Source organism: Erwinia aeris (assembly GCF_041224955.1).
GTDB lineage: Bacteria > Pseudomonadota > Gammaproteobacteria > Enterobacterales > Enterobacteriaceae > Erwinia > Erwinia aeris.
In genome coordinates, this window is the sequence record NZ_JBGFFX010000006.1 from 1 (window position 1) to 114,659 (window position 114,659).

The 114,659-nt window shown below is 56.8% G+C and carries 100 protein-coding genes, 1 tRNA gene, 1 pseudogene and 1 riboswitch (1 of these 103 running past the window's edge); of the genes and pseudogenes, 49 read left to right on the top strand and 53 right to left on the bottom strand.

Annotation, left to right across the window (positions count from 1 at the left end; translation table 11 throughout):
* Positions 1-540 precede the first annotated feature (540 nt).
* Positions 541-1,614: an acyltransferase family protein gene (locus AB6T85_RS11150; RefSeq protein WP_369895599.1), complete on the top strand. Its 1,074-nt coding sequence runs from the start codon at positions 541-543 to the stop codon at positions 1,612-1,614.
* An 87-nt stretch (positions 1,615-1,701) separates the two neighbouring features.
* Here the strand turns inward: AB6T85_RS11150 and AB6T85_RS11155 are convergent, their stop codons facing one another.
* On the bottom strand, positions 1,702-2,913 hold the full coding sequence (locus tag AB6T85_RS11155) for a sugar transporter (protein ID WP_253461269.1): 1,212 nt from the start codon (positions 2,911-2,913) through the stop codon (positions 1,702-1,704).
* A gap of 469 nt (positions 2,914-3,382) precedes the next feature.
* Positions 3,383-4,573 carry a macrolide family glycosyltransferase gene (locus AB6T85_RS11160; protein ID WP_253459873.1) on the bottom strand — a complete coding sequence of 397 codons (1,191 nt, stop codon included), beginning with the start codon at positions 4,571-4,573 and terminating at the stop codon, positions 3,383-3,385.
* A 188-nt stretch (positions 4,574-4,761) separates the two neighbouring features.
* On the opposite strand from AB6T85_RS11160, the pseudogene AB6T85_RS11165 reads away from it, so the two are divergent.
* Together AB6T85_RS11165 and AB6T85_RS11170 are read left to right on the top strand one after the other, a co-directional pair.
* Positions 4,762-4,916, top strand: a pseudogene (locus tag AB6T85_RS11165) (IS3 family transposase); the annotation flags it as partial.
* 198 nt (positions 4,917-5,114) lie between these two features.
* A complete protein-coding gene (locus AB6T85_RS11170; RefSeq protein ID WP_369895600.1) occupies positions 5,115-5,417 on the top strand; it encodes a hypothetical protein in 303 nt (100 codons plus the stop codon).
* Between the two features lie 448 nt (positions 5,418-5,865).
* Here the strand turns inward: AB6T85_RS11170 and AB6T85_RS11175 are convergent.
* The 3 genes from AB6T85_RS11175 to AB6T85_RS11185 all read right to left on the bottom strand — a co-directional run bounded on the left by AB6T85_RS11175 (position 5,866) and on the right by AB6T85_RS11185 (position 8,064).
* Positions 5,866-5,942 (bottom strand) — tRNA-Pro (locus AB6T85_RS11175).
* Positions 5,943-6,075: 133 nt separating this feature from the next.
* A complete protein-coding gene (gene yejM, locus AB6T85_RS11180; RefSeq protein WP_253459874.1) occupies positions 6,076-7,824 on the bottom strand; it encodes an LPS biosynthesis-modulating metalloenzyme YejM in 1,749 nt (582 codons plus the stop codon).
* A gap of 12 nt (positions 7,825-7,836) precedes the next feature.
* Positions 7,837-8,064, bottom strand: coding sequence for a YejL family protein (locus AB6T85_RS11185; RefSeq protein WP_125288209.1), 228 nt, complete (start codon positions 8,062-8,064; stop codon positions 7,837-7,839).
* 156 nt (positions 8,065-8,220) lie between these two features.
* Between AB6T85_RS11185 and yejK the strand changes: the two genes are divergently transcribed.
* Positions 8,221-9,225 carry a nucleoid-associated protein YejK gene (gene yejK, locus AB6T85_RS11190; RefSeq protein WP_253459876.1) on the top strand — a complete coding sequence of 335 codons (1,005 nt, stop codon included), beginning with the start codon at positions 8,221-8,223 and terminating at the stop codon, positions 9,223-9,225.
* Positions 9,226-9,316: 91 nt separating this feature from the next.
* Here the strand turns inward: yejK and rplY are convergent, their stop codons facing one another.
* Together rplY and radD are read right to left on the bottom strand one after the other, a co-directional pair.
* Positions 9,317-9,601 (bottom strand): 50S ribosomal protein L25, encoded by a 285-nt coding sequence (gene rplY, locus AB6T85_RS11195; RefSeq protein WP_125288207.1) that lies wholly within the window; start codon positions 9,599-9,601, stop codon positions 9,317-9,319.
* Positions 9,602-9,742: 141 nt separating this feature from the next.
* Positions 9,743-11,497: a DNA repair helicase RadD gene (radD, locus tag AB6T85_RS11200; RefSeq protein ID WP_301251151.1), complete on the bottom strand. Its 1,755-nt coding sequence runs from the start codon at positions 11,495-11,497 to the stop codon at positions 9,743-9,745.
* A 165-nt stretch (positions 11,498-11,662) separates the two neighbouring features.
* On the opposite strand from radD, the gene rsuA reads away from it, so the two are divergent.
* The 3 genes from rsuA to AB6T85_RS11215 all read left to right on the top strand — a co-directional run bounded on the left by rsuA (position 11,663) and on the right by AB6T85_RS11215 (position 14,237).
* The gene (gene rsuA / locus AB6T85_RS11205; protein ID WP_253459880.1) at positions 11,663-12,376 is read left to right on the top strand and encodes a 16S rRNA pseudouridine(516) synthase RsuA; all 714 of its coding nucleotides are present in this window, start codon (positions 11,663-11,665) and stop codon (positions 12,374-12,376) included.
* A 10-nt stretch (positions 12,377-12,386) separates the two neighbouring features.
* Positions 12,387-13,595, top strand: coding sequence for a Bcr/CflA family multidrug efflux MFS transporter (locus AB6T85_RS11210; protein ID WP_253459882.1), 1,209 nt, complete (start codon positions 12,387-12,389; stop codon positions 13,593-13,595).
* A gap of 309 nt (positions 13,596-13,904) precedes the next feature.
* Positions 13,905-14,237 (top strand): YejG family protein, encoded by a 333-nt coding sequence (locus tag AB6T85_RS11215; RefSeq protein WP_253459886.1) that lies wholly within the window; start codon positions 13,905-13,907, stop codon positions 14,235-14,237.
* A gap of 8 nt (positions 14,238-14,245) precedes the next feature.
* On the opposite strand, the gene yejF is transcribed toward AB6T85_RS11215, so the two are convergent.
* The 8 genes from yejF to AB6T85_RS11255 all read right to left on the bottom strand — a co-directional run bounded on the left by yejF (position 14,246) and on the right by AB6T85_RS11255 (position 24,711).
* The gene (gene yejF, locus AB6T85_RS11220) at positions 14,246-15,829 is read right to left on the bottom strand and encodes a microcin C ABC transporter ATP-binding protein YejF (protein ID WP_369895601.1); all 1,584 of its coding nucleotides are present in this window, start codon (positions 15,827-15,829) and stop codon (positions 14,246-14,248) included.
* A complete protein-coding gene (locus tag AB6T85_RS11225) occupies positions 15,829-16,854 on the bottom strand; it encodes a microcin C ABC transporter permease (RefSeq protein ID WP_253459891.1) in 1,026 nt (341 codons plus the stop codon). The genes yejF and AB6T85_RS11225 overlap by 1 nt, the downstream gene beginning before the upstream one ends.
* Positions 16,854-17,945 (bottom strand): microcin C ABC transporter permease YejB, encoded by a 1,092-nt coding sequence (locus tag AB6T85_RS11230; RefSeq protein ID WP_369895602.1) that lies wholly within the window; start codon positions 17,943-17,945, stop codon positions 16,854-16,856. Before AB6T85_RS11230 ends, AB6T85_RS11225 begins: the two co-directional genes overlap by 1 nt.
* 10 nt (positions 17,946-17,955) lie before the next feature.
* Positions 17,956-19,761 carry an extracellular solute-binding protein gene (locus tag AB6T85_RS11235; RefSeq protein WP_253459896.1) on the bottom strand — a complete coding sequence of 602 codons (1,806 nt, stop codon included), beginning with the start codon at positions 19,759-19,761 and terminating at the stop codon, positions 17,956-17,958.
* Between the two features lie 102 nt (positions 19,762-19,863).
* Positions 19,864-21,438, bottom strand: coding sequence for a cyclic di-GMP phosphodiesterase (locus AB6T85_RS11240; protein WP_253459899.1), 1,575 nt, complete (start codon positions 21,436-21,438; stop codon positions 19,864-19,866).
* A 452-nt stretch (positions 21,439-21,890) separates the two neighbouring features.
* On the bottom strand, positions 21,891-22,466 hold the full coding sequence (mepS, locus tag AB6T85_RS11245; RefSeq protein ID WP_125288197.1) for a bifunctional murein DD-endopeptidase/murein LD-carboxypeptidase: 576 nt from the start codon (positions 22,464-22,466) through the stop codon (positions 21,891-21,893).
* A 518-nt stretch (positions 22,467-22,984) separates the two neighbouring features.
* A complete protein-coding gene (locus AB6T85_RS11250; RefSeq protein ID WP_253459905.1) occupies positions 22,985-23,692 on the bottom strand; it encodes a phosphatase PAP2 family protein in 708 nt (235 codons plus the stop codon).
* A gap of 38 nt (positions 23,693-23,730) precedes the next feature.
* Positions 23,731-24,711, bottom strand: coding sequence for a CobW family GTP-binding protein (locus tag AB6T85_RS11255; protein ID WP_125288195.1), 981 nt, complete (start codon positions 24,709-24,711; stop codon positions 23,731-23,733).
* 97 nt (positions 24,712-24,808) lie between these two features.
* Here AB6T85_RS11255 and AB6T85_RS11260 point away from each other — a divergent pair, with 97 nt between their 5' ends.
* Positions 24,809-25,108: a YmdA family protein gene (locus AB6T85_RS11260; protein ID WP_301730488.1), complete on the top strand. Its 300-nt coding sequence runs from the start codon at positions 24,809-24,811 to the stop codon at positions 25,106-25,108.
* A gap of 181 nt (positions 25,109-25,289) precedes the next feature.
* On the opposite strand, the gene yeiP is transcribed toward AB6T85_RS11260, so the two are convergent.
* Positions 25,290-25,862 carry an elongation factor P-like protein YeiP gene (gene yeiP, locus AB6T85_RS11265; protein ID WP_253459914.1) on the bottom strand — a complete coding sequence of 191 codons (573 nt, stop codon included), beginning with the start codon at positions 25,860-25,862 and terminating at the stop codon, positions 25,290-25,292.
* A gap of 159 nt (positions 25,863-26,021) precedes the next feature.
* Here yeiP and AB6T85_RS11270 point away from each other — a divergent pair, with 159 nt between their 5' ends.
* From AB6T85_RS11270 to fruA, 4 genes are all read left to right on the top strand, one after another.
* Entirely contained in the window at positions 26,022-26,279 is a 258-nt protein-coding gene (locus tag AB6T85_RS11270) for a YkgJ family cysteine cluster protein (RefSeq protein WP_125288192.1), read from the top strand.
* Positions 26,280-26,530: 251 nt separating this feature from the next.
* On the top strand, positions 26,531-27,664 hold the full coding sequence (fruB, locus tag AB6T85_RS11275; protein WP_253459917.1) for a fused PTS fructose transporter subunit IIA/HPr protein: 1,134 nt from the start codon (positions 26,531-26,533) through the stop codon (positions 27,662-27,664).
* Positions 27,661-28,599 carry a 1-phosphofructokinase gene (gene fruK / locus AB6T85_RS11280; protein WP_253459920.1) on the top strand — a complete coding sequence of 313 codons (939 nt, stop codon included), beginning with the start codon at positions 27,661-27,663 and terminating at the stop codon, positions 28,597-28,599. Before fruB ends, fruK begins: the two co-directional genes overlap by 4 nt.
* A gap of 16 nt (positions 28,600-28,615) precedes the next feature.
* Positions 28,616-30,322 carry a PTS fructose transporter subunit IIBC gene (fruA, locus tag AB6T85_RS11285; RefSeq protein ID WP_253459921.1) on the top strand — a complete coding sequence of 569 codons (1,707 nt, stop codon included), beginning with the start codon at positions 28,616-28,618 and terminating at the stop codon, positions 30,320-30,322.
* Between the two features lie 56 nt (positions 30,323-30,378).
* On the opposite strand, the gene nfo is transcribed toward fruA, so the two are convergent.
* Positions 30,379-31,221 carry a deoxyribonuclease IV gene (gene nfo / locus AB6T85_RS11290; protein ID WP_253459924.1) on the bottom strand — a complete coding sequence of 281 codons (843 nt, stop codon included), beginning with the start codon at positions 31,219-31,221 and terminating at the stop codon, positions 30,379-30,381.
* A 60-nt stretch (positions 31,222-31,281) separates the two neighbouring features.
* Positions 31,282-32,322 (bottom strand): YeiH family protein, encoded by a 1,041-nt coding sequence (locus AB6T85_RS11295; RefSeq protein ID WP_253459927.1) that lies wholly within the window; start codon positions 32,320-32,322, stop codon positions 31,282-31,284.
* A gap of 105 nt (positions 32,323-32,427) precedes the next feature.
* Between AB6T85_RS11295 and AB6T85_RS11300 the strand changes: the two genes are divergently transcribed.
* The 5 genes from AB6T85_RS11300 (at position 32,428) to AB6T85_RS11320 (ending at position 37,324) form a co-directional block, all read left to right on the top strand.
* A complete protein-coding gene (locus AB6T85_RS11300; RefSeq protein ID WP_253459930.1) occupies positions 32,428-32,799 on the top strand; it encodes a YkvA family protein in 372 nt (123 codons plus the stop codon).
* A 9-nt stretch (positions 32,800-32,808) separates the two neighbouring features.
* A complete protein-coding gene (yieE, locus tag AB6T85_RS11305) occupies positions 32,809-33,675 on the top strand; it encodes a DNA-binding transcriptional regulator YeiE (RefSeq protein ID WP_253459933.1) in 867 nt (288 codons plus the stop codon).
* Between the two features lie 150 nt (positions 33,676-33,825).
* Entirely contained in the window at positions 33,826-35,292 is a 1,467-nt protein-coding gene (locus AB6T85_RS11310; RefSeq protein WP_125288184.1) for an amino acid permease, read from the top strand.
* Between the two features lie 164 nt (positions 35,293-35,456).
* Positions 35,457-36,539: a FecCD family ABC transporter permease gene (locus tag AB6T85_RS11315; RefSeq protein ID WP_253459936.1), complete on the top strand. Its 1,083-nt coding sequence runs from the start codon at positions 35,457-35,459 to the stop codon at positions 36,537-36,539.
* Positions 36,536-37,324, top strand: coding sequence for an ABC transporter ATP-binding protein (locus AB6T85_RS11320; protein WP_301251166.1), 789 nt, complete (start codon positions 36,536-36,538; stop codon positions 37,322-37,324). The genes AB6T85_RS11315 and AB6T85_RS11320 overlap by 4 nt, the downstream gene beginning before the upstream one ends.
* Before the next feature lie 106 nt (positions 37,325-37,430).
* On the opposite strand, the gene AB6T85_RS11325 is transcribed toward AB6T85_RS11320, so the two are convergent.
* The 5 genes from AB6T85_RS11325 to ptrR all read right to left on the bottom strand — a co-directional run bounded on the left by AB6T85_RS11325 (position 37,431) and on the right by ptrR (position 41,242).
* A complete protein-coding gene (locus tag AB6T85_RS11325) occupies positions 37,431-37,769 on the bottom strand; it encodes a helix-turn-helix domain-containing protein (RefSeq protein ID WP_253459939.1) in 339 nt (112 codons plus the stop codon).
* Positions 37,766-38,143: a type II toxin-antitoxin system RelE/ParE family toxin gene (locus AB6T85_RS11330; RefSeq protein ID WP_369895605.1), complete on the bottom strand. Its 378-nt coding sequence runs from the start codon at positions 38,141-38,143 to the stop codon at positions 37,766-37,768. The genes AB6T85_RS11325 and AB6T85_RS11330 overlap by 4 nt, the downstream gene beginning before the upstream one ends.
* A 164-nt stretch (positions 38,144-38,307) precedes the next feature.
* Positions 38,308-39,150 (bottom strand): S-formylglutathione hydrolase, encoded by an 843-nt coding sequence (gene fghA, locus AB6T85_RS11335; RefSeq protein ID WP_369895606.1) that lies wholly within the window; start codon positions 39,148-39,150, stop codon positions 38,308-38,310.
* 10 nt (positions 39,151-39,160) lie between these two features.
* A complete protein-coding gene (locus AB6T85_RS11340; protein WP_253459953.1) occupies positions 39,161-40,285 on the bottom strand; it encodes an S-(hydroxymethyl)glutathione dehydrogenase/class III alcohol dehydrogenase in 1,125 nt (374 codons plus the stop codon).
* 75 nt (positions 40,286-40,360) lie between these two features.
* On the bottom strand, positions 40,361-41,242 hold the full coding sequence (gene ptrR, locus AB6T85_RS11345; protein ID WP_253459956.1) for a putrescine utilization regulator PtrR: 882 nt from the start codon (positions 41,240-41,242) through the stop codon (positions 40,361-40,363).
* Between the two features lie 116 nt (positions 41,243-41,358).
* Between ptrR and AB6T85_RS11350 the strand changes: the two genes are divergently transcribed.
* The 7 genes from AB6T85_RS11350 (at position 41,359) to mglC (ending at position 49,428) form a co-directional block, all read left to right on the top strand.
* A complete protein-coding gene (locus AB6T85_RS11350; protein WP_253459959.1) occupies positions 41,359-42,495 on the top strand; it encodes a YbfB/YjiJ family MFS transporter in 1,137 nt (378 codons plus the stop codon).
* Positions 42,496-42,620: 125 nt separating this feature from the next.
* Positions 42,621-43,286 (top strand): GTP cyclohydrolase I FolE, encoded by a 666-nt coding sequence (gene folE / locus AB6T85_RS11355; protein ID WP_125288176.1) that lies wholly within the window; start codon positions 42,621-42,623, stop codon positions 43,284-43,286.
* 52 nt (positions 43,287-43,338) lie between these two features.
* The gene (gene yeiB / locus AB6T85_RS11360; protein ID WP_301251136.1) at positions 43,339-44,490 is read left to right on the top strand and encodes a DUF418 domain-containing protein YeiB; all 1,152 of its coding nucleotides are present in this window, start codon (positions 43,339-43,341) and stop codon (positions 44,488-44,490) included.
* Positions 44,491-44,641: 151 nt separating this feature from the next.
* Entirely contained in the window at positions 44,642-45,682 is a 1,041-nt protein-coding gene (gene galS / locus AB6T85_RS11365; protein WP_253459965.1) for an HTH-type transcriptional regulator GalS, read from the top strand.
* 135 nt (positions 45,683-45,817) lie between these two features.
* Complete coding sequence (gene mglB / locus AB6T85_RS11370; RefSeq protein WP_253459968.1) at positions 45,818-46,810, top strand: galactose/glucose ABC transporter substrate-binding protein MglB; 993 nt, start codon at positions 45,818-45,820, stop codon at positions 46,808-46,810.
* 81 nt (positions 46,811-46,891) lie between these two features.
* Positions 46,892-48,400 carry a galactose/methyl galactoside ABC transporter ATP-binding protein MglA gene (gene mglA, locus AB6T85_RS11375; protein ID WP_125288172.1) on the top strand — a complete coding sequence of 503 codons (1,509 nt, stop codon included), beginning with the start codon at positions 46,892-46,894 and terminating at the stop codon, positions 48,398-48,400.
* Positions 48,401-48,417: 17 nt separating this feature from the next.
* Entirely contained in the window at positions 48,418-49,428 is a 1,011-nt protein-coding gene (mglC, locus tag AB6T85_RS11380; RefSeq protein WP_125288171.1) for a galactose/methyl galactoside ABC transporter permease MglC, read from the top strand.
* 46 nt (positions 49,429-49,474) lie between these two features.
* On the opposite strand, the gene AB6T85_RS11385 is transcribed toward mglC, so the two are convergent.
* The 7 genes from AB6T85_RS11385 to metG form a co-directional block, all read right to left on the bottom strand.
* Positions 49,475-50,227 carry an SDR family NAD(P)-dependent oxidoreductase gene (locus tag AB6T85_RS11385; protein ID WP_301251134.1) on the bottom strand — a complete coding sequence of 251 codons (753 nt, stop codon included), beginning with the start codon at positions 50,225-50,227 and terminating at the stop codon, positions 49,475-49,477.
* A gap of 96 nt (positions 50,228-50,323) precedes the next feature.
* On the bottom strand, positions 50,324-51,061 hold the full coding sequence (gene sanA / locus AB6T85_RS11390; protein WP_253459974.1) for an outer membrane permeability protein SanA: 738 nt from the start codon (positions 51,059-51,061) through the stop codon (positions 50,324-50,326).
* Between the two features lie 164 nt (positions 51,062-51,225).
* Positions 51,226-52,923 carry an NAD-dependent malic enzyme gene (locus AB6T85_RS11395; RefSeq protein WP_253459977.1) on the bottom strand — a complete coding sequence of 566 codons (1,698 nt, stop codon included), beginning with the start codon at positions 52,921-52,923 and terminating at the stop codon, positions 51,226-51,228.
* A gap of 151 nt (positions 52,924-53,074) precedes the next feature.
* On the bottom strand, positions 53,075-53,956 hold the full coding sequence (cdd, locus tag AB6T85_RS11400; protein WP_253459980.1) for a cytidine deaminase: 882 nt from the start codon (positions 53,954-53,956) through the stop codon (positions 53,075-53,077).
* Between the two features lie 126 nt (positions 53,957-54,082).
* Entirely contained in the window at positions 54,083-54,775 is a 693-nt protein-coding gene (locus tag AB6T85_RS11405; protein ID WP_369895608.1) for a CidB/LrgB family autolysis modulator, read from the bottom strand.
* Entirely contained in the window at positions 54,768-55,154 is a 387-nt protein-coding gene (locus tag AB6T85_RS11410; RefSeq protein ID WP_301251132.1) for a CidA/LrgA family protein, read from the bottom strand. The genes AB6T85_RS11405 and AB6T85_RS11410 overlap by 8 nt, the downstream gene beginning before the upstream one ends.
* 111 nt (positions 55,155-55,265) lie before the next feature.
* Positions 55,266-57,299 carry a methionine--tRNA ligase gene (metG, locus tag AB6T85_RS11415; protein WP_369895609.1) on the bottom strand — a complete coding sequence of 678 codons (2,034 nt, stop codon included), beginning with the start codon at positions 57,297-57,299 and terminating at the stop codon, positions 55,266-55,268.
* A 163-nt stretch (positions 57,300-57,462) separates the two neighbouring features.
* On the opposite strand from metG, the gene apbC reads away from it, so the two are divergent.
* Positions 57,463-58,569 carry an iron-sulfur cluster carrier protein ApbC gene (gene apbC, locus AB6T85_RS11420; RefSeq protein WP_253459992.1) on the top strand — a complete coding sequence of 369 codons (1,107 nt, stop codon included), beginning with the start codon at positions 57,463-57,465 and terminating at the stop codon, positions 58,567-58,569.
* Positions 58,570-58,611: 42 nt separating this feature from the next.
* On the opposite strand, the gene AB6T85_RS11425 is transcribed toward apbC, so the two are convergent.
* The 3 genes from AB6T85_RS11425 to AB6T85_RS11435 all read right to left on the bottom strand — a co-directional run bounded on the left by AB6T85_RS11425 (position 58,612) and on the right by AB6T85_RS11435 (position 59,652).
* Positions 58,612-59,034: a GNAT family N-acetyltransferase gene (locus AB6T85_RS11425; RefSeq protein ID WP_369895610.1), complete on the bottom strand. Its 423-nt coding sequence runs from the start codon at positions 59,032-59,034 to the stop codon at positions 58,612-58,614.
* Positions 59,031-59,291, bottom strand: coding sequence for a hypothetical protein (locus AB6T85_RS11430; RefSeq protein WP_253459998.1), 261 nt, complete (start codon positions 59,289-59,291; stop codon positions 59,031-59,033). Before AB6T85_RS11430 ends, AB6T85_RS11425 begins: the two co-directional genes overlap by 4 nt.
* 127 nt (positions 59,292-59,418) lie before the next feature.
* Positions 59,419-59,652, bottom strand: coding sequence for a hypothetical protein (locus AB6T85_RS11435; RefSeq protein ID WP_369895611.1), 234 nt, complete (start codon positions 59,650-59,652; stop codon positions 59,419-59,421).
* Between AB6T85_RS11435 and AB6T85_RS11440 the strand changes: the two genes are divergently transcribed.
* The 3 genes from AB6T85_RS11440 (at position 59,647) to thiD (ending at position 61,550) form a co-directional block, all read left to right on the top strand.
* Complete coding sequence (locus AB6T85_RS11440) at positions 59,647-59,769, top strand: hypothetical protein (protein WP_301289678.1); 123 nt, start codon at positions 59,647-59,649, stop codon at positions 59,767-59,769. The genes AB6T85_RS11435 and AB6T85_RS11440 overlap by 6 nt on opposite strands.
* A gap of 72 nt (positions 59,770-59,841) precedes the next feature.
* Positions 59,842-59,938: riboswitch (TPP riboswitch) on the top strand.
* A gap of 32 nt (positions 59,939-59,970) precedes the next feature.
* Positions 59,971-60,756 carry a hydroxyethylthiazole kinase gene (gene thiM, locus AB6T85_RS11445; protein ID WP_301251127.1) on the top strand — a complete coding sequence of 262 codons (786 nt, stop codon included), beginning with the start codon at positions 59,971-59,973 and terminating at the stop codon, positions 60,754-60,756.
* On the top strand, positions 60,753-61,550 hold the full coding sequence (gene thiD / locus AB6T85_RS11450) for a bifunctional hydroxymethylpyrimidine kinase/phosphomethylpyrimidine kinase (protein ID WP_369895613.1): 798 nt from the start codon (positions 60,753-60,755) through the stop codon (positions 61,548-61,550). Before thiM ends, thiD begins: the two co-directional genes overlap by 4 nt.
* Before the next feature lie 15 nt (positions 61,551-61,565).
* Here thiD and AB6T85_RS11455 read toward each other — a convergent pair whose 3' ends face one another.
* From AB6T85_RS11455 to manD, 6 genes are all read right to left on the bottom strand, one after another.
* Positions 61,566-61,733 (bottom strand): hypothetical protein, encoded by a 168-nt coding sequence (locus AB6T85_RS11455; RefSeq protein ID WP_369895615.1) that lies wholly within the window; start codon positions 61,731-61,733, stop codon positions 61,566-61,568.
* Positions 61,720-62,406 carry a GntR family transcriptional regulator gene (locus tag AB6T85_RS11460; protein WP_253460007.1) on the bottom strand — a complete coding sequence of 229 codons (687 nt, stop codon included), beginning with the start codon at positions 62,404-62,406 and terminating at the stop codon, positions 61,720-61,722. Before AB6T85_RS11460 ends, AB6T85_RS11455 begins: the two co-directional genes overlap by 14 nt.
* Positions 62,407-62,511: 105 nt before the next feature.
* Complete coding sequence (locus AB6T85_RS11465) at positions 62,512-63,969, bottom strand: mannitol dehydrogenase family protein (RefSeq protein WP_253460009.1); 1,458 nt, start codon at positions 63,967-63,969, stop codon at positions 62,512-62,514.
* Between the two features lie 40 nt (positions 63,970-64,009).
* Entirely contained in the window at positions 64,010-65,293 is a 1,284-nt protein-coding gene (locus AB6T85_RS11470; protein ID WP_253460011.1) for an MFS transporter, read from the bottom strand.
* Between the two features lie 117 nt (positions 65,294-65,410).
* Positions 65,411-66,421 carry a Zn-dependent oxidoreductase gene (locus tag AB6T85_RS11475; protein WP_369895616.1) on the bottom strand — a complete coding sequence of 337 codons (1,011 nt, stop codon included), beginning with the start codon at positions 66,419-66,421 and terminating at the stop codon, positions 65,411-65,413.
* A 10-nt stretch (positions 66,422-66,431) separates the two neighbouring features.
* Positions 66,432-67,646 (bottom strand): D-mannonate dehydratase ManD, encoded by a 1,215-nt coding sequence (gene manD / locus AB6T85_RS11480; RefSeq protein ID WP_301251126.1) that lies wholly within the window; start codon positions 67,644-67,646, stop codon positions 66,432-66,434.
* A 198-nt stretch (positions 67,647-67,844) separates the two neighbouring features.
* Between manD and AB6T85_RS11485 the strand changes: the two genes are divergently transcribed.
* Entirely contained in the window at positions 67,845-68,045 is a 201-nt protein-coding gene (locus AB6T85_RS11485) for a hypothetical protein (RefSeq protein ID WP_369895618.1), read from the top strand.
* Between the two features lie 166 nt (positions 68,046-68,211).
* Here the strand turns inward: AB6T85_RS11485 and yegS are convergent, their stop codons facing one another.
* The 8 genes from yegS to AB6T85_RS11525 all read right to left on the bottom strand — a co-directional run bounded on the left by yegS (position 68,212) and on the right by AB6T85_RS11525 (position 81,725).
* Positions 68,212-69,114, bottom strand: coding sequence for a lipid kinase YegS (gene yegS, locus AB6T85_RS11490; protein ID WP_301251123.1), 903 nt, complete (start codon positions 69,112-69,114; stop codon positions 68,212-68,214).
* Positions 69,115-69,359: 245 nt separating this feature from the next.
* Positions 69,360-70,700: a prephenate-dependent tRNA uridine(34) hydroxylase TrhP gene (trhP, locus tag AB6T85_RS11495; protein ID WP_253460020.1), complete on the bottom strand. Its 1,341-nt coding sequence runs from the start codon at positions 70,698-70,700 to the stop codon at positions 69,360-69,362.
* Positions 70,701-70,788: 88 nt separating this feature from the next.
* Positions 70,789-71,496, bottom strand: a complete 708-nt coding sequence (baeR, locus tag AB6T85_RS11500; protein ID WP_301251121.1) for an envelope stress response regulator BaeR — start codon at positions 71,494-71,496, stop codon at positions 70,789-70,791.
* Positions 71,497-71,522: 26 nt separating this feature from the next.
* Positions 71,523-72,914, bottom strand: coding sequence for an envelope stress sensor histidine kinase BaeS (gene baeS, locus AB6T85_RS11505; protein WP_253460024.1), 1,392 nt, complete (start codon positions 72,912-72,914; stop codon positions 71,523-71,525).
* Complete coding sequence (gene mdtD, locus AB6T85_RS11510) at positions 72,915-74,318, bottom strand: multidrug transporter subunit MdtD (RefSeq protein WP_369895620.1); 1,404 nt, start codon at positions 74,316-74,318, stop codon at positions 72,915-72,917.
* A complete protein-coding gene (gene mdtC / locus AB6T85_RS11515; protein ID WP_253460028.1) occupies positions 74,318-77,395 on the bottom strand; it encodes a multidrug efflux RND transporter permease subunit MdtC in 3,078 nt (1,025 codons plus the stop codon). Before mdtC ends, mdtD begins: the two co-directional genes overlap by 1 nt.
* Positions 77,392-80,511 carry an MdtB/MuxB family multidrug efflux RND transporter permease subunit gene (locus AB6T85_RS11520; RefSeq protein WP_253460031.1) on the bottom strand — a complete coding sequence of 1,040 codons (3,120 nt, stop codon included), beginning with the start codon at positions 80,509-80,511 and terminating at the stop codon, positions 77,392-77,394. The genes mdtC and AB6T85_RS11520 overlap by 4 nt, the downstream gene beginning before the upstream one ends.
* Entirely contained in the window at positions 80,511-81,725 is a 1,215-nt protein-coding gene (locus tag AB6T85_RS11525; protein ID WP_301730475.1) for an MdtA/MuxA family multidrug efflux RND transporter periplasmic adaptor subunit, read from the bottom strand. The genes AB6T85_RS11520 and AB6T85_RS11525 overlap by 1 nt, the downstream gene beginning before the upstream one ends.
* A gap of 282 nt (positions 81,726-82,007) precedes the next feature.
* Here AB6T85_RS11525 and AB6T85_RS11530 point away from each other — a divergent pair, with 282 nt between their 5' ends.
* Positions 82,008-82,967 carry an aldo/keto reductase gene (locus AB6T85_RS11530; protein ID WP_369895623.1) on the top strand — a complete coding sequence of 320 codons (960 nt, stop codon included), beginning with the start codon at positions 82,008-82,010 and terminating at the stop codon, positions 82,965-82,967.
* Here AB6T85_RS11530 and yegD read toward each other — a convergent pair whose 3' ends face one another.
* The 3 genes from yegD to AB6T85_RS11545 form a co-directional block, all read right to left on the bottom strand.
* A complete protein-coding gene (gene yegD / locus AB6T85_RS11535; protein ID WP_253460040.1) occupies positions 82,968-84,320 on the bottom strand; it encodes a molecular chaperone in 1,353 nt (450 codons plus the stop codon).
* Between the two features lie 120 nt (positions 84,321-84,440).
* The gene (locus AB6T85_RS11540) at positions 84,441-87,098 is read right to left on the bottom strand and encodes a diguanylate cyclase (protein WP_301251115.1); all 2,658 of its coding nucleotides are present in this window, start codon (positions 87,096-87,098) and stop codon (positions 84,441-84,443) included.
* Positions 87,099-87,245: 147 nt separating this feature from the next.
* Positions 87,246-87,875, bottom strand: coding sequence for a phosphatase PAP2 family protein (locus AB6T85_RS11545; protein ID WP_253460046.1), 630 nt, complete (start codon positions 87,873-87,875; stop codon positions 87,246-87,248).
* Positions 87,876-88,116: 241 nt separating this feature from the next.
* Between AB6T85_RS11545 and udk the strand changes: the two genes are divergently transcribed.
* From udk to asmA, 3 genes are all read left to right on the top strand, one after another.
* Positions 88,117-88,758 (top strand): uridine kinase, encoded by a 642-nt coding sequence (gene udk / locus AB6T85_RS11550; RefSeq protein ID WP_125288134.1) that lies wholly within the window; start codon positions 88,117-88,119, stop codon positions 88,756-88,758.
* Between the two features lie 98 nt (positions 88,759-88,856).
* A complete protein-coding gene (gene dcd / locus AB6T85_RS11555) occupies positions 88,857-89,450 on the top strand; it encodes a dCTP deaminase (protein ID WP_369895716.1) in 594 nt (197 codons plus the stop codon).
* 64 nt (positions 89,451-89,514) lie between these two features.
* The gene (gene asmA, locus AB6T85_RS11560) at positions 89,515-91,347 is read left to right on the top strand and encodes an outer membrane assembly protein AsmA (protein ID WP_369895626.1); all 1,833 of its coding nucleotides are present in this window, start codon (positions 89,515-89,517) and stop codon (positions 91,345-91,347) included.
* A gap of 43 nt (positions 91,348-91,390) precedes the next feature.
* Here the strand turns inward: asmA and AB6T85_RS11565 are convergent, their stop codons facing one another.
* The gene (locus tag AB6T85_RS11565; RefSeq protein WP_369895717.1) at positions 91,391-92,962 is read right to left on the bottom strand and encodes a TerC family protein; all 1,572 of its coding nucleotides are present in this window, start codon (positions 92,960-92,962) and stop codon (positions 91,391-91,393) included.
* Between the two features lie 788 nt (positions 92,963-93,750).
* Here AB6T85_RS11565 and wbaP point away from each other — a divergent pair.
* From wbaP to galE, 12 genes are all read left to right on the top strand, one after another.
* A complete protein-coding gene (wbaP, locus tag AB6T85_RS11570; RefSeq protein ID WP_253460055.1) occupies positions 93,751-95,184 on the top strand; it encodes an undecaprenyl-phosphate galactose phosphotransferase WbaP in 1,434 nt (477 codons plus the stop codon).
* Positions 95,185-95,443: 259 nt separating this feature from the next.
* Entirely contained in the window at positions 95,444-96,577 is a 1,134-nt protein-coding gene (locus tag AB6T85_RS11575) for a polysaccharide export protein (protein ID WP_502092367.1), read from the top strand.
* A gap of 12 nt (positions 96,578-96,589) precedes the next feature.
* Entirely contained in the window at positions 96,590-97,024 is a 435-nt protein-coding gene (locus tag AB6T85_RS11580) for an arsenate reductase/protein-tyrosine-phosphatase family protein (RefSeq protein ID WP_253460058.1), read from the top strand.
* A gap of 12 nt (positions 97,025-97,036) precedes the next feature.
* Positions 97,037-99,205, top strand: coding sequence for a tyrosine-protein kinase Wzc (gene wzc / locus AB6T85_RS11585; protein ID WP_301251113.1), 2,169 nt, complete (start codon positions 97,037-97,039; stop codon positions 99,203-99,205).
* Between the two features lie 96 nt (positions 99,206-99,301).
* The gene (locus AB6T85_RS11590; protein ID WP_253460065.1) at positions 99,302-100,207 is read left to right on the top strand and encodes a glycosyltransferase family 2 protein; all 906 of its coding nucleotides are present in this window, start codon (positions 99,302-99,304) and stop codon (positions 100,205-100,207) included.
* Between the two features lie 33 nt (positions 100,208-100,240).
* Positions 100,241-101,371, top strand: a complete 1,131-nt coding sequence (locus tag AB6T85_RS11595; protein WP_125288128.1) for an EpsG family protein — start codon at positions 100,241-100,243, stop codon at positions 101,369-101,371.
* Positions 101,372-101,419: 48 nt separating this feature from the next.
* The gene (locus tag AB6T85_RS11600; RefSeq protein ID WP_253460068.1) at positions 101,420-102,475 is read left to right on the top strand and encodes a glycosyltransferase family 4 protein; all 1,056 of its coding nucleotides are present in this window, start codon (positions 101,420-101,422) and stop codon (positions 102,473-102,475) included.
* 11 nt (positions 102,476-102,486) lie between these two features.
* Positions 102,487-103,287, top strand: coding sequence for a glycosyltransferase family 2 protein (locus AB6T85_RS11605; protein WP_301251112.1), 801 nt, complete (start codon positions 102,487-102,489; stop codon positions 103,285-103,287).
* Between the two features lie 69 nt (positions 103,288-103,356).
* Positions 103,357-105,573 carry a phage tailspike protein gene (locus tag AB6T85_RS11610; protein ID WP_253460074.1) on the top strand — a complete coding sequence of 739 codons (2,217 nt, stop codon included), beginning with the start codon at positions 103,357-103,359 and terminating at the stop codon, positions 105,571-105,573.
* Positions 105,574-105,866: 293 nt separating this feature from the next.
* Positions 105,867-107,096: a glycosyltransferase gene (locus AB6T85_RS11615; RefSeq protein ID WP_369895630.1), complete on the top strand. Its 1,230-nt coding sequence runs from the start codon at positions 105,867-105,869 to the stop codon at positions 107,094-107,096.
* A gap of 425 nt (positions 107,097-107,521) precedes the next feature.
* On the top strand, positions 107,522-108,418 hold the full coding sequence (gene galF, locus AB6T85_RS11620; RefSeq protein ID WP_301251110.1) for a UTP--glucose-1-phosphate uridylyltransferase GalF: 897 nt from the start codon (positions 107,522-107,524) through the stop codon (positions 108,416-108,418).
* Between the two features lie 47 nt (positions 108,419-108,465).
* Positions 108,466-109,479: a UDP-glucose 4-epimerase GalE gene (gene galE, locus AB6T85_RS11625; RefSeq protein ID WP_253460080.1), complete on the top strand. Its 1,014-nt coding sequence runs from the start codon at positions 108,466-108,468 to the stop codon at positions 109,477-109,479.
* A 62-nt stretch (positions 109,480-109,541) separates the two neighbouring features.
* On the opposite strand, the gene rfbA is transcribed toward galE, so the two are convergent.
* Both rfbA and rfbB read right to left on the bottom strand, forming a co-directional pair.
* Entirely contained in the window at positions 109,542-110,414 is an 873-nt protein-coding gene (gene rfbA / locus AB6T85_RS11630; RefSeq protein WP_369895632.1) for a glucose-1-phosphate thymidylyltransferase RfbA, read from the bottom strand.
* Between the two features lie 10 nt (positions 110,415-110,424).
* A complete protein-coding gene (gene rfbB / locus AB6T85_RS11635; protein ID WP_369895633.1) occupies positions 110,425-111,489 on the bottom strand; it encodes a dTDP-glucose 4,6-dehydratase in 1,065 nt (354 codons plus the stop codon).
* Positions 111,490-111,968: 479 nt separating this feature from the next.
* Here rfbB and rfbC point away from each other — a divergent pair, with 479 nt between their 5' ends.
* The 4 genes from rfbC to AB6T85_RS11655 all read left to right on the top strand — a co-directional run.
* Complete coding sequence (gene rfbC / locus AB6T85_RS11640; RefSeq protein ID WP_253460089.1) at positions 111,969-112,505, top strand: dTDP-4-dehydrorhamnose 3,5-epimerase; 537 nt, start codon at positions 111,969-111,971, stop codon at positions 112,503-112,505.
* On the top strand, positions 112,502-113,380 hold the full coding sequence (rfbD, locus tag AB6T85_RS11645) for a dTDP-4-dehydrorhamnose reductase (RefSeq protein ID WP_253460092.1): 879 nt from the start codon (positions 112,502-112,504) through the stop codon (positions 113,378-113,380). Before rfbC ends, rfbD begins: the two co-directional genes overlap by 4 nt.
* A gap of 82 nt (positions 113,381-113,462) precedes the next feature.
* Positions 113,463-114,293, top strand: a complete 831-nt coding sequence (locus AB6T85_RS11650; protein WP_253460095.1) for a glycosyltransferase — start codon at positions 113,463-113,465, stop codon at positions 114,291-114,293.
* A gap of 67 nt (positions 114,294-114,360) precedes the next feature.
* Positions 114,361-114,659, top strand: the 5' portion of a protein-coding gene (locus tag AB6T85_RS11655; RefSeq protein ID WP_253460098.1) for an ABC transporter permease. The gene runs 535 nt beyond the window's last position; the window shows 299 of its 834 coding nt (coding positions 1-299); the start codon lies at positions 114,361-114,363; its stop codon lies beyond the right edge, outside the window.

Sequence of the window (114,659 nt, forward strand, 5' to 3'; positions counted from 1 at the left end):
CACCTGACACCTGACACCTGACACCTGACACCTGACACCTGACACCTGACACCTGACACCTGACTCCTGAGCCTGAGCCTGAGCCTGAGCCTGAGCCCCGAAGGCTGTAAGTAATTATACGCGGCTGTATCAGGCTGTTGGCCAGTCAGCGCTGAACCACCATACCGCCTTGATCTGGCTGATATCTCAGTAAGCATTGGCTGGTACTTTCTGATAATAATTAATTAGCGCGATATTCAAGTGTGGAAAATGGTTACTTTCACTATCTGAATAAGCTGGGCGGTGGGCAAAAAGGCTGAATTGTAAACGTTTACAGACAGGCAAAGCTTTTTCAGAACTTTCCGGTAAGAGACGTCACCTTATGCTCGTTTTCGTTATACTTTGTAAGTTATTTAAAATTAAGGTGATTTTTTTACAACCCTGCTTCTCTGGCGGCCAGCTTTTATGCCGCATCCTTTTCTAAGATTCCTCCCATGTGTGAAGTGTTGTTTATGAGTGCTATGTTGCCGCTTTTGTTGTTTTAGGCTATCAGAGGTCACCATGGAAACGCGAATAAAACACCTGGATGGAATGCGGGGACTAGCAATACTGCTGGTGATCGGCTTTCATGCCTGGGCCAGATGGCCTGAATACCTGGGGTACGTTTCGTTTACTAAGGATTTTCCTTTATTCGCCTGGGGCTATCTGGGCGTGCCGCTGTTCTTTATGATTTCCGGGTTCGTTATTTTTATGACCCTGGATAAATCAAAAAGCTTTATAAACTTTATGTTTAAGCGCTGGCTGCGGCTCTTCCCGGCCATGCTGATAGTAACGCTGCTGATCTTCGCTACGGCCAGCTTATTTAGCGAAAGACCGCTCGGCGTCCCGCATCCGGCCAATGCCATTCCGGGCCTGACTTTTATCAGTCCAGAGATACTCCAGTATTTAACCGGTGTGGCCTTTAAACCGCTGGAAGGATCGTTCTGGTCGCTTTACGTTGAAGCCGCGTTTTATATCTTTATCGGTGCCGTCTACTTTACGCTGGGCAGAAAATACTGCCTGCCTTCGCTGCTGGTGCCGATGTTTCTGGTGGCGGGCGCCTCCGCCTTCAAAATGATTGGTCATCCGGCCATTGCGGATTTTATCTCCAAGTTCGGCTTTATCCACTACTCATGGTTTATGATCGGTTGCCTGGTGTATGAGCGGCTGCATCAGCGCGACGCCAAATTCCATTACGCACTGGTGCTGGTGGCGGTGTTGATTAACTTCAGTTATTACATCAAAAACAATGGCTATATCGTTATTTTACCGCTGCTGCTGATGCTGGCGCTGTTTATCGTCAGCTTTTACAGCCGGCTCGTGGAACGACTGCTGTCAGGAAAGTTCCTGACGCTCACCGGCTTTATCAGCTACACCATCTATCTGCTGCATGAAAACATGCTGATCGCTACGTTAAGGAAGCTGGAGCGCCATATCAGCAGCGATTACGTGATGGTCTTTATGCCGATAGCGGTAGTCGCCGCGCTTTACCTGGTTGCCTGGCTGATCACTAAATACATTGAACCGGCCGTCAGAGATACGCTGAGGAACCTTATTCTGTTCCGAGGGAAAAAGAAGGCGCTGCCCAACGGCTAAGCGCGAACGGGCAGGGCGGTTGCTGGCAGAGAGGGCACAGCGGCCGTAAAGCCGTAAAAAAAGGGCGCAGATGACTGCGCCCTGAGTTTATTTCACTTCGGTAATCACGCTGCCTTCATGGGTGGACGGCTGCTCTTTTGTCTTGCGGAAGATCGCCACCGCCAGCACCAGCGCCGCGACGGCAGGTATAGCGCCGATATAGCCCACCGAGGACATGGAAAGATCCAGGCTAACCTTATTGCCCAGCAGCGCGCCCGCGCCGATGCCAATATTGAAAATACCGGAGAACATCGCCATAGCAACATCGGTGGCGTCCGGTGCCAGCGTCAGCACTTTCATCTGCATCCCCATGCCGATCATCATAAAGGCCATGCCCCAGAACAGCCCCAGCACAATCAGGCCGGCCTTGCTGGCCGCTACCGACGCCAGCAGCAGCAGGCAGATCGACAGCAGTGCGATAGAGCCGGTCAGCAGCGGCGACAGGCGTTTTTCGCCGCTCTTGCCAAAAATAATGCTGCCGGTAATGCCCGCAATGCCGAAAATCAGCAGCAGAAGCGTGGCGAAGCTTTGGTCAAATCCGGCTACTTTCTCGACAAAAGGTTCAATGTAGGTAAACGCGGTAAAGTGCGCGGTCACCACGGCGACGGCCAGCACGTAAAGGCCCACCAGCGCAGGGCGGCGCAGCAGGTCCGGCAGGCTTTTCAGCGAACCGGTATGCTCCGACGGCACGCGCGGCATAATTTTTAAAATCAGACCCAGCAGCACTAAAGCCCCGACGCCAATGGCCAGGAAGGTGCTGCGCCAGCCGAATGCCTGACCGATAATTCTGCCCAACGGCAGGCCCAGCACGGAAGCCAGCGCGGTAGCGGTCGCAATCAGGCTCAGCGCCTGCGCTCTTTTACCCGGCGGGGCCAGCCTGACCGCCAGCGATGCGGTAATAGACCAGAACAGCGCATGGGCCAGCGCTACGCCCGCGCGGCTCAGCAGCAGCACGTCGAAACTCCAGGCGAAAAAGGCCAATACATGGCTAAAGGTAAACAGGCCAAAGATCGCAATCAGCAGCACGCGCCGATCGGTATTGCTGGTCATCAGCATCAGCGGCAGCGACATTAGCGCCACAATCCACGCATAGATGGTCAGCATAATGCCCGCCTGCGCCGATTCCATGCCGAAGCTATGGCCGATATCGGACAGCAGGCCGACAGGCATATATTCCGTGGTATTAAAGATAAACGCAGCAACAGCCAAAGCCAGAACGCGTGACCAGGCAACTTTGCGTGAAACGGTAACGGTGTTCATATCAGTCATAGGCTTCTGCTCCGCAAAACTCAAAACGCGTCATTCTAGAGCCGGCCGCATAAAATTCAATCCGAAAGTGATCGTCATCACACTTTTTACATAGTTTGAAGGTTTAGAAAAGGCTATATCCTGCTACGACGTCGCTGGCCAACAGACCTGGGGAGTTATTTGCGGGCAGGCAGCAGCATGCGGTCAGGCGTAGATGTTCAGCAAAGGAGGAAACAGATAAGCATAAAGAGAGGCGCTAACGGGGGGGCCGAGGACAGTCTTGGTTACGCTGCGTTTACCACCTCGTTGATATCAGCCGCACGCTTTTGGCTTTTCCCTTCTGGTCATTTTCAGCCCCTGAATGCATTTGCGATAAAACAGCCCTGTGAGGGGCTTTGATCTATCTATAAAAGCCTGACGTCTGCCCATCAGTTCAGGCCCTCACACCGTTGCGGGCCATCACCAGCGGTTTAAAAGCCAGTCAGGCGGCGTGTTGACCTGCTGCCATGATCCGATCGAACACGTCTACGGCAGCGCTGGCACCGCCTGCCTGAGAGATTTCTTGCTGTAAGACGGCCAGGTTTCTCTGACAGGCCGGATCGGCGCTTATCTCCTGCGATGCCATAAGCAGACTGGCTGCAGAAAGGGTTTCCCGAGGCAAATATTTTCCTATGCCCAGCGCCTGAATCCGCCGGGCATTGAGGCGTTGTTCGGCCTGCTGCGGTACGGCTATCATCGGCACCCCGAAATAAACGGCCTCCATCAGGCTGTTCATTCCGGCATGGGTGATAAACAGGCTTGCCGCCTGTAGCACATCAAGCTGGGGTATCTGACGGTGAATTTCAATATTGGCGGGCAGCTCTCCCAGCTGGGCAGAATCGACATAGCGGCCAATAGCCATTACGACATGCCACTCGCTATTGGTGAAAGCCTGAATGCAGGTGCGGAAAAAGGCGGTCTGATGCGTATAAACCGAACCCAGCGAGATGACGACAACCGGCCGTCCTGCTGTTTTTAGTCGCCAGCCAGGCTGCGCGGCCAGTGGCCTGATTTCGGGCCCGACAAAGGTTACGCCAGGGGGAATAGTGTCTGGTTTTTCCTGAAAAGAGCGCGGAATAAAGGCAATGGCAGTATCGCGGGCGGCCAGGATGGCACGAAGATCCACGTTCAAATTATTGTCATGCAGCATTTTTTCCAGAATCGGTATGCAGGGCCACTCTTCGCCCGACAGGCCCAGCCACTCCTCGGACTGCCCCTGATAGCTGACGTGGGTAGGATTAAGGCTGATGGCCGGAACTTGCCAAAGATGGGCGAATATCTTGCCCAGCCAGCTAAGCGGGCCGTAGGCGATAATGTCGGGCCGGTCGTTCTCAAAGGCCGCCAGCAAAGGGCGACAGGTCGCCTGTGCTTCCCGTGCCAGCTCGCGGACAACGTAGCCCATCTCCTCTGGTCGTGGCTGCTCTTTAGTAAAAGTGGGTTCAAACAGAACCGGCGTGGCGCCGCAGGAAGCGACAAGAGAGGAAAACTCTGGCGAGGTGGTATAGCTGACCCTGTAGCCCCGCGCGACCAGTGCCTTGACCAGCCCCAGGGTCGGGTTGACGTGTCCTTGTTCAGCGCAGTTAAAAATGGCCACGTGCCGTTGGGTATTCTTGCCGCTTATATTCACCGTCATAGTCAGTTTTCCTGAAAGAATGAGAGTTAAAACCGCTTTAGTTTTCCCTGTGCCCGGCCACTGTTGTAACCGCCCGTATAGCTGGCCATTGCTATCAGTCACGTTGGCTCAGGGATTCTCAAAGATATCATTCAGTTAATGAAATTAATATGTCAGGATTTTCTCATAACAAAGAGCGCCGCCGGGCTAACAGCCTTGCACCGGGTATGAGCCGGCATGACAATATTTGGGATAATGTGGTGGCCGAGTCGTTCTTCGATTTACTGAAAAAAGAGCGTATAAGAAAAGGATCTACAAAACTCGCGATCTGGCCCGCGCCGATATCTTCGATTACATTGAAGTGCTCTGAAATCAGGCCCGGTATCATAGCCAGCCCGGGGCATCAGTCCGTAGGCCTGCGGACAGGTTTCAGCGTGAGGACAGGATCTGTCTATTGTTGAGAGGGCAGCGCGGATCTTAGCTTCTGTTGGATAGCTTTTGCCGTATGTGGTATTGCTGGCTTTGCTGCTTCTCATCTTGTCAGAGAGTGGATGGATAAAAAATGAAGAAACTTTTACTTATAGTCGCTATTTCCATGAATATAGTTAACTTTGCCTGTGCGTCTCCTACACCCAATCACACCGTTCCTGCTGGTAAGGTTGCGCAGTGGAAAGGATATGATGTCATTGTTAAGAGGGACAGCTTAGGGATTGTCACTGTTGACGGAAAACCAGCGGCTGTGGATGAAATCACAGAGAAGGCTACAGCCTATCAGCAAGGGCTGTTTAGTGTGATCATCTATAAGAGCGGTAAAGTCGCTTTGATGAAGCAAGGGCAGTTTGTAGGCTATTTGAAGAAAAGCTGACCAGGAAGGGCTGATGAGTCTCTTTTTTATGGGGCATTTGGGGAAATGTACATCATACGAGGACAGGCTTATCAAGCGCTCTGTACTATCCTGATCCCAAAATGAGTCCCTGACTGACAGACTCAGTAGTGATGCCTTTGCCAGGCCATAACTACTGTGGATTGACCGCAAATAAGGCTTACTTTTTGTGCATCACGATGCAAATAAATCCTTACAGCGTGGCGATGAGTGTACATATAGTGACTATTAACGAAGCGACTTACACCTGTCAGGAACAGTTCGTTGCCCGGTCGGACAGAGTTGTGAGCCTCTCCAGACCAATCTTAAGAAATCCATTTGTATACGTTAAATCCCCCTACCTACAGGCAACAAAAAACCCGCAAACTCAAAGAGAATGCGGGTTCTTGCGGGGTTTCCATCAGTAACCGGTACTGACAGAATAGGTATTTGGTCGGCACGAGAGGATTTGAACCTCCGACCCCCGACACCCCATGACGGTGCGCTACCAGGCTGCGCTACGTGCCGACGCGTGAGCTAATAGTACGCAAATTCGCTACGATTGCAAGCGGCTAACACGTTGACTGCTATGAAAATAGCCAACGTTGCCGTCTGGTTTACGCAGAGCAGGGCGCGGGAAATAATCTTTAAAACCCACGCCTCAGTTAGCGATAAAGCGTTTCTCTTCCGTCAGCACCTGCAACAGCAGCGTCAGCTGCGGCTTGTGATCTTTCAACCGCTGGCCCTGAGCATCCCAGGCGGTATAGCTGCCGTTGCTGTTCAGCTCCAGCGTCAGGTTCGGCGTAGTCACCACCAGCTGGCCGTCATGCATACTGGTTATCCAGTTATGGCTGCGGCGCACGGCAAACAGATCTTCGCCCTGCGAATAATCAGAAGCTGGCGTACGCACGTGCAGCAGCCGCTGCATCAGCGTAGTCATAATATCCTGATGGCTGGTCAGCTTATCAATCTGCTGCGATGGCGTATTCGGCCAGTGGATCACCAGCGGCACCTGTAGGTTTGCACGGTTGCCCATATCGTCATCGTCGTTCAACGCCACGCCGTGCTGCGCCGTGATCACCACCACCGTATTATCCAGCAGGCCTTTCTCCTGTAACGTGGCGAGCACGTTCTGGATTTGCCCATCCACCTCTGCCGCACTGCGCGCGTAGCGCCGTGCCGCTTCTTTCGCCACGCCAGCGTTTTTGCCGCCGGACAAAGAAAGATAGGAGAACCAGGGGGCGCTTTTCGCTTTCTGCGTCTCCAGCCAGCGTTGCCACTGCGCAACGGTTTGTGCATCGGACTGGCTTTCTGAAGTGGGCAGCGAATAGTCCGCCAGCAGCGCCTGACGATAGAGCGGCGAGGCAAAGCCGTCGCTGGCAAACAGGCCAAACTGGTAACCCTGTTTCGCCAGCGCCTCCGTCAGCGCCGAAGGCACGCGCGAAGAGAGCACGCCGTCCATATAGCCTGCCGAAATACCGTAAAAGAGGCCGAACAGACCGCTGTCGGCCTGGCTGCCCGCGCTGAAATGCTGCGTAAAACGCACGTTGTCCTGAGCGAACCGGGCCAGATGCGGCAGCTGTTTCGGCATCGTGGCCTCGTTCAGGCCATCCACGGTGACGATCAGCAGATTGCTGCGGGTGCCGCCATCGCGGAAAGTAATATCGTTCAGCGGATAGGCGACCGAAAGCGCCTCCGGATTACCCTGCTGCACCAGCCTGCGCTGATACTCCTGCGCATCCAGCAGGCCATGGCGTTCCAGAAAGCGGCGGGCCGTCATCGGATAAGAGAGCGGCAGGTTGGAACGCTGCATGGTGACAGGCCGATAGAAATTCGCATCGGCCCAGATATACATCAAATGGCTGGCAAAGAACGTGACGATAAACAGCACGGCCAGCGGCTTGCCAAAGCTGCGGCGATTCAGGCTGCGCAGCTTTTGCCAGCTCCAGGTAGCGAACAGCATCTCGACCAGGAAAATAGCCGGTACGCTGATAAACATCAGCTGCCAGTCACGCGCCATTTCGCTTTGATCGGGATTGACCACCAGCTCCCAGACGACCGGGTTGAGGTGCAGGTGGAAGCGGGCGAACACCGCGCTGTCAATAAGCAGCAGCGTCAGCCCGGTGGTAGCGATGATGGCGGAAAGAAAGCGCAGCAGTCTTTGCGACATCACCACAAACGTCAGGGGAAAAACAATCAGCAGATAGGCGGCGAAAACAATAAAGCTAAAATGGCCTGTCCAGCTGGTAAACGCATAGATACGCCCGACCAGCGAGGCAGGCCAGTCGGCAACAATCAGATAGCGACTACCCAGGATAAGGGCAAAGATAATGTTAAACAGGGCGAACCAGTGCCCCCAGCCAATCATCTGGGAGACTTTATCACGGTAGCGCGGCTGACTTGTTACCATAGCGGGATCACATCAGTGTGCTTTATCTTCACGTACCGAAGCCTGAAGCGCCTCGGCAAATGAACGCGCAAGCGCGCGGCGTTGCTCCGGAGCAACGCTGGTGTTCAGCAGGTTAGTCACCATATTGCCCAGCACCATCAAAGAGAGATCGGTGGGCGCCTTGTCTTTTTCAAGCACGTTGACCATTTCGGCGAGGAGTTTTTCCACGCGGTCGTCGCTGTAACGGGATGATTGTGGCATAGCGTCAAATTTATCGAGTATTAAAAGGCGGCATCTTACCGTAAAAGCGCGATTCTTTCTGCAATTTTATCATGTGGAAAAGGTTAATGTTGTTGCCTGTTGATCCCGACCACGCTCGGTGATTGAATACGCGCTTAAGTTTAAAGGAGAGTTTACATGAGTCTGGATATCGAGCAGATTGCCCTTCATCAGATGATTAAGCGTGACGAGCAGACGCTGGAGCTGGTGCTGCGGGAGTCGCTGCTGCCGGCCACTGGCCCGGTTACGGCGATGATGGAGGAGCTGCATCGCGTCTACAGCGCCAAAAGCAAGGCTTACGGCCTGTTTAATGAAGAGAGCGAGCTGGCCGACGCGCTGCGCAACTGCCGGAAGGGCCAGGATGATTTTCTGGCCTTCAGCCGCGCGGCGACCGGACGTTTACGCGACGAACTCGCTAAGTATCCCTTTGCGGACGGCGGCGTCGTGCTGTTTGCCCACTATCGCTATCTGGCGGTGGAGTATTTGCTGGTTGCGGTGCTGAACAGCCAGAACAGCATGCGCGTTAACGAAGAGCTGGATATCAGCACCACGCACTATCTGGATATCAACCATGCGGATATCGTGGCGCGTATCGATCTGACCGAATGGGAAACCAATCCGGAATCAACTCGCTACCTGACCTTCCTGCGTGGCAGAGTAGGGCGCAAGGTCGCCGACTTCTTTATGGATTTCCTTGGTGCCAGCGTGGGCCTGGATACCAAAGCGCAAAACCGTGGTCTGCTCCAGGCGGTGGACGACTACTGTGCCGAGGCGGCGCTGGATAAAAACGAGCGTCAGAACTATCGCCAGCAGGTTTACAGCTACTGTAACGAACAGCTGCAGTCGGGCGAAGAGATTGAGCTGGAAGGCCTGTCGAAAGAGCTGGCGCCGCTGGGCGAAAAAACCTTTCAGGATTTCACCCAGGAGCAGGGCTACGAGCTGGAAGAGAGCTTCCCGGCGGATCGCAGCACGCTGCGCCAGCTGACGAAGTTCGCCGGCAGCGGCGGCGGGCTGACCATTAACTTTGACGCCATGCTGCTGGGCGAGCGCATTTTCTGGGATCCGGCTACCGATACGCTGACCATCAAAGGCACGCCGCCTAATCTGCGCGACCAGCTACAGCGTCGCAGCGGCGGCAAATAAGCGCAGCGGCAGGGATGCCCGCTGCTGACAAACGCCCATAAAAAAACGCCGCATTAAGCGGCGTTTTCTTCACACAGAGATCGGTCGGCGATTAAGCGCGAACGAAGTCGATGTGGTGCAGTTTTGGCTTGAACGGGTGACGCTGTACAGCCTGCACTTTTACTTTAGTTTCTTTACCGTCAACAACCAGAGTCAGCACGTCGGTGTAGAACTCAGGCTTAACCTGCATGTTCATCACGTAGTCGTGATCCAGTTCGATAGCTACAGCTGCTTCGTTACCGCCATAGATGATGGCCGGGAATTTGTTAGCTGTACGCAGGCGGCGGCTCGCACCCTTACCCTGCTCTTTACGTTCTTCTGCATTGATAGTGAACATTGTTCAGTCTCTTTCTAAGTAATTATCCTGCTACAGGCGACCCAGCAACAGGTTGGATTGTTCAGCTTTCGCCAGCGGCAAAAGCGGGGCGCATTGTAGCAGGCAAGGCCGGTGCGGGCAACGCATTAAACACCGTGTGCCCTAACGGATCTCATTAGCGCGTCGAAAACGGCCCTGATAATCGAACACTTTTTCACGGATCTGCCAGAAATTGCGCTGTTTGCGGGCCACCACAAAATCGGGATGGCGTAGCAGCGGCTGCATCGCTACGATATCCGCCGCGTTTTCCCAGCCGAGCGGCACGCCGGGCGCTCGCTGATGCGGTCGCATAAACAGCTGCTCGAAGGCTTTGCGCTGCGCGGGCGTACTCAGGCGGAAGCGCTCGCTCACTTCGGTTGCTTCTTCATCGAAATAGCGCGCCTTCAGCCACTCGCCTTTCTCATCGCGACCGTTTTCCAGCACCATCGCAGCGCAGCGCAGCACCAGCGCATCCTTCAGCTTTAGCGCCGCTTTCAACATATCGTCGGGATCGACCAGCACCGCGTCACACTGATGGCAGCGGCGGGCGGCGATATCGTTCTCGGCGTTGCAGTGCGGGCAGCTTTTAAAGCGGAAGCGGAAGTCGCACTGCTCGCGCTCGCCGTCGTCGTCTTCCATCACGCCCTGACAACGGCGGCCAAAGTGCTCAATAATGGTGCCGTCGGCGGTGGTTTTGCCCCAGAACGTATTGGCAAAGCCGCAGGCCGGGCAGAAAACCTGCACCGGTTTATTGTCGCTTTTGCCCTTGGGCGCGCCCACTTCCGGCGTAAAGATATCGTGCGGATTACCCGCGTAGTCCAGGATCAGGCAGTCGGTTTTGCCAGGGCACAGCCGCAGCCCGCGTCCGACAATCTGCTGATACAGGCTGACCGATTCCGTAGGGCGAAGGATGGCGATAAGATCGACGTGCGGCGCGTCAAAGCCGGTGGTCAAGACCGCCACGTTAACCATGTAGCGCAGCTCGCGCGCTTTAAAGGCGGTAATAAGGGCATCGCGCTCGGCGGCAGGCGTGGTGGCGCTGATCAGCGCCTTGCTGTCGGGCAGCAGGCCCAGCACCTCTTTGGCATGCTCGACCGTGGCGGCAAAAATCATCACGCCCTGGCGATCCTGCGCAAACTCAACGATCTGCTGAATAATATGCGGCGTAATGCGCTGCTGCTGCTTCAGCTCCAGGTTGAGATCCGCCTCGCTGAACAGGCCGTTTTCCCTGGCGGTCAGGCGGCTGAAATCGTACTGCACCACCGGCATATCCAGCCTTTCCGGCGGCACCAGAAAGCCGTGTTTGATCATATAGCGCAGCGGCAGCTCGTAGATGCAGTCGCGAAACAGCGCCCGCTCGTCGCCGCGCACCATGCCGTGATAGTGGAACTGATAGATCCAGCCCTTGCCCAGGCGATAGGGCGTGGCGGTCAGGCCCAGCAGGCGCAGCTGCGGATTGCGCTGGCGCAGATGGTTGAGGATCTGCTGGTACTGGCTGTCTTCGGCGTCGCCAATGCGGTGACACTCATCCACAATCAGCAGCGAAAACTCGCTGTCGAACTGCGCCAGATTGCGGGCCACCGACTGTACGCTGCCGAACACCACCTTGCTGCGGCTCTCTTTCTTTTGCAGACCGGCGGCAAAGATATCGGCCTGCAGGCCGTAAGCCTGATATTTGCTGTGGTTCTGCGCCACCAGCTCTTTGACGTGCGCCAGCACCAGCACGCGTCCGCGCGCCAGCCGCGCCAGTTCGGCGATCACCAGGCTTTTGCCCGCGCCGGTCGGCAGGACAATCACGGCGGGCTGGTGAGAGCGACGGAAGTAGCTGAGCGTGGCGTCAACGGCTTCCTGTTGGTAGGGGCGCAGGGTAAAGGACATGATTAAATCCGCGAGCAAAGCCGCATTATGCCACGAAAGTCCGCTCCGTGCGCGCGCGCCTCTGTGCCTGAGCCGCAACTCCCGATATACTTCTGCTGTTACTCTCTTCTGACGTTCCCTACAGGAACGGTGAATTCATTCATTGAAACAGGCAGTGCAGATTTAATGCGACTTGATAAATTTTTATCTCAGCAACTGGAAGTCAGCCGGGCGATTGCCGCTCGCGAGCTGCGCGCGCGTAAGGTGACGGTTGATGGGGAAGTGGTGCGCGAAGGGTCTTTTAAGCTCAGCCCGGAAAGCGAAGTGGAATATGACGGCAATCCGTTACGGCTGCAGATCGGCCCGCGCTATTTTATGCTGAACAAGCCGCAGGGCTACGTCTGCTCCACCGACGATCCGGATCACCCAACGGTACTCTATTTTCTGGAAGAGCCCACCGCGTATAAACTGCACGCGGCAGGGCGGCTTGATATCGACACCACCGGCCTGGTGCTGATGACCGATGATGGCCAGTGGTCGCACCGCATCACCTCGCCGCGCCATCACTGTGAAAAAACCTACCTGGTGACGCTGGAAAACGCGCTGGCCGAGGATACGGCGGAGCAGTTCGCCGCAGGCGTGCAGCTGCATAACGAAAAAGACCTCACTAAGCCAGCCAGCCTGGAAGTCATCAGTGAAAATCAGGTGCGGCTGACCATCAGCGAAGGGCGCTATCACCAGGTAAAACGGATGTTCGCTGCGGTGGGTAACCACGTGGTGGCGCTGCATCGCGAGCGTATTGGCGATATCGTGCTCGATGAGGAACTGGAGCCGGGCGAGTATCGCGCCCTGACGGCGGAAGAGATCGCCAGCGTGAGACTGCCCGCAGAATTAAAATAAGGAAACAGGGATGCGTAAGGAAAAGAACTCGTCGGCGGGACTGGTCGTTATTCTTGGCCTGCTGGCTATGCTAATGCCGTTGTCGATCGACATGTATTTGCCTGCGCTTCCGCAAATCGCCCGCGAATTTGGCGTGTCGGCCGGCAGCGTGCAGATGACGCTGAACCTCTATATCCTGGGCTTTGCGCTGGGGCAGTTAATCTACGGCCCGCTGGCCGACAGCTTTGGCCGCAAGCCGGTGATAGCCGTGGGCACGCTGATTTTCGCCGTCGCGGCGGCGGCCTGCGCGCTGGCGCAAACCATCGATCAGCTGATCTTTATGCGTTTGCTGCACGGCCTGTCGGCGGCGGCGGGCAGCGTGGTGATCAGCGCCCTGATGCGCGACAGCTACTCGAAAGAGGAGTTCTCGCGCATGATGTCCTTTGTCATGCTGGTCACCACCATCGCGCCGCTGCTGGCGCCTATCCTGGGCGGTTGGATGCTGCTGCTGTGGAACTGGCACGCCATCTTCTGGGCTATCTCGCTGGCCGCCGTGGTCACCACGCTGCTGGTGGTCACGCAGATCAAAGAGACGCTGCCGCACGATAAGCGGCAAAAATTCAATATGCGCACCACGCTGCGCAACTTTCTGTCGCTGTTTCGCCACAAGCGCGTGTTCAGCTATATGATGGCCAGCGGCTTTTCCTTTGCCGGGATGTTCTCTTTCCTTAACGCCGGCCCCTTTGTCTATATCGAGCTGAACCATATTTCGCCGCAGGATTTTGGTTACTACTTTGCGCTGAACGTGGTTTTCCTGTTCCTGATGACGCTGCTGAACAGCCGCTGCGTGCGCCGCTTCGGCCCGTTGGCGATGTTCCGTCTGGGGCTGCTGATCCAGTTTACGATGGGCATCTGGCTGGTGGTGGTCAGCGCACTGAACCTCGGTTTCCTGCCGCTGGTGTTTGGCGTGGCAATGTTTATCGGCTGCGTGGCGATGGTTTCTTCTAACGCCATGGCGGTGATCCTGGAAGAGTTTCCGCATATGGCGGGCACCGCTTCCTCGCTGGCGGGCACGCTGCGCTTTGGCGTGGGCGCGCTGGTCGGCGCGCTGCTCTCCACCATGACCTTTACCAGCGCCTGGCCGATGGTTGGCTCCATTTTTATCTGCGCCGCGTTTTCCGTGCTGCTGTTTATCTACGCCACGCGCCCGCGTAAAAGCCGTCAGCGCAGCTTGCCATAACATTGACGCCCGCATCCGCGTAACAGCCTGACCCGCTTAATCCTCGCCAAAACGGGAAGCCTTGCTTCCCGGCTTTTCTGAAGCTTTGCTTCCCGGCTTTTCTGCTGATACACGCTATAATGTTGCCTTATTGTAAAAATAACTAAGCTTAAATTACTTTTGTGCAACAAAATTGATTGTTATTACGGCGCCGACGCGGTAAAAATGAGAACAAAATCACGAACTGGCGGTACTAAGCCCTCGCAGATGGGGTATGTCCACGACCAGAAACAGGCAGAAATGATGATGGCTACGGGCTGGGGAGTAGGGGTGAACAGATTACAACATTCGGTGGTGCATCGCCTGCCGCAAAGCTATCGCTGGGGAGCCGGAAAGCGGCTGGAGCCGCGTGCGCTCAGTGGTACAGAGGCGGAGGATGACCTGGTAGGCCTGAGCCTGCTTAGTCATCAGGGCGTACAGGCCTGGGATATCATGCAGATGCTGAAAGAGGCGCTGGCGGAAATTCAGCTCGACTGCGCCGTGGTCGAGTGGGAAGGCGAGCCGTGCCTGTTCGTGGCGCGTAATGATGAATGCGCCACTACCTGCCGCCTGAAAAACTTTGGCGTCGGCATTGCTGAAGCCTTTAAAAATATACCTGCCTGAGCCAGGCCTCAGGCAAGCGCAATTAGCTCCTGCGTATAGCGCGCTTTCGGCGCGGTAAAAATAGTTTCGCAATCGCCTTGCTCCACGACTTCTCCCTGGCGCAGCACCACCACCTGGTGGCACAGCGATCTGACTACGCGCAGATCGTGGCTGATAAAAATATAGGCCAGCTGACGATCCCGTTGGAGCTTTTTCAGCAGCGCCAGGATCTGTTTTTGTACGGAACGATCCAGTGAAGAGGTTGGTTCATCCAGCACGATCAGCTGCGGCTGAAGGATCAGCGCGCGCGCGATGGCGATGCGCTGCCGCTGTCCGCCGGAAAACTCCGATGGGTAACGATGACGGGTTTCCGCATCCAGTCCCACTTCCTGCATTGCCTGGATCACCAGCGCCTCGCGCTGTTCCGCGATCAGTTCAGGCTGGTGCACCTGCAAGCCTTCCGCAATGATCTGCTGCACGTTCAGCCGGGGATTGAGCGCAGAATTCGGATCCTGAAAAACCACCTGCATTTCCCGGCGTACCGGCAGCATTTGCCTGCGATCCCACTGGTGCAGCGGTCTGTCGCCCAGCCAGATTTCGCCTTTGGCCTCGATTAGCCGCAGCAGCGCCAGGCCGGTGGTGCTTTTGCCCGAGCCGGATTCCCCGACCAGCCCCAGGCTTTCGCCCGGACGTAGCTCAAAACTCAGCGACTTCAGCGCCTGATGCGCACCCACTACGCGGCGCATCAGACCCTTTTTCAGGGAAAAAGCGACGCTGAGGTTGCTGACCTTCAGCAGCGGTGGCGCCGCGCTGTCAACAGGATCGGGGCTGCCTTCCGGCTCCGCATCCAGCAGCGTGCGGGTATAGGGATGTTCGGGTGCGCTGAACAGCTGGCGACTGGTATTGCGCTCCACGCCCTGGCCGTTACGCATCACCAGCACGTTGTCGGCCAGCTGCCGCACAATATTCAGGTTGTGGGTGATAAACAGCAGGCCCATATTCATCTCCTGCTTCAGCTCCTTCAGCAGAACCAGGATCTGCGCCTGCACGGTAACGTCCAGCGCGGTGGTCGGCTCATCGGCAATCAGCAGCTGAGGCCGCGTCAGCAGCGCCATCGCAATCATTACCCGCTGCCGTTCGCCGCCGGAAAGCTGATGCGGAAAATCGCCCATTCGCCTGGCGGGCTGCCGAATGCCCACGCGATCCAGACAGCTAAGGATCTCGGCCTTCGCCGCCGCCGCGCGCATGCCACGGTGCAGCGATAACACCTCATACAGCTGTTTTTCAATGCTGTGCAGCGGATTCAGCGACACCATCGGCTCCTGAAAAATCATCGCCATACGGTTGCCGCGCAGGCCGCGCAGCGTGCGCTCATCGGCCTTCAGCACGTCCTGACCGGCGAACAGGATTTCGCCCTGCGGATAGACCACCGGCGGCGTGGGCAGCAGGCGCATCATCGACAGGGCGGTCACGCTTTTGCCCGAGCCGGATTCGCCCACCAGCGCCAGCGTCTCGCCCGCTGCGAGGCTCAGCGACAAATTATCGACAACCTGACGCTCAACGCCGGCCTGGCGAAAGGCAATGCTTAAGTTTTTGACGGTCAGCAACGACATCAGTGCACCTTACTGGGATCGAAGGCGTCACGAACCGCCTCACCGATAAAGATCAACAGCGACAGCAGGATCGCCAGCGAGAAAAAGGCCGCCATGCCGAGCCAGGGCGCCTGAAGGTTATTTTTGCCCTGTAGCAGCAGCTCGCCCAGCGAAGGCGACCCCATCGGCAGCCCGAAGCCGAGGAAATCCAGCGAGGTCAGCGTGGTAATAGAGCCGCACAGAATAAAGGGCAAATAGGTCAGCGTCGCCACCATCGCATTCGGCAGCATATGGCGCAGCATAATAGTCCGGTCGCCGACGCCCAGCGCCTGCGCGGCGCGAATATAGTCAAAGTTGCGCGCGCGTAAGAATTCAGCGCGCACCACGCCGACCAGCTGCATCCAGCCAAACAGCACGTTAATGGCCAGCAGCCACCAGAAGCCGGGCTGCACCACGCTCGACAACAAAATAATCAGAAACAGCGTGGGCATCCCCGACCAGACTTCGATAAAGCGCTGGCCCCACAAATCTACCCGCCCGCCATAATAACCCTGACAGGCGCCGACGATGATGCCGACTACGCTGGACATCAGCGTCAGCATCAGGCCAAACAGCAGCGAAATACGCGTGCCGTAGAGGATCCTTGCCAGCACGTCGCCGCCGTTAGCATCGGTGCCCAGCCAGTTTTGCAGCGAGGGTGGCGAAGGGAAGGGGACGCTGGAGGCGAAATTGATGGTGCCATCGCCAAATTTGATCGGCGCCCAGATGGCCCAGCCTTCCTTATCCAGGCGGGATTTCAGCCACGGATCCTGATAGTCGGCTTTGGTCGCCAGCTGGCCGCCAAAATCGGTTTCGCTGTAGTCCACCAGCAGCGGAAAATAGAAGCGATGATCGTAGCGCACCAGCAGCGGCTTATCGTTAGCCAGCAGCTCGGAGCCAAGGCAGAGCACAAACAGAACGGCAAAAATCCACAGCGACCAGTAGCCACGACGGTTATGTCGAAAACGCTGCCAGCGCGCGTGATTAACGGGGCTTAATCGGCTCATCAGCGACCTTCAAAATCAATGCGCGGATCGACCAGCGTATAGGTGATATCGCTGAGGATATTCAGCAGCAGGCCGATCAGGGTGAAAATGTAAAGCGTGCCGAACATAACCGGATAGTCACGCTGAATGGTGGCGTCGTAGCCCAGCAGGCCCAGCCCGTTCAGAGAGAACATCACCTCAATCAGCAGCGATCCGGTAAAGAACATGCTGATAAAGGTGGCCGGGAAACCGGCGATCACCAGCAGCATGGCGTTGCGGAAAACGTGACGGTAGAGAATTTTGCTCTCGTCCAGCCCTTTGGCCCGCGCCGTGACCACGTACTGCTTGCGGATTTCATCAAGAAACGAGTTTTTGGTCAGCATAGTCAGCGTGGCGAAGCCGCCGATCACCGTCGCCAGCACCGGCAGGGTAATATGCCAGAGATAGTCCGTGATTTTGCCGTACCAGGGCAGCGAGTCGAACTGCGCCGACACCAGCCCGCGCAGCGGAAACCAGTCCAGATAGCTGCCGCCTGCAAACAGCACGATCAGCAGCGTGGCGAACAGGAACGAGGGAATGGCGTAGCCGATGATAATCAGCGAGCTGCTCCAGATATCGAAGGCGCTGCCGTTATGCACGGCTTTGCGGATGCCAAGCGGGATAGAGACCAGATAGATAATCAGCGTGCTCCACAGCCCCAGCGAGACGGAAACCGGCAGGCTCTCTTTAATCAGCTGCACAACCGAGCTGCTGCGAAACAGGCTATCGCCAAAATCGAAGCGCACATAGTTCCACAGCATATCCAGGTAGCGCTGATACATCGGCTTGTCGAAACCGTAACGTTTGGTGATTTCCGCCACCACTTCCGGATCCAGCCCGCGCGACCCGCGATACTGGCTGTCACCGGGCTGAGCGTTCAGCGCGCTGCGTCCCTGCGCCTGCGGCGTATTGCCGGCGCCCGGCATTCCGGTAGTCTGGCCGAATTCGATATTGGCCAGCGCCTGATCGACCGGGCCGCCCGGCGCAATCTGCACGATAAAAAAGTTAATCGTAATAATCGCCCACAGCGTGGGAATGATTAATAGAAGTCTGCGTAGCAAATAGGCGCCCAAACTGCTCTCCTTAACGACGCTGGGCCGGCAGCTGCGCGGCTTTATTAACGTCATACCACCAGCTGTCGAAGCCTAAAGAATAAGTCGGCCGCGTGGCGGGCATCGAAAATTTATCCCACCAGGCATAGCGATCGCTGGCACCATACCACATCGGTATCATGTAATAGTTCCACAGCAGCACCCGATCCAGCGCACGACCCAGCGGCAGCAGCGCGGCTTCATCGCTCTGATGCTGATTTATCTTTTCAATCAGCTGGTCGATTACCGGGCTGGCGACATGCGGCCGGTTGTAGGTGGAATTTACATAGGCGCTTGACCAGTAAATTTGCAGGTTGCTGTCGGGGTAGGGGATAGCCGGGTAGGGCGAAACCAGCATATCAAAGTCGCTTTTGCGCATGCGGGCCAGATATTGCGAGCTGTCTACCTGCCGGATGACCAGGTTGATGCCCAGGCGCGCCAGATTGTGCTGAAAAGGCAGCACCCACTGATCGTTGCCGCCGCTGCGCAGCAGCAGTTCAAAGGTGAAAGGCTGGCCGCTGGCGTTGACCAGGCGCTGATTTTTCAACGTCCAGCCGGCCTGCTCCAGCAGCGCCGTGGCCTTCAGCAGATTGGCGCGATCGTACCCGCTGCCGTCGGTGTGAGGCGGCTGATAAATTTGCGAGAAAACCTCATCAGGAATTTTGCCCTTAAAGGGTGCCAGAATTTCCAGTTCTTTAGCGTCGGGATAGTCGGTAGCGGCATAGTCCGTGTTCTGAAAATAGCTGCGGGTGCGCTTATAAGCGCCGTAAAATAACGCCTTATTCATCCACTCAAAATCGAACGCCAGCGAAACTGCTTCGCGCACGCGGCGATCGGCAAACAGGGGTTTCTGTACGTTAAACGCCAGCCAGTTTGAGGAGGTAGCCACGGTATTCGGCTTTGCGTCTTTTACGATGTAATGGCTGTCGAAATTCCGGCCGCGATACTGGGTGGCCCACTTTTTGGCGGAGCCTTCGGCACGAAAGTCAAACGCGCCCGCTTTAAACGCCTCGAAAGCCACATTGTCATCCAGATAGTAGTCGTAGCGCAGCGTATCGAAATTAAAACGGCCTTTATTGACGGGCAAATTAGCGGCCCAATAATCTTTGACCCGTGACCAGGTCACGGACTGACCAACTTTATAGGCCGACACGCGATACGGCCCGCTGCCGGGCGGCGGTGCAGGTAACGGCTCGCTGAGATTATGATCTTTCCAGAAGCTCTGCGGGAAAACGGGCAGCGTAAGCAGCGAAAGCATCATATCTTTGTTGCCGACCGGCAGCTCAAAGCGCACCGTCAGCTGCGCAATGGCTTTGACCGTGACGCCTTTGTAGAACACCCGAAACTGCGGTACGCCCTGCTGCATAAATTTATTAAAGGTAAAAGCAACATCTTCTGCGGTGATGGATGAACCGTCCTGGTAACGCGCCTGGGGATTCAGCGTGACTTCCACCCAGCGATAGCTATCCGGGTAGCGAGCGAATTCGGCAATCAGCGGATAGTAGCTGCCCACTTCGTCTTCTGAGTTCACGAACAGCGTATCGTAAAGCGTATCCGTGCCCTGCGCCGGATTGCCGCGCGAGGCGAAACGGTTAAAGTTATCGTAAGTGCCGATAGCGGCAAGCGTCGCGCTACCGCCCTTGGGCGCAGCCGGATTGGCGTAGTCAAAATGCGTGAAGTTCACGGCATATTTAGGCTCGCCCAGCTGGGCAAAGGCGTAGCTCTCATGAATTTCTTCAGCCCGAGCCGTCGTCGCGGCGCAGCAGAACAGCAGCAAAGCTAACCAGCGAAAAATCATCTTATTATCCGATCCTGATAAAAAACGCAGCGCGATCCCCAGCCTGCCAGAGCATTGCGCAATGCGCCAGCGAAGCACATTTAAAAAGCGTAGCGCAATAACTCATCCGGCAGCCGGTTCGCTGCGGGGCTCATGCTGAAAATAATCAATCAGCTGCGTCACCGTACGCGGGCGGCTGAATAAATAGCCCTGAAAATGACAGACGCCACGGTGGCGCAGCCAGCGCGCCTGCTCACCGGTTTCTACGCCTTCAGCTACCGTCAGCAGATTGAGTTTTTTCGCCAGCGCCAGCACCGCATCCAGCACCGGCGAAGAAAACGACTCGCGGGCGATGTTTTTTACAAATCCCCGATCTATTTTCAGGTAGTCAAAACGGAATTTTTCCAGATAAATTAAGGCACTGTGTCCGGTGCCGAAATCATCCAGCGCGATACGAATATTTTGGCCGCGCAGCCAGTCGAACACCGACTGGGCGTTGCGGGTTTCTACCATAGTCCGTTCGGTAATTTCAAAAACGTAGCTGAAGTGATCCTTAGGCATCGCTTCCAGCCACGCTAAAACGTCCTGGAAAAAGGTTTTATCGCCCAGGTGAGCAGGCGAAAGGTTCAGGTTGAGATTGATGCCGGCCGGCACGGCATGTTGCAGCGTATGGCAATCGCGCGCCACCAGTTCAAACAGGTGCCGGGTTAAGGGCACAATCAAATTTTTGTTTTCGGCGTAGCGGATAAAAACGTCGGGCGGAATGGCGCCAGCTTCGGGATGCGTCCAGCGCAGTAGCGCTTCCAGACCGCAGGCCTGGCCGGTCGCCGCGGCAATAACCGGCTGGTACTCTACGTGGAATTCCCCGCGCCGAATGCCCTGCAGGATTTCCTTGCCCGGTCGGATAAAGAGCGTGAGCAGGGCATAGCAGGCAAAGCCGCCGGTCAGGCTCAGCAACAAACCGGCCAGCAGCACCAGCGTAATATCGTCACTATTCAGCCTGCCGCCATAAAGCTTTAACTGTAAAGGATAGCCGGGTAGCGTCATGGTTTTTGACGGATCGTCGGGCAACGAGCTGGTTGCCGTTACGCGCTGTTCCCAGCTGGTTAACGCCCGCTTGCCGGTCACGATAGCTATACCTGACATCTCATGCTGCCGTTCGGTATACAGCAGCCAGGGCGTCAGATTAATCTTTAGCGTGACCAGCAGGCCGTTGCCTGCCTCGCCATTCTGCAACCAGAGGTGAAGAACCGGTTTATCAGGCGTCAGCGGCGCGGCGGCAAGCTGAATATCAAGCGGCTTGCGGGTGTCCGTCGTAGGGGAAAACTGGCGCATAGCGATTTGGGTTTCTCCGGCCAGCGAAGAGCACCATGCCCGATTGTGATTAACCATCAGGATAGCCTGAATATTATCATCCAGGGCGGCGCGCTCAATCAGGTCATTTTTTATGGCGGAGCAGGCAGGGCGAGGCGACGTTTGTAGCGGCAACAGTTTCCGCTTTAGTTCATCGAGCATCGTCAGCACATAGGCCTGGGTGTTTCTGGCCATTTCATCGTGATTGTCGGCCCGGCGATGAAGCATAACGGCCAGCGCGATGATGATAAATGCCAGAAAAAGAAGTAAGCCGAGGGTCGCGCTGAAGCAGGCAATCTTGCGAGGATTGAGAAGTGGCCGCGTAAGGCTTGATGAGAGTGGCATGGGGTTTATCTCCCGAAAGTGCCGGTTAAGTCATTGCGCTGTCCTGCACAACAGACGCCGTTTCAATCCGGCAGGATATACCGGGAAAGTGCCGTTTGTCTTCTTATTATTATGATTAGCTTCGGTTTTTTAACGCATTATGTCAGTTATTTCGCTCGTGCGCGCAGGCAGGGCGCAATAAAACAAACCATCAGAACGGCCGATGTAGCCAAAAAGCTTTTGAATATAAATATTTGTGCGTCTGTTATTAATAACAAATTAGTGCCAGTTAATATTAAAGCAAGAGTGTCAGGCTCAGCGGGAAACAGGTTTCTTTGTGCTGGCCCCTCTTTGCCGTTTTCCAACGGGGCTTTAGTGAAAAAGGGGAAGAGCCAGGAAGCAGCCAGCCTTTACCCATAAAAAACCCCGCTTATAGCGGGGCTCGGAACCGTTTTGCACAGACTTCAGGGGGATCAGCTTTGCGTTCGGCTTAGTACCCGGCGGCCTTCGCGATAGCGATTTTTCCAGTAGGCGTCGTTGAGATTGGAAATCATCACGCCGCTGCTGGTAGAGGCATGCACGAAATTATCGTTGCCCAGGTAGATGCCGACATGGCGGCCGGTAGAGCCGGCGCGGAACAGCACTAAATCGCCCGGGCGCAGTTTGCCGCGCTGGATGCTTTTGCCGGTGTCTTCCTGTTCATAGGTTGAGCGGGGCAGATCCAGGCCAAACTGTTCACGAAAGGTGGTCTGCACAAAGGCAGAACAGTCAATGCCGCGTTTACTGGTACCGCCAAGACGGTAACGAACGCCCTTCCAGTCCGAATATTGATCCATCAGGCGGGATTTAATATCCACATTCTGAACCATCTGTTCGAATTCATCCTGAGACGCCTGAAGTAAAAAGCCGTTATGGCCATTAACTGCATGCGTATCAGTTTGTGCATTGCTGTTGGTATTCGTCGAGCTACAGGCTGAAAGCAGCGTGGCTAAAGCCACTGCGGGCAATACCCGCCATATATATCTCAGAATCGGTTGAGACTTGACCATTATGTTTGTGATCCCTTGAAGTCCTTAACGACAGAAGTCGCTAGCTATGCGAAACGGAACGAGATTAATTAGGGCACACGGGCAAAACAATTCCACAAAATTCAAATTGTGCGAAAGCGCACAGTTTAAAATGTAAATAATGGAAATATCTTACAGCTTTGTCCTAATCGGAAATGAGATTACCCGATTAACTGCGTGCTGGCGAGGGGTTTTAACGACTTTTTTATTGATTTTTATCATAAGAAACAGAGAGGTCGTAGTCTGGCCACTTTATCGGCACAAACGCTGAAAACCTGAGGCGTGAAAGGCTAAAAGAGCGTTAAAAAATGCGTGTTAGCCACAATTCAGTTTAATCCTGCTGTACGTTTCTTAAAGGCAGAAGATTCCGCTGGGGAGCAAACATCACGGCAGCTGTAGCATAAAGTGGGATTTTGAGGGCTGCATCGCATAAAAAAGCAACGAAAGTGGCGTAAATCACTTTTCGTTGCTTCCTGAAAACGGTAAAAAAAGCGGCTTAATTAATTAGCCGGCTTATATTTACCTGGTAAAGCACGATATAAAATATTCACCAGCCAGTCGCTGCCCGGCGTAATTAACCACCAGCTCGTCCCTACCAGCACCACGGAAAGCGAGCCTACCGCGACATCGGTAAACCAGTGCGCGCCAATCATAATGCGCGGCGTAGCGAATATCAGCACGATCCCCACGGCAATTAAAAAAGCACGAACGCCAAAGTAGCGCAGCATAAAGCTGGCAAAAATCATCAGCATCATGCCGTGATCGCCAGGAAAACTATCGGAAGAGGCATCTTTAGTTGGAATGCCGGTTAATGTCGTCACGTGATGAACGTCCGGGAAATATTTGGTCGGGCTGGGATGCGAAACCGGGATCAGATGACCAAGCTGGTTCAGCACCACCGCCGTCAGCAGCATAGCGATGCCGATAGCCAGCAGCCGCCTGCGCCCCTGGGGCGTTTCACGCCGCCAGAAACTGTAATAAAGCGCGCCCATCGCCAGCAGCGACACCGCGTCAAAAGGGCGAAAGTTGGTAATAGCAACCAGCCATAACAGCGCTTTATTGGTTGCCAGCCGCTCGTTAAACCAATAAAAAAGGTTTTTATCGAGCGTAAACCAGGCGCCGTGATTCTCCGGCAAATACCAGGAAAAAAAGAGCGCCAGTCCCAGCGCGTTAAGCACCAGGATAGTGATCAGTTGATTAGCACGCATTTTATTAAGATTAAGTTAAGAAGAAGTGACGGCGTACATTATACAACAGCAGTTAAACGAAGTTTCAACAAAGATGCCTGGAGGCTGTTCCAGTCGGCTTCTTCTTCATGAATAATTTCGATCCGGCTGTCTGGCGGCGCGGCCTGACGCGTTTCGATATTAAGATCCTCGCCCTGACGATTCACGCTCAGCAGGCCTTCCTGAATGCGCACCACGCCTTTTACCCGGCTAACCGGAGCGAGCCGCGCCCACTCCAACAGGCCAACCGTATCGAACACGGTTTCTGCATCAAACACCCAGCCGCAGGAATAGTAGCCCTGGCCCTGATTCAGCGAACGCCGCCAGCGCGTATTCTGCACGGGCGCCAGCGCCGCCAGTCGCGAAGCGGGCCTGGCATGATGGTGTGCCGCCTGCGGCAGCGGCTGCTGATTCAACCGTGGACGCGTCAGCAGTTCGCCAGCGATCTGGCCGAAACGCGCGGGAATAATGGGGCGCTGTAAAGCGTCCTGCGCGCGCCAGTCTTGCAGCGCTGCCAGCGTGGCCTCATCCCAGCGATCCTCTTTATTGGCCACGATAATATCGGCGGCGGCGAGCTGATCGCGGAAGTTTTCATTAGCCGTAATGCGGGCATCGCCTAGCTGACGTGGATCGAGCAGGCAGAGCGTGGCATCCAGCGTCAGCCAGGGCTGATAAACCTCCGCAGACAGCAGGTCGAGGATCTGTTTAGGATGACCAAGGCCGGTCGGCTCAATCAGCAGACGGTCGGGCCTGGTTTGCTTCAGCAGCATATTCAGGCCCACCTGCATCGGCAGGCCGTTAACGCAGCACATGCAGCCGCCGGGGATCTCTTTTAGCACCGCGCCGCTTTCCGCCAGCAGCGCGCCGTCTATACCTACCTCGCCGAACTCATTAACCAGCACCGCCCACTTTTCTCCCTGTGGTTTCTGCGCCAGCAGATGCAGCAGCGTAGTGGTTTTGCCGCTGCCCAGAAAACCGGTAATCAGGTTTACGCGAGTCATTATTTTCTCCTTGAGTTGTGGCCGGTTGTGCTTATCGGCTTTCGGAAAGCGTATTGCCGACTATGTTAATTAAGAGACGCTAATAAATGAGGTAAGTATGAGCAAACTTAACTTTTCGCTGGCCCTTTTTTTGATGGTTCCGGCAGGTAGCGCGCTGGCGACGGTAGCCGCAGGCACCGGCGTTATCACTTTTTCCGGAGCGATCACGGAGCCGGGTTGCGCTGTGCAACAGGAACAGAATCAAATCAGCGCTACCTGTTATCGCGACGGCCAGCTAAAAGTATCGCCGATCTCGCTACAGGCCAACGGTACGCTGCCATCCGGCATCGCCCGTATCGACGTTGAATGGCTGGACCAGGCGCGACGACAGGGCATACTGATCGTTAACTATCGCTAGTAGTGTAATAATATAACAATAACGGCGAGGCGTGGCGCGCTTGCCGTTTTATTAGTCTGCGCGGCCCATGAGGGCAGGCGCGCGCGCCGTTTTATGAGTCTACGCTGCCTATGAGAACTGGCGCGCTTGCCGTTATTATTATTCTGCGCGGCCCATAAGGGCAGGCGCGAATACCTTTTTATTAGTCTGCGCGGCCCATATAGCGGCGTTCGGCAATATGGATGCGGATGCGCTCGCCGCTGCTGAGGTATTCCGGCACCTGGATCACCAGGCCGGTGCTCATGGTGGCAGGCTTGGTACGCGCGCTGGCGGAAGCGCCTTTAATGCCCGGCGTGGTTTCGATAATTTCCATATCCAGCGTTTGCGGCAGCTCAAGCGCCAAAATTTGCCCGTCCATCGTCAGCACCTGAATGCCCGGAATGCCGCCTTCCGGGATAAACAGCAGCTCTTCTTCGATCTGATCTTTTTTGAAGACGTAAGGCGTGTAGTCCTCGTCATCCATAAAGACGTATTCGTCACCGTCTACGTAAGAGAAGGTAACCTGACGACGGCTCAGCGAGATCGCTTCCAGGATGTCGTCACCCTTGAAGCGCTCCTCGACTTTCATGCCGGTACGAATATCGGTAAAACGCATTTTATAAAGGGTAGAAGCCCCGCGCGCGCTGGGGCTTTGGACATCAATATCTTTGACTAACAGCAGCTTACCGTTATGGCTGACGGCCATGCCTTTTTTGATTTCGTTTGCTCTTGGCATTGTGTTATCTCGATGAAAGGGGCAATGAAAATGTTCGCGACAAATTACTCTTGCTGACGGCTTCAGGCAAGTGCTGAACGAGGAAGAAAAGCGGGGATGGCGACCATAGTATTCCCACTGCGCGCCTGCTATTGTCGCGTCTCTTAAAGGGGATAACCAATGCAATGTCGAGCTTCCTGCGGCGCCTGCTGTACCGCGCCGTCTATTTCCACACCGATCCCCGGAATGCCCGACGGCAAACCGGCCAACACGCCCTGCGTTCAGCTGGATGAACAGCAGCGCTGCAAAATCTTTACCTCGCCGCTGCGGCCGTCGGTCTGCGGCAGCCTGAAACCCGATGCTGAAATGTGCCGTAACAGTCGGGAAGAGGCGATGGTCTGGCTACTGGATCTGGAAAAACAGACCGCCTGGTGTTAATTGCCTGTTGGCTAAAAGTAAGGCATCAGCCATCCATCGGCCGATGAGACCTTTTTCCCAAAAAGATAAGGCGAAGTGTGCGTCGCTTCAAAAATCTGCTATGCCGTTGGCAGTAAAACTTGCCATAAACGCAGGAACGGGGCCAAAATCATTGAAACGTTTCAGCGTCGTCTGCACAGGCAGTTAGCGGCCTGAAAGCTTGTTTTTCCGTCCGCCAGCTGAAACGATTCAATGAAGCAGTGAGGAGAACTATGTTCCAGCTTGAACTGAATGCAATCCATCCCGGTGCCAGGGCCGGAGATAAAGAAGAGGCCATCCGACAGGTGGCAGCCGCTTTAACCTCAGCCGGCAACGTGGGTGAAGGATATGTTAACGGTATGCTGGCCCGCGAGCAGCAAACCTCGACCTATCTGGGTAACGGCATCGCTATTCCCCATGGCACGACCGACACGCGCGATCTGGTGTTGAAAACCGGCGTGCAGGTTTATCAGTTTCCGCAGGGCATCGCCTGGGGCGAAGACCAGACCGCCTATGTGGTGATCGGCATCGCCGCTAAATCGGACGAGCATCTGGCGCTGCTGCGTCAGCTGACGCACGTGCTGAGCGATGACAGCGTGGCGGAACAGCTGAAAACCACGGACTCCGCAGAAACGCTGCGCGGTTTGCTGATGGGGGAAAAGCAGGGAACGGAATTTAAATTCGACACCTCGCTGATCACAGTTGACGTGGCGGCCACCGATCTGATGACGCTCCAGGCGCTGAACGCCGGTCGCCTACAGCAGGCCGGCGCGGTTGATGCGAGCTTTGTCAGCCGCGTTATCGCTTCGCGTCCGCTGAATTTAGGGCAGGGCGTCTGGCTGAGCGACAGCACCGAAGGCAACCTGGGCAGCGCCGTCGCCGTAAGCCGTAGCGCGACACCCTTTGAAGTAGACGGCGAAAAAGCCGCGCTGCTGGTGACGGTTGCCGTAGCCGACGAGCAGCCGCTGAACGTGCTGAACTATCTAAGCGATCTGCTGATTAAGCAAAAAGCGGATCGCCTGCTGAGCGCCGATGCCGCAGGGATCCTGGCGCTGCTGACCAGCGAAGTCTCCGAACAGGCCGATACGCTGACGGAAGAGTTTACTATCCGCAACGAGCACGGCCTGCATGCCCGTCCGGGCACGGCGCTGGTCAGCGTCATTAAAAAATTCAACTGCGACGTCACGGTGACCAACCTTGACGGCAGCGGCAAGCCGGCTAACGGCCGCAGCCTGATGAAAGTAGTGGCGCTGGGCGTGAAAAAAGGTCACCGCCTGCGCTTCACCGCCAGCGGCGAAGATGCCCGCGCGGCGCTGGATGCGATCGGCGAGGCTATCAGCGCTGGTTTAGGCGAGGGGGCGGCATGAGCAGACGCGTAGCAACCATCACGCTGAATCCCGCTTACGATCTGGTGGGCTATACGCCGGAAATCGAGCGCGGCGAAGTCAACCTGGTGAAAACCACCGGCCTGCACGCCGCCGGGAAAGGCATCAACGTTGCCAAAGTGCTGAAAGATTTGGGCATCGATGTCACCGTTGGCGGCTTCCTGGGCAAAGAGAATCAGGATGGCTTTCAGCATTTGTTCAGCGATCTGGGCATTGCTAACCGTTTTCAGGTGGTCGAAGGCCGGACCCGCATCAACGTTAAGCTGACTGAAAAAGATGGCGAGGTCACCGATCTTAACTTTTCCGGTTTTGACGTCACCCCGCAGGACTGGGAGCGCTTCACCACGGATTCTCTGACGTGGCTGGGCCAGTTCGATATGGTCTGCGTCAGCGGCAGTCTGCCCGCAGGCGTCAATCCCGATGCCTTTACGGAGTGGATGATCGCGCTGCGCACGCACTGCCCGTGCATTATTTTCGACAGCAGCCGCGAAGCGCTGGTGGCGGGCCTGAAAGCCGCGCCCTGGCTGGTTAAGCCAAACCGTCGCGAGCTGGAAATCTGGGCCGGGCGCAAGCTGCCGACCCTGCAGGATGTGATTGAGGCGGCGCATGCGCTGCGTGAACAGGGGATCGCCCACGTAGTGATTTCGCTGGGCGCAGAAGGCGCGCTGTGGGTTAACGCTTCAGGCGAATGGATCGCCAAACCGCCGGCCTGTGAGGTGGTGAGTACCGTGGGGGCCGGGGATTCAATGGTGGGCGGGCTGATTTACGGCCTGCTGATGCGCGAATCCAGCGAGCATACCCTACGCCTGGCTACCGCCGTAGCAGCCCTGGCCGTAAGCCAGAGCAATGTGGGCGTAAGCGATCGTACCCAGTTGGCCGCGATGATGGCGCGCGTCGACCTGAAACCTTTTAACTGACAGCAGGAGAGGCATAATGAAAACGCTGCTGATACTTGATCCTTCGCTGGGACTGGCTACCGGTCATCTGGCAAAAAATATCACCAGAGCGAGCGCGGCCGCAAAAGGGCTGACGCTAACGGAAAATCTGGCCGAAGCGGACCAGGTGATCCTGGTGGGCGACACGCTGCCCGCCAACATCGACCTGACGGGTAAAACCGTTTATCAGACCACGGCGGAGCAGCTGCTGCGCCAGCCGGAAGCAGAGCTGGCCCGCGCGCAAACCGAGGCGAAAGCCTGGCAGGCGCCTGCCGCCGTAGCTAAACCTGCCGCGGTGAACACGGCCGATGCGGTTGCCAGCGGGCCAAAACGCATCGTCGCCATTACCGCCTGTCCAACCGGCGTGGCGCACACCTTTATGGCGGCCGAAGCCATTGACGCCGAAGCGAAAAAACGCGGCTGGTGGGTGAAAGTCGAAACGCGCGGCTCCGTAGGCGCGGGCAATGCCATTACGCCGGAAGAAGTGGCCCAGGCTGACCTGGTTATCGTGGCGGCGGATATTGAAGTCGATCTGGCTAAGTTTGCCGGTAAGCCGATGTATCGCACCTCGACCGGCCTGGCGCTGAAGAAAACCGCACAGGAGTTTGATAAGGCGCTGGCGCAGGCCAAACCTTATCAGCCGCAGGGCGGCGGTCAGCCAGCGGCGCAGGGCGAGAAAAAAGAGGGCGCAGGCGCCTATCGTCATCTGCTGACCGGCGTTTCCTATATGCTGCCGATGGTGGTGGCGGGCGGCCTGAGCATCGCACTCTCTTTCGCCTTCGGCATTACCGCTTTTAAAGAGCAGGGCACGCTGGCGGCGGCGCTGATGGAAATCGGCGGCGGCAGCGCCTTCAAACTGATGGTGCCGGTGCTGGCGGGCTTTATCGCCTTCTCAATTGCCGATCGTCCTGGTCTGACGCCTGGCCTGATTGGCGGCTGGCTGGCCAGCACCATCAACGCCGGTTTCCTTGGCGGCATTATTGCCGGTTTTATTGCCGGTTACGCCGCGAAGTTTATCAGCGCTAAGCTTAAGCTTCCGCAGAGTATGGAGGCGTTAAAACCGATCCTGATTATTCCGCTGGTCGCCAGTCTGATCACCGGCCTGCTGATGATTTATGTGGTTGGCGGCCCGGTTGCCCAGATTATGGCGGGGCTGACCCACTGGCTGAGCAATATGGGCACGGGTAACGCGGTTCTGCTGGGTGCGGTACTGGGCGGCATGATGTGTACCGATATGGGCGGCCCGGTGAACAAAGTGGCCTATGCGTTTGGCGTCGGCCTGCTCAGTTCGCAAACCTATGCGCCGATGGCGGCCATTATGGCGGGCGGCATGGTGCCTCCGTTGGCGATGGGCGTCGCTACGCTGGTGGCGCGCCGGAAATTCAACAAAGGCCAGCAGGAAGGCGGCAAAGCGGCGCTGGTGCTGGGCCTGTGCTTTATTTCCGAAGGCGCTATTCCGTTTGCGGCGCGTGACCCGATGCGCGTTCTGCCATGCTGTATCGTTGGCGGCGCGCTGACCGGCGCTATCTCTATGTGGGTAGGCGCGAAGCTGATGGCGCCGCACGGCGGGCTGTTTGTGCTGCTGATCCCTGGCGCTATTACGCCGGTGCTGGGCTATCTGATAGCGATTATCGTCGGCACGCTGGTTGCCGGACTCTCTTACGCGGTGCTGAAGCGCCCGGAAGCGGAAATGGCTAAAGCCTGATCCAGGCGGGCATAATAAAAAAGCGCGGGCGACCGCGCTTTTTTTTCGTCTATAGATCAGACCTGCTGCGACTTGAGCCAGGCGATTTCATCTTTCCAGATATCAGGATTGACGGTTTCCAGGATCAGCGGAATACCGTCGAAGCGAGCATCCTTCATCAGCCAGCTGAACACCGTATTGCCGATATTACCTTCGCCCAGGCTGTGATGACGGTCAACGCGGCTGGCAAACGCGCTTTTGGCATCGTTAAGATGCATCCCGCGCAGATACTCAAAGCCCACCACGCGACCAAACTCCTCAAAGGTTTTCACGCAATCTTCTTCAGTACGCAGATCGTAACCGCCCGCAAAGGCGTGGCAGGTGTCAATACAGACGCCGATGCGCGACTTATCCTCTACGCCGTCGATAATGGCCGCCAGGTGCTCAAAGCGGAAGCCCAGATTGCTGCCCTGACCGGCGGTATTTTCAATCACGGCGGTGACGCCCTGGGTTTTATCCAGCGCGACGTTAACCGATTCGGCGATGCGCTTCAGGCAGGCGTCCTCGTCAATCTGCTGCAAATGGCTGCCGGGATGGAAGTTCAACAGCGTCAGGCCCAGCTGCTCGCAGCGCTGTAGTTCGTCGATAAAGGCGAGGCGGGACTTCTCCAGCGCCTCTTCCTGTGGATGGCCCAGGTTAATTAAAAAGCTGTCGTGCGGCAGGATCTGGGCGGCGCTGTAGTGATATTTTTCGCAGGCGTTGCGGAAAGCGGCAATCACCTCTTTGCTCAGCGGGGCCGCGCGCCACTGACGCTGATTTTTAGTGAAAAGCGCAAAGGCCGTCGCCTCGATTTCATGGGCGCGAAGCACCGCCTGATCCACGCCGCCGGATGCGCTGACGTGGGCGCCGATATATTTCATGCCTGCTCTCCTGTTGGTTTTACTGTAAAGCGGGCCATGATAACCGGAAACGGCGCGGATTTATGCCAGCAAATGCTGGATAGCCAGGTTTATCGCGCCGCCGCCCAGCAGCAGCCAGACGAATAACAGCAGGCCCAGCAGTAAAGGCCTTAGTCCCGCCTTTTTCAACAGGCTGAACTGCGTGGTTAATCCCAGCGCCGCCATCGCCACGGCCAGTAAAAAATTGTCCAGCTCGTTCAGGCCGCTAACCAGCGACGGCGGCAGCAGATGCAGCGAGTTAAACAGCGCCACGCCGATAAAACCCAGCGCGAACCAGGGAAAGCTTACTTCGCCGCCGCCGCTGTCGTCGGCACGCACGAAACGGCTGAGCAGCAGCAGGAAGGGCGCCAGCATCATCACGCGCAGCATTTTAGTAATGACCGCCGCGTTCTCCGTTTCCGCGCTCACGGCGTGCCCGGCCGCCACCACCTGTGCCACTTCATGCAGCGTAGAGCCGGTAAAGATCCCCCATTGCGTCGGCGTCAGGCCCGGCAGCAGAGCGGCCAGCTCATGCCATAGCAGTGGATAAAGAAAGATGCCGAGCGTGCCGAACAGCACCACGGTAGCCACCGCTACCGCCACTTTTTGCGGCTCCGCTTTAATTACCGGCTCCGTCGCCATAATCGCCGCCGCGCCGCAAATGCTGCTGCCCGCGCCAATCAGCCAGGCGGTATCGCGATCCAGATGCAACACGCGACGGCCCAGCCAGCAGGCCAGCAGAAAAGTGGAGGTCAGCAGCAGCAGATCGGTCAGCACGCCGCTTAAGCCGATATCGGCAAGTTGCTGAAAGGTCAGCCGAAAACCGTACAGCATGATGCCAAGCCGCAGCAGCTGCTGTTTGGCAAAGTGTACGCCTGTGCCGCAGCGCGCAGCCAGGCGGCCATAAACCGTATTGCCTGCTACGATCCCCAACAGCATCGCCAGCGTTAAGGTGCCCAGCCCGGCCGTTTTCAGCACGGGCAGGTTGCCAGCCTGAAGGGCAGCAGCGGCCAGCAGCATTGCCAGCCCGAGGCCTGCGCCATAGCGCAGCGGACGAGAAGAAGGAAATGCCAGTTCAGCCATATCAGCCTCCTTAGTAGACAGACGCAGCATGGCGCAGGCTGGCTTAAAAGAGAAATTGATTATATATTTATAATTAACCAGAATAAGTGATATGAGAGGGCGGGGATGTTCAGGCGATTAACAAGATGGGTAAGCGTAATCAGAAAAGATGGCGTCACGCTGTGGTATGCCTGCCGCGATCCGCGTACGCCACTGTGGCAAAAGGGCATGGCCGTGCTGCTGGCGGTTTATGCGCTAAGCCCCGTTGATTTTATTCCCGACGTTATTCCCTTTGTTGGGCTACTGGACGACGCTATTATCGTGCCGTCGGGCATGATGCTGCTGCTGCGCCTGCTGCCGGCGGAGGTCAGGGCCGCCAGCCAACAGCGAACCGCCCGGCAGGCCCACAGGAAAAAGAAGCTTGGCGGCTGGCTGGCGATAGTGCTGCTGGTATGGCTGGCGATGATTATCTGGCTGGTGAAGACATGGAGTCAGTAAGGAAGAACAATGCATATCACATTAAGGCAGCTTGAGGTCTTTGCTGAGGTGCTGAAAAGCGGCTCGACAACTCAGGCCTCGCAGGTGCTGTCGCTGTCGCAGTCGGCGGTCAGCGCGGCGCTGGCGGATCTGGAAAATCAGCTGGGCGTTCAGCTGTTCGACAGGGTCGGAAAACGGCTGGTGGTTAACGAGCACGGCCGCCTGCTTTATCCACGGGCGGTGGCGCTGCTGGAGCAAACCACTGAAATCGAACAACTGTTTCGCGAAGATAACGGCGCGCTGCGGGTTTACGCCAGCAGCACCATTGGTAACTATCTGTTGCCGGGCATGATTGCCGGCTGGCGGCGCGACTTTCCCGAGCTGCCGCTGGAGCTGAGCGTGGGCAACAGCCAGGATGTGATTAACGCCGTGGCTGATTTTCGCGTCGATGTGGGTTTTATCGAAGGGCCGTGCCACGTCAGCGAGCTGGTTGGCGAACCCTGGCTGGAAGATGAGCTGGTGGTTTTTGCCGCCGCCGACGCGGCTATTCTGCGTCAGCCGGTGACGCTGGAAAGCCTGGCGGCCGCGTCGTGGATCCTGCGCGAACACGGCTCCGGCACGCGCGAAATCGTCGATTATCTGCTGCTTTCGCATCTGCCGCAGTTTAGCCTGGCGCTGGAGCTGGGCAACTCAGAGGCAATCAAGCATGCCGTGCGCCACGGGATGGGCATCAGCTGTCTGTCGCGGCGGGTTATTGCGGAACAGCTGGCGGCAGGCACGTTAAAAGAAGTGCCGATCCCGCTGCCCAAACTCAAACGCACGCTGTACCGTATTCATCATCGGCAGAAGCATCTCTCGAAGGCGCTGCTGCGTTTTCTAAGCTACTGCGCGGAATAAAGCGGAGCAGTCAGAAAAACGGGGCTTAATCAGGCGCTAATAATTCGCCGCAGATCATGAAGCTATCTTATAACGTCGCGGAATGACTTCTTCTGACGAAGGAGTTTGTTACAATCGCGCCTCATTTTAGCCAGAGCACAGCATTTACCAATGGATCATGACACAAAAACAACACAACAGCCTGAATTACAGCGCAAACTAAAGGCGCGTCATTTGACGATGATCGCCATCGGCGGTTCCATAGGCACCGGCCTGTTTGTCGCTTCCGGCGCGACTATCTCCCAGGCTGGCCCCGGCGGCGCGCTGCTTTCCTATGCCCTGATCGGCCTGATGGTCTATTTCCTGATGACCAGCCTCGGCGAACTGGCCGCCTTTATGCCGGTATCCGGCTCCTTTTCTACCTACGGCTCCAACTTCGTTGAAGAAGGCTTCGGCTTTGCGCTGGGCTGGAACTACTGGTACAACTGGGCCGTGACCGTGGCGATTGAACTGGTTGCCGCGCAGCTGGTGATGACCTACTGGTTCCCCGATACGCCCGGCTGGATCTGGAGCGTACTCTTTCTGAGCGTTATCTTCCTGCTCAACTACATCTCGGTAAAGGGCTTTGGTGAGGCAGAATACTGGTTCTCCCTGATCAAAGTGGTCACGGTAGTGATTTTTATCGTAGTGGGCGTGATGATGATCCTCGGCATTCTGCGCGGCGACCAGCCGGTCGCGGGCTGGGGTAACTGGCAGATCGGCGATGCGCCTTTCTCCGGCGGCTTTTCCGCCATGATCGGCGTGGCGATGATTGCCGGCTTCTCCTTCCAGGGAACGGAACTGATTGGTATCGCCGCAGGCGAATCGGAAGATCCGGCCAAAAATATTCCGCGCTCGGTTCGTCAGGTCTTCTGGCGCATCCTGCTGTTTTATATCCTGGCGATCCTGGTGATCAGCCTGATTATCCCTTACACCGACCCAAGCCTGCTGCGTAACGATGTGAAAGACATCAGCGTCAGCCCGTTCACGCTGGTGTTTAAACATGCCGGGCTGCTTTCAGCGGCGGCGATCATGAATGCCGTGATCCTCACCGCTATTCTGTCAGCGGGCAACTCCGGCATGTATGCGTCGACCCGTATGCTGTTTACGCTGGCGCGCGAAGGAAAAGCGCCGCGTATGTTTGGCAAGCTGTCAAAAGGCGGCGTGCCGCGCAATGCGCTGTATGCCACCACCGTGGTTGCCGCGCTCTGTTTCCTGACCTCAATGTTCGGCAACCAGACGGTCTATCTCTGGCTGCTGAATACTTCCGGCATGACCGGTTTTATCGCCTGGCTGGGGATAGCCATCAGCCATTACCGTTTCCGTCGCGGCTTTGTCTCGCAGGGCTACGATATCAACGATCTGCCGTACCGCTCTAAGTTCTTCCCGCTGGGGCCGATCTTCGCTTTCGTGCTCTGCCTGATCATCACCCTGGGGCAAAACTACCAGGCGTTCCTGGCGGATCGCATTGACTGGTACGGCGCGGCGGCAACCTATATCGGCATCCCGCTGTTCCTGATTATCTGGTTCGGCTACAAGCTGACGAAGCGCACGCGCTTTGTGAAATACAGCGAAATGCAGTTCCCCAAATTTAAATAAGGGTGAAGGCGCGGTTTCCGCGCCTTTTTCTTTGACATACTCTGTTACATATAGGATTGATAACTATTATCATTTCCTTTATTGTTAGCGCCGTACGTTTTCCGCTTTGCTAATTTTCAGGGTTTGCAGCCGGCCTGGTGCGAACTCCATGACAGGTAGAAACCATGAGCGTGACCCACAACACCGACCGCTACGCCAGCGTCCAACAGCACGAAGGCGCGATGGATCGTTATCATCATCTGCTGCGCCGCCGCCTGTTTTTTATGGGCGTGCTGGTGTTGGCTATCCTCGCTTCGCTGCTGTTCGACTTTACTTTAGGCCCGTCGGGCCTGTCGCTGGAAACGCTGTGGCAAACGCTGCTGTCGCCGCAGAGCGTGGATGCCGGTTCGCGCGTTATCGTCTGGGATATTCGTTTACCTTACGCGCTGATGGCAGTGGTGGTCGGGCTGGCGCTGGGGCTGGCCGGGGCGGAAATGCAGACTATCCTGAATAACCCGCTGGCCAGTCCGTTTACGCTGGGCGTCTCTTCCGCCGCCGCCTTTGGCGCCGCGCTGGCTATCGTGCTGGGCATCGGTTTGCCCGGTATCCCGGATCAGTGGTTTATCTCAGCTAACGCCTTTATTTTTGCGCTGCTGGCCGCGCTGATGCTGGACGGCGTTACCCGCTGGACGCGCGTGGCGACTTCCGGCGTGGTGCTGTTCGGCATCGCGCTGGTGTTTACCTTTAACGCGCTGGTATCCATGATGCAGTTTATCGCCAGCGAAGATACGTTGCAGGGCCTGGTGTTCTGGACGATGGGCAGCCTGGCGCGCGCCTCCTGGGAGAAACTGGGCGTGCTGACGCTGGCGCTGCTGCTGGTTCTGCCGTTCTCCATGATGAGCGCCTGGAAGCTCACCGCGCTGCGCCTGGGCGAAGATCGCGCCGTCAGTTTTGGTATTGACGTGCGCCGCCTGCGTCTGGGCACGCTGCTGCGCATCAGCGTGCTTTCCGCGCTGGCGGTGGCTTTTGTCGGCCCAATCGGGTTTATCGGCCTGGTGGCGCCGCATATCGCTCGCCTGATCTTTGGCGAGGATCACCGTTTTTACCTGCCAGCCAGCGCGCTGACCGGCGCGCTGGTGCTGTCAATGGCGTCGGTGGTGTCGAAAAACCTGGTGCCCGGCGTGATTATCCCGGTCGGCATCGTCACTTCTCTGGTCGGCGTGCCGTTCTTCCTGAGCATTATTCTGCGTCATCGGGGGAGCGTCTGATGGACGGTTTAGCTATTAAAGGCTTTCACGCCGGTTATCCTAAACGCAAGATTATCAGCAACCTGAACGTGCCGCTGCTGCCGCGAGGCAAAATCACCGTGCTGCTGGGGCCGAACGGCTGCGGAAAATCCACGCTGCTGCGCTCGATTGCCGGACTGAATCAGGCGCAGGGCGAGCTGTGGCTGAACGGCACGGAGCTGCTGAGCCAGCCGTTTGCCCGCCGGGCGGAAAAAGTGGTGTACCTGCCGCAGTCGCTGCCCGCTGGCGTGCATCTGCACGTGCTTGAATCCATTATCGTCGCCCAGCGCGCTTCCGGCGCACGCGGTAGCGCGACGAGCGAGGGGGAAGTGATGGCGCTGCTGGAAAGGCTGGGCATTGCGCATCTGGCGCTGAGCTACCTCGATCAGCTTTCCGGCGGCCAGAAGCAGCTGGTTGGCCTGGCGCAGTCGCTGATCCGTCGCCCGGAGCTGCTGCTGCTGGACGAGCCGCTAAGCGCGCTGGATCTTAACTATCAGTTCCACGTCATGGATTTAGTGCGCCGGGAAACCAGCAAGCGGAATATCGTTACCGTAGTCGTGGTGCACGATATCAATATCGCTCTGCGTCACGGTCAGCACGTACTGATGCTGCAAAACGGCGGCCTGATCGCTGACGGCCTGCCGGAAGAGGTGATTACGCCGGAAAGCCTGGCGAAGGTATACGGCGTGCGCGGCCGTATTGAGCGCTGCTCGCAGGGGACGCCGCAGGTGCTGATTGATGGCCTGGTCAGCGAGCCGGTTTCCTGAATGGACGAGTCGGTTTCTTGCCGGCTCTCTTTTGCATTGCTTCCCTCTCTGTCTGGCGCATCATTGTTAATTCCCTGACGCTCAGATTTTTACCCTGCGTTTGTGCTCAGATAGCGAAAACATCGGGGCCTTTTACCGCCAGCGTGTTCAGTATGCGCAGAACCGGGCCGCTTGGGGTAATCTCGCCACGCTCCCATTTGGAAACGCTGTCTACCGTCATGCCCAACGTATAGGCCAGCGTGGCCTGGGTCAGTCCCCAGCGGGCGCGAACGGCTTTGATTTCGCTGGCGGACATGGTGCGGACTGCGGCAATACGTTGACGAAACTCACGCAGGCTGACGCGGGCAGCGATTTCCTGCACATCGTTATTGCTCATTAGCCCCAGCGCCTGTAGCTCTTTAGCATCGTCAAGCATCTCATGTAACTCGGCCGGTTTCGTTTTCATTGTTTTACCTCTCTGAACGTCCCGCTTGCTTTCAGTCGATCCAGCATGTTTTTATCCGCTTTAAAATAGGCTCTGGCGAGCTTCTTATAAATCTCCAGCTCATCCTCGCCAATCTCTTTTGCCGCTTTTTTCGAACCGTCTTTCAGCCAGCCATCATAAAAAAACAGATTGCTATCTTTTTTAAAAAATACCACTGTGCGGGCGCCGCCGCGTTTGCCTGCATTCAAAGCAATCCGCTTTTTTTTAACGCCCCCGCCCAAATCTGCCTCATAGTTGCCGCACTCAACCTCCCTTGCGGCCAGACAAAGGTCGGTATCTGCAATGCCAGCTTTTGCAAACATCTTGTCCAGGCGCTTATGGATATAAATCGCCATTTCCCTGGCCTCCGCTCCATATAGTAACCATTATTATAATAACCATTACGGCTTCACTGCAAGTGGTTATGGCCATGCCGACAGGAGGATGTATTGCTATTGCAGGGCGGATCCTGAGGGGAGCGCAAGAAAAAAAAGGCCGGGAAGATCCCGGCCCTGAAGGGTTACGCCAGCAAATAGCGGGCATGGAAGCGCAGATGATCTTCCACGAAGCTGGCGATAAAGTAGTAGCTGTGATCGTAACCGGGCTGAATGCGCACGGTCAGCGGATAGTTTTTCTCGCTGGCCACCGCTTCCAGCCGTTCCGGGCGCAGCTGATCGGCGAGGAACTGATCGCTGTCGCCCTGATCCAGCAGCATCGGCAGCGGATGCGTCGCCTGCTGCATCAGCAGACAGCTGTCCCAGGCTTCCCACAGCGCGCGATCCTCGCCCAGATAGGCCGTAAAGGCTTTTTCGCCCCACGGCACCTGCGTTGGATTAACGATCGGCGCAAAGGCGGAGGCCGAAACATAACGCTGCGGATTACGCAGCGCCAGCATCAGCGCGCCGTGACCGCCCATAGAATGACCCATAATCGCCTGCTTATCGCTGACGTTAAAGTTGCCGGCAATCAGCACGGGCAGCTCTTCCGTCAGGTAGTCATACATCCGGAAATGCGCATCCCACGGCGCCTGGGTCGCGTTCAGATAGAATCCGGCACCCTGGCCCAGATCGTAGGCTTCGTCATTAGGCACCACTTCGCCGCGCGGGCTGGTATCCGGCATTACCAGCACCAGACCCAGCTCTGCCGCCGCGCGCTGCGCGCCCGCTTTGGTCGAGAAATTCTCGTCGCTACAGGTCAGCCCGGCCAGAAACCAGAGCACCGGCGGGGCGGTATCGCCTTTCGGACCCGGCAAAAAAATGCTGAAGGTCATAGAGCAGTTCAGCGTGGCCGACTGGTGGCGATAGCGCTGCTGCCAGCCGCCAAACATGCGGTGTTCTTCCAGTAACTCCAGGGTGGATACCATCCTTGTCTCCTTATTTAGAAAAATGCACCACGGAACGGATAGATTTCCCTTCGTGCATCAGATCGAACGCGTCGTTGATCTCTTCCAGCGGCATATTGTGGGTGATGAAATCATTCAGCTGGAATTCACCATCCAGGTAGCGCTGGACGATCCCCGGCAGCTCCGAGCGGCCTTTCACGCCGCCAAACGCGGAGCCGCGCCAGACGCGTCCGGTCACCAGCTGGAACGGGCGGGTAGAAATCTCTTCGCCTGCACCAGCCACGCCGATAATCACGGACTCGCCCCAGCCTTTGTGGCAGCACTCCAGCGCGGAACGCATCACGTTAACGTTGCCGATGCACTCAAAGGAGAAATCGACGCCGCCATCGGTCATTTCAACAATCACATCCTGAATGGGCTTATCGTAATCTTTTGGATTAACCAGGTCGGTGGCGCCCAGCTTTCTGGCGAGATCGAACTTGCTGGTATTGAGATCGATACCGATAATCCGGCCCGCTTTCGCCATCTTCGCGCCGATAATCGCCGAAAGGCCGATGCCGCCCAGACCGAAGATCGCCACGGTATCGCCTTCTTTTACCTTGGCCGTGTTCATCACCGCGCCCATACCGGTGGTGACGCCGCAGCCCAGCAGGCAAACTTCTTCCAGCGGCGCTTCTTTACTGATTTTCGCCAGTGAAATTTCCGGGATAACGGTGTACTCAGAGAAGGTCGAGGTGCCCATATAGTGGAAAATCGGCTTGCCGTCCTTAAAGAAACGGGTGGTGCCGTCCGGCATTAGCCCTTTGCCCTGGGTGGCGCGGATAGCCTGGCACAGGTTGGTTTTGCCGGAGAGGCAGAACTTACATTTGCCGCATTCCGGCGTGTACAGCGGAATGACGTGATCGCCGACCGCCACGCTGGTAACGCCTTCGCCAACCGCTTCGACAATACCGCCGCCTTCGTGGCCCAGAATAGCCGGGAACACGCCCTCAGGATCTTTTCCTGAAAGGGTATAGGCATCGGTGTGGCAGACGCCGGTCGCGACGATGCGTACCAGCACTTCGCCTTTCTGCGGCGGCATCAGGTCGACTTCTTCAATCGACAGCGGCTCGCCGGCGGCCCAGGCAACAGCGGCGCGAGTTTTAATCATCTGCATATCAGTTTATTCCTTGTAGAGGTTGCCATTTGGCAGGGATCTGGCGAGCGGCCTGACGCCGCTCAAACCATTTAATTATGGCTGAATTTCATCGTCCGGGGATTGCTCTATAATCAGGTACTTCAGCGCCTTGACGTTGGGGGTAAACGCATCCCGACGCCACACCAGGTAAGTCGTGGTCTCGCTGATATCCGCAGGCAGCGCATGTTTTTGCACCTGGCCCGGCGCGGCGATCCTTTCCAGCACCGATTCCGGCAGTATCGCCAGCCCGGCGCCGCTGGCTACGCAGGCCAGCATGGCGTGATAGGACTGGATCTCCATAAACGGGCCGGGTGAAATCCCCGCCTGACGAAACCAATTTTCTAAACGAAGACGGTAAGAGCAGCCGGGACGGAAGGCGAACAGCGTATCGCCTGCGGCATCTTCAGGGCGCTGAATGGGCGCATGGTGCAGGTTGCTGATCAGCACCATGCGCTCGCTAAAGGTTTTGCAGCTGTTCAGCTCGTCGGCCACGACCGGGCCTTCGGCCAGCGCGGCGGCCAGCGTGCCTTTCCGCACCTGCTCAATGATTTCACCCGAGGTACCGGTGACCAGCGACAGCGTGACCTCAGGATAGCGCTGATGGTAGGTTGACAATAAAGAGGGCAGGTGGACAGCGGCGGTGCTCTCCATCGATCCCAGCGCAAATATGCCGCCAGGCTCGCCGTTGTGCGTCATTGCCAGCGCTTCCTCGCTGAGCGCCAGGATCCGCTGCGCATAGCACAAAAAATTATGGCCCATCGGCGACAGCCGCAGGCGCTGCTTTTCGCGGATAAAAAGATCGATGCCCGTTTCCTGCTCCAGCTGGCGCAGCCTGGTCGTCAGGTTGGACGGCACGCGATGCAGCTGTTCGGCGGCGCGCGCCAGCGAACCGGTCTCCGCTACCGCGCAGAACATTTTAAGCTGGGTCAGATCCATTTATTCTCTTTTCGTAAACAAGTTGGTTTGTATTATTCACTTTTTGTAAGTCTATCCATGATGCAGACTGACTGCAACACTTTCATCAAGCCGGATAAAGCCGGAAGGGAGAACAAATGGCAATACGGGTAGCGCTAAGCGCTTTTATTGCGCTGATTGTCGCGATGGGCATTGGGCGGTTTACCTTTACGCCGCAGGTGCCGCTGATGATTACGGAGCATCAGCTGACGCTGACCAGCGCGGCGGTGGTCGCGGCCTTCAACTACCTGGGCTACCTCTGCGGCTCCTGGAACGCGATGCGGACGACCACGCACGTGGAGGCCAGGCTTAAGGCAGGCATCGGCGGCGCGGTGATCCTGACGCTGCTTTCCGCCTGCGTGTCCGACGCCTGGCTGCACGGCGTGGTGCGCTTTGCGATCGGCTGGGCCAGCGGCTGGGCGATGGTGCTGGTAGCGGCATGGAGCAACGAGCAGCTGCATAAATATGGCCGTCCCGGCTTAAGCGCCGCCGTCTTCGCCGGGCCGGGCATGGGCATCTTTCTGAGCGGGCTGCTGGCCGTGTTTCTTCACGCACGCCAGGTCAGCGCCGCGCAGGCCTGGTGCGCCTATGGCGTGCTGGCGCTGGTGCTGGCTTCTCTTATTTTTCGTTTCCTGCCGCGTAAAGGCGAGCTGCACCGGCCCGAAACCACGCCGGAACCGCTGGTGCTGACCAGCGGGCTGAAAAAGCTGGTCTGGAGCTATAGCCTGGCCGGCTTTGGCTACATCATTCCCGCCACGTTTCTGTCGCAGATGGCGGCGGCCCGTTTTCCTGCCAGCGCTTTTGCGCAGTTTGTCTGGCCCATTTTTGGCGGCACGGCGGTGTTAGGCGTCGGGCTGGGCATTGTTATGCGGCATATCGGTTCATCCAATACGCGGCTGGCGTTTAACCTGTGGGCGCAGGCGCTGGGCGTGCTGTGCGCCGCCGTGGTGCCGGGTTTGAGCGGGCTGGTGGTCGGTTCAATACTGATGGGCATTGGCTTTCTTAACCTGGTGTCGCTTTCGCTGCAATATGCCCGCGAGATGGCGCCGCGCCATAGCCGGTATATGGCAGGCCTGCTGACCACCGGTTACGCTATCGGCCAGCTGGCCGGGCCGCTGGTTTCCGCACTTTCCACCACTTTTACCCATCGCCTTGAGCCAGCGCTTTACGTCGCGGGCGCGGGACTGCTGGTGGCCGGGCTGCTGGTCTGGCGGCGCGATCCCGGTGCTGCATGAAACAGTTTCAGGGTGGTTTAGCTTGATTCGCTGGATTAACGACGCGTTGTGTACCAAAATACGCCCTCTGAAATTGTACCGGTCCCGTCGGGACCGGCGTTACACCTGCTGGAGAATAGATCGCCATGGCTACGTTAAGTCAGGAAGCCACACTTGTTCACGAAGCGCTGCTTGCGCGTGGACTGGAAACACCCCTACGCTCGCCTGCGCGTGATATGGATGACGAAACCCGCAGGCGGCTGATCGCCGGGCACATGACCGAAGTCATGCAGCTGCTTAATCTTGATTTAGAAGATGACAGCCTGATGGAAACGCCGCACCGCATCGCTAAGATGTATGTGAATGAGGTGTTCTCCGGCCTGGACTACGCCAACTTCCCGAAAATCACCCTGATTGAAAACAAAATGAAGGTGGACGAAATGGTGACGGTGCGGGATATCACGCTGACCAGCACCTGCGAGCACCACTTTGTGATCATCGACGGCAAAGCGACGGTAGCCTATATCCCGAAAGATAAAGTGATTGGCCTGTCGAAGATTAACCGCATCGTGCAGTTTTTCTCTTCCCGTCCACAGGTACAGGAAAGGCTGACCCAGCAGATCCTGGTTGCGCTGCAAACGCTGCTTGGCACCAATAACGTCGCGGTTTCCATCGACGCGGTGCACTACTGCGTAAAAGCGCGCGGCATTCGTGATGCGACCAGCGCCACCACCACCACTTCACTGGGCGGCCTGTTCAAATCCAGCCAGAACACCCGTCAGGAGTTTCTGCGCGCCGTTCGCCACAGCTAAGCTACGGCGCGCCGTCGTAGTCGTTACCCTTCACCACAGTCAGGGCCTGCCGATGCCTCGTATTCAGACGCTGGATTTTATTCGGGGCATCGCCATTCTGGGGATCCTGCTGCTCAACATTAACGCCTTCGGTCTGCCGGGCGCCGCCTATCTGAACCCGGCGTGGCAGGGCAGCGTTACGCCGGGCGATGCCTGGACGTGGGCGCTGATCGATTTCTTTGCCCAGCTGAAATTCCTCGCGCTGTTTGCGCTGCTGTTTGGCGGCGGCTTGCAATTGCTGCTTTCGCGCGGCAAACGCTGGCTACAGGCGCGCCTGAGCTGGCTGGTGCTGCTCGGTTTTCTGCACTGTCTGCTGTTCTGGGAAGGGGACATCCTGCTGGATTACGGGCTGATTGGGCTGGTAGCCTGGCGGATGATCCGCGACGTCTCCTCGACGCGGCAGCTGTTTAATACCGGCGTGATGCTTTATATCGTGGGCTGCGGCGTGCTGCTAGTGTTCGGCCTGCTGTCGGGCCATCAGCCTAACAATTCCTGGCTGGCGGGGGCGGCGGATATTCAGTATGAAACCTTCTGGAAAACCCACGGCGGTTGGGAAGCGGTGCGCAACCGTCTCGATCTGCTCTCGTCAGGCCTGCTGTCGCTGGCGGCGCAGTACGGCTGGCAGCTGGCCGGCCTGATGCTGATTGGCGGCGCCTTGATGCGCAGCGGCTGGCTACAGGGGCGCTGGAGCCTGACCCACTACCGGCGCACTGCGCTGATCCTGCTGCTGCTGGCGGCCATCATCGAAATACCGGGCATTTATCTGCAGTGGGCTTGCGGCTGGGCATTTTATCCGTCAGCGTTCTATTTACAGCTGCCGCGCGAGCTGAGCGCGCCGCTTCAGGCTATCGGCTATGCCGCGCTCTGCTTTGGTTTCTGGCCTACGCTGGCCCGTTTTACCCTCACGCGCGCCATCAGCAGCGTAGGGCGGATGGCGCTGAGCAACTATTTACTGCAAACGCTGCTTTGCACCACGCTTTTTAACCATTTCGGCTGGTTCAACCGGCTCGATCGGCCGCAGCTGCTGGTGGTAGTGCTGCTGGTCTGGCTGGTAAATCTCCTCTTTTCGCTGTGCTGGCTGCGCTATTTCCGCCAGGGGCCGGTCGAATGGTGCTGGCGTCAGCTCACCCGTCTGAGCAGCCGCGACGTAATGTTACAAAAATGATAAGCGTCACAAATGTGACGGAAAGGGATGTAACCGTTTTCATCAGTGTGACCTGATTCACGCAGTCTTGCCTTGCCCTTTGTCAGAATAGCCCCGCAAACAACGCATCCGGGAGGGCTATGCAAACCTTATCTTCCACAGGCAGTCAGCCATGATCACCATTCGCGATGTAGCCCGTGAGGCTGGCGTGTCGGTGGCGACGGTTTCACGCGTGCTTAACCACAGCGCGGCGGTCACACAGGAAACGCGGGAAAAAGTGCTGGGCATCGTCGGCCAGCTGGGCTACCGACCCAACGCCAACGCGCAGGCGCTGGCTTCCCAGGTCAGCGATACCATCGGCGTGGTGGTGATGGACGTCTCCGATCCCTTCTTCGGCGCGCTGGTCAAAGCGGTGGATACCGTCGCGCAGCGTATGCAAAAACACGTACTTATCAACAACTCCTATCATCAGGCGGACAAAGAGCGGCACGCTATCGAGGTGCTGATCCGTCAGCGTTGCGGCGCGCTGATCGTTCATGCCAAAGCCCTGGCAGACGACGAGCTGGCCTCGCTGATGGATCAGGTGCCCGGCATGGTGCTGATCAACCGCGTCGTGCCGGGCTACGCGCACCGCTGCGTCTGCCTGGACAACGTCAGCGGCGCGCTGATGGCTATGCGCATGTTGCAACAGCAGGGCCACCGGCGCATCGGTTATCTGGGGTCGAGCCATACTATCGAAGATACAGACCAGCGACGCGCGGGCTGGCGGCAGGCGCTGGCCGAGCAGGCTACCCAGCCTGCCGAAAGCTGGATCGCCAGCGCCGAGCCGGATATGCAGGGCGGAGAGGCGGCGATGGTGGAGCTGCTGGGGCGTAATCTCCACCTCAGCGCCGTGTTCGCCTATAACGACAGCATGGCCGCCGGGGCACTGACCGCGCTGAAAGATAACGGCATTGCGGTGCCGCAGCAGCTGTCGGTGATTGGCTTCGACGATATCCCCATTTCCCGCTATACCGACCCGCAGCTGACGACCGTCCGCTATCCTATTGTTTCCATGGCTAAACTGGCTACCGAACTGGCGTTGAAAGGCGCGGCGGGCCTGCTGGACGAGTCGGCCGGTCACTGCTTTATGCCAACGCTGGTGCGCCGTCATTCCGTCGCGCCCTGCCAAAGTGTGGCGGCGATCACTATACGCAACGATACCGCCATGTAACCGTTTTCAATCCGTGAGTAAGTTCACAGTTAATTAACATCTGCTTCACTAAGATGGCCGTGCCTGGCCGGGACAGAATAACAACACGGTCCGGCTGCACACGCATACCGACCCTACAAAGAACCGGAGAGAACAATGAAGAAGGCATTCACCCTCACAGCCCTGGTTGCCAGCATGATGTTTGGCGCAACGGCGCAGGCGGCCGATACCCGCATTGGCGTAACCATTTATAAATATGATGACAACTTTATGTCCGTGGTGCGCAAGGATATCGAGAAGGAAGCGAAAAACAGCAGCGGCATTCAGCTGCTGATGAACGATTCGCAGAACAGCCAGTCAACGCAAAACGATCAGATTGACGTGATGGTGGCGAAAGGCGTGAAGGCGCTGGCGATTAACCTTGTCGATCCGGCGGCGGCGGCGGTGGTTATCAGTAAAGCCAAAGCCAACGATATTCCGATTGTTTTCTTCAACAAAGAGCCTTCTGCTAAAGCGCTGGCCAGCTACGACAAGGCTTACTATGTCGGTACCGATTCTAAAGAGTCCGGCGTCAAGCAGGGCGAGCTGATTGAGAAACACTGGAAAGCCAATGCCAACTGGGATCTGAACAAAGACGGCGTGGTGCAGTTTGTGCTGCTGAAAGGCGAGCCGGGCCACCCGGATGCCGAAGCGCGTACCAAATACGTGATCGAAACCCTGAATAAAGACGGCCTGAAAACGCAGCAGCTGCATCTGGATACCGCCATGTGGGATACCGCTCAGGCAAAAGACAAGATGGACGCGTGGCTCTCCGGCCCGAACGGCAACAAAATCGAAGTGGTGATCGCCAATAACGATGCGATGGCGATGGGCGCGGTAGAAGCGCTGAAGGCGCATAATAAAACGTCCGTACCGGTCTTCGGCGTGGATGCGTTGCCGGAAGCGATGGCGATGGTGAAATCCGGCGCGATGGAAGGCACCGTGCTGAACGATGCGGAAAACCAGGCCAGAGCCACTTTTGAAATGGCGAAAAACCTGGCGGCGGGCAAACCGGCGACCGAAGGCACCAACTACAAGCTGGAAGGCAAAGTGGTGCGCGTAGCCTATGTGCCGGTTGATAAAGAGAACCTCGCTCAGTTCAGTAAATAAGTCTTTCCGGGCGCACTCGCGTCCGTTACCGGGCCCGTCGCAGAACGGGCCCGATCGTAAAACGATCCGCCAGGTAGAATTATGAGCAGCGATCAGGGGCAGTATCTGCTGGAAATGACTAACGTCAGCAAGTCCTTTCCGGGCGTAAAGGCGTTAGATAACGTTAATTTAAAAATTCGTCCCCATTCGGTTCACGCGCTGATGGGGGAAAACGGCGCGGGCAAATCGACTTTATTAAAATGCCTGTTTGGTATTTATAGCAAAGACACGGGAAGCATTCTTTTTCAGGGCAAAGAGATCGACTTTAAAAGTTCCAAAGAGGCGCTGGAAAACGGCGTATCTATGGTGCATCAGGAATTAAACCTGGTTTTACAGCGCACGGTCATGGATAACATGTGGCTGGGCCGCTATCCGCGAAAAGGCTTTTTCGTCGACCAGGATAAAATGTATCGCGATACCAAAGCCATTTTTGAAGAGCTGGATATTGATATCGATCCGCGCGACAAAGTGATTAACCTTTCCGTTTCGCAGATGCAGATGATAGAGATAGCTAAAGCGTTCTCTTATGATGCCAAAATTGTCATTATGGACGAGCCGACCTCTTCATTAACGGAAAAAGAAGTGAACCACCTGTTCACTATTATCCGTAAATTAAAAGATCGCGGCTGCGGCATAGTTTATATCTCCCACAAGATGGAAGAGATTTTCCAGCTGTGCGACGAAATTACTATTTTGCGCGACGGCCAGTGGATCGCTACCCAGCCGCTGGAAGGGCTGGATATGGATAAGATCATCGCCATGATGGTAGGGCGCTCGCTGAACCAGCGCTTCCCGGATAAGTCCAACGTGCCGGGCGAAACTATCCTGGAGGTGCGTAACCTTACCTCACTGCGCCAGCCGTCTATTCGCGATATTTCGTTCGATCTGCGCAAGGGCGAAATCCTTGGCGTGGCCGGGCTGGTGGGGGCTAAACGTACCGATATCGTGGAAACGCTGTTCGGCATCCGCGAAAAGTCCGGCGGCACCATTAAGCTGCACGGCAAAAAAATCAACAATAACTCGGCTAACGAAGCGATTAATCACGGCTTTGCGCTGGTGACGGAGGAGCGTCGCGCCACGGGGATTTATGCGTTTCTGGATATCGGTTTTAACTCGCTGATTTCAAATATTCGCAAATATAAAAACTCGATTGGCCTGCTGGATAATAACCGGATGAAAAGCGATACCCAATGGGTTATCGATGCCATGCGGGTAAAAACACCGGGACACGCGACCTCTATCGGCTCGCTTTCGGGCGGCAACCAGCAGAAAGTCATTATTGGCCGCTGGCTGTTAACCCAGCCGGAAATATTAATGCTGGACGAACCGACGCGCGGCATTGACGTCGGCGCAAAGTTTGAAATTTATCAGCTGATTTCCGATCTGGCGAAAAAAGAGAAGGGCATCATTATTATCTCTTCCGAAATGCCGGAGCTGCTGGGCATTACCGACAGGATCCTGGTCATGAGCAACGGCATGGTTGCAGGCATTGTCGAAACCAAAACTACCACGCAAAACGAAATATTACGTTTAGCATCCAAGCACCTTTAATGAGGTAAGGGCTGTCCATGAATGCTGTGAATAAGAAGAATGCGCTCACCTGGCTGAAAGAGGGTGGCATCTATGTTGTGTTGCTGGTTCTGCTGGCGATTATTATTTTCCAGGATCCGACATTTTTAAGCCTGATGAACCTGAGTAATATTCTGACCCAGTCCTCCGTGCGCATTATTATTGCGCTTGGCGTGGCCGGGCTGATTGTAACGCAGGGCACCGACCTTTCCGCCGGTCGTCAGGTTGGTCTGGCCGCGGTAGTGGCGGCGACGCTGCTCCAGGCGATGGATAACGCCAACAAGGTGTTTCCACATATGGATACCGTGCCGATCCCGCTGGTTATCCTGATTGTCTGCGTTGTCGGCGGCCTGATTGGCCTGATCAACGGCGTGATCATCGCCTATCTGAAGGTGACGCCTTTTATCACCACGCTGGGCACGATGATTATCGTTTACGGCATTAACTCGCTTTATTACGACTATGTAGGCGCTTCGCCGATCGCCGGGTTCGATGAGAAATTCTCGACCTTTGCGCAGGGCTTTATTCGCCTGGGCGACTTCAAGCTCTCCTACATTACGTTCTATGCGGCTATTGCTATCTTCTTTGTCTGGATTTTGTGGAACAAGACCCGCTTTGGCAAAAACATCTTTGCTATCGGCGGCAACCCGGAAGCGGCAAAAGTGTCGGGCGTGAACGTTAACTTCAACCTGATCCTGATTTATGCGCTTTCCGGCGTGTTCTACGCCTTCGGCGGGATGCTGGAAGCGGGACGTATCGGCTCGGCAACCAATAACCTGGGCTTTATGTACGAGCTGGATGCGATTGCGGCCTGCGTAGTAGGCGGCGTCTCCTTCGCCGGCGGCGTGGGCACCGTGGCCGGTGTGGTAACGGGCGTGCTGATTTTCACCGTTATCAACTACGGCCTGACCTATATCGGCGTTAACCCTTACTGGCAGTACATTATCAAAGGCGGCATCATTATTTTCGCCGTGGCGCTCGACTCCCTGAAATACGCCCGCAAGAAATAGTGTGCTTCTATAGAGAAAGGCCAGCCCGGCCTTTCTCTTTTTCCTGTCAGAACTGCACGCCTTTGGTCAGCCCGCCGTCCACCAGGAGATTAGTGCCGGTGGTGAAACTGGCCGCCTCGCTGGCAAGAAACACCGTGGCTTTCGCTACTTCCTGCGGCGTCGCCATTCTTCCCAGCGGATTCGCCGCCAGGCATTTGGCAAAGGTTTCCGGCTGGTTGCGTTCAATATCGCCCCACACGCCTTCACTGAAATAAACGTTGCCCGGCGAAACGGTATTCACGCGAATGCCGTCTGCCGCGTGGCGTTCCGATAAGGTTTTGCCGTAATGGATCAGCGCCGCTTTCATGATGCCGTACGGCTCGGCAAACATATCGACCTCGCGTCCCGCCACGCTGGAGATCAGCACTATGGATGCCGCAGAGGATTTTTTCAGGTAAGGAAGGGCGGCCTGCACCATCGTTACGGTGCCCATCAGGTCGGTGTCGAACGCTTTACGCCACACGTCCGGATCGCTGCCTGCCGCCAGCGCGCTGACGTTAGGCACGATAATATCCAGCCCGCCAAGGCGGTTCGCCGCTTCCTGAATCCATGTTTGCATCTGCTCTGGGGAGGTGACATCGACCGCCGTGCCGTTTGCGCGTGAACCCAGCGCCTGTTGCGCTTCCTGCACGCCTTCAGGGCTGCGCGCGCAAAACTCCACCCGTGCGCCTTCGGCAAGAAAGCATTCCACAATTGCTCGTCCAATGCCGCGCGAGCCGCCGCTGACCAGTACGCGACGATCCTTCAAGTTCAGATCCATTTGTCTCTCCTGTTAACGTTTAGTGATCTATTCGGCAGACAGACTGACAGAAGAAGCGGGCAGGTTCATAACAATCAGTGCGTTAACGGCGGCATGTCACGCTGGCGGACGGGCATCCGCCTTCATTTTTTGTTCCAGCTCCAGCAGCTGTTCAGGCGTGACCGCCGGATAGCTCTGCGCATCTTCCGGGACTTCGTGCCGCGCCGGGATCGGCACCAGCGGCCCCAAAAAGCGCGGTTCGCGCTTCATCAGATACAGATCGGCCAGCGCGCCCAGGCGAGCCGCCACTTCCCTGGTGCGGATATTCAGCATGTTCTTCGGCGAGGGCACCGCGTAACACTGCGCCTGAATACCCATATGCAGCGCAATAAACAGCGCGCGCTCGCAGTGGAAACGCTGGGTGATGATGATGAAGTCGTTGGTGTCGAAGACCTTGCGCGTGCGCACGATAGAATCCAGCGTACGGAAGCCGGCGTAATCCAGCACAATATCGGCAGGCGCCACGCCGGCGGCAATCAAATCCCGCCGCATGGTCATCGGCTCGTTGTAGCTTTGCTGCGCATTATCGCCGCTCAGCAGCAGATAGTTAACCTTGCCGCTGTTATAGGCGTTGAGCGCGCCCTGCATCCGATAAAGGTAATACTGATTGATGACGCCGGTACGATAATATTTTGCCGTGCCTAATACGACGCCGACCTGACGATGGGGCAGGGATTTGAGATTATCGTAGACGTAAGGCGCGGTTTTGACGCTTATCCAGCGATCCAGGCCGAGCGCGGTTATTACCATCAGGGTAACGATGATAATCAGGCCGTAGATCAAGCGTTTTATCATGCCGTACGGTACTCAGACTGAAGCCGAAAAGGTGGCTCAAGGCTACTGTACCCGACGAGGTGAAGCAAGCGGTAGCGCACCGGCTGGCGGCTTTTTGCACAAAATCGTCAAACGCTGTGGAAAGGGGATAAAAACCGGGCGCACGGCGCGCCCGGTCAGCGGTATTAAATAGAAGTACGGCGATAGTTACGGTACTGCGGCAACCAGAAATTGGCGGCAATCGCTTTGGACAGCACATCTTCCGAGGTGACCACCGCCACGCCGGCCAGCTGCGCCGCTTTGCCTACGGCCATCGCAATTATTTTCGACACGCCCTGAATATCTTTCACTTCCGGCAGCACCGGGCCAGCGCCGTCGTTGACCAGCGGCGAACAGTCGGCCAGCGCGCGGCTGGCGGCCATCAGCATACTGTCGGTCACGCGGGTGGCGCCCGAAGCGATCACGCCCAGGCCGATGCCGGGGAAGATATAGGAGTTGTTGCACTGCGCGATCGGGAACGTTTGCTCTTTCCAGGTGACCGGCGCGAACGGGCTGCCGGTCGCGACCAGCGCGGCACCGTCGGTCCACGCCATAATATCCTGCGGCGTTGCTTCCACGCGGGAGGTCGGGTTGGAGAGCGGCATGACGATTGGGCGCGCGCAGTGCTTGTGCATCTCGCGGATAATCTCTTCGCTGAACAGGCCGGGCTGGCCGGAAACGCCGATCAGAATATCCGGGCGCGCGTTACGCACCACGTCCAGCAGCGACAGGGAATCGGAGCTGGAATCCCAGTCGGCCAGATCCTCGCTCTTCTGCACCAGCTTGCTCTGGAAGCTGAGCAGGTTTGGCTGCTTGTCGGTGAGCAGGCCGAAGCGATCCACCATAAAGACGCGCGCGCGGGCTTCTTCGTCGCTCAGACCTTCTGATTTCATCTGCGCGATAATCTGCTCGGCGATGCCGCAGCCGGCAGACCCCGCGCCCAGGAACACGACTTTCTGCTCGCTCATTTTGCTGCCTGCCGCGCGGCTGGCGGCGATCAGCGTGCCCAGCGTGACGGCGGCGGTGCCCTGGATATCGTCATTAAAGCAGCAGACTTCATCGCGATAGCGCTCCAGCAGCGGCATGGCGTTTTTCTGCGCGAAATCCTCAAACTGCAGCAGCACGTTTGGCCAGCGGCTTTTTACCGCCTGGATAAATTCATTAACGAAGTTATCGTACTCTTCGCCGGTGATACGCGGATGACGCCAGCCCATATAGAGCGGATCGTTCAGCAGCTGCTGGTTGTTGGTGCCGACGTCCAGCACCACCGGCAGCGTATAGGCCGGGCTGATGCCGCCGCAGGCGGTATACAGCGACAGCTTGCCGATAGGAATGCCCATGCCGCCGATGCCCTGATCGCCCAGGCCAAGAATACGCTCGCCGTCGGTGACTACGATGACCTTCACGTTCTGCTTGGTAGCGTTTTGCAGCATATCTTCAATGCTGGCGCGGTTCGGATAGGAGATAAACAGCCCGCGCGCGCGACGATAGATTTCAGAAAAGTGTTCACAGGCCGCGCCAACGGTCGGGGTATAGATAATCGGCATCATCTCTTCAAGATGATTATCCAGCAGGCGGTAGAACAGCGTTTCGTTGGTGTCCTGAATGTTGCGCAGATAAACGTGCTTGTCGTTGGCGTTTTTGAAATCCTGAAACTGACGCCAGGCGCGCTGGGCCTGCTCTTCAATGGTTTCCACCGTCTCGGGCAGCAGACCGTTCAGGTTAAAGTCATTGCGTTCTTCTATAGAGAAGGCGCTGCCCTTATTCAACAGCGGAAATTCCAGCAGGATAGGGCCAGCGTAGGGAATGTAGAGAGGGCGTTTACTTTCGTAGTCGAGTTCCATGTAATCAATGCTCACTGGGATCGGTAGTGGCCCAATCCTAAAATAATTCATCCGAAAGTACAGCATTTGTTAACAGCTTATAACAAATGCGGGCACTTTTTTGGCAATAAAAAGCCAGCCGGCAGCGGGGCTTACGGGCTGGCGAAGCGGATCAGCGCAGCGGCACGGTTTGCAACGTCGCGCAGCCCAGCGCCTGAAGCGTCGCGGCGGTTGCCTGTCGCTGGATAAGGCGGGCATCGGGCGCTTCCGCCAGCACGGCGCGCTGAATTTGCAGCACGTCGTAGCCTGCAAGGTTCAGCAGGATCAGCGCGGCCTGCAGCGGCGGCAGGCTTGGGTTAAAGGCAGCGTTTTCCGCATAGCTGCCGGCAAAAATCGCGCCGTCGGCCATTTGCAGCGCCACGCCGCTTAACGCCTGCGAGTAAGGCGCATGGCTGCGGTTAGCCGCCTCAAGCGCGGCCCTGACCAGCGCGTCGCCGGTAATGGTCAGGCCGTGATCGACCTCGTCCAGCAGCAGCGTCTCAATCGCTAAATCGCGCGGGCCGAAAGCATCTGGCAGGTAATCGCCCAGCGTCGCCGGTTCGCGTCCCGGCAGATGAATGCGCAGCGCGGTGCCGCTGTTCAGCTCGTTCATAAACTGGCGGCAGTGGCCGCAGGGCGTGTAGTTGACGGTAATCGCCTCAAGACCTTTTTCGCCGCGCAGCCAGGCATGGGTTACCGCGCTCTGTTCGGCGTGGACGGTTTGCTGCATGGTCGCGCCGGAAAACTCCATGTTTGCGCCAAAATAGAGATGGCCGCTGCGGCCCAGCGCCAGCGCGCCGACGTTAAAGCGCGACAGCGGCGCGACGGCACAGGCGGCCGCCAGCGGCAGCAGCGCAAAGGTAAGTTCGCGGTTGTCCAGACCGGTTTCGGTTCTGATGGCGGCCATTTGTTCTGGGGTAAAAAAAGCGGGAAAGGTGTCGGTCAGCAAAGGCTGCAACGCCGCCTGCAGCGGGGAAGGCAGCGCGGCGAAAGCCGCTTGAAAACGTGGTTGCATAGTGGCTTCTCTTGCATAAGTGGCCGCTTATTCTGGCGGGCAGCCAGGCTAATGTATGTGATTATAATCACACAGATTATGCAATTTATGAAAGAGAACCACAAAATGCGCGACGCATCGCAAGTTTTATCGCCAGAAATGCATCAGTAGCGGAAAAAGAAACGGTGCCAGCAGCGAAGTGATAATGCCGCAGATCACCAGCGCCAGCGAGCTGTAGGCGCCTTCCTGGTAATCCAGCTCCGAGCAGCGCGCCGTACCCAGCGCGTGAGAAGCGTTGCCGATCGCCAGACCGCGCGAGGCCTTGCTGCGGATCTTCAGCAGGTTAAGCAGCATATGACCGAAAACCGCGCCGAGTACGCCCGCAATCAGCACGCAAATGGCGCTGATGGCCGGAATGCCGCCCAGCGTGGCGGAAACCGCCATGGCAATCGGCGTGGTCACGGATTTAGGCATAATAGTCGCCGCTATCTGCGGCGTGGCGCCCATCCACAGCGCGATAGCCGTACCGGAAATCATCGCCGTCATGCTGCCGATAAAGCAGACGCCGATAATTGACTTCCAGCGCGCGCGGATCTGATGCATCTGTTCATACAGCGGCAGCGCCAGCGCCACCACGGCGGGCTGCAACAGCTGGTTCAGGATCGCGCTGCCCTGAAAATAGCGGGCGTAGGGCATCTGCATCAGCAGCAGCAGCGGAATGATGATCGCCATGGAGATCAGCAACGGATTGAGCAGGGAAATTTTCACCTTCGCCGCCACCCGGCGAGCGCCGAAAAAGACCAGCATGGTCAGCGGCAGAGACCACCAGATATCACTCATCGCCTGTTCCTTTCACTTTGCCATGCAGCTGGTGCGAAGCCAGCCCCACGGTCAGCAAAACAATAAAGGTGCTGACCACGCAGGAAACCACTATCGGGCCGAACTGCGCGCTGAGCAGGTCGGTATAGCTCATCACGCCGACGCTGATCGGCACAAACAGCAGCGCCATATAGCGGATCAGGAGCAGGCTGCCGGGCCTGATCCAGTCGGGTGGAACCAGTTGAAAAGCCAGCAGAAAAAACAGGATCAGCATACCGATAATGCTGCCCGGGATCGTGACCGGCAGCAGCAGCGCCAGCGCGTTTCCGGCATAGAGGCAGAGATAGATAATCAGAAAGGCGCGCAGATAGCGCCAGAGGATCAACAGTACGGTACGCATGATAAGCTCCGGTTTTGCAACGCATTAATCATACGATCGGCAGGAGATTTGTGCCAGAGATCACAGTGGGCCGCAAAAAAACGGGCGAATCGCTTCGCCCGTCTCCGTTGCTTATTTTACCTGCATTCCCGGCTGAGCGCCGCTGTCCGGCGACAGCAGGAAGATCTCTTTGCCGCCAGGGCCGGCGGCCATCACCATACCTTCCGAGATGCCGAAGCGCATCTTACGCGGCGCCAGGTTAGCCACCATCATGGTCAGGCGGCCTACCAGCACCGACGGATCCGGATAGGCGGTACGAATGCCGGAGAAAATGTTGCGGGTTTCGCCGCCCAGATCCAGCGTCAGGCGCAGCAGCTTATCGGAGCCTTCGACAAACTCGGCGTTCTGGATCAGCGCGATACGCATATCCACTTTGGCAAAGTCGTCAAAGGTGATGGTTTCCTGAATCGGATCGTCCGCCAGCGGGCCGGTCAGCGCCGGTTTGTTCGCCGCCGCCGCGTCCTCTTTCGAGGCCTCGATCAGCGCGTTGACCTTGTCCATCTCGACGCGGTTGTACAGCGCTTTAAAGGCGGAAAGCATGTGATCGCGCAGCGGCTGCGCAATACCGTCCCAGCTCAGCTCCTGGTTCAGGAAGGCTTCGGCGCGCTCGCTCAGCGAAGGCAGCACCGGCTTCAGCCAGGTCATCAGCACGCGGAACATATTGATGCCCATTGAGCAGATCGCCTGCAGGTCGGCATCGCGGCCTTCCTGCTTCGCCACCACCCACGGCGCCTGCTCGTCAACGTAGCGGTTCGCTACGTCCGCCATCGCCATGATTTCACGCACCGCACGGCCAAACTCACGGCTCTGCCAGGCTTCCGCAATGCTGGCGGAGGCGTCCACAAAGGATTGATACAGCGCCGGATCGGCCAGCTCGGCGGACAGCTTGCCGCCAAAGCGCTTGTTGATAAATCCGGCGTTACGGGACGCCAGGTTAACCACTTTATTAACGATATCCGCATTCACGCGCTGGACGAAATCTTCCAGATTCAGGTCGATATCATCAATGCGCGAAGAGAGCTTGGCGGCATAGTAATAGCGCAGGCTGTCGGCATCCAGATGCTGTAGCCAGGTGCTGGCCTTGATAAAGGTGCCGCGCGACTTGGACATTTTCGCGCCGTTAACCGTCACGTACCCGTGGACAAACAGGTTGTTCGGCTTGCGGAAGTTGCTGCCTTCCAGCATGGCTGGCCAGAACAGGCTGTGGAAATAGACGATGTCCTTGCCGATAAAGTGATACAGCTCCGCCTCGGAGTCTTTTTGCCAGAAGGCGTCGAAATCAATATCGCCGCGCTTGTCGCAGAGATTTTTAAACGAGCCCATATAGCCGATAGGCGCATCCAGCCAGACGTAGAAATATTTGCCCGGCGCGCCCGGAATTTCAAAGCCGAAGTAGGGCGCATCGCGGGAGATATCCCACTGTTGCAGACCCGACTCGAACCATTCCTGCATCTTGTTGGCGACCTGCTCCTGCAGGGCACCGGAACGGGTCCAGGCCTGTAGCATGGCGCTGAACTCCGGCAGATCGAAGAAGAAGTGCTCGGAGTCGCGCAGTACCGGCGTCGCGCCGGACACCACGGATTTAGGATCGATCAGCTCGGTCGGGCTGTAGGTGGCGCTGCACACTTCGCAGTTGTCGCCGTACTGATCCGGCGATTTACATTTCGGGCAGGTGCCTTTCACAAAGCGATCCGGCAGGAACATGCCTTTTTCCGGGTCGTAAAGCTGCGAAATAGTCCGGTTTTTGATAAAACCGTTCTCTTTCAGACGGGTATAGATCAGCTCCGACAGCTCACGGTTCTCCTCACTGTGCGTGGAGTGGTAGTTATCGTAGCTGATATTGAAACCGGCGAAGTCATTCTGATGTTCCTGACTCATCTCGGCAATCATCTGCTCAGGCGCAATGCCCATCTGCTGAGCTTTCAGCATGATCGGCGTACCGTGCGCATCGTCGGCGCAGATGAAGTAAACCTCGTTGCCGCGCATTCGCTGGTAACGGACCCAAATATCCGCCTGGATATGCTCGAGCATGTGGCCGAGATGAATAGAACCGTTGGCGTAAGGGAGTGCGCACGTTACCAATATTTTTTTCGCGACTTGAGTCATAGTGAGACTTGCTATACCTGTTTAAAATAGGGGGTTCCGATGTTACCCGAAAGGCCCGGCCTGCGTAAACAACGCCGCGCCGACCGTGCCGTTTTTTACTGCCTGCCGCCGACAGCCTTATCTGATATGCTCTGAATAACGTCACAGAAAAAAAGGAGCCGGGATGATGCCTCAATCCCAACATTCACCTGAAGCGCTGCGCGCGATAGTGATGGGCGTTTTAACCACGTTTGAACATCCGACGCTACAGCGCAACCTCACCGCGCTGAAGGCGCTGCACCATTGCGCAATGCTGGACAACACCCTGCATATTGAACTGCTGATGCCTTTCGCCTGGCACAGCGGCTTTGAAGCCTTAAAGGAGAGCGCCAGCGCGGAGCTGCTGCGCCTGACTAATGCCACCGCCATCAGCTGGAAGCTGAGCCTGGATATCGCCACGCTGAAAAGGGTGAAGAACCAGCCAGGCGTAAAGGGCGTGAAAAATATTATTGCCGTCAGCTCCGGCAAGGGCGGCGTCGGCAAATCCAGCACGGCGGTCAACCTGGCGCTGGCGCTGATGGCCGAAGGCGCGAAAGTCGGCCTGCTGGATGCGGATATCTATGGCCCGTCGATCCCTGATATGCTCGGCACGCAAAACGAACGGCCTACCTCGCCGGACGGTACGCATATGGCACCGATTATGGCGCACGGGCTGGCGACCAACTCTATCGGCTATCTGGTGACCGATGACAACGCGATGGTGTGGCGCGGGCCGATGGCCAGCAAGGCGCTGATGCAGCTGCTGAACGAAACGCTGTGGCCGGATCTGGACTACCTGATCCTGGATATGCCGCCAGGCACGGGCGATATTCAGCTGACGCTGGCGCAAAACGTGCCGGTGACCGGCGCGCTGGTGGTGACCACGCCGCAGGATATCGCGCTGATCGACGCCCGTAAGGGGATTGTGATGTTTGAAAAGGTCAGCGTGCCGGTGCTGGGCATCGTCGAGAACATGAGCGTGCACGTGTGCAGCAACTGCGGTCATCACGAGCCGATTTTCGGCAGCGGCGGCGCGCTGGCGCTGGCGGAACAGTATCACACGCGCCTGCTGAGCCAGCTGCCGCTGCACATCACGCTGCGCGAGGATCTGGACGACGGAATGCCGACGGTGGTGCGCCGTCCCGACAGCGAATTTACCTGGCTGTATCGCCAGCTGGCAGGCCAGGTCGCCGCACAGCTCTACTGGGATGGCGAAGTGATCCCGGACGATATCGCTTTCCGCGTAGTCTGACGGCAAATGTGCGATACGGGCGCACCAGGCGCCCGTTTTCTTTTACAGCACGTAGTGCAGCAGCAGATATTCTCCCTGTTCGCCTTCGCCGCTGCTGATAACCTGCCAGCCGTGACGCTGATAAAAAGCCAGCGCCCGGTCGTTTGCCTTAAGGCACTTTAGCGCGCCGGTCGACGTGAAGCCGGCCTGCACCGCCTCCAGCAGCTCGCTGCCAATACCCTGACCCTGACACGCCGGGTCGACAAATAAACTGTGCAAAAAATTATCGGCGGGCAGCAGCGCGGCAAAGCCCGTGCGGTGGCCGTCGTGCTCGGCGACCAGGATGCGTTCGCCCAGCGTTACGCGGTCGAAATCCTCCAGCTGCCAGTCGCTGCCGTCAAGCCAGTGCCAGTTCGCCTTGCGGGCGGCCAGAAACAGCGTGCGCAGAAAAGGGCGGTCGGCTTCGGTAAAGGCGCGTACCGTCATCCGTTCTCTCCCCAGACGGGCTTTACGTGTCTTTCGCCCTCAATGCCCGTGCCGCGATAGTCATAATCGATTTTGCCCGCTTCAAAAAGCTGATCCAGCAGGCGGAAATTGTCCGGGGGCGTAACGTTACAGCGGCTATTCAGCACGGTATCCTGAATGGTAAAGGCACGATCGCCGCGCGCTATCTGTTGCAGATAGTGCAGCATTTGCAGCGCCGCGACGCTGATGCCGTATTGTTCATTAAGCGGTCTTGTCATCTTACTTCTCGTCAGGACAGGAATGGCGTTCAGATTAGCGAATGGGCGGACTTTATCAAAAGCCGCTACGGGATCGGAGAGTATGACGCAAAAATTCCCGGCGGCAAAAGAGGCCGCCGGAAAATAATCAGAAATTCACCGTCACGCCGCCAGCCAGCAGCCAGTCGTTGGCGCCTTCCTGTTGCAGCCTGCGCTGATGGTTGAGGCGGGTGGAGAAGGTCACATTGTCGGTAACGGCCAGCCTGGCCTCCGCTTGCACAGCCAGCGCATCGCCGCCGTTGCCGGTACGGAAGGCGTCACGGTTGTGGCCATCGCTAACGGTTACTTTGCCCTGGCCTGCCGGACGATGAAGCCAGTGCATGTCCATGCCCAGATGCAGGGTGCCAGGGACTATCGGCAGCGTGTAATCCCAGGCCAGGCCGCCAATCCATGCCGTCCGCCGCTGCTGCTGCTGGCGCTGGCGCTGGCAGCAGTGTAAACCCTGGCGCTATCTGCGTTAGCAAGCCGTTCCGCGCTTGCGTAAAACAGCGCGTTTCCCTATGCTGGCAAGCACTACGACTCGGGGTGCCCTTCCTTGTGAAGGCTGAGAAATACCCGTTGAACCTGAACTGGATAATGCCAGCGGAGGGAAGTCAGATGCTTTATCGCATCGCCTTCTTGATCGCCGGTTGGGAGCGCTATGATCCAACCTACTCACTATACGGCCAGCCCGGCCGCGTCTCTTGCTCTGTTCCGCCAGCGGTCGCCGCTGGTTCACTGCCTGACCAATGATGTGGTACAAAGCCTGACGGCTAACGTGCTGCTGGCGCTGGACGCGTCGCCCGCGATGGTGACTGAACCTGTGGAAGCGGCACAGTTCAGCGCCATTGCCGATGCCGTGCTGATCAACGTCGGCACGCTGACCGCTGCACGTAGCGAAGCGATGCTGGCCGCGGTGCAGGGAGCGACGGCGGCAGGCCGACCGTGGACGCTGGATCCGGTTGCCGTCGGCGCGCTGACTTTTCGCAGCGATTTTTGCCAGCGGCTGCTGGCATTCCGTCCTGCCGCCATTCGCGGCAACGCCTCTGAAATTATGGCGCTGGCCCGACAGGCGGTTTCCGGTCGCGGCGTCGACAGCCAGCATCATCCTTCCGCCGCGCTGGAGGCCGCTATTCAGCTGGCGCAGTCCAGCGGCGCGGTGGTTGCCGTGACGGGCGAAACGGATTACGTCACCGATGGACGGCGGCTGCTGGCGGTATCGGGCGGCTCTCCGCTGATGACGCGCGTGGTCGGCACGGGCTGCGCGCTCTCCGCCGTGGTGGCCGCATTTTGCGCACTGCCGGGCGACAGGCTGCTGCATATCGCTGCCGCCTGTCGGGTAATGAGCCAGGCGGGCGAGCAGGCGGCGGCGGCGGCCAACGGGCCGGGCACCTTTGAACCGCTGTTTCTCGATGCGCTCTACCGTCTGTACAAGGAGGCGGTATGAGAGTCAACGCATTGACCATCGCCGGTACGGATCCCAGCGGCGGAGCCGGGATCCAGGCCGATCTGAAAACGTTCTCCGCGCTTGAAGCCTACGGTACCAGCGTGATCACCGCGCTGGTGGCGCAGAACACCTGCGGCGTGCAGGCCGTCTATTCCGTGGCGGCCGATTTTGTTTCGGCCCAGCTAGCCTCGGTATTAAGCGACGTGCGCATCGACAGCGTCAAAATCGGTATGTTGCAGGACAGCGATATTGTGGAGGCGGTAGCAGAAGGGCTGGCAAAGGCGGCGATCCCCTGGCGGGTGTTGGATACGGTGATGCTGGCGAAAAGCGGCGATCCGCTGCTTTCCGGGCGGGCCGTGGCGACGCTGCGGGAAAAACTGCTGCCGCAGGTTTCCATTATCACGCCGAATCTGCCGGAAGCCGCTGCGCTGCTGGAGTGCTCACCGGCCCGCAACGAACAGGAGATGCTGCAACAGGGCAGGGCGCTGCTGGCGCTGGGCTGTCAGGCGGTGCTGATGAAAGGCGGCCACCTGAGCGACAACGAAAGCCCGGACTGGCTGCTGACCCCGGAAGGAGAAGAGCGCTTTACCGCGCCGCGCGTGCCGACTAAAAATACGCACGGCACCGGCTGCACGCTTTCTTCCGCGCTGGCCGCGCTGCGCCCGCGTCATACCAGCTGGCCGGGTACGGTAAGCGCAGCGAAACAGTGGCTGCAGGGCGCATTGCAGCACGCAGATACGCTGGAAGTGGGTAAAGGCATTGGCCCGGTGCATCATTTCTACCGCTGGTGGTAGCGCGCTGGAACGCTATCAGCGGGCAAACTGCTGACGGGCCGGGAGAGGATGATTAGTAGTGCATCGACGAGCGAAAACGTTACGGCTGAACCGGCGCGTGTAGCGGTAGTGATGAGACGCGCGGGTGGAAGGACGCTGACGGCCGGAACCGCTCGCCAGCCCGGCAGGATTACTCCTGTTCAAACCACGCGCCGTTTTGCTCTGCAATCGGCGTGATGGAAAAAATCATCTCCTGCAAATGATGCCGCAGCGCCCGTTCGGCGGCGTCGGCGTCTTTCGCCAGCAGCGCCTGCAGGATCTCTTCATGCTGATTGATCAGGCTTTCCGGCGGCGAAACCTTACTGAGGGTCAGGAAGCGCACGCGATCCATCGTCGCCTTGATATTTTCTACCGTTTCCCATGCCAGCTCACAGTTGATGCTCTGCGCGATAAGGCGGTGGAACTCATCATCCAGCAGCAAAAACGCCTGGCTGTCGTTGCGCTCCGCAGACAGCTTTTGCAGGCGCAAATTATGCTCCAGCCGGGCCAGCGCCTCTGGGGTCGCTTCCGTCGCCGCTCGCCTTATTACCGCCGTTTCCACCGCTTCACGAATAAAACGGCCGTCGGCAACGCGTCGCGCAGAAATCTTGCGCACAAAGGTGCCGCGCTGCGGCAGAATTTGCACCAGATCGGCCTCGGCCAGCTTAATAAAGGCTTCCCGCACCGGCTGGCGCGAGACGCTGAAACGGGCAGAAACCTCTTTTTCAGACAGTAAGGCACCCGGTGAAATCACGCAGGTCACAATATCCTGGCGTAAAAAGCGATAGATTTGCTGATTGACTGGTTCGCTGGCGGTAATGATATAGGCAGTAGACATGCGGCAATTTTCATTTCATTAGTGCGTCGCGAAGCCTGACGCTGGAAACAGCCAGTCTAATCAGCCTGCTGCGCCAGCGCCAGTTCTTTTGCCATTAAGCGGCGGTCAGCCGATAACCTGCCTGACCGTTTCTTTCGCGCCCAACTTCAGTAACAGCGCGTAGTAATGGCCGACTTTTTCGCGGAACAGCGAATTATCGGGCAGATCCTCGCCAAAAACAGCCCGCAGCGAGAGCAGAGCGGCGACGCGCTCATCGCCTTCCTGACTGTCGTTTACCCGCTGCGCCAGCTCCGCACGCAGCGGATCGTTAATGACGATTGGCTTGCCCTGCTCATCCACGCCGCCAACAAAGCGTATCCAGCCTGCCACGCCCAGCGCCAGCAGCGTAAAATCGCTGCCGTTAGCCAGATGCCAGCGAATACTGTCCAGCCAGCGCTGCGGCAGCTTTTGCGTGCCGTCGGTAGCGATCTGATAAGTGCGGTGCTTAATCGCCCGGTTGCGATAACGCGCGATCAGCGAATCCGCATAGGCTGTCAGATCCACATTTTTAGTGCTCAGCGTGGGCGCCTGCTCATCCAGCATCAGGCTGCGGGCGGCCTTGAGGTAGTAAGGATCGTCCATACAGTCGCTGATATGCTCATAGCCAGCCAGATAGCCGAGGTAGGCCAGCAGCGAATGGCTGCCGTTGAGCATCCGCAGCTTCATCTCCTCAAACGGCAGGACGTCCGCCACCAGCTCCGCGCCCGCTTTTTCCCATGCCGGGCGACCATTCACAAAATTATCTTCAATGACCCACTGGAAAAAAGGCTCGCATTCGACGCCCACCGGATCGGCGCAGCCCAGCTTGCGGCTCAGTTCGTCAAAGGCTTCCGGCGTCATGGCGGGCACGATGCGGTCCACCATAGTGGAAGGGAAGGTAAGGTGTTTACGGATATAGTCGGCCAGCGCCGGCTCCTGCTGCTGCGCCAGCTGCGTGATGACGTTGCGCGTTACCCGACCGTTTTCCGGCATATTGTCGCAGGACATCACGCTGAAGGGCGGCAGGCCGAGCGCGCGCCGACGTCTGATGGCCGCCAGCACGATCCCCGGAAAAGAAACAGGCTGCTCAGGATGAGCCAGGTCATGCACAATGGACGGATGCGTCAGGTTTAGCTCGCCGCTGGCAGGCTGGTAGCAGTAGCCTTTTTCCGTGATGGTGGCGGAGACAATCGCCACGTCCGGCTGGCAGAGCGCGGTAATAACGCGCTCGACGCCGTCTTCGCGCGCAAAGAGCGCTTCTTTGACCACGCCAACCACGCGGGTGCGCAGCTCGTCGGCGGTTTTTTCCGTTACGCTGTAGAGACAATCCTGCCCGCGCAGCGCTTTAATCAGATCGCCGCTGTTAAGCTGGCATTCGCAATAGCCCCAGTCGCTTTGCTGCTCGGCGGCCAGCCTGTCGGTACACACGGCCTGATGAGCGCGATGGAAAGCGCCGAAGCCAAAATGCACGATACGCGTACGCAGCGCGCTACGATCGTAACGCGGGAGGAGGGTGCCTTCAGGTAACACATCGACAAGTAACATGATAAATCCTTATCAAATAAAAGGCGCCGCAATGCGCCAGTCAGACGGAAACTCGCGCCGCCGCGTTTTTCGGGCTTTTGATCACCAGCAGTACCAGCACCGCGCCCACGGCGGCAATCACGCCGGCCAGCACGAAAGCGCTGTCGAACTTGCCGGTGTGGTGCACGATATAGCCGGTAACGACAGGGCCGATAATGCCGGAAAGGCTGCCGATCAGGTGGATAAAGCCGCTGATGCTGCCGACGCGGCTTTTATGCACCACATCCTGAATAATCGCCCAGTAGATAGCCCCGGTGATATAGAGGAAAAAGATAGAGACCGACATCAGGATAACGGCCGGATAAACCCCTTTTACCGAGCCGGCGAAAGCGACGCAGATAGCGGCGGCCAGCAGCGACACCACCAGCACAATTTTTCTGGAGAGCAGGAGCTTACCGGTGACCTTAAAGATTTTGTCGGAGATTAAGCCGCCCAGCGCCAGCCCGACGAACCCCACCACCCAGGGGATCACCGTAGTCATACTCATCGATTTGATATCAAGGTTATGCGCCTGCACCAGATAGGCCGGGAACCAGCTCAGGAAGAAAAACAGAATATAGTTGTAGCAGAAGAAGGCAAAGGCGGTCACCAGGATAATCGGCTGGCGCAGATAGTAGCCCAGGCCGTGGGACGCCTGCGCCAGCTCTTCGTCCGGCGTGGTTTGCTCCGCTTTCAGACTGGCAATCAGCTCACGCTCGCGCGCGCTGACAAGGCGGCTTTTTAACGGGTTATCCGCGGCGATAAAGAACCACGCCACCATCCAGACGATACCAATAGAGCAAATAATCATAAACGCCGGCCGCCAGCCGAAGGCCAGCGCCAGATAGCCGATAATCGGGCCGGCTACCGCGCCGCCCAGCGGCGAACCGGCGCTGAGAAAGCCCATCGCGGTCGCGGCCTGTTTTTTAGGAAACCAGCCGTTGATCGCCTTATTCGCCGAGGCGCAGATCGGCCCTTCGGCCATGCCAAACAGCACCCGCAGGATCAGCATCGACCAGAAGCCGGTAGCCAGCGCGGTAAAGCCGCAGAACAGCGACCACAGGCCGACGGCAATCCCCAGCACCAGCGTCGGGCCATATTTATCGGTGGCCAGGCCGCCAACAAAGTTGAAAATCGCATAGCCAAAGAAAAAGCTGCCGAAAATCAAACCGAACTGTTCGGCGTTCAGCAACAGATCTTTTTCAATCATCGGCACGGTCAGAGAGAGCGCCACACGATCGAGATAGTTGATCATGTAGACCAGAAACAGCAGGAGTACGATAGTCCAGCGGAGATGCTTGAACATATAAAATCCTTATTTCTTATGGTTTTAAGTGATTCTCTTGACGACTCAGGGAGCCTGGTAACGGGAGGCTGGCCCTCCCTTACCGACTACCGCCCTGACCGTTAAGCCCGGCGTTCGTTAACTGACTTTAAGGACAACTTTGCAGCAGCTGCGCGGATCTTTTTCAAACAGCGTCATCGCTGCCTCCACCTCGCTCAGCGGCAGATAATGCGTGACCAGCTTTTCTGGCTGGATCAGGCGTTTTTCCATCCACTCGATCACCTGAGGGAAACGGTGGCTATTCAGCCTTGAGGTAAACAGGGAGAGCTCTTTGCTGGTCAGGCTTTGCTGCGTTACGGTGCACGGCTCGCCGGAAAAACCCAGTAGCCCGATACGCGCCGCTGGCGAAGCGAGCGCGACGGCTTCGGCCAGAATAGCGGGATGGCAGGCGGCATCGATAATCAGCGTTGGCTTGACCCCTTCCAGCTGGGCAGCCAGCGGGATCTCGCTGTTATCCAGCACGGTATCCGCGCCGTTTTCTTGCGCCATCGTCAGCCTTTCCGGCAGCCTGTCCGCCACAATGACGTTACGCACGTTGAATACGCCTTTCAGCGCCTGGATAGCGGTTAAGCCCATCGGGCCGGCCCCGAAGATCAGCGCAACATCGTCCGGCACGGGCTTCAGGAAAGCACAGATATTGGCGGCGATGGTAAAAGGCTCGATCAGGCTGGCGAGCTTATCGGGGATCGATGGCGGCACCACGTAAGCGTTGCGCGCCGGTACGACGGCATAGTCGCTAAAACCGCCGTCGCGGTGGACGCCGATCACCTGTAGCTCGCTACAAACGTTGGGGCGACCAACGGAGCAGGGATAGCAGTGGCCGCAGCTGACCACCGGATCGACCGCTACGCGCTCGCCAACGCGCGATGCCTCTACGCCCGGGCCTGCTGCCTCGATCACGCCAAAAAACTCGTGGCCGATCACGCGCGGATAGCGGGCGAAAGGATTGTGGCCGTGCCAGATATGCACGTCGGAACCGCAGATGCTGGCATAGGCTATTTTTATCCGTACTTCGCCAGCGGCTGGCTCCGGTAAGGCGCGCTCCTCAATTACCAGCTCGCCGGGTTTAGCAATAACGACGCTTTTCATTTTATTTTCCTCACCAGTTCCATAAAGTGCCGTCTTCAAGGCGGGCTACCGGCAGGTAGGCAGGCTCATAGGGGTATTTCGCCGCCAGCTTCTCGTCAAACTCAATGCCCAGGCCCGGTTTATCGCCCGGATGCATATAGCCGTCTTCAAAAGTCCAGCTGTGCTGGAACACTTCCATCATCTGTTCGGAATAGCCCATATATTCCTGCACGCCGAAGTTCGGTACCCAAAGGTCAAAATGCAGCGCGGCCGCCATGCAGATTGGCGACAGATCGGACGGGCCGTGCGAACCGGTACGTACCTGATAAAGCGAAGCGAAATCGGCGATGCGGCGCATACCGGTAATGCCGCCCGCATGGGTGATGGTGGTACGGATATAGTCGATCAGCTGCTCTTCTATCAGCTGCTTGCAGTCCCAGATGCTGTTGAAGACTTCGCCTACCGCAATCGGCGTAACGGTGTGCTGGCGGATCAGGCGGAAACATTCCTGATTTTCGGCAGGCGTCGGATCCTCCATCCAGAACAGACGGTAATCTTCCACGCTTTTACCAAAGCGGGCGGCCTCAATCGGCGTCAGGCGGTGGTGCATATCATGCAGCAGATGCTCATTAAAACCGAACCTGTCGCGAATGGCGGCAAACAGTTTAGGGGTAAAATCGAGGTATTTTTCCGTAGACCAGAGCTGCTCTTCCGGCCAGTCGCCTTTGGTGGCCGGCTCGTAGGCCAGGCCCTTGCCTTTGGCCATCCCGTAGGTGGTTTTCATGCCCGGCACGCCGCACTGCGCGCGGATAGCCTTAAAGCCCATCTCTTTATGCTTTGCGTAGTCGTCCATGACTTCATCAATGCTGTGGCCGGTGGTGTGACAGTAAACCATCACGCCCTCACGCGAGGCGCCGCCCAGCAGCTGGTAGACCGGCATATTGGCCGCTTTGCCTTTGATGTCCCACAGCGCCTGATCGACAGCCGAAATGGCGGACATGGTCACCGGGCCGCGACGCCAGTAGGCGCCTTTATAGAAATATTGCCAGATGTCCTCGATCTGATGCGCGTTGCGACCGATCAGCTGCGGGCAAACGTGATCTTTCAGATAGGAGGCCACCGGCAGCTCGCGGCCGTTCAGCGTGGCGTCGCCGATGCCGGTCAGCCCCTGATCCGTGGTGATCTTAACCGTAACGAAGTTCCTGCCGGGGCAGGTAACAAAGACTTCCGCTTTTACAATTTTCATTCTTGTCGTCCTGGTGAAGAGAATGAGGAGAAAATACGTTCTGGCGTACTACCATACAAGTTGCAGGCGACGAAACTCCGATAGCGATCACACTTGTGAAAGCATTGTTATGAGCAGAGAGGCATTTTTGCTGGCGGAAGCCGATGCCGGATCCACCGGAAGCGCGCTTTTCAGCATCCAGACGGAAACGGCGCCGCTATGCGGCAGGAGATAAGATCGGTAACGGCGGAAGAGGGCGCGTGCCGGTTCGCCCTGAACGCTAAGGCTGGCGGTCAGCGTCGGTTTGCCCTGAACGTTAAGGCTGGCGGTCAGCGCCGGTTCGCCCTGAACGCTAAGGCTGGCGGTCAGCGTCGGTTTGCCCTGAACGCTAAGGCTGGCGGTCAGTGCCGGTCGCCCTGAACGTTAAGGCTGGCGGTCAGCGCCGGTCGTCCTGAACGCTAAGGCTTGCGGTCAGCGCCGGTCGCCCTGAACGTTCAGGCTGGCGGCCTGCGTGGGACAAGGCTAAAAGCCTGCCTTCGCCTTTATGCATCGCTGTCCAAAACCGGGGCGCAATGGCCCCGGTCGGTCAGGCCAGAAGCTCGCAGGAAGGCGGCAGGCGGCAGGCCAGCGCGGCGGGCAAAATCTCAATACGGAAAGTGGTGCCGCGCAGCGGTTCGCCATCAAGATTAAAGGCCATCTCGTTTGGCGAGGTAATTTCCAGCCACGGCAGCGAAGCGCGAATGATGTTTGGATTTTCATCATCGCCGCCGGTCAGCGAGTTAAACAGCGTCGGCAAAATTTCTTTTGAGGTGACAATGGTCAGCTCCAGCCGGCCGTCGTTGATCAGCGCGGTCGGACAGAGCCGCTGGCCGCCGCCCGCCTGGCGTCCGTTGCCGATACCGATCACCAGCGCGTCGCCCTGCCAGCTAAAGTCCGGGCCGCGCAGTTCGCAGCTGTCCGCCTTAAGCGTATCCATGCGCAACAGGCCGTGGATCAGATAAGAGACGCCGCCCAGCGCTGATTTGAGCTTCTCCGGCGTTTCGGTGGTAATACGCGTGCCGAAGCCGCCGGTCGCCATATTGATAAAGTAGCGATCCTGATTGACCCGCGCCAGATCGACGGAGGTGGCCTTGCCGACGATAGCCAGCCGCAGCGCGTGCTCCATCTCTTCAGGTATGCCCGCACTGGTGGCAAAATCGTTGGCGGTGCCGAGGGGAATAATCCCCAATACCGGACGTAGCGGCGCATCCACGCCCGCCAGCGCGGTAGCGATTTCATTAATCGTGCCGTCGCCGCCGCCCGCAACCACGGTCGCCGCGTGCAGATCTACCGCCTCTTTGACGAAGCGTTCGCCATCGCCGTGTTCCCAGGTAACGCGGACTTCAATCTGCAGTCCTTCCTCGCGCAGCGACAGAATAGCTTCGCGCAGTTCCTCATTACCTGCACCTTTACCATTAAGGATTACCAGCGTAAGCGATTGTTGGTCCATCTTCTTTTCCTGTCAAAATGGCCTTAGCCAGACGAGCTTCTGTTATAGCACATCCGACCATCGGTGGAAAAAACCGTGGGCTAAAAGAAAGGCCCGCTCGGCGAGCCGGGCGGGCCAGGAGGTGGTTTTAAAAACCGCTATTTAGAATTTTTCATTCGAGGCCCGTGCATCATAACCGGAAACGGCGCGCCGGAATGTGATGGCATTCTAAAAGTCACGTCAGGAAACTTTTAGCACCCTGAACGTTATGCCGATTCAGGAAAATTGCGCATCAGCAGCGCGAAAGCGAGGTCGATCGCTTCCGGCACCGGGATCCAGACAAAGTGGCCGTTGCCCGGCGCGACGCTGGTCGGTTGGCCTTTTTGATTTTCCATCTGCTCCAGGCGGAAATTGACGTTGCCTGCCGGCGTCATCAGCTCCAGGCTGTCGCCCAGGCTGAACTTGTTTTTTACTTCGACCAGCGCCATGTCGCCACGGCGTTCGCCGGTAAACTCGCCGACAAACTGCTGGCGCTCGGAAGCGGAGAAGCTGCGGTCGTAAGTCTGGTAGCTGTCATGCGTGTGGCGGCGTAAAAAGCCTTCCGTATAGCCGCGATGGGCCAGGCCTTCCAGCGTTTCCAGCAGGGAGGCATCGAAGGGTTTGCCTGCGGCGGCGTCATCGATGGCGCGACGATAAACCTGCGCGGTGCGGGCGCAGTAATAATGCGATTTGGTACGGCCTTCAATTTTCAGCGAGTGCACGCCCATCTTCGTCAGCTGCTCCACGTGCGCCACCGCGCGCAGATCTTTGGAGTTCATAATATAGGTGCCGTGCTCATCCTCAAAGGCGGTCATATACTCGCCGGGACGCATGGCTTCCTCAATCATAAAGACTTTGTCGGTTGGCTGGCCCACGCCCAGCGTCGGCTCGACGTTTTTTACCGGAATGGGCTGATACTGGTGCACGATATTGCCGATTTCATCCTCTTTGCCTTCCTGCACCTTATATTCCCAGCGGCAGGCGTTGGTGCAGGTGCCCTGATTCGGGTCGCGCTTGTTGATATAGCCGGAAAGCAGGCAGCGGCCGGAATAGGCCATGCAGAGCGCGCCGTGCACGAAAATTTCCAGTTCCATTTCCGGCACGCGCTCGCGGATTTCGGCGATCTCCTCCAGCGAAAGCTCGCGCGAGAGGATAACGCGCGTCAGCCCCATCTGCTGCCAGAACCTGACCGTGGCCCAGTTGACCGCGTTGGCCTGCACGGAAAGGTGAACGTCCATCTCCGGGAAGGCATCGCGCACCATCATAATTAAACCGGGATCGGACATAATCAGCGCGTCCGGCCCCATCGCCACGACGGGCGTCAGATCGCGGATAAAGGTTTTCAGCTTGGCGTTATGCGGCGCGATATTCACCACGACGTAGAATCGCTTTCCCTGCGCGTGCGCTTCACTGATGCCGATAGCCAGATTTTCGTGGTTGAACTCATTGTTGCGCACGCGCAGGCTGTAGCGAGGCTGACCGGCATAGACGGCGTCCGCGCCATAGGCAAAGGCGTAGCGCATGTTTTTCAGCGAGCCGGCGGGAGAAAGCAGTTCTGGTTTAAACATAGAGGTCTCAATCCTGGCATAAGGCCGTATGACGGCCTTACAAAATGTGCGGGGATTGTAAAAGCTGGCGGCAGGAATGTAAATTGCGCTAGATCAAGCGGCACACGTCCGCTTCCCAGCGGTAGCCCATGCCGTAGACCGCGCGGATAAAGGGCTGATCGGCATCCAGCGCCTCCAGCTTGCGGCGCAGATTCTTGATATGGCTGTCGATGGTGCGGTCGGTCACCACGCGATAGTCGTCATACAGATGGTTCAGCAGCATCTCGCGCGAAAAGACTTTGCCTGGCTCATGCGCCAGCGTTTTCAGCAGGCGAAACTCGGCGGGCGTTAGCTCCAGCGGCGTGCTGTTCCAGCTGGCCTGAAAACGCGCTTCATCCACCACCAGCAGCGACGCTTTTTGCGCCTCTTCCGGCGTACGCTTGCAGCGCTTGAGGATAGTTTTCACCCGCGCGACCACTTCACGCGGGCTGAAAGGCTTGCAGATATAGTCGTCGGCGCCAATCTCCAGCCCCAGCAGCCGGTCGATCTCTTCCGTTCTGGCGGTAACCATAATCACCGGCAGCTCAGAGAAACGGCGCAGCTCGCGGCACAGCGTCAGGCCATCCACGCCCGGCAGCATTAAATCCAGCAGCATCAGATCCGGCGGCGTCTGCTTAACCCATTCCAGCACCTCGTCGCCGCGCAGCAGATGATGCGTGCGGTAATTGGCGGCCTGCAAATAATCGACCAGCAGCTGGCCGAGCTTGGGTTCATCCTCAACCACCAGGATCAGTGGGCTAAGCGGTTCCTGATTCATGACACTCTTCTTTGCAAGCAGGCGCATTACGCCCGGGTTAGTCTTGCGGGTAAGTGTACCGTAATTTTAAGGCCACCGGCAGCAGAGTGATCCGCTTTGATCGCGCCCTCGTGCGCCTCCACGATATTCTGACAGATGGCCAGCCCCAGGCCGGAACCGCCGCTGGCGCGGTTGCGCGAGCTTTCCGCCCGGTAGAAACGCTCAAAAATCTGCTCGCGCTGCTCGTCGGTAATGCCCGGCGCGCTGTCCTCAAAATCGATAATTTGCTGGCCCTGTTCCGCGCGCAGCGTCACCACCAGGCCGCCGCCCGCATCGGTATAGCGCAGGCTGTTTTCCATCAGGTTGGTGAACAGCTGCATCAGGCGATCCGGATCGCCAAACAGCGGTGCGGAATCGGGCAGGCGAAGCTGCAAAGTCAGATGTCGGCTTTGGTAACGTCCCGCAAAATTCGCGGCGACCATTTCCAGCAGCGGCACCAGATCGATATCGCTGCGGCGATAGGCCAGCGCGCCTTCGTCAGAGAGTGAAAGCTGATGCACGTCCTCCACCAGTTTGGTCAGCGTCGCGACTTCACCCTGTAGAGAGACAATCGACTCCGGCGTCAGCTTGCGCACGCCGTCCTGAATGGCCTCCAGCTCGCCACGCAGGATCGCCAGCGGCGTGCGCAGCTCGTGCGAAATATCCGCCATAAAAGCCCGCCGCATACTTTCGTTTTTCTCCAGCGTGCTGGCCAGTCGGTTAAAATCCTGGCCCAGGCGGCCCAGCTCGTCGCGGCTGTCGGCCTTAACGCGCGTGGCGAAATCCCCGGCGGCCAGGTGATGCGTGCCCTCGACCAGCCTTTTCACCGGCGCGAGCAGGCCGCGCGACATCAGCCAGGTCACCAGCGCCGCCAGCAGCATGGTCAGGCCGACAATCATCCAGCTGGTGCGCTTCTGCTGCTGATCGAAGTTAATATCTGCGCTGCGGGTCAGCCTTTCCGGCGGCGAGCCGATCACCCAGCCCACGATATGGCCGCTGCTGGTGGTAATGCTGCGGCGGGTGCCTTCCGGCGGCACCGGCCCGCGCGGCCCCATCATCACGCGATATTGCTGATCGATGATCCAGAACTGCGTGCGCCAGCCGTGCGGCGGCAGCTGATTATTCGCCTCCGGGTTCTGCTCCAGCGAATGCAGGATCTGAAACACCAGCTTGTTGTTATGGCGCAGAAAGTCCCAGTTGCCGTGCTGCTCATACTGATCGGCCAGCGCGTCGCTCAGCAGCCCCAGCCGCTGCTCGTTGCCTTTTTTGATATAGTCGATAAAGCCGTGCTCAAAGCTGAGGCGCACGCCCCAGTGCATGGTGATCAGCACCAGCATACAGGTGGAAAAAATAGCGATAAACAGCTTGGCGGTGATGCCGATACGTAATTTTGCAAACATTCAGGGCTTTCTCCGACGGCTCAGCACCACGTTTTTGGTGACGTCTGGCGGCACGTGGCGAAACACCAGCGCGGGCAGAACAATCACCGCCGCCATACAGATCCAGGTTGAAATAAAGGCCTGCTGCATCAGCTCAGGCTGCGACTGTTGAGCAGCAAAGGTGCCGAGCAGCAGCCCGGCCAGCGTGACGCCCACGCTCGTCGACAGCTGCATCACCATCGACAGCAGGCTGTTGCCGCTGCTGGCCAGCTCGTCCGGCAAATCCTTCAGCGTCAGCGTGTTCATGGCCGAAAAACGAATGGCGTTAACCATGCCCTGCAGGAACAGCACCAGCGGCAGCAGCGTCTCCCAGCCAAGCAGCGCCGTCACCGGGAACAGCAGCACCACCAGCGCCAGGGCGACGGTAGCGCCGACCAGCACGTTACGGTAGCCGAAACGGTTAACGATCTGCACCACAATGCGCTTCATGCCCATATTGCCCAGCACCATCGGGATCATCATCAGCCCCGCGTGAAAAGGCGTATAGCCCATGCCGACCTGCAGGAAGATCGGCGTCATAAAAGGCAGCATGCCGCTGCCGATCCGCCCGGTAAGGCTGCCCAACAGGCCGACAGAATAAATACGGTTGTCGAACAGCTTCAGGCTGAACAGCGCCTGGTCGTTGGCGCGGGCATAGAGCAGATAGGACAGCAGGGCCAGGACGCCCGTCAGGATAAGCAAACAGAGCAGCAGCGGAGAAAAAACGGCGCCGCGCGAGCCGTCCAGCGCCAGCGTCAGCGTCGCCATGCCTGCGGCCAGCAGCAGAAAACCGCGAAAGTCAAAGCGGCGGCGCGGCAGGCGCAGATCGGGCAGCAGCAGCAGCGTTGCCGCCGCGCCCGCCAGGCCGACCGGCAGGTTCAGCAGGAAAATCCAGTGCCAGCTGGCGTACTGCACCAGCGCGCCACCCAGAACCGGCCCCAGCAGCGGGCCGATCTGGCCCGGCAGCGTCACAAAGGTCATCGCGGCCATATACTGCGCGCGCGGCACCAGCTTCATCACCGTCAGCCTGCCGACCGGCACCATCATCGCGCCGCCTAATCCTTGCAGCACGCGCGAGGCGATTAGCTGGTCAAGCGTGGAGGAGAGCGCGCAGAACAGCGAACCAACGCTGAACAGCACGATGGCGCTGAAGAAGATATTGCGCACGCCGAAGCGATCGGCCAGCCAGCCGCTGACCGGCAGCATCACCGCGACGGTCAGCACGTAGGAAACCACCACCGAATGCATACGCAGTGGATCCTGGTGCAGGCTGTGCGCCATCGCGGGCAGCGCGGTGTTGACGATAGTGGTGTCCAGCGACTGCATAAAGAAGCCGAACGCCACAATCCACAGCTGCCAGCGCACGCCGGCCGGAAGCGTCTCCATCAGCCGGTCGCGCCTGCGCGCCTGCGCGCGGCCGGTTTTCTGCGCAGCTTATCCATATAGAGATAAACCACCGGCGTGGTGTAGAGCGTCAGCAGCTGGCTCATCACCAGGCCGCCGACGATGGTGATCCCCAGCGGCTGGCGCAGCTCCGCGCCGTCGCCCGTGGTCAGCACCAGCGGCAGCGCGCCCAACAGCGCCGCCAGCGTGGTCATCATAATGGGGCGGAAGCGCAGCAGGCTGGCCTGGAAGATCGCCTCGCGCGCGCTCAGATTGCCGTTGCGCTGCGCATCCAGCGCGAAGTCGACCATCATGATAGCGTTCTTTTTCACGATGCCGATCAGCAGCAGAATGCCGATCAGCGCAATCAGGCTGAAGGGCGCGCCAAACAGCTCCAGCGCCAGCAGCGCGCCCACGCCCGCAGAGGGCAGGGTGGAGAGGATAGTCAGCGGATGCACATAGCTCTCGTAAAGAATGCCCAGCACGATATAAACGGTGGCGATGGCGGCCAGGATCAGCCACAGCTGGCTGCTTTGCGTCTCCTGAAAGATCTGCGCCGTGCCGGCAAAGCTGCCGCGCACGCTGGACGGTACGCCCAGCGCGGTCATGCTGCGCTCGATAGCCTCGGACGCCTGAGAAAGCGAGACGCCTTCCGGCAGGTTAAACGACACCGTCGAAGCGGCGGAAAGCCCCTCATGGTTCACCGACAGCGGCGCGTTGGCGGGCTGCCACTTCGCAAAGCCGGAAAGCGGAATCGCCTTGCCGTCGTTGTTGATCACGTACATCAGATCCAGCGAGCTGACGTCCTGGGTATAGCGCGGGTCGACCTCCATCACCACCTTATACTGATTCAGCGGCTGGTAAATGGTGGAGATCTGCCGCTGGCCGAAGGCGTTATTCAGCAGGCTGTTGGCGTCGGCGACGTTGATGCCCAGCTGCGCCATGCGGGTGCGATCGTAAACCAGCGCCATCTCGGCGCCTTTGTCCTGCTGATCGGAGTTAACGTCCGCCAGCTCGGGCAGCTTAGAAAACGCCTGACGAATTTTCGGCTCCCAGCTGCGCAAATCGTCCAGATCGTCCGACAGCAACGTGTACTGATAGCCCGCGTTCGACTCGCGCCCGCCCACTCTTAAATCCTGTACCGCCATTAAAAACAGGCTCGCGCCCGGTTCTTTCGCCAGCTTGCCGCGTAGCCGGGCGATCACCGCCTGGGCGCTGTCGCTGCGTTCGCTGAGCGGTTTAAGCGAAATAAACATTGAGCCGCTGTTGGTGCGCGAGCCGCCGGTAAAGCCGACCACGCTTTCCACCGCCGGATCGTCACGGACGATTTTCATAAAATCTTCCAGCTTGCCGCGCATCGACTGGAAAGAGATGCTCTGATCCGCCTGGATAAAGCCCATCAGCCGCCCGGTATCCTGCTCTGGCATAAAGGTTTTCGGCACCACGACGTACAGGTACATGGTCAGGCCGATGGTGGCGATAAACACCAGCAGCGTCCAGCGCGAATGGTTCAGCACCCAGTTCAGCGAGCGGCCGTAGCCCTGCTGAATGCCCGTCAGCACGCGGCCGAAACCGCGCAGGCGCGGCTGCTCGCGGCGGGGATGCGCTTTCAGCAGGCGGCCGCACATCATCGGCGTCAGCGTCACCGAGATCAGCAGCGAAATGATAATGGAGACGGAGAGCGTCACGGCGAACTCGCGGAAAAAGCGGCCAATCAGCCCGCCGAGCATCAGCAACGGCAGGAACACCGCCACCAGCGACAGGCTCATCGACAGCACGGTAAAGCCGACCTCGCGCGTTCCCTGCAGCGCGGCCTGAATCGGCTTCATGCCCGCCTCCACGTGGCGGGAAATATTTTCCAGCACCACGATGGCGTCATCCACCACAAACCCCGTCGCCACCGTCAGCGCCATCAGCGACAGGTTGTTGAGGCTGAAGCCGCAGAGATACATGGCGGCAAAGGTGCCGATCAGCGATACCGGCACGGCAACGGCAGGGATCAGCGTGGCGCGGCCCGAACGCAAGAAGGCGAACACCACCAGGATTACCAGCCCGACGGAAATAACCAGCGACTGTTCCACTTCGGCCAGCGACGCGCGGATAGTTGGTGAGCGATCCTGCGCGACATCCAGCTGAATGGAGGCGGGAATGCTGTTGCGCAGCTCCGGCACCGCCGCGCGAATACGATCGACGGTATCGATAATATTGGCTTCGGGCAGCTTGCGGATCAGCAGCAAAATCGCCGGTTTAGCGTTGGCCATCCCGGCGTTGCGCACGTCCTGCACCGAGTCGGTGACGTTGGCGACATCCTGGAGCCGCACCGCCGCGCCGTTGCTGTAGTGCACGATCAGCGGCTGATACTCCGCCGCCGTTTTCAGCTCGTCGTTGGTTTTGATCTGCCAGCGTTGATGGCTGTCTTCAATCGCGCCCTGCGGCCTGCGCTGGTTGGCGTTGCTGATAGCCGTGCGCACCGCGTCCAGCGACACGCCCTGGTTAAACAGCGCCTGCGGATTCAGATCCACGCGCACCGCTGGCAGCGAGCTGCCGCCTACGGAGACGTCGCCCACGCCCTCGATCTGCGCCAGCTTCTGCGCCAGCTGGGTAGAGGCGTAGTCGTACAGATCGCCCTGCGACCAGGCATCCGACGTCAGCGTCATAATCATAATCGGCGCGTCGGAAGGGTTGATTTTGCGCCAGGTCGGCCGGCTCGGCATCCCCGTCGGCAGCAGGCTTTGCGCCGCGTTGATCGCGCCCTGCACGTCGCGCGCCGCGCCGTTGATATCGCGATCGTAATCAAAAACCAGAATGATGCGCGTGCTGCCCAGCGAGCTGGTGGAGGTCATCTCGCTGACGCCCGCGATGCGGCCCAGCGACCGCTCCAGCGGCGTGGCCACTGACGAAGCCATCGTCTCCGGCGATGCGCCGGGCAGCGAAGCGGAGATTAAAATCACCGGGAAATCGACCTGCGGCAGCGGCGCGACCGGCAGCAGGCGAAAGCTCAGCGCGCCCGCCAGCGCGATGGCGATGGTCAGCAGAATAGTGGCGACCGGACGGTGAATAAACAGCGCAAAAAATTTCACTGCGCCTCCTTCGACGGCAGACGACGACGGGCGGCCTGCGCCAGGCGATCGAACAGCAGATAGATGACCGGCGTGGTGAACAGCGTCAGCACCTGGCTGACGATCAGGCCGCCCACCATCGCCACGCCCAGCGGATGCCGCAGCTCGGCGCCGACGCCGGTGCTCAGCATCAGCGGCAGCGCGCCCAGCAGCGCCGCCAGCGTGGTCATCAGGATCGGCCGGAAGCGCAGCAGGCAGGCCTGATAGATCGCGTCATAAGGCGTCATGCCCTGTTCGCGCTCCGCCGCCAGCGCGAAGTCAATCATCATAATGGCGTTTTTCTTCACGATGCCGATCAGCAGAATGATGCCGATAATGGCGATCACATCCAGCTCGTTGCCGCTGAGCATCAGCGCCAGCAGCGCGCCGACGCCCGCCGTCGGCAGCGTGGAAAGAATGGTGATCGGATGGATAAAACTTTCATACAGCACGCCCAGCACGATATACATCGCCACCACGGCGGCCACGATCAGCCAGACGGTGCTGGAGAGCGCCGCCTGAAACGCCAGCGTGCTGCCCTGGAACTTCGTGACGATCTCGGCGGGCATTGCCATCGTCTGTTCAGCCTGAGTAATGGCGTTCACCGCCTCCTCCAGCGAATAGCCGTCGCGGACGTTAAACGAGAAGGTGGTGGAAGGGAACTGATCCAGATGATTGATGCTTAACGCGCCGTGACGCTGCTCCACGCTGGCAATAGCGCTGAGCGGCACGCTGCCGCCGTCGGTGCTGGTCAGGCGAATCGATTCCAGCGCGGCCAGGCCCGGCGTGGCGGAAATATCGTTTTCCAACACCACGCGATACTGGCTGGCCTGGGTATAGATAGTGGAGATCAGCCGCTGACCAAAGGCGTTATAGAGCGCGTTGTCGACGTCCGCCATGCTGATGCCAAGACGGCTGGCGTTATCGCGATCCACCTTGATATAGGCTTCCAGCCCGCGATCCTGCCAGTCGCTGCTGACATCCTTTAGCTGTGGCAGCTGGTTCAGCGCCTCGGTGAGCTTCGGCACCCACAGGCTCAGCGAATCCAGCGAGCCGGTTTGCAGCGTAAACTGATACTGCGTGCGGCTGAGCTGGGTATCGATGGTGAGATCCTGCACCGGCTGAAGATAAAGATTAATGCCGGGCAGGGCGGCGACCGCCTGCTGTAAACGGGCAATCACCGCCGGAATGCGATCCTCACGCTCGTCCAGCGGCTTAAGGTTGATTTGCAGCCGTCCGCTGTTCAGCGCCGGATTGGTGCCGTCCACGCCGACAAACGAGGTCAGGCTCTGTACCGCCGGATCTTTCATAATAATCGACGCGACCTGCTGCTGGCGCTGCGCCATGCTGGCCCAGGAAACCGACTGCGGCGCCTGCACCGTGCCCTGAATAATGCCGTTATCCTGCAAGGGGAAAAAGCCTTTCGGGATAGCTATCCACAGCAGCACGGTGATGGCCAGCGTGCCGAGCGCCACGCCAAGCGTCAGCCACTGGTGATCCAGCACGCGCTTGAGAAAGCGGCCATAGGCGGCAATGACGCGATCGAACATCGCCTCGCTGGCGCGCGAAAAGCGGTTCTGCTTGCGCAAGGATTCCACGCTGAGCATCCGCGCGCACATCATCGGCGTCAGCGTCAGCGACACCACGGCGGAAATCAGGATTGATACCGCCAGCGTAACGGCAAACTCGCGGAACAGCCTGCCGACGATATCGCCCATAAACAGCAGCGGGATCAGCACCGCAATCAGCGAGAAGGTCAGTGAGATAATGGTAAAGCCGATCTCGCCCGCGCCCTTCAGCGCCGCGTCCAGCGGCTTTTCGCCTTTTTCGATATAGCGGGAGATATTTTCAATTACCACGATAGCGTCATCGACCACAAAGCCGGTGGCGATGGTCAACGCCATCAGCGTCAGGTTATTGACGGAGAAGCCGAGGAAGTAGATCACGGCAAAGGTGCCGACCAGCGACAGCGGCACCGCGACCGCCGGAATAATCGTTGCCGGCACGTTGCGCAGAAACAGATAGATGATCATCACCACCAGCGCGATTGCCAGCATCAGCTCGAACTGCACGTCGTTGACCGAGGCGCGAATATTGGTGGTGCGGTCGGTCAGCACTTTGACCTCGACCGACTTCGGCAGGGAGGCGGTCAGCGCGGGCAGCATCTGGCGAATGCTGTCGGCGGTGGTGATAATGTTTGCGCCCGGCTGCCGCTGAATATTAAGCACGATAGCCTGCTGGCGGTTAGCCCAGGCGCCCAGCCAGCTGTTTTCCGCTCCCTGTTCCACGGTAGCGACGTCGCGCAGGCGCACCGGCGCGCCGTTCTGCCAGCTGATAATCAGCTGCCGATAATCTTCCGCCGACTTCATCTGATCGTTGGCGGAAAGCGTAATCGAGCGCTCCGGGCCGTCCAGGCTGCCTTTAGCCGAATTAACGTTGGCGCTGCTGATAGCGGTGCGCACCGTTTCGCTGGTTAAGCCCAGCGAGGCCAGCGCCTGCGCGTTGAGCTTCACCCGCACCGCTGGCCGCTGGCCGCCCGCGAGCGTCACCAGACCCACGCCGGAAACCTGCGAAATCTTCTGCGCCACGCGCGTCTCCACCATATCCTGCACCTGGGTCATCGGCATACTGGTGGTGGTTACGGCCAGCGTCATGATCGGCGGATCGGCGGGGTTCACCTTGCTGTAAACCGGCGGGTTTGGCAGATCGGACGGCAGCAGATTGGTCGCGGCGTTGATGGCGGCCTGCACCTCCTGCTCGGCCACGTCCAGCGGCAGCGTTAGCTGAAACTGTAGCGTCACGACCGACGCGCCGCCGGAACTCTGCGAAGCCATCTGCTTTAAGCCCGACATCTGGCCGAACTGGCGTTCCAGCGGCGCGGTAACGGCCGAGGTCATCACGTCCGGGCTGGCGCCGGGGTAGAGCGTCACCACCTGAATGGTGGGATAGTCGACCTCCGGCAGCGCCGAAACGGGCAGCGAGCGGTAGCCCAGAATACCGGCCAGCAGGATAGCGACCATCAGCAGCGTGGTTGCCACCGGACGCATAATAAACTGGCGGGAAGGGCCGCCGCCGGGGTTGGAAGGCATCACCTGCATTACTGGCGCGCTCCCTTAGCGGGCGGCGTGCCGGTGCCCGGCAGCGGCGTGGCCTGCGGCGCGACCACTTCTACCGTGGCGCCTTCCGTCAGGCGATCGATACCGTCGGTCACCACTTTTTCGCCTTCATCCAGTCCGGCATCCACAATCGCTTTTTCGCTGTCCTGCACGCTGACGGTGATAGTCTTTTTACTGACCTTGCCGTCGCTGTTAACCACCCAGACAAAATGCCCCTCATTGCCCATTTGCAGCGCCGCTACCGGGATAACAATGGCGTCGTGCAGCGTGTTGACCTGCAAACGCGCGTTGACAAACTGATTAGGAAACAGGCGGTCGTCCTGATTAGTGAACTGCGCTTTGACTTTAATCGTACCGGTCGTGACGTCGATCTGATTATCCATGCTCAGCAGCGAACCGGTCGCCAGCAGCGTTTTGTTGCTGCGGTCCCAGGCTTCTACCGGCACCGGCTGCCCGGCTTTTTGCGCGTTCAGCAGGGTTTCGATCTGGTTTTCAGGCAGGCTGAACACCAGCTCGACAGGATGCGTTTGGGTGATCACCACGATGCCGTTGGTATCGCCGCTGCTGATATAGTTGCCAATATCTACCTGACGCAGCCCGACGCGGCCGGAAATGGGCGAGGTGATGCGGCTGTAGGTCAGGTTCAGCTGCGCGCTGGCAACGCTGCCCTCGTCCGCTTTGATCGTGCCCAGGGTTTCACTGACCAGCGCGCGCTGCGTATCCAGCTCCTGCTGCGAAACCAGGTTGGTTTTCACCAGCTTCTCCAGCCGCGCCAGATCGCGACGCGCGTTGGCAAGCGTCGCCTGATCTCTTGCCAGCTGGCCCTGCGCCTGCGTCAGCGCGACCTGGAAGGGGCGAGGATCGATTTCCGCCAGCAGCTGGCCCGCTTTAACTTCCTGGCCTTCGGTAAAGTGAAGCGCCATCAGATCGCCATCGACGCGGCTGCGCAGCGTAACGGTATTGGCGGCGGCCACGGTGCCCAGCCCGGTCAGGTATTGCGGCACGCTCTGACGCGCGGCGGCGGCGGCCTGCACCGGCGCCAGCGGGCCGCCTGCGGCTTTACGACCGCCGCCGGAAGCGTGCGGGCGTTCGGCTGTTTTTTGCGGCTCGCCGTGGCTGTGCCACCAGTAAAGTCCGCCCGCTGCGATAGCCGCGAGCACCACAAGTATGATTTTAAAACGGCGCCGGGTGTTCATCCTGTTATCAGCTCTCCAAAGGCAAAAGTTAGCGTCGGTAAAGCAATCTCGCCGGTCGAAAAGCCTGGCTGTTTTTCGGGGCCGGCCGAGACTGAAGACGCTTAATATTTCAATTTTAACGGATTTATCGATTATAAAAATGAAGGAATTAAGAATAACCGTTCAGCAAGTGTAAGTATTCCTGCCCCGGCGTGCCTGTACCGTCAATCAACAAACGGCTCGTGTGGATATTTGCTACGCTAATAGTCACTTCAGAAACCCTTCCAATACAGGAGTATAAAGATGATCCAAACGCATCGCGAGCTGGGCCGTACCGGTATTCAGGTTCCCACGCTGACTTTTGGCGGCAACGTTTTCGGCTGGACGGTCGATCGGCAAACTTCTTTTTCTCTGCTGGACGCGCTGGTGGAAAAAGGCCTCTTCTTTATTGATACCGCCGACTGCTATTCGCGCTGGGCGCCGGGCAACGAGGGCGGCGAATCAGAAACCATCATCGGCGACTGGCTGAAGAAAACCGGCAAGCGCAATCAAATCGTGCTGGCCACCAAGGTCGGCATGGAGATGGGCGAAGGCAAAACCGGCCTGTCGCCCGCCTATATTCGCCAGGCGGTAGAGGCCTCGCTAAAACGTTTGCAAACCGACTATATCGATCTCTATCAGGCGCACCGCGACGACAGCGACACCCCTTTGCAGGAGACGCTGGCGACCTTCGACGCGCTGATTAAAGAAGGCAAGGTGCGGGCCATTGGCGCCTCTAACTACAGCGCGGAAAGGCTGCAGGAAGCGCTGAACATCAGCAAACAGCAGGGCCTGGCCCGCTATGAAACGCTACAGCCGGAATACAATCTTTATGACCGCCAGGGTTACGAAAGCGGCCTGGAGCAGGTAGCACGGGAACATGGTCTGGGCGTGATCAACTACTATTCGCTGGCCAGCGGATTTTTAAGCGGCAAATATCGCAGCAAGGCTGACGCGAATAAAAGCAAGCGCGGCGAAGGCGTGGTCGAGAAGTACCTGAACGATCGTGGCCTGCGCATCCTGAAAGCGTTAGACGAGGTGGCGGAAGAGAGCCAGGCCACGCCAACGCAGGTTGCGCTGGCGTGGCAGATTGCCCGTCCGGGCATCACCGCGCCGATTGTCAGTGTGACCTCGCTTCCTCAGCTGGAAGAGCTGAGCAAGGCTGCCAGTCTTCAGCTTAGCGAGGAAGCGATCCGCAAGCTTACCGAAGCGAGCCGCTATTAATTAGCGAAACAGCACCTGCGCCCAGCGCGCCAGACCGGCGGTGACGGAACCGAAGTCATCGCCGCTGGCGAGCGGGATGTCCGGCAGCTGCTTTTGCAGCGCCTCGCGCAGCACCGGCGAGCGGGCGCTGCCGCCCGTCAGATAGATCACGTCCGGTCGGGTGCCGCTGCCGTCCAGCGCCAGCTTTACCTGTTCCTGAATGCGCTCCAGCGGCTGGGCGATAGCGCTTTTCAGCGCGTCCACGCTGATATCGGTCGCCAGCGACTGCTCAATAAAATCCAGCGTCGAGGTGGCCGAAGGCCGATCGGAAAGGGCGATCTTGCTCTCTTCCGCCGCGCGCACCAGGCGATAGCCCAGCCGCTGCTGCCAGACTTTCAGCAGGCGCTGCACTTTTTCCGGCTCGCGGGCGTCGCGGATCAAATCCTGAAGCTGTTTGCGGCTGGCCGTGGCGTAAAAGTCGCTTTGCGCAGGCACGTCGTTGATAGCGATAGCGTTCCACCACGGCAGCGCAGGCAGCGCGATGCCTTTGTGCGTCTGGCCGCCGCTGCCCAGCAGCGGCATCAGCTCTTTAAAGGCCAGCATTATGTCCAGGTCGTTACCGCCGACGCGGCAGCCGCTGTGGCCCAGCAGGCTCTCCTGTCGCTCGGCCCTGTCGTGCCATTGCGGGCCCATCAGCAGCACGGAGCAGTCGGTGGTACCGCCGCCGATATCCACAATCAGCACGCGCGTCTCTTTTTTCAGCGTCGCTTCAAATTCCAGACCGGCCGCGACCGGCTCGAACTGGAACTCAACTTCTTTAAACCCGGCGCGGCTGGCGGCGCGCGCCAGGATGCCCTGCGCCTGGCGGTTGGCTTCTTCGCCGCCCAGCCCCTGGAAGTTGACCGGACGGCCAATCACCGCCTGGGTAATGCTTTCCTGCGTCTGCGCTTCGGCCTGCTGGCGGATATGCAGCATCATCGCGCACACCAGATCTTCAAAGAAGGCGACCTGCTGCGGCTTCAGGCCGCTCGCGCCCAGGAAGGATTTTGGCGATTTAACGAACCAGGTATCTTCCGGCTCGGCCATATATTGCGCCAGCGAAGCCAGACCGAACTGCACGCTGGCGGGCGTGACTTCGATATCTTCTTCACGGTTGAACGCGATGGCGCGCCGTAAAATCGCCTGATTTTCGGCTTCGGGCGTTGGCACCTGGTGATGGCGAAACAGCCATTCGCTGACCGTATCGCGCGTCGGCGCGCAGAGCATTGAGGGTAGCAGGCTGGAACCGTTTTCCAGCGGCAGCAGCGCGGGCACGCCCTCTTTCATGATGGCGACCGAGCAGTTTGCCGTCCCGTAATCAAAGCCGATAAACATTCCTTCCCTCCGCTAATAAAAAAAGGGGGCGACTTTAGCCCAGGGGCGGCAGGAGAGCAAGCGCCGGGTAAGCTTTAATTGACGCGCGCGGCGCTGGTTGTGTGCCAGGGCGAGCAAAGGCTACCGCAGCGGGCTGCTGTTATTGCCTTGAGAAGAGAGCTGCTGCGGTAAAATTTGTTCGTTTTCGCGCTGTGACAGCACGGGTTTAAGCGTATCTATCAGCTTTGCTTCATAAATGGAAAACTGGCCGCGACCGTTGTGCTTGGCGTTGTAGCAGGCCAGATCGGCCTGAGCCATCACGTCGCTGGCGTGAGCGTTGTCCTTGCTGAGCTGGGTGATGCCCGCGCTGGCGCCAATGCGGTGCAGCTGGCCTTCCCACAGAAAAGGATAATGATTTACTGCCACCACCAGGCACTCTGCGATATCGCGAGCCTCACCAAGCGCGCAGTCCGGCAGCAGCACGCCAAACTCATCGCCGCCCAGGCGCGCCAGAAAATCGCCGCTGCGCAAATGCTGTTTCATCTGGCCCGATATCTCCCGCAGCAGCGCATCGCCGGCGGCATGACCGGCGCTGTCGTTGACCGCCTTAAAGCGATCGAGATCGATAAAGATCAGCGCGTGCTGACGCTGCTGCTGGCTGGCGCTGTGCAGCAGCTGTTTCAGACGCTGCTCGAAGCTGACGCGGTTAGGCAGGCGGGTCAGCATATCGTGCGAGGCGCCGTAGCTCAGCCGCCGCATCATCTCCCGCGATTCGCTGACGTCCTGGATCACCATCACGCTGCCGATATAGCCGCCTTCCAGCGTTTTCAGCGGCGTAATGCTGTAGTGAATATCAAAACAGTCGCCGGAACGAGTATGCAGCACCAGCTCTTCGGCCAGTTCCGGCACCGATTTGCTGTGCGGCAGCCCGCATAACAGCAGGTTTTCCATTTCCGGGCCGTCGCTGCCGTGAGTGATGCGCAGCAGATCGCTGAGCCGTTTTCCTGCCGCCTCTTCCTGCGTCCAGCCGCTCATCACTTCCGCTACCGGGTTCATAAACGTCACCCGCATCTCTTCATCCGTGCTGATCACCGCCTCGCCGATGGCGTCCAGCGTAATGTGCATTCGCTCTTTTTCCTGGTAGAGCGCGTCGGTCAGCTGACGCATCGCTGTCACGTCCTGATTGATGCCAAGCATTCTTTCAACGTTGCCGTCGTCGCCAAAAACCAGCGTCGACTGGCTGTGAATAAAGCGGATGCCGTCATCCGTAGCGATACGGAACACGATATCTACCGGCAGGGATTCTTTGATGCCCTTATCAAAAGCGTCGATGGCCATTTGACGATCGGCAGGCAGCAGGCTGTTAACCCACGTCAGATAGGTCGCCTGGCCTTCTTCCTTCAACCCATAGAGCTGAAACATGCGCTTGTCCCAGTTCATTTTGCCGGTCTTCAGGCTCAGATCCCAGACGCCGATGCCGCCCGCCTCATTAGCCAGCGTAATACGTTGCATCAGGCGACGGTTGGCGGCTTCGGTCTGCTTCAGGTCGGAAATATCTTCAATTTGAGAAATAAAGTAGAGCGGCCGCTGCTCGCTGTCGCGCACCAGCGAGGTTGCCAGCAGCGCCCAAACAATCCCCCCGTCTTTACGCAGATAGCGTTTTTCATGACTGTAGGTTTCGATCTCGCCTGCCAGCAGCTCGTGAAACTTGCTTTCATCAACCGCCAGGTCATCAGGGTGCGTCAGCATCTGAAAGGTCATCGTAACCAGCTCGGTTTGGGCGTAGCCCAGCAGCCGACAAAGCGATTGATTCACCTGTAGAAAGCGGCCTTCCGGCGACACCAGCGCCATGCCGATCACCGAATACTCCATGGCATGACGGAATCTGGCCTCGCTCTGGGAGATATGCTTTTTTTCCTCCCGGAACGAGTGCATCACCTGCGCCATAATATGGCTGGGAATGATCGCCAGCAAAAACGGCAGCCAGGGCGCGCTGTTCACGATAGTCACCGCGTTGGTATATTGCACCAGCTGGTTTAGCGCCAGCAGCAGGCTCATCATCAGCAGCGTGGCGAAGAAAACAATAAAGGCAGACAGGCGCGGCAGGCGTACGGCGCTGTAGAACAGCACCACCATCACAAAGGTAAAAGACCACGGCAGATAGCGTAACGCGCAGTAGCTCAGCGCCAGCGTCACGATCAGCGTCAATAACGTTTCCACCAGCGCGTGCTGGCTAAGGGATTTGCGCAGCTCTTCGGGTCGCCATAGCAGGCAAACCGGGCCGATCGCCAGCATCCCGATAGTTTCCGACACCGCCCAGGTGGTAAAAAAGTGGAAGTTGGCCCGCCCGGTAAAGTTCAGTGACCAGCAGGCGAGCAGTGCGCCGAGCAGCGGCGTAAAGATGCCGACCGATACCACCATCTTGCTCCAGCCGAGCAGCGAATCCAGCGGCGCTTCTCTGTCCAGCAGCCTGCGCAACAGCGCGCCGCCCAGCAGCGCCTGAAGTAAATTGATTAGCGGAAACGTCAATACGACGACGGCTGTGCCTACCATCAGCGCGTTGGCGGCGATAATGCCGACCATACAGCCGCCCAGCAGTCCCGGCAGCCTGCGCGGCGGATAGTGGAACACCAGCAGGGTCATCAGGGCGGTGGGCAGCCAAAGCGAAGAGATTTGAATGCTGACTTTAATCAGTTCCAGACAAAACAGCGTCAGGACAAAGGAAAGCACGCCAAACATCGCTCCCCTGAGCCAGGGGAGAGAGGAGCGGTCAGCGGGGGAAAACGTATCAGTCGTCATAAAAATCCAGCGAGGCAACGGAGAACGGTCAGCTCGAACCAGGTAACTTAAGGCATGCTAACACATTCGTTTTTGAATGCCTGCGCTAATTCAAAAGATCGCTTTATTCGGGCGATTGACCGCCGCGCGCCGCTGGTGGACGGGAAATTACTGCCGAAGCTTCAGCAAATCGTCGCGTGTCCAGGGATGGTCAATGCCGGCAATCTGCACGGAAAGACGCTGTAAAAACTGTTGCGTGGTGGCAAGACGACCGTGGCTCAGCAGCAGCAGAGGCAGCAGGAGCGCAATGCAAAGCTGCAGCGTGGAAAAGCCCTGCACTCTGGCGCGCCGCTGGCTGACCAGGAAAGCCGTACTCAGGGTAAAGCCCAGGATCAGACCGGTAATCACTTCGCTGGTGGAGTGGTAGCTAAGCAGCAGCCGCGAGACGCCGACCAGGATGGGGATCAGGTAGCCGATACCAACGGCAAACAGGCGGCCCTTGTCCGACAGGCGTCCGCTGAGCAGCCACAGCATCACCGGCCACAGCGTCGCCGACATGGCGGTATGGCCGCTGAAGCCGGTAAAGTTCAGGTGCGCGCTGCCAAGGCCAAAGCCCATAAAAGCCACTTTAGAGAGGCTGACCACGGCACCGGCGGTGCAGAACGCCAGCGCCCAATACCAGGCCGCGCGGCGATCGCTGTTTTTCCAGCTAATCAGCCCGGCCATCACGATAGCGGTAGGAATAAGCAACATGCTGTCGCCAAAATAGGTCAAAAAATGCAATGTACGCCAGTACACGGTGTTTCCTTATTATGCTGTGATAACCCGCTACGCTGTTGCAACAGGGTGCCTGCAACGGCCGGGCCGACATTGTGAATCTGACAGCCAACAGTTTAGCGAGAGGGGCAGCAGAGGTATAACGGGAAAGTCTTAAAAGCCTTCCGCCGGTTTTTTCTGGCATCAACACCCCGAAATCCCTATAATTACGCGCGAATTCATCCTCTCCATCTGTCTCAGACACAAATCAGGTCTTTAATTTATGACTGACAAGTCGCATCAGTGCGTCATCGTAGGTATCGCCGGCGCATCTGCCTCGGGAAAAAGTCTTATCGCCAGTACGCTCTATCGTGAAGTTCGCGATCGGGTCGGCGATGAAAATATTGGTGTTATCCCTGAGGATGCTTATTACAAAGACCAAAGCCATCTGACCATGGATGAACGGGTTAAAACAAACTATGACCACCCCAGCGCCATGGATCATAACCTGCTGCTGCAGCATTTGCAGATGCTGAAAGCAGGGGAAGCGATCGATCTGCCGGTTTACAGCTATGTAGAACATACCCGTACCGCGCAGACTATTGAGCTGAAACCGAAGAAAGTCATTATTCTGGAAGGGATCCTGCTGCTGACGGACGCGCGGCTGCGCGCCGAAATGAACTTTTCGATCTTCGTGGATACGCCGCTGGATATCTGCCTGATGCGCCGCATGAAGCGCGACGTCAACGAACGAGGCCGCTCAATGGACTCCGTGATGGCGCAGTATCAGAAAACCGTGCGTCCGATGTTCCTGCAGTTTATCGAACCTTCCAAACAGTACGCTGACATTATCGTGCCTCGCGGCGGTAAAAACCGCATCGCGATCGATATCCTGAAGGCGAAGATCAATCAGTTCTTCGAGTAAACCTGCCCCGGCGGCCGAAAGGGCCAGCCGGGTAGCCCGCGCAGGGAGCGCTCATGCTCCCGCCGCTCAGCCTGTTATTAATTTGGGAGTATCTGTCCATGCGTTTATGCGACCGTGATATAGAAGCCTGGCTCGACAGCGGCCAGCTTGATATCTCTCCGCGTCCGCCGGTAGAGCGTATTAACGGCGCTACCGTTGACGTCCGCCTCGGCAATCAGTTCCGCACTTTCCGCGGCCACACCGCTGCCTTTATCGATCTCAGCGGCCCGAAAGACGAGGTCAGCGCGGCGCTTGACCGCGTGATGAGCGACGAAATCGTGCTGCCGGAAGGCGAAGCGTTCTTTTTACACCCTGGCGAACTGGCGCTGGCGGTGACGTTTGAATCCGTGACCCTTCCTGATAACCTGGTCGGCTGGCTGGACGGGCGTTCATCGCTGGCCCGGCTGGGACTGATGGTGCACGTTACCGCCCACCGTATCGATCCAGGCTGGCAGGGACGTATCGTGCTGGAGTTCTATAATTCTGGTAAGCTGCCGCTGGCGTTACGGCCGGGGATGCTGATTGGCGCGCTGAGCTTTGAACCGCTTTCCGGGCCGGCGGCTCGTCCTTATAACCGCCGTCAGGATGCCAAATACAAAGGGCAACAGGGCGCGGACGCCAGCCGTATCGATAAAGATCAGGACGAGGTATAGCGGCGGCGGGGCAGGGCCTGAGCCAGCGGCATGCGTCAGGAAGTGGAAGCTATAAGGGGAAGGCATGAAAAGGTTTATCACCACGTTGGCCATTTTGCTGGTGGTTATCGTGGCCGGCATGACGGCGCTGGTTTTGCTGGTCAATCCCAATGATTTTCGCGCCTATATGGCCAGACAGGTCGAACAGCGCAGCGGCTATCAGCTGGCGCTGAACGGCGATTTGCGCTGGCACGTCTGGCCGCAGCTCAGCATTCTCTCCGGCCCGATGACCCTGACCGCGCCCGGCGCGCAGCAGCCTTTTGTCAGCGCCAGCAATATGCGGCTTGACGTCAAGCTCCTTCCTTTGCTTTCTCATCAGCTGGCGGTCAAACAGGTTCTGCTGAAAGGGGCGGTGATGCGCCTGACGCCCGACAGCGCGGCGCAGCGTCCGGCCAATGCGCCGCAGGGCCCGGCGGATACCGCACCGCCGCCGCCGCTGACTCAGCGCTGGACCTTTGATATCGATAATTTGCAGGTTGCCGACAGCCTGCTGATCTGGCAACAGAACAGCGGCGAGCAGCTTAACGTTCGCGATCTGAACCTGCAGCTGTCGCAGAACGCGCAGCGCCATGCCCATATTGAATTTGGCAGCCGCGTCAGCCGTGACCAGCGTGAGCTGTTGGTGAATCTGAATGCGGATGTGGATCTCAGCCACTATCCACAGCATCTTGCAGCAACGGTAAACCAGCTGGACTACCAGCTGAGCGGGGCCGATCTGCCGCGTGAAGGCGTCAAAGGGCAGGCGACCCTGCAGGCGGAGTGGCGCGACAGCGATGCTTTCAGCCTGAAAAATCTGGCGCTAAGCCTTAACGACAGTCAGCTCAACGGCAGCGCCAGCGGGACGCTGGGCGACCGCCCGCAAATCTCGCTGGATCTGCATGCCTCCGTGCTGAATCTGGATCCGTTGTTAGGGCTGGAAACCGAGGTCAACAGCGAAGGCCAAAATATCCAGACTCAGCGCGGCGGCCCTGCGCCCGTTATTGCTCAACCCGTGCAGGATAACGCCAGCTCGCCGTTTAACCAGATGGACGGACAGCTGGCGCTGTCGGCAGATAAGCTTAACTGGCGCGGTATGACGTTTGACGGGGTGACGCTACAGGGCAACAGCAGTAATGGCCTGGTGACGCTGGCGACGCTGACCGGCAAAACGGGCAACGGGCAGTTTTCCCTGCCGGGCAGCCTCGATTTCCGCCATGCACAGACGCAGATCGCGCTGACGCCTTCCTTGCAGAATATCGCCGTGGCGCCGCTGCTTAAAGCGTTTGAGCTGCCGGCTTCGCTGAGCGGCGATCTGACGCTGAACGGCAGCTTCAGCGGCGCGGGCCTGAGCGTGCCCGCCTTTAAACATGCCTGGCAGGGCAGTGCCGAAATCAGCCTGAACAACGCGCTGCTCTCCGGACTGAACTTCCAGCGTATGATCCAGCGCGCTGTAGAGCGTAGCAGCAGCCGCGTTCACGCCGCCGCCGGGCCGGAGAACGACTTCCAGCAAATCACGGGTAAGATGTCGCTGCAAAAAGGGCTGCTGGCTTTCGTCGACCTGCACGGACGCGCCTCCATGCTTAACTATAGCGGCAAGGGCACGGTGAATATGGCAGACAAACAGGCGGATATGAACTTTGGCGTAACGGTCACCGAGGGCTGGCAGGGCGATAGCGAGCTGATTGGACGGCTCCAGCAGACGCCGGTGCCGTTAAGGATCTACGGCCCGTGGGATGGCCTGAACTATTCGCTGCAAATCGATCAGGTACTGCGCCAGCAGCTACAGGATGAAGCGAAGAAGCGTCTGAAAGCGTGGTCGGAGAAAAATCCGCAAAGCGGCAAAAGCAGTTCGGTACAGAAACTGATTAACGACCTTTGATGGGCAGCGCTGATAAAGCAGCATCGCTTTATCAGCGCCGGTGTTACCAGTCTTCTTCTTCCGTCACCAGAGGGATAATTTGGACTTTCTGCACGCGGTGGCTTTCTACTTTAAGCGTGCGGAACAGGCAGTCGTTAATCTGGATCTCTTCGCCTTCCTGCGGCACCCGCTGCATATGCTCCATCAGCAGTCCCGCCAGCGTGTGATACTCCCTTTTTTCATCCAGCGGCAGCGGCACGTACATAATCAGATCGTCCAGCGGCATATGCCCGTTGGCCGTCCAGCTGCCGTCTGCGTTTTGCTGGATATCGTAGCGGGGATCGATAGCTTCGCCTTCGTTAGGCAGGTTGCCCGCGATGGTTTCCATCACGTCGCTGAGCGTGACCACGCCCTCTACCGACCCAAACTCATCCACCACAAAGGCAAAATGCGTGCGCGCATTGCGGAACTGCTCCAGCGCCGGCAACAGCGACAGCTGCTCGGGGAACACCAGCGGCTGACGGATCAGCGCGCGGATATCCAGACTGTCGCCGTGCAGCGCCTGCTTCAGCAGGTCAATAACGTGCACCACGCCGAGCGGATCCTCGCTGTTTTCCGTGACCACCAGCCGCGTATGCTGGTTCTGGTCAAGCATCGCCATAATGTCTGCCGGCGACTCGCTGAGATCCACAGAAGCGATATCCTGACGGGAGGTCATAATGCTGCTGACCGTGCGCTGCCCCATGCCAAGCACGCGCGCAATCATCATGCGCTCCTGCTTGTTAAAGATCGCCTGGCTGCTGCTGTCGGCAACCAGCGAAGAGGTTTCCGCATCCAGCTCCGCCTGCTCGTGGCTGCCGCGCAGCAGGCGCAGCACGGCTTCGGCGGTACGTTTACGCAGGGGCGCTTTGGAAGAGAGGAAGCGGCGACGGTTGAAATGCGCCAGCTGATTCAGCGCTTCGATAATCACCGAGAAACCGATAGCGGCGTAAAGGTAGCCTTTAGGAATATGATAGCCAAAGCCGTCCGCCACCAGGCTGAAACCAATCATCAGCAGGAAGCTCAGGCAGAGGATAACGATCGTCGGGTGTTGATTAACAAAACGCGTCAGCGGCTTGCTGGCCAGCAACATTAAGCAAATTGCGATAATAACGGCCGCCATCATCACGGCCAGATGGTCCACCATCCCTACGGCCGTGATCACGGAATCCAGGGAAAAAACTGCGTCCAGCACCACAATTTGCGCTACCACTGGCCAGAATTTAGCCCCACGCTTTTGTGGATTTTCATCCTCATCTTTGCCTTCCAGCCGTTCGTTCAGCTCCACTGTCGCTTTAAACAGCAGAAAAACGCCGCCCAGCAGCATGATCAAATCGCGCGCGCTGAAGGCGTGTCCGCCAACCGAGAAGAGGGCAGAGGTCAGTGAAGAGAGCCAGGAGATAGAGGCCAGCAGCAGCAGACGCATAATCAGCGCCAGCATCAGGCCCGTGACGCGGGCGCGGTCACGCTGCGCGGGCGGCAGCTTTTCCGCCAGGATAGCGATGAAGACAAGATTATCAATGCCCAGCACCAGTTCCAGCACGATCAGGGTGACAAGGCCAGCCCAGATTGACGGATCGACGATCCATTCAAACATCAGAAGTTCACTCATACAGATTAAGGAAATGCCATGATGATAGTGAACGTCGCCTGATTCAACAAATAATCCCCTGAAAGTCGCCGCAAGGTCGATAAACAGCCGAATAAATCGCCACTCATTCCTGGAATTGCCCGCGCAAAATTTGGCATCTGATTAAAAGGTTTTCAGGAATATTCGCATAGGTCTGCCTGTTGAAATAAGGGATACTTAAGCAATGAAGTAAAGTCAGACAGGAATATTCTGACTGTGACAGTAAAGCTAATCTGAATTTATCGTGAGGATAAAGATGAAAGGTATGGTTTAGCATGGCGCTGAAGGTAGTCTTAATCCTAAAAGCGCGCATGGGTAGCGGCAGGCTCTTGTAAACAGGCCAGTAATAACTAGTATAGCAATGTGTTAGTAAATGGCTGCGTTAATGTAGCAATTAGCACGGTCGCGTCTTAACGTTCTTTTTTATGTTCGGCTTTATGTAGACGCGCCAGTTAGTGCCTTTAGATGGCAGGATAAAACCAACACTTCAGGACAAAATACAGCGCATTGGCAGCTACAAGCCAGGGGCGGTAGCGTGTCCGAAGCGGTGAAAAGACCACGCCTTTTGGCGATAAAATCACCGCAGTTGTTGATTTTACATGTCATTCTCTGATTGTACTGCCAGTTACCATGAGCTTTTACACAATTTCTGAATACGTCTCCTGTGTAATAAAGAGCGTGTCGATAAGATACGCAATCCTTAGCGGTGGGAATTATTAAATCACAGGCTTTTGAAGAAAAAATAAGAGTTAACTATGCGCGATATAGAATTTACATTTAAAGGACTGTTAATAAAAATATCACTGGCACTTTCAGATCTTATTTTCTTTAACGCCTCCTTATTTATTGCTGTTCTGCTGATGAAAACTTTTCCAAACAGTTTGTTGGAAAATATGTCAGAGCAGGATCTGCAATTAAAAATAAGCACACACATCATTCTCTCTGTGATTTGTATCGGCTGGTTCTGGGTTCGCCTGCGCCACTATACCTATCGCAAACCGTTCTGGTTTGAATTAAAAGAAGTCTTCCGCAGCGTGCTGATCTTCTCCGTTATTGACCTGTCGATTACGGCATTGTCAAAATGGGAAATGTCCCGCTGGGTGTGGATTATTACCTGGCTGCTGGCGCTGATCCTTATTCCTGTCGGCCGCGCCATCGTTAAGCGTGTGCTGAACCGTAACGGCCTGTGGAAAAAGCAGTCCATTATTATCGGCAGCGGTAAAAATGCGGAAGAAGCCTATCTGGCGCTGCAAAGCGAAGAGGTAATGGGCTTTGACGTGGTGGCTTTCTACGATGTGGATGGCACTACGCCCGCGCCTGCGCTGTTCGGCATTCCGGTCATTCGCGATGAAACCTCGCTCTGGCAGCTGGTCAACAGCGAAACGCAATTTATTGTCGCCGTAGAATATGAACAGAGTCAGTATCGTGATCTCTGGCTGAAAAATCTGGCGAAACATAATTGCCGTTCCGTTTCCGTTATTCCTTCACTGCGTGGCGTACCGCTATACGGTACTGATATGGCTTATATCTTCAGCCATGAAGTTATGATCCTGCGCGTCAGCAATAATTTGGCGAAGCGCACCTCGCGTTTCCTTAAGCGTACCTTCGATATTGTCGGTGCCTTAAGTATTATCACCATGCTGATGCCTGCGCTGGCCTTCCTGATCTTTATGGTCGCTCGCGACGGCGGCAATCCTATTTATGGGCATGAGCGAGTAGGGCGCAACGGACGCAAATTTAAATGCCTTAAGTTCCGTTCAATGGTGGTGAATTCCAAAGAGGTACTGGAAGAAGTGCTACGCACCGATCCTGTAGCGCGTGCGGAATGGGATAAAGACTTTAAGCTGAAGAACGATCCCCGCATCACCCGCATCGGTCACTTTATTCGTAAAACCAGCCTTGATGAGCTGCCGCAGCTGTGGAACGTGGTTCGCGGCGAGATGAGCCTGGTCGGCCCGCGTCCGGTGATTGAAGACGAGCTGGAGCGCTATGCGGGCGACGTTGACTACTACTTTATGGCTAAGCCTGGTATGACCGGCCTGTGGCAGGTAAGCGGACGTAACGATGTCGATTATGAAACCCGCGTTTATTTTGACTCCTGGTACGTAAAAAACTGGTCATTGTGGAACGATATCGCCATCCTGTTCAAAACCATCGGGGTGGTGCTTAAGCGCGACGGCGCCTATTAATTTGAGCTTTCGACGCGCTCTTCGGAGCGCGTCGCTGTTATAGCGTAGTTTGACTGTAACCGTCATGGACTTACGCGCTCACCACTTTCTTTGTTAAGCGTCGGTTCACAGCGAGTCGGCAAGGCATTAAAAAAGGATAGGGATCGGACGATAATGACTGACAGTTATAGCGATTGAAACGCTTATCTTTACTTTTGCAAGACGCTACACAGCGGCGGATCCGCCACTATCAATCAAATTACTGATAGCGATGAAACAGATGATTACAATCAAAACGAAGTTACTGCCCTTGTTGATATCGGCTACCCTCCTTTCCGGATGTACGGTAGTTCCGGGTTCAAAGCTTTCCACCAGCGGAAAAGACGTAATTAAGCAGCAGGACAACGATTTTGACATTGATAAATACGTTAATGTCTTCCCGATGACCCCAAGCCTGGTTGACCGTATGCGTCCGGCGCCCGTTGTGGCACGACAGAACGTTCAGCTGCAAAATGAACTGCAAAACTATGAGTATCGTATCGGCGTCGGCGATGTGCTGACCGTTATCGTCTGGGACCACCCGGAGCTGACCACGCCAGCGGGCCAGTACCGCAGCGCCAGCGACACCGGTAACTGGGTTCACTCAGACGGCACCATTTTTTATCCTTATATCGGCCGCGTTCGCGTAGCCGGTCGTACCGTGCAGGAAGTGCGTACCGAAGTCGCCAGCCGCCTGGCACAGTATATCGAAAGCCCTCAGGTTGACGTCAGCGTTGCCTCGTTCAAGTCGCAGAAAGCGTACGTGACGGGCGAAGTAACCACGTCTGGCCAGCAGCCGATTACCAACGTGCCGCTGACTATTCTGGATGCGATCAACGCCGCAGGCGGCCTGACCGCCAATGCCGACTGGCGCAACGTAGTGCTGACCCACAACGGCAGCGAAGTGCCGGTTTCTCTGCAGGCGCTGATGCAAAACGGCGATCTGTCGCAGAACCATCTGCTTTATCCGGGCGATATCCTGTTTGTGCCGCGCAACGACGATCTGAAAGTCTTTGTGATGGGCGAAGTCAGACAGCAGACCACGCTGAAAATGGATCGCAGCGGTATGACGCTTTCCGAAGCGCTGGGCAGCGCCCAGGGCATGGATCAGACCGCCTCTGACGCGACGGGCGTATTTGTTATCCGTCCAATCAAAGGGAAAAACCGCACCAAGATCGCCAACATCTATCAGCTGAACCTGAAGGATGCGTCGGCGATGGTGATGGGCTCCGAATTCCAGCTGGAACCGTATGACATCGTTTATGTCACCTCAACGCCGCTGACGCGTTGGAACCGTGTTATTTCGCAGCTGACCCCAACTATCACCGGTATCTATAACGCGAGCGAAAACGCGCAGATTATTCACAACTGGTAACAGCGGGGCATGATGATTAATTCAATCTTAGTGGTCTGCGTCGGCAATATCTGCCGCTCTCCTACGGGGGAGCGGCTGCTGAAACAGGCGCTACCGGATAAAAAGATCGCCTCGGCGGGGCTGAGCGCGCTGGTCGACCATCCGGCCGACGAAACCGCCAGCAGCGTCGCCAGCGAACATGGGGTTTCGCTGGCGGGCCATCAGGCACGGCAGCTGACCTCCGGCATGTGCCGGGATTACGATCTCATCCTGGTGATGGAAAAAAGGCATGTCGATCTGGTCAACCGCATTAACCCCTCCGTACGTGGCAAGACCATGTTATTTGGCCACTGGCTCAACCAGCAGGAAATAGCGGATCCCTATAAGAAAAGCCGCGATGCCTTTGAAGCCGTGTACGGATTACTCGAAAAAGCTGCCCAGAAATGGGTCACCGCATTAAGCCGATAGTTGGGATACTCGATGAATATAAAAAGTAAGGCGCCGACCGCGTCGAAAGAGGAAGCTGGCGGGTGGGATTTAGCGCACCTTGTCGGACAGCTGGTTGATCATCGCTGGATTATCGTGGCCGTTACGGCCTTCTTCCTGCTGCTCGGCACGCTCTATTCGCTGTTCGCCACGCCTATCTATAGTGCGGACGCGCTGGTACAGGTAGAGCAGAAAAGCCCTAACACCGTGCTGACCGATCTGACCGAGGCGCCGGTGGAACCCGCTTCCGCCACGGAAATCCAGATCATCCAGTCTCGTATGGTGATTGGCAAAACGGTAGACGATTTGGGCCTGAACATACAGGTTGAGCAAAATCACTTCCCCGTAGTGGGCAAAGGCTTTGCCCGCCTGCTGGGCGAAAAGCCGGCCAAAATCGCGGTATCCCGTCTTGAGATGCCGAAAAGCTGGAAAGATGCCAGCGTAAAGGTTGAGATCACCGGCGCCGACAGCTACACCGTTTCGAAAGACGGCGACGATCTGTTCAAAGGTAAAATCGGCCAGTTCCAGCAGCAGCATGGCGTGTCGATGCTGGTTAGCGGCATTGACGCTGAACCGGGCACCACTTTTACCGTCTCTAAGCTGTCCACGCTGGCGGCGATCGGCATGGTCACTAACAACCTTGCCGTGGCCGACAAAGGCAAAGATACCGGCGTGATGGGTCTGACCTATACCGGTGAAGATCCGGAGCTGATTAGCCAGGTGCTGGATCGGGTGATGAGCAACTACCTGATGCAGAACGTGGAGCGTAAATCCGCCGAAGCGCAGAAGAGCCTGGAGTTCCTGCAGCATCAGCTGCCGCAGGTGCGCAGCAAGCTGGACGAAGCGGAAGACAAGCTTAACACCTATCGTCGCAATAACGATTCGGTGGATATGTCGCTGGAAGCCAAATCGGCGCTGGACTCCTCTGTTAGCGTACAGAGCCAGCTGAACGAGCTGACCTTCCGTGAAGCGGAAGTTTCCCAGCTGTTCACCAAGGATCACCCGACCTATCGCGCATTGCTGGAAAAACGTAAAACGCTGGAAGACGAGCAGAAAAAACTGAACCAGAAAATTGGTCAGATGCCGCAGACCCAGCAGGAAATTTTACGTCTGACCCGCGACGTGCAGGCCGGTCAGGAAATCTACATGCAGCTGCTTAACCGTCAGCAGGAGCTGAGCATCAGCAAAGCCAGTACGGTTGGCGACGTGCGCATCATCGACCATGCGGAAACCGCATCCAAGCCGGTTGCGCCGAAGAAAATGCTGATTATGCTGGCCAGCCTGATTGCAGGCCTGGTGATCTCCGTGGGCATCATTCTGCTGAAAGCGCTGTTCCACCACGGCATCACCGCGCCGGACCAGCTGGAAGAAGCCGGTATGAACGTTTATGCCAGCGTGCCGCTTTCCGAATGGCAGCGTAAGAAAGACGTCGAGGCGCTGAACAAGCGCGGCGTGAAGGTCGATCCGCACAACAGCCTGCTGGCGTTGGGCAACCCGACCGACCTCTCTATCGAAGCGATCCGTAGCCTGCGTACCAGCCTGCACTTCGCGATGATGGAAGCCCGTAACAACGTGCTGATGATCACCGGCGCCAGCCCTGGCATTGGTAAAACCTTTATCAGCGCCAACCTGGCGACGCTGGTTGCACAGGCGGGGCAGAAAGTGCTGTTTATCGATGGCGATATGCGCCGTGGCTATACGCACGAGCTGCTGGGCGCGGCCAATAAGTCCGGACTGTCCACCATCCTGTCGGGCAAAACCGCCTTCACGCAGGATCTGATCCAGCACGGCGAATACGGCTTTGACTTTATTCCGCGCGGACAGGTGCCGCCAAACCCTTCCGAGCTGTTGATGCACAGCCGCATGAACGAGCTGCTGGAGTGGGCGAGCAAAAATTACGATCTGGTACTGATCGATACGCCGCCGGTGCTGGCCGTGACCGATGCAACTATTATCGGCAAGCTGGCAGGCACCGCGCTGATGGTGGCGCGCTTTGAAACCAACACGCTGAAAGAAGTAGAGTTCAGCTACAAGCGCTTTGCGCAAAACGGTATCGATATTAAAGGCGTCATTCTTAACGCCGTCGTGCGGAAAGCCGCCAATGCGTACGGCTACGGCTACGACTATTACGATTACAGCTACAAAGGCAATGCAAAAAGCTAATGCTTAAAAGGATCCGCCGCGAGGCGGATCCTTTCGCCTCTGGAATCAGGCCTGTTTCCGGCTGTTTTATGTATAACGTTTAAAAGGTGCCTTGTGATGAAGGATATTTTCTTCTCGATCGTTATCCCTGCCTATAACGCCTCCGAATCGATCGTCACCACGCTGGACTGCGTTAAAGCGCAAAGCTATAAGCATTTTGAAGTGATTATCGTCGACGACAAGTCGGCCGATGCGGCAAAGCTGGCCGAGGTCGTTAACAGCGATCGCTACAGCGACCTGAAAATTAATCTGGTGCTGTCAGAGGTCAAACTCAACGGCGCGGGCGCGCGCAACCGGGGCATTGACCTGGCGACGGGCGACTATGTCTGCTTCCTGGACGCCGACGATGAATGGCATGAAGACAAGCTGCTGGAAAACGTCAAAAAAATCCAGGAGCTGACTGCCAGAGGCAAAGACCGCTTTGTGATCTACAGCCAGGTGAACATTATGCAGGACGGCGCCTTTTTAAAGGTGATGCCGATCAATTTGCCTGCGCACAATGAAAGCATCGCCGAATATCTGTTTGGCTGCTACGGCTTTATCCAGACCAGTACTATTGTGCTGAAGCGCGAGCACGCGGCGGAAATTAAGTTTGATGAGCGGTTTATCCGTCATCAGGACTACGACTTCTGCATCCGCGCGGATAAAAACGATTTTGAATTCGTGATGATTGCAAAACCACTGGCTAACTACCATATGGTGAGCAAATTCAACTCCAGCCATAAAGGCGAGTCCGTAAAGTACTCCACCTTCTGGCTGAAAAGCATGAGCCCGTATCTGAGCAAGCGGGATGTTTATACCTATAAAGCGTATAAGCTGCCGATCCGCTATAAAATGGATGGCAAGGTGCTGCACGCCAGCCTGAGCTTCGCGCAATATTTCTTTTTAACCAACAAAGGCAATCGCGATTATTTTCTCGGCCGTTTAAAACAGAAGTTCTCAGAACGTATTGCAAAAAAATAGCCCTGATTAAAATAATAAGACGGCGGAACAACAATGGCCATATATTGGATAATCAGTTACAGCATTCTGGCGTGCTGTATTTTTGAGTTGGCAGCAATCAACCAGCTTAACGACCCCAGGATCAAACGCGTCATCATGTGGCTGGCGTTTATCTGCACGATGGCGCTGATCTGTTTCGGCGGCTCGCGCGGTCTGCACTCCGGCATGGATGACAGCCAGTACCTGGACTTTTTCGCGGATTTTTCGGCACAGCTTCACGTCAACACCTATGACGCGATCACCGACACCTATCGCTATGAAAAACTCTTTATGCTGCTGGCCTGGCTGTTTTCACTGGTCACCAGCCAGAGCTACTATTTTCTCTTTTTTATCTGCTTTATTGCGGTTTCGACTAACGCTTACTGCTACAAAAAGTATTCTCCGCTGATCCTCTGTTCGCTTTGTTTATATTCAACTCACCTGTTTATCAACAAAGACATGAACCAGATCCGCTTTGGCTTATCCAGCGCCTTTGCTATCGCCTTTATCTGCTCGCTGGCGACGAAGAGAAACGTGTTGGCGCTGGTATTCCTGGTGCTCAGTACGCAGTCGCACGCCACGGGTTATACCATCCTGCTGGCGGTGCCGTTCTTCTTCCTGCGCGAGCGCAAGTATCTGCCGCTGATTATCGTCTTCGCCTGTATTCCGCTGGGAATTATCGGCGGGAAAAAGCTCTTTCTCGACTCGTTGGGCATCGTGCCTGGCCTGGGCGAACGAGCGGCGGGCTATAGCGGCACCGACTTCGATACCGCCTCGCCGGTGTTTGGCCTGGCCAACCTGAAAAACATCTTCTTTATTGCCGCCTTTACCCTTTACTACTTCCGTAACGGCATCCAGAAAGGCGATCGTCTGGTTTATATCCTGCTGGTCTCGTATGCGGTGGGCGCGGGCGTGCGTATTACGTTCTCCGACTTCAGTATCTTTGGCGGCAGGGTGGGCAACCTGTTCCTTCACGCCGAACCGATACTTTTCTCTTTCTTGCTGCTGCGAATACGCAATCTGCTGGTAAACGTCGCCTTGTTAGCGGGGATCTGTTCTTACTACCTCGCCTATAACACGATACTTTCCGCGCAGTCGATTACCGGCTATAGCGTAGCGCCGCTGTTCCGTATGTTCAGCGGCTAGGCGGCCCTGAGCCGCGCTTTTTGCTCAATTTCAACAGGATGATTGAATATGTACAAATTGCTGATCCTTATTGACGGCATTTCCAACAGCGGCGGTACGGATCGCGTTGCCAGCACCTTATCCAGCCTGCTCAGCAATAATGATTACGACGTCACGCTCTATTCGTTGAACAAAGGCGATCCTTACTATCCGACTGATGCGAAAGTGAAAATTCGCTATCCCGAAGCGACCGCGCGCCTGCTTAAGATCCGCGAGTTTATCCGCTTTGCGAAATCGCAGCCCTTTGACGGCATTATGATTATCTCCATGGGCAAGCTTTCCGTGCAGGCGCTGCTGGCCATGAAGCTGTTCGGCGTGAAGTCAAAAATCATCTGCTGCGATCACGTCTCGATTGAAACCTTTAAAACGCCGATCCGTCGCCTGAAAGTGTTCTGCTACGGCCTGGCGGACAAAATCGCCGTGCTTACCGATCACGATAAAAGCTATCTGGAAAAAAATTACGGCGTGAAAAACGTGCACGTGATGAGAAACATCTCGCCTTTCCATGCTGAAAGCAGCGCCAGCAGCTTTGATGACGTTTTCGCCGGCAAGCAGGATCGGGTGTTGGCGGTGGGCCGTCTCACTTACCAGAAAAATTTCGATCGGATGCTCGACGTCTGGCAACGCGTGGATAAGCAGGGCTGGACGCTGCAAATCGTCGGCGACGGCGAAGACAAACCCGCGCTGCTGGCGAAAATTAAAAGCTACGGCATGGAAGCGAGCACGGAAATCATTACGCCCAGCAAAAAGATCAACGACTACTACCGCGCCGCCGGCATCATCATCATGACCTCCCGTTATGAAGGCCTGCCGATGGTGCTGATCGAGGCGAAAAACTTTGCGCTGCCCGCCGTCGCCTTCGACTGCAAAACCGGCCCGGCGGAAATTATCAAAGACGACGGGTTCGTTATCGATTACGACAACGACGACGCCTTTGTGGCGCAGCTGAACATGCTGATCGCCGACGAGCAAAAGCGCAAAACCTTTGCCCACGCGGCCTGGCGCAACGCCGAAAACTACGGGCCGACGCTGATCTTACAAAAGTGGAATGAACTTCTGAATTAACGGGTGATGTTATGTTTTCAGTTCTTATGTCTCTCTATCACAGAGAGAAACCGGAAAATGTTGAGCAGTGCATGCAGAGCCTGTACGAGCAGACGCTGCCAGCTGACGAGATCGTGCTGGTCTACGACGGCCCGCTGGGCGACGATCTGAAAGCGGCGGTCAACAACTGGATGGACAAGCTGCCGCTTGTCATCGTGCCGCTGGAAAAAAACGTCGGTCTGGGCAAGGCGCTTAACGCGGGTCTGGATCGCTGCTCGCATAATATCGTCGCGCGCATGGACACCGACGACATCTGCCTGCCGGAACGCTTTGAAAAACAGATCCCCTATATGGAGGCGCATCCTGATATGGCGCTGCTGGGCGCGGCGGTAATTGAATTTGATGAATTCGGCAACGAGCGTCTAAAGCGTCTGCCGCTGAACAACGCAGAGATCCGCCATTTCGCCCGCATGAAAAACCCCTTCAACCATATGTGCGTGGTGTTCCGTAAGGATAAGGTATTGGCGGCGGGCAGCTACCAGCACCACCTGTTTATGGAAGATTACAATTTGTGGCTGCGTATGCTCTCGCAGGGCTATGACGTCGCCAACCTGCACGATGTGCTGATGCGTGTGCGCTCGGGCAGCGAGATGGTCAGCAAGCGCCGCGGCATGACCTATATCAAAAGCGAGGTGCAGCTGTGGTCGTTAAAGAATCGCCTGCGCCAGACTAACTTCGTGAACGGCACGCTCTATTTTCTGATCCGCACCTCAACGCGGGTGATGCCGGTAAGCGTAATGAAGTTCCTGTACGAGCGGGATCGCAAAGGATAAAAAAGCCTGCACCGGACTATACCTCTGGATGAAACAGCATCGACACTTACCTGATTAACGGAATTTTGTATGAAGCGCAGAGAATTAATCCGAACAGCATTTTCCTCTATCGTGGCAACCGCAGCACTGAGTTCGCTACCCGCAGCCGCCCGCAGTGAAGAAGCGGGTCTGAAGCTGAAGAAAGTGCCGGCCGATGCCATTCCCAAAAATGACGTGCCGATTTTTTCACCTGACGACGTCTTCACCATGCCCGCCGAATTCTGGCATGACTTTAACGGCAAGCTCTATATCGGCAAGGCGGGCACCGATCCCGCTCAGCATCCGATCGACGTTTTTGTTAAAAGCGCCAACGGCGAAGTTTCGCTGCTGTCGCAGCCCGTGTCGTTGAACAGCGATACTTTAAAACGTTTTGTGGCAGCCAAAGGCGCGCTGTGGTCAAACAGCGAATATTCGATGGCGCTCTATAACGATCGCGACGAGCAGCTGTTCTACGTGCCGGATGTGAAAAACAGCGGCGCTTCCGAATTCAGCCGCCGTCTGGCGCAGCCTTCCGGCTACCAGCTGATTGGCGAAATCGGCTCTTACGATGAATTACGCCAGACCCGACCGCTGTTCAACGGCGCAAAAGTGCGGCTTAAGGGCTGGCACGCCGGAACGGAAACGGGCGGCGGCGCCTTTGTCGGCGAGCTGAGCAAAGCACAGGATGACGGTGGCTATATCGCCTCGTCCGGTCAGGATTACCACTGGCGTCGCATCTCTGACGATCTGAACGCGCTGACCATCTTTGACTTTGGCGCGGTGGCCGACGGCCGCACCGACTCGCTGCCCGCCATTCAGGCAATGTTCCACTGGGCGCAGGATAACAACAGAATGTTGTCCGTGCAGTTCCCGGCCGGGCGCTTTTTCGTCTCCTCGTTTGATATTTCCGCTAACTACGTCAGCTACTTCCGCGTATCGGGCGCGCCAATCAACTTCGGCTATTTCCCCTCGACCACGATTGTCTCCGATGGCAAATCGGACTTTGCCTTTAAGGTGAATGCGCGTTGGGTAGAGATCAGCAACCTGAGCTTTGAAGGCCGCAATAAAGAACTGCCGAACACGCAGGGCTTCTATCACAACTCGTGTCCGGCGGGTCAGTACTTCCGCGGTTCCTGTCTGCGCTTTATTGGCGTTGGCGGCACGTCGCTGAGCCTGGTTGATACGCTGGATTGTAAAATCGACCAGTGGTATGCCAATAACTGTACCGGCGATGTGATCAAAGCGACCTGGTCCTATACCAAAAAAGGCAACTGGGACCACAGCACCGCTATCGAACTGTCGAACTTCAACGTGCAGCACTGCTCTAAAGGCATGGCGCTGAACCTGCCGCGCTGTACGCAGTCGATTATTCACAACGGCTGGATTGAGCACACCGAGTTTCCGGGCGATCTCTCTAACGGTCAGTGGATCGTGGATGCGTTAAGCATTGAAACCTGCCCGAACCCGCTGATTGCCCACCACTCGCGGCTGAATATGCGGCAAATCAACCTGCAGGCGAAAAGCTGGATTGATAACTCGCTGCAGGGCGATGAGTGGCTTGGCCCTTACGAACGCGGTTCTACTCGCGTAGAGTCTTACGGCATCGCCGCCGACGGCAGCATGAAGTACAACTATCTGACTTCACGCTTTCGTATTCAGAACAACAGCAACCAGGAAAAATGGTATCTGTTGGGCAACATCCATACGCCGGATGTGGGCGACAGCTGGGAAATTGAGATCCTCGGGCAGTCGCAGTTCAGCAATGGCACCACGTCGGAGCCGCTGCATAATCTGTTGAACGATCGCAACACCGGCGGTAAAGCCGTTATCACCTTGCAACGTAAGGTTCACGGTTTTGAAGGAAGCTGGCACATCGAGGGCAGCAGCCCGATTGTCGACGTGATGTATACCACTACGCACGATGCCGATACGCAGGTCTTTGTGAAGCTGGCAGGCTGGGTCGGCTCGTCCGGCGTGATGATGAAAACCACGGCGCGCGATCGCTTCCTGACCGGCCAGTGCGCCCGCTTCGATGCGGAGATGGACTTCAAAAATCCGCCGCAGGGCGCGCGTCAGGCCGTGCGTCGCTTCTCGCTGCACAATGGCAAAGCAGGGATAGGCGCCAACGAGCAGGGCGATCTGCTGGTGCAGTCGCGGCAGCTGGATGCGGCCGAGGTCGATACCACCAAACCCGGCGGTTTTGTTTCCATGGTGATCAACGGCCAGCAGGTTGCGGTGCCCTGGTATGCGCTAAAAAATCAGGGTTAACGGCTGCTTTCGGCGGTCAGCCTGCTTTTAATCGTAAAAAAGCAGGCTAGCCGGTTGATTTTTAGGATAATTACGCTTGCCTGGCCGCACAGGTTAGCTGCTAGTATTAGATAAAATTGATCAAGCTGTTCGGGGCAGGGCGAGACGTTCCTGCCCTGTTGCTAAAACCGCCTCTTGGTGGATACGACGCTGCGAATATTATGTCTTTCGCCCCGGGCGATCCGCCAGTCTGCGCAGGAGCGCGTTCCCGGGACTTACTACCGAAGACGTCGTCAGTATTTTAGGGTAAATCGATGAAACTAACTTTTTTCACCATGCGTTTTCCGGTAGCGTCAGAAACCTTTGTGCTCAACCAGGTAACCCACTTCATTGACAGTGGATATGACGTAGAGATCATTTCGGTATTTCCGGGCGATCACGTTAACCGGCATGCGGCTTTCGATCGCTACAATCTGGCGGAACGTATTCATTATCTGTTGCCGGAAGAGCAAAAAAGCAACGCGGAAAAGCTAAAGCAGCGCCTGAAAATGATCCTGCCGAAGCTCTTCAAGCCTGGGGTTATTAAGGCCATGAACGTGGGTCGCTATGGCGATCAGTCCATGAAGCTGCTGCTGCCGGCTATCGTCGCCTGGGCTAAGAAACCTATTACTTCAGATGTGTTTCTGGTGCATTTCGGCTACGCGGGCGCGCTGGCCAACAAGCTGCGTGAGCTGAAAGTGCTGCGCGGCAAGCAGGCAACGGTTTTTCACGGCGCGGATATTTCCCGTCGCTTTATCCTCAACGAGCACCGTAAAGATTATCCCATCCTTTTCCGCGATACCGAGCTGCTGCTGCCTATCAGCCATCTGTGGGAAAGAAAGCTGATTGCCATGGGCTGCCCGCCGGAGAAAATCCAGGTCACGCGGATGGGTATTGAACCTGAAAAATTCAATATGAAAGCGCGTGAAGCGCTGCATCAGCCGTTACGTATCCTTACCGTGGCGCGCCTGACCGAGAAAAAAGGCCTGGGCGTGGCGGTGGAAGCCTGCAAATATCTGAAAGAGAAAGGCGCTAATTTCCAGTACACCATCATCGGCAATGGCGATATGGAAGAGCAGATGCGTAACACCATTCGGCAGGCCCAGCTGGAAGACTGCGTGCAGATGGTCGGCTTTAAGCCTCAGGAAGAGATTAAGCGTTACCTGGACGAAGCCGACATCTTCCTGCTGCCTTCGCTGACCGCCGCCGATGGCGATATGGAAGGCATTCCCGTCGCGCTGATGGAAGCGATGGCCGTAGGGCTACCGGTGGTTTCCAGCGATCACAGCGGCATTCCGGAGCTGATTGAAAACAACGTTTCCGGCTGGCTGGCCCCGGAAGGCGATGCGCAGGCGCTGAGCGATATCCTGTTCCGGCTGTCCAAAGGCGATGTGGACGTCGCGCCCGTGGTCGCCGCCGCTCGCCAAAAAGTGGAAACGGAGTTTAACCAGCATATTGCCTATCAGGAACTGGCGGAAACGCTGGAAAAGCTGGCTAAGCGTTAATAAATTGCACTATTAATTTCAGATAATCTTTATTAAAGCGGCAGAGTAAATTTGCCGCTGAGTGCAGCGTAATTATATTTTTGTGCGGACTTATCGAATACCCGACAATTAATTCAGCGCTAAGCTAAGACAGGGAAAGGCGATTGCTGTGGCAATGGCCTTTTTTTATTTAAGCCCGATAAGTTACCGAAACTGAACGAGGTTCACGGCAAAGTCTGGCAAAGCCGCGCCGCCTGCGTTTGCAGGCTCGCAGCACAAGGGCCGTTTGCCGCGTGCATTTATGAAAATTTATGGGCTAAGCATTAAAATGCCGGCCCTTATATGGGCCAGCCGCAGCTAAATTTTCAGATTAAGATTATACTTGCTGAATATCACTTTAATGCATAATTGCTGAACGTTTTTTACTTCATTTATATGGAAAAAATATGACCAAGCTTAAAGCAGTTATCCCCGTTGCGGGTCTGGGTATGCACATGCTCCCTGCTACAAAAGCCATTCCTAAAGAGATGCTGCCCGTTGTCGACAAGCCCATGATCCAGTACATCATCGACGAGTGCGTAGCGGCAGGCATCAAGGAAATTGTTCTGGTCACCCACGCGTCCAAGAATGCGGTTGAAAACCATTTCGATACCTCTTATGAGCTGGAAGCCCTGCTGGAAGCGCGCGTGAAGCGTTCGCTGCTGAGCGAAGTGCAGTCAATCTGTCCGCCAGGCGTGACCATCATGAACGTGCGTCAGCCACAGCCGCTGGGCCTGGCTAACTCTATTCTGTGCGCTCGTCCTATGCTGCACGACGAAGCTTTCGTGGTCGTCCTGCCGGACGTGCTGCTGGACGACTCTACTGCCGATCCGCTGCGCTATAACCTGGCTGCGATGGTTGCGCGTTTCGAAGAAACCGGCCACAGCCAGGTGCTGGCGCACCATATGCCTGAAGCCGACCTTTCCGAATACTCGGTGATTAAAACGAAAGAAGTTATGGATAACCCGGGTCAGACCAGCCAGATCCTGGAATTCGTCGAGAAGCCGGAGCAGCCGCAGACGCTGCAATCCGATCTGGCTGCGGTAGGCCGCTACGTGCTGTCCGCCGATATCTGGGCCGAGCTGGAAAATCTGGAGCCGGGCGCCTGGGGCCGCTATCAGCTGACCGACGCTATCGCCAGCCTGGCGAAAAAGCAGCGTGTTGACGCGCAGCAGCTGACCGGTACCAGCTTCGACTGCGGTCGTAAATTAGGCTACATGAAAGCTTTTGTCTCCTGGGGACTGAGAAATAACGCGCAGGGCCGCGAGTTCCGCGAAGAAATCAAAAAGATCCTCGCTAAGTAATTTCCCATTATTTAAGGTCGCGCCAGCGCGGCCATAAAGGAGTCAATATGGCTATTTTGGTAACGGGCGGAGCGGGCTACATCGGTTCGCACACGGTGCTGACGCTTCTGGAGCGCGGCGATGACGTGGTGGTTCTGGATAACCTGAGCAACGCTTCCCGCGAATCTATCGTTCGGGTAGAAAAGCTGACCGGTAAAAAGGCCGTTTTTTGCGAAGGTGATATCCTGGATCGCGCCTGCCTGCGCGACCTTTTCGCTCAGCACAATATCACTGCGGTTATTCACTTTGCTGGTCTGAAGGCGGTTGGGGAATCTACCCGTATGCCGCTGGAATACTATCAAAATAACGTGACCGGCACGCTGGTGCTGCTGGAAGAGATGCGCGCGGCCGGCGTGAATCAGTTTATTTTCAGCTCTTCCGCCACCGTTTACGGCGCGGATGCGCCGGTACCTTACGTTGAGACTACGCCAATCGGCGGCACGACCAGCCCTTACGGCACCTCTAAGCTGATGGTTGAGCTGATCCTGCGTGACTATGCCAAAGCCAATCCGGAGCTGAAAGCCATCGCGCTGCGCTACTTTAACCCGGTAGGCGCGCATGAATCCGGCCAGATTGGCGAGGATCCAAACGGTATCCCTAACAACCTGCTGCCTTATATTGCGCAGGTTGCGATTGGCCGCCTCGAAAAGCTGGGTATCTTCGGCGACGACTATCCGACTAAAGACGGCACCGGCGTACGTGACTATATTCACGTGATGGATCTGGCTGAAGGCCACCTGAAAGCGCTGGATCATCTGTCGGCTATCAGCGGTTATAAAGCCTATAACCTGGGCGCGGGCGAAGGCTATTCCGTACTGGAAATGGTGAAGGCGTTCGAGAAGGCTTCCGGTCGTCCGGTGCCTTACCAGGTCTCGCCTCGTCGCGATGGCGATCTGGCAGCGTTCTGGGCCGACGCCTCGCTGGCAGATAAAGAGCTGGACTGGCGCGTTTCACGCGGCATCGACGAGATGATGCGCGATACCTGGAACTGGCAGAGCAATAACCCTAACGGTTATAAGTAAAAAAAGCACAGCGGAAGCTGTGCTTCAGGTAAAACGTCGAGCACAGCTTCCGCTGTGCTTTTTTAAATCTTTTCGTCGATCAGATTTTGTAAATACTGTCCGTAAGAAGTTTTTGACAGCATTTTTGCCTGTACTGCCACTTCCTCATAATTTAGCCAGCCTTTACGCCATGCGATTTCTTCCAGACAGGCAACCTTCATGCCCTGACGTTTCTCAATAGTATGGATAAACTGCGACGCTTCAATCAGGCTGTCGTGCGTGCCCGTATCCAGCCAGGCGAAACCGCGCCCCAACAGTTCAACGTTCAGCTGACCTTTTTCCATATACATTTCGTTCAGCGTGGTGATTTCAAGCTCGCCACGATGAGAAGGTTTAACCTGCTTAGCCATTTCTACTACGCTGTTATCGTAGAAATACAGGCCGGTAACGGCCCAGTGCGATTTCGGCTTTAACGGTTTTTCTTCAATAGAAAGCGCACGGAAGTTTTCATCGAATTCGACCACGCCAAAACGTTCCGGGTCCATTACCTGGTAACCAAACACGGTAGCGCCGCTTTTTAACTGTGCAGCGGTTTCAAGCTTCTTACCAAAGCTCTGGCCAAAGAAAATGTTGTCGCCCAGTACCAGCGCACAGGAATCACCGGCGATAAATTCCTCACCGATAATAAAGGCCTGTGCCAGACCATCCGGAGAAGGCTGGACCGCATATTCCAGCTGAATGCCAAACTGGCTGCCGTCTCCCAGTAAACGCTGAAAAGAGGACAGATCGTCTGGCGTAGTGATAACCAAAATTTCTCTGATCCCTGACAGCATCAGCACGGAAAGCGGATGATAGATCATCGGCTTATCGTAAATAGGCAGCAGCTGTTTTGAAATGCCGCGGGTGATAGGGTACAGACGCGTTCCGGAGCCTCCGGCTAAAACGATGCCTTTCATAAAATACCTTTTATTTATTTAAACCCAGACGTTCGCCTACATAGGCGCCGCTTTGCACACGCTGCCACCACTCGCTATTATTCAGATACCACTCAACGGTTTTACGAATACCGGTTTCAAACGTTTCCTGCGGCTTCCAACCCAGCTCGCGAGCGATTTTACCGGCATCAATGGCGTAGCGCATATCATGGCCAGGGCGGTCGGTAACGTGTGTGATCAGCTCAGCAAAGTGGGTAATACCGTTCGGTTTATCAGCGATCAGTTCATCCAGGATCGTACAAATAGTTTTTACCACTTCAATATTTTTACGCTCGTTGTGGCCGCCAATGTTGTAGGTTTCGCCCACTACACCTTCTGAGACGACTTTATACAACGCGCGCGCGTGATCTTCGACATAGAGCCAGTCGCGGATCTGTAGCCCTTCGCCGTAAACGGGCAGCGGCTTACCGGCCAGCGCGTTCAGGATCACCAGAGGGATCAGTTTTTCTGGAAAATGATAAGGACCATAATTGTTTGAACAGTTGGTAATAATTACCGGCAAGCCGTAGGTACGATGCCACGCGCGCACCAGGTGATCGCTGGAAGCTTTAGAAGCGGAATAGGGACTGCTTGGTGCATAAGGCGTAGTTTCCACGAAAAGATCGTCCGTACCGTGCAGGTCACCATAAACCTCATCGGTGGAGATATGATGGAAACGGAAAGCAGATTTCTTCTCGCTGGAAAGCGAGGACCAATAAGCTCGGGCCGCTTCTAACAGCGTATAGGTGCCGACAATATTGGTTTCGATAAAGGCAGCCGGGCCATCGATAGAGCGGTCAACATGGCTTTCTGCCGCCAGATGCATAACGGCATCCGGTTGAAATTCTGTGAAGGCTCTTTTCATGGCGGCCGCATCGCAAATGTCAGCCTGAATGAAGTGATAGCGAGGACTTTGTGAAACGGCAGCTAAAGATTCCAGATTGCCGGCATAGGTCAGGCTATCCACCACCAGTACCGTCGCCTGAATATCGTTAATAAGATGCCTGACGACGGCTGAACCGATAAAACCTGCACCGCCTGTTACAAGAATTTTCATGAATTAAAGCTCACTCATTTGCTATCGCGAAGTTATCCAGCATATTAAGCCGCAGGATCAGAGAGATAACCTGACCACAGGTTAAGAGAGCAAATTATACCTGTAACCACAATCGCCTCAACCATCGAAGGGCAAAAAACACGCGTTTAGTTACAGTTTTTCCCAGTATCATTCCTGCCTGTAACCGCTCATAAGGATATAAAGGCTGATGAGATGTAAATGAGCAGCAGGCGCAAGAATATTTTAAGGGTGCAATGGCGAAAATTTCTTTAAGTCAAGAGCTTATATGACCTTTATATGAAATTCCTTTACAGACAAACTCGTAAGAAAAAAAAGAATTACTGACACAGGGTTCAGCGTCGATCGAGTTAATGCTAAGATCAACCCCTTAAAACTGGCTCTTTTGATTTTGTTGAATGATCCATAAAATACGAATCAGCGCCAAAAGCATGTATTAACGGATGACGAACGGTGTACAAATGAAAGTTACTGAGACGCGTGTACAGGGTGTAAAACTCATCGAGCCAAAGGTTTTTGGCGATGAGCGAGGTTTTTTTCTCGAAACATTCCAGAAAGAGCGTTACCAGGCGTTGCTGGACATAGATTTAGATTTTGTGCAGGACAATCACTCCCGTTCGTCTCAGGGGGTTTTGAGAGGGCTGCATTTTCAAACTTCAAGGCCGCAGGGCAAGCTGGTCCGGGTCGTACGTGGTGAAGTTTTCGATGTGGCGGTAGACATTCGTCCTGATTCGCCTACGTTTGGCCAGTGGGCTGGCGTTTATCTTTCCGAAGAAAATAAAAACCAGTTCTGGGTTCCACCCGGCCTGGCGCACGGGTTCGTAGTGATTTCAGAATTTGCTGATTTTGAATACAAGTGTACAGACTATTATGACCCGCAACACGAAGGCTGTCTGCTGTGGAACGATCCTCAATTGAATATCGAGTGGCCTGTCGCTGAGCCACTACTTTCCGGTAAAGACGCGCAAGGTAAATTGTTCAGAGAGCTGTTCAAATGAAAGTGCTGTTAACCGGTGCATCTGGTCAGGTTGGTTCTTGCTTCCAGGATCTTGCTAAAGAGAAGTTTCCGCAGGTTACGCTGCTGGCTACCGATCGCTCGCAGCTGGATATCTCTGACGCTGCCGCTGTTGAACGGCTTGTCGGACAATTTCAGCCAGACGTTATTTTTAATGCGGCTGCCTATACTGCGGTAGATCGCGCGGAATCCGATCCTGAAGGTGCCTGGAACGTAAATGTACAGGCTGTAGAAAACCTTGCACTTGCCGCTCAGCGCCATCATGCGTTTCTTATCCATATTTCTACCGATTACGTTTTTAATGGAGAAGCAGATAAGCCTTGGGCTGAGGATCATCCCTGCGATCCGCAAAGCATATATGGTTCTACCAAACTGGCTGGTGAGAAAGCGGCGCTGACCTGTGAGCAGGCAATAGTACTGAGGACGTCATGGGTATTTAGCGAATATGGCAATAATTTTCTGAAAACCATGCTGCGGTTGGGTAAAGAGCGCCCCGCACTAAGCATTATTGACGATCAGCGTGGATGCCCTACCTATGCAGGCGATATAGCCAGTGCTGCGATGGAGATAATATTTGCCGCCCCGCGCCCTACAGGTATTTATCACTATAGCGGTGTAGGTGAAACTAGCTGGTTTGGCTTCGCAGAAGCCATTTTACAGAAGGCCTGTGTCGCCGGACTGCTGGAAAAAATGCCTGAGCTGACGCCCATCCCGACCACCCAGTTTCCTACGCCAGCGAAACGACCAAAGTATTCGGTTATGTCTACGCAAAAGATTGCAGCAGCAGGCATTATGCCCGTTAGCTGGCTGCCACGTATTGATCTCGTATTGCAAAAGCTGAAGACAAGCCTATCCTGAAAAACCTGGCGTTCGCGCAACATGCAAATCAGAGCAACGGACCGGCACACGGGACAGGTGCTAATTTCAGACAGGTTTAACGATGGATAATAACCCATATATGCAAATAGTCGCCTCAATCGTTCTGTATCGTCATACTCAGGCAGACATCGAGCCAACGCTGGCTTCTTTGTTAAGCGAGGAAACGGTAGAAAAGATCGTGCTGGTGGACAATGGCGGTGCTGACTGGGCTGCAAAGTTGCATCATCCGCGAGTTGACTATATTCGGGCTGAAAGCAACCGTGGGTTTGGCGCGGGACACAATATTGCAATAAAAAAATACCTTAAGCAATCTGAGTATTTTTTAATCTGCAATCCTGATATACGCTTTCATGAAGGATCTGTTTCCGCTTTATATCACGTGGCCAGGCAAAACAAATATAAATTTGTTTCGCCCTCAATTGTTTATTCGGACGGATCAAAACAGTTTAGCTGCCGTCTTTTACCTACGCCAGTAAATTTATTTGTTCGTCGGTTTATCCCGGCATTGGCAAAGGATCTCGATAATAAATATGAGCTGCGAAATGCAGATTTTTCGAAAGTTTTCACTGTACCTTCAGTATCTGGCTGTTTTATGTTTTTAGAATCCGATCTGCTTGCCAGACTGGAAGGTTTTGATGACAGATACTTTATGTATATGGAAGATATTGATCTTTGCCGCCGAGCCCTAAAGTATACAGATATTATTTACTATTCAGATGTCACTGTTACACATCTTTTTAAGAAAGGATCTTATAAAAGTAAATACCTCTTATTGCAACATATTTTATCATCGATAAAATATTTTAATAAATGGGGCTGGTTTTTCGATCCGCTAAGACGTTCAAAAAATAAAGAGTGTTTGAAGTCGGTACCCACCAGGGCCGATACCTAAATACTGTTTGAGGTATTAATAATATGTTCAAAAAATTTATTATGGCAGGTTCAGAGAGGGGAGAGAAATGAGCAACCCTCATTTAAAACAGCGTATTTCCGTCAGGGCGATGCTGGCTTCAATTTTTCGTCATAAGCAATTGATTTATCAAATGACCAAGCGAGAAGTTGTCGGCCGTTATAAAGGCTCCAGCATGGGGCTGGCCTGGTCTTTTCTGAATCCTTTATTTATGCTCGCGGTTTATACCTTCGTCTTTTCCGTAGCCTTTAAAGCCCGCTGGTCCGTGGGCGGTGATGAAAGTAAAACGCAATTTGCACTGATACTGTTTGTGGGCATGATTGTGCATGGTCTGTTCGCTGAGGTGGT

Excerpts from the sequence above, each read along its gene's own strand:
- AB6T85_RS11565 (WP_369895717.1), bottom strand. The coding sequence starts at position 92,962 with ATGTTTGAATGGATCGTCGATCCGTCAATCTGGGCTGGCCTTGTCACC.
- AB6T85_RS11260 (WP_301730488.1), top strand. The coding sequence starts at position 24,809 with ATGAGCAAACTTAACTTTTCGCTGGCCCTTTTTTTGATGGTTCCGGCA.
- AB6T85_RS11590 (WP_253460065.1), top strand. The coding sequence starts at position 99,302 with ATGAAGGATATTTTCTTCTCGATCGTTATCCCTGCCTATAACGCCTCC.
- AB6T85_RS11610 (WP_253460074.1), top strand. The coding sequence starts at position 103,357 with ATGAAGCGCAGAGAATTAATCCGAACAGCATTTTCCTCTATCGTGGCA.
- yieE (WP_253459933.1), top strand. The coding sequence starts at position 32,809 with ATGCATATCACATTAAGGCAGCTTGAGGTCTTTGCTGAGGTGCTGAAA.
- galS (WP_253459965.1), top strand. The coding sequence starts at position 44,642 with ATGATCACCATTCGCGATGTAGCCCGTGAGGCTGGCGTGTCGGTGGCG.
- AB6T85_RS11435 (WP_369895611.1), bottom strand. The coding sequence starts at position 59,652 with ATGCACTGGCTTCATCGTCCGGCAGGCCAGGGCAAAGTAACCGTTAGC.
- wbaP (WP_253460055.1), top strand. The coding sequence starts at position 93,751 with ATGCGCGATATAGAATTTACATTTAAAGGACTGTTAATAAAAATATCA.
- AB6T85_RS11295 (WP_253459927.1), bottom strand. The coding sequence starts at position 32,322 with ATGGCTGAACTGGCATTTCCTTCTTCTCGTCCGCTGCGCTATGGCGCA.
- mepS (WP_125288197.1), bottom strand. The coding sequence starts at position 22,466 with ATGGTCAAGTCTCAACCGATTCTGAGATATATATGGCGGGTATTGCCC.
- rfbB (WP_369895633.1), bottom strand. The coding sequence starts at position 111,489 with ATGAAAATTCTTGTAACAGGCGGTGCAGGTTTTATCGGTTCAGCCGTC.
- metG (WP_369895609.1), bottom strand. The coding sequence starts at position 57,299 with ATGACTCAAGTCGCGAAAAAAATATTGGTAACGTGCGCACTCCCTTAC.
- AB6T85_RS11315 (WP_253459936.1), top strand. The coding sequence starts at position 35,457 with ATGAGCGTGACCCACAACACCGACCGCTACGCCAGCGTCCAACAGCAC.
- folE (WP_125288176.1), top strand. The coding sequence starts at position 42,621 with ATGGCTACGTTAAGTCAGGAAGCCACACTTGTTCACGAAGCGCTGCTT.
- AB6T85_RS11600 (WP_253460068.1), top strand. The coding sequence starts at position 101,420 with ATGTACAAATTGCTGATCCTTATTGACGGCATTTCCAACAGCGGCGGT.
- yejK (WP_253459876.1), top strand. The coding sequence starts at position 8,221 with ATGAGTCTGGATATCGAGCAGATTGCCCTTCATCAGATGATTAAGCGT.
- AB6T85_RS11255 (WP_125288195.1), bottom strand. The coding sequence starts at position 24,711 with ATGACTCGCGTAAACCTGATTACCGGTTTTCTGGGCAGCGGCAAAACC.
- rplY (WP_125288207.1), bottom strand. The coding sequence starts at position 9,601 with ATGTTCACTATCAATGCAGAAGAACGTAAAGAGCAGGGTAAGGGTGCG.
- AB6T85_RS11605 (WP_301251112.1), top strand. The coding sequence starts at position 102,487 with ATGTTTTCAGTTCTTATGTCTCTCTATCACAGAGAGAAACCGGAAAAT.
- cdd (WP_253459980.1), bottom strand. The coding sequence starts at position 53,956 with ATGCAACCACGTTTTCAAGCGGCTTTCGCCGCGCTGCCTTCCCCGCTG.
- rfbA (WP_369895632.1), bottom strand. The coding sequence starts at position 110,414 with ATGAAAGGCATCGTTTTAGCCGGAGGCTCCGGAACGCGTCTGTACCCT.
- thiM (WP_301251127.1), top strand. The coding sequence starts at position 59,971 with ATGATCCAACCTACTCACTATACGGCCAGCCCGGCCGCGTCTCTTGCT.
- AB6T85_RS11330 (WP_369895605.1), bottom strand. The coding sequence starts at position 38,143 with ATGGCGATTTATATCCATAAGCGCCTGGACAAGATGTTTGCAAAAGCT.
- AB6T85_RS11240 (WP_253459899.1), bottom strand. The coding sequence starts at position 21,438 with ATGCCACTCTCATCAAGCCTTACGCGGCCACTTCTCAATCCTCGCAAG.
- AB6T85_RS11310 (WP_125288184.1), top strand. The coding sequence starts at position 33,826 with ATGGATCATGACACAAAAACAACACAACAGCCTGAATTACAGCGCAAA.
- mdtD (WP_369895620.1), bottom strand. The coding sequence starts at position 74,318 with ATGGAGACGCTTCCGGCCGGCGTGCGCTGGCAGCTGTGGATTGTGGCG.
- rfbD (WP_253460092.1), top strand. The coding sequence starts at position 112,502 with ATGAAAGTGCTGTTAACCGGTGCATCTGGTCAGGTTGGTTCTTGCTTC.
- AB6T85_RS11430 (WP_253459998.1), bottom strand. The coding sequence starts at position 59,291 with ATGACAAGACCGCTTAATGAACAATACGGCATCAGCGTCGCGGCGCTG.
- baeS (WP_253460024.1), bottom strand. The coding sequence starts at position 72,914 with ATGTTTGCAAAATTACGTATCGGCATCACCGCCAAGCTGTTTATCGCT.
- AB6T85_RS11575 (WP_502092367.1), top strand. The coding sequence starts at position 95,444 with ATGATTACAATCAAAACGAAGTTACTGCCCTTGTTGATATCGGCTACC.
- AB6T85_RS11530 (WP_369895623.1), top strand. The coding sequence starts at position 82,008 with ATGATCCAAACGCATCGCGAGCTGGGCCGTACCGGTATTCAGGTTCCC.
- AB6T85_RS11235 (WP_253459896.1), bottom strand. The coding sequence starts at position 19,761 with ATGATTTTTCGCTGGTTAGCTTTGCTGCTGTTCTGCTGCGCCGCGACG.
- mglC (WP_125288171.1), top strand. The coding sequence starts at position 48,418 with ATGAATGCTGTGAATAAGAAGAATGCGCTCACCTGGCTGAAAGAGGGT.
- radD (WP_301251151.1), bottom strand. The coding sequence starts at position 11,497 with ATGTCCTTTACCCTGCGCCCCTACCAACAGGAAGCCGTTGACGCCACG.
- galE (WP_253460080.1), top strand. The coding sequence starts at position 108,466 with ATGGCTATTTTGGTAACGGGCGGAGCGGGCTACATCGGTTCGCACACG.
- yejM (WP_253459874.1), bottom strand. The coding sequence starts at position 7,824 with ATGGTAACAAGTCAGCCGCGCTACCGTGATAAAGTCTCCCAGATGATT.
- fruK (WP_253459920.1), top strand. The coding sequence starts at position 27,661 with ATGAGCAGACGCGTAGCAACCATCACGCTGAATCCCGCTTACGATCTG.
- AB6T85_RS11170 (WP_369895600.1), top strand. The coding sequence starts at position 5,115 with ATGAAGAAACTTTTACTTATAGTCGCTATTTCCATGAATATAGTTAAC.
- AB6T85_RS11185 (WP_125288209.1), bottom strand. The coding sequence starts at position 8,064 with ATGCCACAATCATCCCGTTACAGCGACGACCGCGTGGAAAAACTCCTC.
- AB6T85_RS11395 (WP_253459977.1), bottom strand. The coding sequence starts at position 52,923 with ATGGAACTCGACTACGAAAGTAAACGCCCTCTCTACATTCCCTACGCT.
- AB6T85_RS11250 (WP_253459905.1), bottom strand. The coding sequence starts at position 23,692 with ATGCGTGCTAATCAACTGATCACTATCCTGGTGCTTAACGCGCTGGGA.
- AB6T85_RS11350 (WP_253459959.1), top strand. The coding sequence starts at position 41,359 with ATGGCAATACGGGTAGCGCTAAGCGCTTTTATTGCGCTGATTGTCGCG.
- AB6T85_RS11210 (WP_253459882.1), top strand. The coding sequence starts at position 12,387 with ATGCGTAAGGAAAAGAACTCGTCGGCGGGACTGGTCGTTATTCTTGGC.
- manD (WP_301251126.1), bottom strand. The coding sequence starts at position 67,646 with ATGAAAATTGTAAAAGCGGAAGTCTTTGTTACCTGCCCCGGCAGGAAC.
- AB6T85_RS11425 (WP_369895610.1), bottom strand. The coding sequence starts at position 59,034 with ATGACGGTACGCGCCTTTACCGAAGCCGACCGCCCTTTTCTGCGCACG.
- ptrR (WP_253459956.1), bottom strand. The coding sequence starts at position 41,242 with ATGGATCTGACCCAGCTTAAAATGTTCTGCGCGGTAGCGGAGACCGGT.
- AB6T85_RS11150 (WP_369895599.1), top strand. The coding sequence starts at position 541 with ATGGAAACGCGAATAAAACACCTGGATGGAATGCGGGGACTAGCAATA.
- AB6T85_RS11475 (WP_369895616.1), bottom strand. The coding sequence starts at position 66,421 with ATGAAAAGCGTCGTTATTGCTAAACCCGGCGAGCTGGTAATTGAGGAG.
- fruA (WP_253459921.1), top strand. The coding sequence starts at position 28,616 with ATGAAAACGCTGCTGATACTTGATCCTTCGCTGGGACTGGCTACCGGT.
- AB6T85_RS11160 (WP_253459873.1), bottom strand. The coding sequence starts at position 4,573 with ATGACGGTGAATATAAGCGGCAAGAATACCCAACGGCACGTGGCCATT.
- AB6T85_RS11465 (WP_253460009.1), bottom strand. The coding sequence starts at position 63,969 with ATGTTACTTGTCGATGTGTTACCTGAAGGCACCCTCCTCCCGCGTTAC.
- baeR (WP_301251121.1), bottom strand. The coding sequence starts at position 71,496 with ATGAATCAGGAACCGCTTAGCCCACTGATCCTGGTGGTTGAGGATGAA.
- fghA (WP_369895606.1), bottom strand. The coding sequence starts at position 39,150 with ATGGTATCCACCCTGGAGTTACTGGAAGAACACCGCATGTTTGGCGGC.
- AB6T85_RS11405 (WP_369895608.1), bottom strand. The coding sequence starts at position 54,775 with ATGAGTGATATCTGGTGGTCTCTGCCGCTGACCATGCTGGTCTTTTTC.
- mglA (WP_125288172.1), top strand. The coding sequence starts at position 46,892 with ATGAGCAGCGATCAGGGGCAGTATCTGCTGGAAATGACTAACGTCAGC.
- AB6T85_RS11410 (WP_301251132.1), bottom strand. The coding sequence starts at position 55,154 with ATGCGTACCGTACTGTTGATCCTCTGGCGCTATCTGCGCGCCTTTCTG.
- yegS (WP_301251123.1), bottom strand. The coding sequence starts at position 69,114 with ATGGACCAACAATCGCTTACGCTGGTAATCCTTAATGGTAAAGGTGCA.
- sanA (WP_253459974.1), bottom strand. The coding sequence starts at position 51,061 with ATGATAAAACGCTTGATCTACGGCCTGATTATCATCGTTACCCTGATG.
- wzc (WP_301251113.1), top strand. The coding sequence starts at position 97,037 with ATGAATATAAAAAGTAAGGCGCCGACCGCGTCGAAAGAGGAAGCTGGC.
- AB6T85_RS11270 (WP_125288192.1), top strand. The coding sequence starts at position 26,022 with ATGCAATGTCGAGCTTCCTGCGGCGCCTGCTGTACCGCGCCGTCTATT.
- AB6T85_RS11385 (WP_301251134.1), bottom strand. The coding sequence starts at position 50,227 with ATGGATCTGAACTTGAAGGATCGTCGCGTACTGGTCAGCGGCGGCTCG.
- trhP (WP_253460020.1), bottom strand. The coding sequence starts at position 70,700 with ATGTTTAAACCAGAACTGCTTTCTCCCGCCGGCTCGCTGAAAAACATG.
- AB6T85_RS11340 (WP_253459953.1), bottom strand. The coding sequence starts at position 40,285 with ATGCAGATGATTAAAACTCGCGCCGCTGTTGCCTGGGCCGCCGGCGAG.
- AB6T85_RS11650 (WP_253460095.1), top strand. The coding sequence starts at position 113,463 with ATGGATAATAACCCATATATGCAAATAGTCGCCTCAATCGTTCTGTAT.
- AB6T85_RS11615 (WP_369895630.1), top strand. The coding sequence starts at position 105,867 with ATGAAACTAACTTTTTTCACCATGCGTTTTCCGGTAGCGTCAGAAACC.
- yeiB (WP_301251136.1), top strand. The coding sequence starts at position 43,339 with ATGCCTCGTATTCAGACGCTGGATTTTATTCGGGGCATCGCCATTCTG.
- AB6T85_RS11595 (WP_125288128.1), top strand. The coding sequence starts at position 100,241 with ATGGCCATATATTGGATAATCAGTTACAGCATTCTGGCGTGCTGTATT.
- yeiP (WP_253459914.1), bottom strand. The coding sequence starts at position 25,862 with ATGCCAAGAGCAAACGAAATCAAAAAAGGCATGGCCGTCAGCCATAAC.
- fruB (WP_253459917.1), top strand. The coding sequence starts at position 26,531 with ATGTTCCAGCTTGAACTGAATGCAATCCATCCCGGTGCCAGGGCCGGA.
- AB6T85_RS11325 (WP_253459939.1), bottom strand. The coding sequence starts at position 37,769 with ATGAAAACGAAACCGGCCGAGTTACATGAGATGCTTGACGATGCTAAA.
- rfbC (WP_253460089.1), top strand. The coding sequence starts at position 111,969 with ATGAAAGTTACTGAGACGCGTGTACAGGGTGTAAAACTCATCGAGCCA.
- galF (WP_301251110.1), top strand. The coding sequence starts at position 107,522 with ATGACCAAGCTTAAAGCAGTTATCCCCGTTGCGGGTCTGGGTATGCAC.
- nfo (WP_253459924.1), bottom strand. The coding sequence starts at position 31,221 with ATGAAATATATCGGCGCCCACGTCAGCGCATCCGGCGGCGTGGATCAG.
- AB6T85_RS11470 (WP_253460011.1), bottom strand. The coding sequence starts at position 65,293 with ATGTTCAAGCATCTCCGCTGGACTATCGTACTCCTGCTGTTTCTGGTC.
- rsuA (WP_253459880.1), top strand. The coding sequence starts at position 11,663 with ATGCGACTTGATAAATTTTTATCTCAGCAACTGGAAGTCAGCCGGGCG.
- mglB (WP_253459968.1), top strand. The coding sequence starts at position 45,818 with ATGAAGAAGGCATTCACCCTCACAGCCCTGGTTGCCAGCATGATGTTT.
- AB6T85_RS11155 (WP_253461269.1), bottom strand. The coding sequence starts at position 2,913 with ATGAACACCGTTACCGTTTCACGCAAAGTTGCCTGGTCACGCGTTCTG.
- AB6T85_RS11540 (WP_301251115.1), bottom strand. The coding sequence starts at position 87,098 with ATGACGACTGATACGTTTTCCCCCGCTGACCGCTCCTCTCTCCCCTGG.
- AB6T85_RS11300 (WP_253459930.1), top strand. The coding sequence starts at position 32,428 with ATGTTCAGGCGATTAACAAGATGGGTAAGCGTAATCAGAAAAGATGGC.
- udk (WP_125288134.1), top strand. The coding sequence starts at position 88,117 with ATGACTGACAAGTCGCATCAGTGCGTCATCGTAGGTATCGCCGGCGCA.
- AB6T85_RS11525 (WP_301730475.1), bottom strand. The coding sequence starts at position 81,725 with ATGAACACCCGGCGCCGTTTTAAAATCATACTTGTGGTGCTCGCGGCT.
- AB6T85_RS11520 (WP_253460031.1), bottom strand. The coding sequence starts at position 80,511 with ATGCAGGTGATGCCTTCCAACCCCGGCGGCGGCCCTTCCCGCCAGTTT.
- asmA (WP_369895626.1), top strand. The coding sequence starts at position 89,515 with ATGAAAAGGTTTATCACCACGTTGGCCATTTTGCTGGTGGTTATCGTG.
- dcd (WP_369895716.1), top strand. The coding sequence starts at position 88,857 with ATGCGTTTATGCGACCGTGATATAGAAGCCTGGCTCGACAGCGGCCAG.
- AB6T85_RS11225 (WP_253459891.1), bottom strand. The coding sequence starts at position 16,854 with ATGAGCCGATTAAGCCCCGTTAATCACGCGCGCTGGCAGCGTTTTCGA.
- AB6T85_RS11485 (WP_369895618.1), top strand. The coding sequence starts at position 67,845 with ATGCGGCAGGAGATAAGATCGGTAACGGCGGAAGAGGGCGCGTGCCGG.
- yegD (WP_253460040.1), bottom strand. The coding sequence starts at position 84,320 with ATGTTTATCGGCTTTGATTACGGGACGGCAAACTGCTCGGTCGCCATC.
- yejF (WP_369895601.1), bottom strand. The coding sequence starts at position 15,829 with ATGTCGTTGCTGACCGTCAAAAACTTAAGCATTGCCTTTCGCCAGGCC.
- apbC (WP_253459992.1), top strand. The coding sequence starts at position 57,463 with ATGATGCCTCAATCCCAACATTCACCTGAAGCGCTGCGCGCGATAGTG.
- AB6T85_RS11460 (WP_253460007.1), bottom strand. The coding sequence starts at position 62,406 with ATGTCTACTGCCTATATCATTACCGCCAGCGAACCAGTCAATCAGCAA.
- AB6T85_RS11580 (WP_253460058.1), top strand. The coding sequence starts at position 96,590 with ATGATTAATTCAATCTTAGTGGTCTGCGTCGGCAATATCTGCCGCTCT.
- thiD (WP_369895613.1), top strand. The coding sequence starts at position 60,753 with ATGAGAGTCAACGCATTGACCATCGCCGGTACGGATCCCAGCGGCGGA.